This window comes from Stappia sp. ICDLI1TA098 (genome assembly GCF_054880955.1).
This window is the reverse complement of record NZ_JBTZBT010000002.1, coordinates 335,978-449,785: the sequence shown is the minus strand read 5'-3', so window position 1 is coordinate 449,785 and position 113,808 is coordinate 335,978. Positions and strand designations below refer to the sequence as shown.

General features: G+C 66.0%; 97 protein-coding genes and 2 tRNA genes (2 of these 99 only partly in view). 56 read left to right on the top strand and 43 right to left on the bottom strand.

From position 1 onward, the window contains the following. The 9 genes from ACSLUQ_RS12395 to rpmH all read right to left on the bottom strand — a co-directional run. Positions 1 to 177, bottom strand: partial view of a DUF817 domain-containing protein gene (locus ACSLUQ_RS12395; RefSeq protein WP_461808988.1) — the 5' portion only. The gene continues 723 nt to the left of window position 1, outside the view; only the first 177 of its 900 coding nucleotides appear in the window; its start codon is at positions 175 to 177; its stop codon lies off the left edge, out of view. A gap of 1 nt (position 178) precedes the next feature. Beyond that, positions 179 to 976 carry a pyrimidine 5'-nucleotidase gene (locus ACSLUQ_RS12390; protein WP_461808703.1) on the bottom strand — a complete coding sequence of 266 codons (798 nt, stop codon included), beginning with the start codon at positions 974 to 976 and terminating at the stop codon, positions 179 to 181. Beyond that, a complete protein-coding gene (gene argB / locus ACSLUQ_RS12385) occupies positions 973 to 1,860 on the bottom strand; it encodes an acetylglutamate kinase (RefSeq protein WP_417772232.1) in 888 nt (295 codons plus the stop codon). The genes ACSLUQ_RS12390 and argB overlap by 4 nt, the downstream gene beginning before the upstream one ends. A 153-nt stretch (positions 1,861 to 2,013) precedes the next feature. Then, entirely contained in the window at positions 2,014 to 4,236 is a 2,223-nt protein-coding gene (locus ACSLUQ_RS12380) for a putative bifunctional diguanylate cyclase/phosphodiesterase (RefSeq protein ID WP_417772551.1), read from the bottom strand. A 202-nt stretch (positions 4,237 to 4,438) separates the two neighbouring features. Then, entirely contained in the window at positions 4,439 to 5,095 is a 657-nt protein-coding gene (yihA, locus tag ACSLUQ_RS12375; protein ID WP_417772233.1) for a ribosome biogenesis GTP-binding protein YihA/YsxC, read from the bottom strand. A gap of 69 nt (positions 5,096 to 5,164) precedes the next feature. Further along, positions 5,165 to 5,803, bottom strand: coding sequence for a CatB-related O-acetyltransferase (locus ACSLUQ_RS12370; protein ID WP_461808702.1), 639 nt, complete (start codon positions 5,801 to 5,803; stop codon positions 5,165 to 5,167). A 391-nt stretch (positions 5,804 to 6,194) separates the two neighbouring features. After that, on the bottom strand, positions 6,195 to 8,012 hold the full coding sequence (gene yidC, locus ACSLUQ_RS12365) for a membrane protein insertase YidC (protein WP_461808701.1): 1,818 nt from the start codon (positions 8,010 to 8,012) through the stop codon (positions 6,195 to 6,197). Between the two features lie 9 nt (positions 8,013 to 8,021). Beyond that, the gene (gene rnpA / locus ACSLUQ_RS12360) at positions 8,022 to 8,465 is read right to left on the bottom strand and encodes a ribonuclease P protein component (protein WP_417772236.1); all 444 of its coding nucleotides are present in this window, start codon (positions 8,463 to 8,465) and stop codon (positions 8,022 to 8,024) included. Positions 8,466 to 8,503: 38 nt separating this feature from the next. Then, positions 8,504 to 8,638, bottom strand: coding sequence for a 50S ribosomal protein L34 (rpmH, locus tag ACSLUQ_RS12355; protein WP_067220180.1), 135 nt, complete (start codon positions 8,636 to 8,638; stop codon positions 8,504 to 8,506). Positions 8,639 to 9,147: 509 nt separating this feature from the next. Between rpmH and ACSLUQ_RS12350 the strand changes: the two genes are divergently transcribed. The 5 genes from ACSLUQ_RS12350 (at position 9,148) to ACSLUQ_RS12330 (ending at position 14,232) form a co-directional block, all read left to right on the top strand. After that, a complete protein-coding gene (locus tag ACSLUQ_RS12350) occupies positions 9,148 to 10,005 on the top strand; it encodes a DUF547 domain-containing protein (protein ID WP_461808700.1) in 858 nt (285 codons plus the stop codon). Further along, positions 9,995 to 10,795 (top strand): TVP38/TMEM64 family protein, encoded by an 801-nt coding sequence (locus ACSLUQ_RS12345; RefSeq protein WP_461808699.1) that lies wholly within the window; start codon positions 9,995 to 9,997, stop codon positions 10,793 to 10,795. Before ACSLUQ_RS12350 ends, ACSLUQ_RS12345 begins: the two co-directional genes overlap by 11 nt. Positions 10,796 to 10,835: 40 nt before the next feature. Continuing rightward, the gene (locus ACSLUQ_RS12340; RefSeq protein ID WP_461808698.1) at positions 10,836 to 12,266 is read left to right on the top strand and encodes a dihydrolipoyl dehydrogenase family protein; all 1,431 of its coding nucleotides are present in this window, start codon (positions 10,836 to 10,838) and stop codon (positions 12,264 to 12,266) included. A 66-nt stretch (positions 12,267 to 12,332) separates the two neighbouring features. Further along, on the top strand, positions 12,333 to 13,973 hold the full coding sequence (locus tag ACSLUQ_RS12335; RefSeq protein ID WP_461808697.1) for an ATP-binding protein: 1,641 nt from the start codon (positions 12,333 to 12,335) through the stop codon (positions 13,971 to 13,973). 182 nt (positions 13,974 to 14,155) lie between these two features. Beyond that, a tRNA-Arg gene (locus ACSLUQ_RS12330) sits at positions 14,156 to 14,232 on the top strand. 189 nt (positions 14,233 to 14,421) lie between these two features. On the opposite strand, the gene ACSLUQ_RS12325 is transcribed toward ACSLUQ_RS12330, so the two are convergent. The 3 genes from ACSLUQ_RS12325 to ACSLUQ_RS12315 form a co-directional block, all read right to left on the bottom strand. Beyond that, entirely contained in the window at positions 14,422 to 14,955 is a 534-nt protein-coding gene (locus ACSLUQ_RS12325) for a GNAT family N-acetyltransferase (RefSeq protein ID WP_461808696.1), read from the bottom strand. A 92-nt stretch (positions 14,956 to 15,047) separates the two neighbouring features. After that, entirely contained in the window at positions 15,048 to 18,164 is a 3,117-nt protein-coding gene (locus ACSLUQ_RS12320) for a multidrug efflux RND transporter permease subunit (RefSeq protein ID WP_461808695.1), read from the bottom strand. Positions 18,165 to 18,173: 9 nt separating this feature from the next. Next, a complete protein-coding gene (locus ACSLUQ_RS12315) occupies positions 18,174 to 19,355 on the bottom strand; it encodes an efflux RND transporter periplasmic adaptor subunit (RefSeq protein ID WP_461808694.1) in 1,182 nt (393 codons plus the stop codon). A gap of 162 nt (positions 19,356 to 19,517) precedes the next feature. Between ACSLUQ_RS12315 and ACSLUQ_RS12310 the strand changes: the two genes are divergently transcribed. From ACSLUQ_RS12310 to ACSLUQ_RS12275, 8 genes are all read left to right on the top strand, one after another. Beyond that, positions 19,518 to 20,201: a response regulator gene (locus ACSLUQ_RS12310; RefSeq protein ID WP_417772244.1), complete on the top strand. Its 684-nt coding sequence runs from the start codon at positions 19,518 to 19,520 to the stop codon at positions 20,199 to 20,201. A 4-nt stretch (positions 20,202 to 20,205) separates the two neighbouring features. After that, entirely contained in the window at positions 20,206 to 21,288 is a 1,083-nt protein-coding gene (locus ACSLUQ_RS12305; protein ID WP_461808693.1) for an ATP-binding protein, read from the top strand. A gap of 196 nt (positions 21,289 to 21,484) precedes the next feature. Next, a complete protein-coding gene (locus ACSLUQ_RS12300; protein ID WP_417772246.1) occupies positions 21,485 to 21,991 on the top strand; it encodes a sigma-70 family RNA polymerase sigma factor in 507 nt (168 codons plus the stop codon). A 152-nt stretch (positions 21,992 to 22,143) separates the two neighbouring features. Next, a complete protein-coding gene (locus ACSLUQ_RS12295; protein WP_461808692.1) occupies positions 22,144 to 23,142 on the top strand; it encodes a FecR family protein in 999 nt (332 codons plus the stop codon). A gap of 138 nt (positions 23,143 to 23,280) precedes the next feature. Next, complete coding sequence (locus tag ACSLUQ_RS12290; protein ID WP_461808691.1) at positions 23,281 to 25,890, top strand: TonB-dependent receptor; 2,610 nt, start codon at positions 23,281 to 23,283, stop codon at positions 25,888 to 25,890. A gap of 116 nt (positions 25,891 to 26,006) precedes the next feature. After that, entirely contained in the window at positions 26,007 to 26,702 is a 696-nt protein-coding gene (locus tag ACSLUQ_RS12285) for a hemolysin (protein ID WP_417772249.1), read from the top strand. Between the two features lie 14 nt (positions 26,703 to 26,716). After that, positions 26,717 to 28,609 carry a type I secretion system permease/ATPase gene (locus ACSLUQ_RS12280; protein WP_461808987.1) on the top strand — a complete coding sequence of 631 codons (1,893 nt, stop codon included), beginning with the start codon at positions 26,717 to 26,719 and terminating at the stop codon, positions 28,607 to 28,609. Further along, a complete protein-coding gene (locus ACSLUQ_RS12275) occupies positions 28,596 to 29,909 on the top strand; it encodes an HlyD family type I secretion periplasmic adaptor subunit (RefSeq protein WP_461808986.1) in 1,314 nt (437 codons plus the stop codon). Before ACSLUQ_RS12280 ends, ACSLUQ_RS12275 begins: the two co-directional genes overlap by 14 nt. A 105-nt stretch (positions 29,910 to 30,014) precedes the next feature. On the opposite strand, the gene ACSLUQ_RS12270 is transcribed toward ACSLUQ_RS12275, so the two are convergent. Next, positions 30,015 to 31,397, bottom strand: coding sequence for an L-serine ammonia-lyase (locus tag ACSLUQ_RS12270; protein ID WP_461808690.1), 1,383 nt, complete (start codon positions 31,395 to 31,397; stop codon positions 30,015 to 30,017). 132 nt (positions 31,398 to 31,529) lie between these two features. After that, on the bottom strand, positions 31,530 to 32,237 hold the full coding sequence (locus tag ACSLUQ_RS12265) for a GntR family transcriptional regulator (protein ID WP_461808689.1): 708 nt from the start codon (positions 32,235 to 32,237) through the stop codon (positions 31,530 to 31,532). A 193-nt stretch (positions 32,238 to 32,430) separates the two neighbouring features. Between ACSLUQ_RS12265 and kynU the strand changes: the two genes are divergently transcribed. The 8 genes from kynU (at position 32,431) to ACSLUQ_RS12225 (ending at position 40,030) form a co-directional block, all read left to right on the top strand. Beyond that, positions 32,431 to 33,666 carry a kynureninase gene (gene kynU, locus ACSLUQ_RS12260; protein ID WP_461808688.1) on the top strand — a complete coding sequence of 412 codons (1,236 nt, stop codon included), beginning with the start codon at positions 32,431 to 32,433 and terminating at the stop codon, positions 33,664 to 33,666. Continuing rightward, entirely contained in the window at positions 33,663 to 34,520 is an 858-nt protein-coding gene (gene kynA / locus ACSLUQ_RS12255) for a tryptophan 2,3-dioxygenase (protein ID WP_417772253.1), read from the top strand. Before kynU ends, kynA begins: the two co-directional genes overlap by 4 nt. 24 nt (positions 34,521 to 34,544) lie before the next feature. Further along, complete coding sequence (kynB, locus tag ACSLUQ_RS12250) at positions 34,545 to 35,171, top strand: arylformamidase (protein WP_461808687.1); 627 nt, start codon at positions 34,545 to 34,547, stop codon at positions 35,169 to 35,171. Positions 35,172 to 35,281: 110 nt separating this feature from the next. After that, positions 35,282 to 36,055 carry an ABC transporter ATP-binding protein gene (locus ACSLUQ_RS12245; RefSeq protein ID WP_417772554.1) on the top strand — a complete coding sequence of 258 codons (774 nt, stop codon included), beginning with the start codon at positions 35,282 to 35,284 and terminating at the stop codon, positions 36,053 to 36,055. After that, on the top strand, positions 36,052 to 36,777 hold the full coding sequence (locus tag ACSLUQ_RS12240) for an ABC transporter ATP-binding protein (RefSeq protein ID WP_417772255.1): 726 nt from the start codon (positions 36,052 to 36,054) through the stop codon (positions 36,775 to 36,777). Before ACSLUQ_RS12245 ends, ACSLUQ_RS12240 begins: the two co-directional genes overlap by 4 nt. A gap of 3 nt (positions 36,778 to 36,780) precedes the next feature. After that, the gene (locus ACSLUQ_RS12235) at positions 36,781 to 37,653 is read left to right on the top strand and encodes a branched-chain amino acid ABC transporter permease (protein WP_417772256.1); all 873 of its coding nucleotides are present in this window, start codon (positions 36,781 to 36,783) and stop codon (positions 37,651 to 37,653) included. A 13-nt stretch (positions 37,654 to 37,666) separates the two neighbouring features. Continuing rightward, positions 37,667 to 38,638, top strand: coding sequence for a branched-chain amino acid ABC transporter permease (locus tag ACSLUQ_RS12230; protein ID WP_417772257.1), 972 nt, complete (start codon positions 37,667 to 37,669; stop codon positions 38,636 to 38,638). Between the two features lie 192 nt (positions 38,639 to 38,830). Next, complete coding sequence (locus ACSLUQ_RS12225; protein WP_417772258.1) at positions 38,831 to 40,030, top strand: ABC transporter substrate-binding protein; 1,200 nt, start codon at positions 38,831 to 38,833, stop codon at positions 40,028 to 40,030. A 206-nt stretch (positions 40,031 to 40,236) separates the two neighbouring features. On the opposite strand, the gene ACSLUQ_RS12220 is transcribed toward ACSLUQ_RS12225, so the two are convergent. After that, positions 40,237 to 40,704, bottom strand: coding sequence for an Rrf2 family transcriptional regulator (locus ACSLUQ_RS12220; RefSeq protein ID WP_461808985.1), 468 nt, complete (start codon positions 40,702 to 40,704; stop codon positions 40,237 to 40,239). A gap of 213 nt (positions 40,705 to 40,917) precedes the next feature. On the opposite strand from ACSLUQ_RS12220, the gene ACSLUQ_RS12215 reads away from it, so the two are divergent. Genes ACSLUQ_RS12215 through ACSLUQ_RS12195 form a run of 5 tightly spaced genes read left to right on the top strand, consistent with a single transcriptional unit; the run spans position 40,918 to position 44,804 of the window. After that, the gene (locus ACSLUQ_RS12215; protein WP_417772259.1) at positions 40,918 to 41,637 is read left to right on the top strand and encodes a TetR/AcrR family transcriptional regulator; all 720 of its coding nucleotides are present in this window, start codon (positions 40,918 to 40,920) and stop codon (positions 41,635 to 41,637) included. Next, entirely contained in the window at positions 41,630 to 42,439 is an 810-nt protein-coding gene (locus tag ACSLUQ_RS12210; protein WP_461808686.1) for an enoyl-CoA hydratase/isomerase family protein, read from the top strand. The genes ACSLUQ_RS12215 and ACSLUQ_RS12210 overlap by 8 nt, the downstream gene beginning before the upstream one ends. Before the next feature lie 42 nt (positions 42,440 to 42,481). Beyond that, positions 42,482 to 44,044 (top strand): AMP-binding protein, encoded by a 1,563-nt coding sequence (locus ACSLUQ_RS12205; protein ID WP_461808685.1) that lies wholly within the window; start codon positions 42,482 to 42,484, stop codon positions 44,042 to 44,044. Further along, positions 44,041 to 44,442 carry a MaoC/PaaZ C-terminal domain-containing protein gene (locus ACSLUQ_RS12200; protein ID WP_461808684.1) on the top strand — a complete coding sequence of 134 codons (402 nt, stop codon included), beginning with the start codon at positions 44,041 to 44,043 and terminating at the stop codon, positions 44,440 to 44,442. The genes ACSLUQ_RS12205 and ACSLUQ_RS12200 overlap by 4 nt, the downstream gene beginning before the upstream one ends. Then, a complete protein-coding gene (locus tag ACSLUQ_RS12195) occupies positions 44,439 to 44,804 on the top strand; it encodes a hotdog family protein (protein ID WP_417772263.1) in 366 nt (121 codons plus the stop codon). The genes ACSLUQ_RS12200 and ACSLUQ_RS12195 overlap by 4 nt, the downstream gene beginning before the upstream one ends. Positions 44,805 to 44,886: 82 nt before the next feature. On the opposite strand, the gene ACSLUQ_RS12190 is transcribed toward ACSLUQ_RS12195, so the two are convergent. The 7 genes from ACSLUQ_RS12190 to ACSLUQ_RS12160 form a co-directional block, all read right to left on the bottom strand. Next, positions 44,887 to 45,099 carry a cold-shock protein gene (locus tag ACSLUQ_RS12190; protein ID WP_417772264.1) on the bottom strand — a complete coding sequence of 71 codons (213 nt, stop codon included), beginning with the start codon at positions 45,097 to 45,099 and terminating at the stop codon, positions 44,887 to 44,889. A 264-nt stretch (positions 45,100 to 45,363) separates the two neighbouring features. Next, positions 45,364 to 46,158, bottom strand: a complete 795-nt coding sequence (locus tag ACSLUQ_RS12185) for an alpha/beta fold hydrolase (RefSeq protein ID WP_461808683.1) — start codon at positions 46,156 to 46,158, stop codon at positions 45,364 to 45,366. Beyond that, positions 46,155 to 47,213, bottom strand: coding sequence for a branched-chain amino acid ABC transporter permease (locus ACSLUQ_RS12180; protein ID WP_461808682.1), 1,059 nt, complete (start codon positions 47,211 to 47,213; stop codon positions 46,155 to 46,157). Before ACSLUQ_RS12180 ends, ACSLUQ_RS12185 begins: the two co-directional genes overlap by 4 nt. Before the next feature lie 9 nt (positions 47,214 to 47,222). Beyond that, entirely contained in the window at positions 47,223 to 48,251 is a 1,029-nt protein-coding gene (locus ACSLUQ_RS12175; RefSeq protein WP_417772267.1) for a branched-chain amino acid ABC transporter permease, read from the bottom strand. Further along, entirely contained in the window at positions 48,248 to 48,973 is a 726-nt protein-coding gene (locus ACSLUQ_RS12170) for an ABC transporter ATP-binding protein (protein WP_461808681.1), read from the bottom strand. The genes ACSLUQ_RS12175 and ACSLUQ_RS12170 overlap by 4 nt, the downstream gene beginning before the upstream one ends. Continuing rightward, positions 48,970 to 49,752, bottom strand: coding sequence for an ABC transporter ATP-binding protein (locus ACSLUQ_RS12165; RefSeq protein WP_461808680.1), 783 nt, complete (start codon positions 49,750 to 49,752; stop codon positions 48,970 to 48,972). Before ACSLUQ_RS12165 ends, ACSLUQ_RS12170 begins: the two co-directional genes overlap by 4 nt. Positions 49,753 to 49,858: 106 nt before the next feature. Next, the gene (locus tag ACSLUQ_RS12160; RefSeq protein WP_417772270.1) at positions 49,859 to 51,040 is read right to left on the bottom strand and encodes a substrate-binding domain-containing protein; all 1,182 of its coding nucleotides are present in this window, start codon (positions 51,038 to 51,040) and stop codon (positions 49,859 to 49,861) included. A 457-nt stretch (positions 51,041 to 51,497) separates the two neighbouring features. On the opposite strand from ACSLUQ_RS12160, the gene ACSLUQ_RS12155 reads away from it, so the two are divergent. After that, positions 51,498 to 51,839: a BA14K family protein gene (locus ACSLUQ_RS12155; RefSeq protein ID WP_461808679.1), complete on the top strand. Its 342-nt coding sequence runs from the start codon at positions 51,498 to 51,500 to the stop codon at positions 51,837 to 51,839. 127 nt (positions 51,840 to 51,966) lie between these two features. On the opposite strand, the gene ACSLUQ_RS12150 is transcribed toward ACSLUQ_RS12155, so the two are convergent. The 3 genes from ACSLUQ_RS12150 to ACSLUQ_RS12140 all read right to left on the bottom strand — a co-directional run bounded on the left by ACSLUQ_RS12150 (position 51,967) and on the right by ACSLUQ_RS12140 (position 54,874). Next, a complete protein-coding gene (locus ACSLUQ_RS12150; protein ID WP_461808678.1) occupies positions 51,967 to 53,169 on the bottom strand; it encodes a BaiN/RdsA family NAD(P)/FAD-dependent oxidoreductase in 1,203 nt (400 codons plus the stop codon). 60 nt (positions 53,170 to 53,229) lie between these two features. Beyond that, positions 53,230 to 54,003 carry an FkbM family methyltransferase gene (locus tag ACSLUQ_RS12145; RefSeq protein ID WP_417772273.1) on the bottom strand — a complete coding sequence of 258 codons (774 nt, stop codon included), beginning with the start codon at positions 54,001 to 54,003 and terminating at the stop codon, positions 53,230 to 53,232. A 91-nt stretch (positions 54,004 to 54,094) separates the two neighbouring features. Continuing rightward, positions 54,095 to 54,874, bottom strand: coding sequence for a glycosyltransferase family 2 protein (locus tag ACSLUQ_RS12140; protein ID WP_417772274.1), 780 nt, complete (start codon positions 54,872 to 54,874; stop codon positions 54,095 to 54,097). 551 nt (positions 54,875 to 55,425) lie between these two features. Here ACSLUQ_RS12140 and ACSLUQ_RS12135 point away from each other — a divergent pair. Together ACSLUQ_RS12135 and ACSLUQ_RS12130 are read left to right on the top strand one after the other, a co-directional pair. Beyond that, positions 55,426 to 56,697, top strand: coding sequence for a porin (locus ACSLUQ_RS12135; RefSeq protein ID WP_461808677.1), 1,272 nt, complete (start codon positions 55,426 to 55,428; stop codon positions 56,695 to 56,697). Between the two features lie 367 nt (positions 56,698 to 57,064). Further along, on the top strand, positions 57,065 to 58,231 hold the full coding sequence (locus ACSLUQ_RS12130; RefSeq protein WP_417772276.1) for an acetyl-CoA acetyltransferase: 1,167 nt from the start codon (positions 57,065 to 57,067) through the stop codon (positions 58,229 to 58,231). A gap of 50 nt (positions 58,232 to 58,281) precedes the next feature. On the opposite strand, the gene ACSLUQ_RS12125 is transcribed toward ACSLUQ_RS12130, so the two are convergent. After that, positions 58,282 to 58,995 carry an HAD family hydrolase gene (locus ACSLUQ_RS12125; protein ID WP_461808676.1) on the bottom strand — a complete coding sequence of 238 codons (714 nt, stop codon included), beginning with the start codon at positions 58,993 to 58,995 and terminating at the stop codon, positions 58,282 to 58,284. A 477-nt stretch (positions 58,996 to 59,472) separates the two neighbouring features. On the opposite strand from ACSLUQ_RS12125, the gene cysG reads away from it, so the two are divergent. From cysG to ACSLUQ_RS12080, 9 genes are all read left to right on the top strand, one after another. Beyond that, positions 59,473 to 60,924, top strand: a complete 1,452-nt coding sequence (gene cysG, locus ACSLUQ_RS12120; protein ID WP_461808675.1) for a siroheme synthase CysG — start codon at positions 59,473 to 59,475, stop codon at positions 60,922 to 60,924. Between the two features lie 37 nt (positions 60,925 to 60,961). Beyond that, positions 60,962 to 61,270 carry a DUF2849 domain-containing protein gene (locus tag ACSLUQ_RS12115; RefSeq protein WP_461808674.1) on the top strand — a complete coding sequence of 103 codons (309 nt, stop codon included), beginning with the start codon at positions 60,962 to 60,964 and terminating at the stop codon, positions 61,268 to 61,270. 95 nt (positions 61,271 to 61,365) lie between these two features. After that, positions 61,366 to 63,027, top strand: coding sequence for a nitrite/sulfite reductase (locus ACSLUQ_RS12110; protein WP_461808673.1), 1,662 nt, complete (start codon positions 61,366 to 61,368; stop codon positions 63,025 to 63,027). After that, positions 63,014 to 63,760, top strand: coding sequence for a phosphoadenylyl-sulfate reductase (locus ACSLUQ_RS12105; RefSeq protein WP_417772281.1), 747 nt, complete (start codon positions 63,014 to 63,016; stop codon positions 63,758 to 63,760). Before ACSLUQ_RS12110 ends, ACSLUQ_RS12105 begins: the two co-directional genes overlap by 14 nt. Before the next feature lie 2 nt (positions 63,761 to 63,762). Next, the gene (locus ACSLUQ_RS12100; protein ID WP_417772282.1) at positions 63,763 to 64,293 is read left to right on the top strand and encodes a DUF934 domain-containing protein; all 531 of its coding nucleotides are present in this window, start codon (positions 63,763 to 63,765) and stop codon (positions 64,291 to 64,293) included. A 99-nt stretch (positions 64,294 to 64,392) separates the two neighbouring features. Beyond that, complete coding sequence (locus ACSLUQ_RS12095) at positions 64,393 to 65,205, top strand: ferredoxin--NADP reductase (protein ID WP_417772283.1); 813 nt, start codon at positions 64,393 to 64,395, stop codon at positions 65,203 to 65,205. 149 nt (positions 65,206 to 65,354) lie between these two features. After that, the gene (locus tag ACSLUQ_RS12090; protein ID WP_417772284.1) at positions 65,355 to 65,963 is read left to right on the top strand and encodes an NUDIX domain-containing protein; all 609 of its coding nucleotides are present in this window, start codon (positions 65,355 to 65,357) and stop codon (positions 65,961 to 65,963) included. 32 nt (positions 65,964 to 65,995) lie between these two features. Beyond that, positions 65,996 to 67,000: an NADP-dependent oxidoreductase gene (locus ACSLUQ_RS12085; RefSeq protein ID WP_461808672.1), complete on the top strand. Its 1,005-nt coding sequence runs from the start codon at positions 65,996 to 65,998 to the stop codon at positions 66,998 to 67,000. 180 nt (positions 67,001 to 67,180) lie between these two features. Continuing rightward, the gene (locus ACSLUQ_RS12080; RefSeq protein ID WP_461808671.1) at positions 67,181 to 68,368 is read left to right on the top strand and encodes a lytic murein transglycosylase; all 1,188 of its coding nucleotides are present in this window, start codon (positions 67,181 to 67,183) and stop codon (positions 68,366 to 68,368) included. A 48-nt stretch (positions 68,369 to 68,416) separates the two neighbouring features. Here the strand turns inward: ACSLUQ_RS12080 and ACSLUQ_RS12075 are convergent, their stop codons facing one another. The 3 genes from ACSLUQ_RS12075 to ACSLUQ_RS12065 form a co-directional block, all read right to left on the bottom strand. Further along, the gene (locus ACSLUQ_RS12075; protein WP_461808670.1) at positions 68,417 to 69,667 is read right to left on the bottom strand and encodes a diguanylate cyclase domain-containing protein; all 1,251 of its coding nucleotides are present in this window, start codon (positions 69,665 to 69,667) and stop codon (positions 68,417 to 68,419) included. 188 nt (positions 69,668 to 69,855) lie between these two features. Further along, positions 69,856 to 70,491, bottom strand: coding sequence for a CoA transferase subunit B (locus ACSLUQ_RS12070; RefSeq protein WP_417772287.1), 636 nt, complete (start codon positions 70,489 to 70,491; stop codon positions 69,856 to 69,858). Between the two features lie 117 nt (positions 70,492 to 70,608). After that, entirely contained in the window at positions 70,609 to 71,304 is a 696-nt protein-coding gene (locus ACSLUQ_RS12065) for a CoA transferase subunit A (protein ID WP_417772288.1), read from the bottom strand. Positions 71,305 to 71,558: 254 nt separating this feature from the next. Here ACSLUQ_RS12065 and ACSLUQ_RS12060 point away from each other — a divergent pair, with 254 nt between their 5' ends. Further along, entirely contained in the window at positions 71,559 to 73,316 is a 1,758-nt protein-coding gene (locus tag ACSLUQ_RS12060) for an AsmA family protein (RefSeq protein WP_461808669.1), read from the top strand. Positions 73,317 to 73,330: 14 nt separating this feature from the next. Here the strand turns inward: ACSLUQ_RS12060 and ACSLUQ_RS12055 are convergent, their stop codons facing one another. From ACSLUQ_RS12055 to ACSLUQ_RS12035, 5 genes are all read right to left on the bottom strand, one after another. Next, a complete protein-coding gene (locus ACSLUQ_RS12055) occupies positions 73,331 to 74,152 on the bottom strand; it encodes an ABC transporter permease (protein WP_417772290.1) in 822 nt (273 codons plus the stop codon). Between the two features lie 58 nt (positions 74,153 to 74,210). Further along, positions 74,211 to 75,233, bottom strand: a complete 1,023-nt coding sequence (locus ACSLUQ_RS12050; protein ID WP_461808668.1) for an ABC transporter permease subunit — start codon at positions 75,231 to 75,233, stop codon at positions 74,211 to 74,213. 52 nt (positions 75,234 to 75,285) lie between these two features. Further along, complete coding sequence (locus tag ACSLUQ_RS12045; RefSeq protein ID WP_417772292.1) at positions 75,286 to 76,464, bottom strand: ABC transporter ATP-binding protein; 1,179 nt, start codon at positions 76,462 to 76,464, stop codon at positions 75,286 to 75,288. A gap of 47 nt (positions 76,465 to 76,511) precedes the next feature. After that, positions 76,512 to 77,603 carry a polyamine ABC transporter substrate-binding protein gene (locus ACSLUQ_RS12040; RefSeq protein WP_417772293.1) on the bottom strand — a complete coding sequence of 364 codons (1,092 nt, stop codon included), beginning with the start codon at positions 77,601 to 77,603 and terminating at the stop codon, positions 76,512 to 76,514. A gap of 163 nt (positions 77,604 to 77,766) precedes the next feature. After that, positions 77,767 to 79,158: a glutamine synthetase family protein gene (locus tag ACSLUQ_RS12035; protein ID WP_461808667.1), complete on the bottom strand. Its 1,392-nt coding sequence runs from the start codon at positions 79,156 to 79,158 to the stop codon at positions 77,767 to 77,769. Positions 79,159 to 79,283: 125 nt separating this feature from the next. On the opposite strand from ACSLUQ_RS12035, the gene ACSLUQ_RS12030 reads away from it, so the two are divergent. The 4 genes from ACSLUQ_RS12030 to ACSLUQ_RS12015 all read left to right on the top strand — a co-directional run bounded on the left by ACSLUQ_RS12030 (position 79,284) and on the right by ACSLUQ_RS12015 (position 84,293). Continuing rightward, complete coding sequence (locus tag ACSLUQ_RS12030; protein ID WP_417772295.1) at positions 79,284 to 79,970, top strand: GntR family transcriptional regulator; 687 nt, start codon at positions 79,284 to 79,286, stop codon at positions 79,968 to 79,970. A gap of 128 nt (positions 79,971 to 80,098) precedes the next feature. Then, complete coding sequence (locus tag ACSLUQ_RS12025; RefSeq protein ID WP_417772296.1) at positions 80,099 to 81,496, top strand: glutamine synthetase family protein; 1,398 nt, start codon at positions 80,099 to 80,101, stop codon at positions 81,494 to 81,496. A gap of 61 nt (positions 81,497 to 81,557) precedes the next feature. Continuing rightward, the gene (locus tag ACSLUQ_RS12020) at positions 81,558 to 82,955 is read left to right on the top strand and encodes an aspartate aminotransferase family protein (RefSeq protein ID WP_417772297.1); all 1,398 of its coding nucleotides are present in this window, start codon (positions 81,558 to 81,560) and stop codon (positions 82,953 to 82,955) included. A gap of 45 nt (positions 82,956 to 83,000) precedes the next feature. Continuing rightward, positions 83,001 to 84,293: an NAD(P)/FAD-dependent oxidoreductase gene (locus ACSLUQ_RS12015; RefSeq protein ID WP_461808666.1), complete on the top strand. Its 1,293-nt coding sequence runs from the start codon at positions 83,001 to 83,003 to the stop codon at positions 84,291 to 84,293. A gap of 43 nt (positions 84,294 to 84,336) precedes the next feature. On the opposite strand, the gene ACSLUQ_RS12010 is transcribed toward ACSLUQ_RS12015, so the two are convergent. The 4 genes from ACSLUQ_RS12010 to ACSLUQ_RS11995 all read right to left on the bottom strand — a co-directional run bounded on the left by ACSLUQ_RS12010 (position 84,337) and on the right by ACSLUQ_RS11995 (position 92,927). Continuing rightward, the gene (locus tag ACSLUQ_RS12010; protein ID WP_461808665.1) at positions 84,337 to 86,064 is read right to left on the bottom strand and encodes an ABC transporter permease; all 1,728 of its coding nucleotides are present in this window, start codon (positions 86,062 to 86,064) and stop codon (positions 84,337 to 84,339) included. Between the two features lie 124 nt (positions 86,065 to 86,188). After that, a complete protein-coding gene (locus ACSLUQ_RS12005) occupies positions 86,189 to 87,232 on the bottom strand; it encodes a Fe(3+) ABC transporter substrate-binding protein (protein ID WP_417772557.1) in 1,044 nt (347 codons plus the stop codon). A 236-nt stretch (positions 87,233 to 87,468) separates the two neighbouring features. Then, positions 87,469 to 88,431, bottom strand: coding sequence for a threonine dehydratase (locus tag ACSLUQ_RS12000; RefSeq protein WP_417772300.1), 963 nt, complete (start codon positions 88,429 to 88,431; stop codon positions 87,469 to 87,471). A gap of 98 nt (positions 88,432 to 88,529) precedes the next feature. Continuing rightward, positions 88,530 to 92,927 carry an ATP-binding protein gene (locus tag ACSLUQ_RS11995; RefSeq protein ID WP_461808664.1) on the bottom strand — a complete coding sequence of 1,466 codons (4,398 nt, stop codon included), beginning with the start codon at positions 92,925 to 92,927 and terminating at the stop codon, positions 88,530 to 88,532. A 364-nt stretch (positions 92,928 to 93,291) separates the two neighbouring features. Here ACSLUQ_RS11995 and ACSLUQ_RS11990 point away from each other — a divergent pair, with 364 nt between their 5' ends. The 3 genes from ACSLUQ_RS11990 (at position 93,292) to ACSLUQ_RS11980 (ending at position 94,846) form a co-directional block, all read left to right on the top strand. Continuing rightward, positions 93,292 to 93,681: a phasin family protein gene (locus ACSLUQ_RS11990; protein ID WP_417772302.1), complete on the top strand. Its 390-nt coding sequence runs from the start codon at positions 93,292 to 93,294 to the stop codon at positions 93,679 to 93,681. Positions 93,682 to 94,002: 321 nt separating this feature from the next. Further along, positions 94,003 to 94,518: a phasin gene (locus tag ACSLUQ_RS11985; RefSeq protein WP_461808663.1), complete on the top strand. Its 516-nt coding sequence runs from the start codon at positions 94,003 to 94,005 to the stop codon at positions 94,516 to 94,518. Between the two features lie 251 nt (positions 94,519 to 94,769). After that, a tRNA-His gene (locus ACSLUQ_RS11980) sits at positions 94,770 to 94,846 on the top strand. A gap of 128 nt (positions 94,847 to 94,974) precedes the next feature. Here ACSLUQ_RS11980 and ACSLUQ_RS11975 read toward each other — a convergent pair. Further along, on the bottom strand, positions 94,975 to 96,201 hold the full coding sequence (locus ACSLUQ_RS11975; RefSeq protein WP_461808662.1) for a glycosyltransferase: 1,227 nt from the start codon (positions 96,199 to 96,201) through the stop codon (positions 94,975 to 94,977). 345 nt (positions 96,202 to 96,546) lie between these two features. Here ACSLUQ_RS11975 and ACSLUQ_RS11970 point away from each other — a divergent pair, with 345 nt between their 5' ends. The 5 genes from ACSLUQ_RS11970 to ACSLUQ_RS11950 all read left to right on the top strand — a co-directional run bounded on the left by ACSLUQ_RS11970 (position 96,547) and on the right by ACSLUQ_RS11950 (position 100,935). Beyond that, on the top strand, positions 96,547 to 97,032 hold the full coding sequence (locus ACSLUQ_RS11970) for a hypothetical protein (RefSeq protein ID WP_461808661.1): 486 nt from the start codon (positions 96,547 to 96,549) through the stop codon (positions 97,030 to 97,032). A gap of 171 nt (positions 97,033 to 97,203) precedes the next feature. Continuing rightward, entirely contained in the window at positions 97,204 to 97,626 is a 423-nt protein-coding gene (locus tag ACSLUQ_RS11965) for a winged helix-turn-helix domain-containing protein (protein ID WP_461808660.1), read from the top strand. 254 nt (positions 97,627 to 97,880) lie between these two features. Continuing rightward, the gene (locus tag ACSLUQ_RS11960) at positions 97,881 to 98,441 is read left to right on the top strand and encodes a GcrA family cell cycle regulator (protein ID WP_417772307.1); all 561 of its coding nucleotides are present in this window, start codon (positions 97,881 to 97,883) and stop codon (positions 98,439 to 98,441) included. Between the two features lie 256 nt (positions 98,442 to 98,697). Further along, complete coding sequence (locus ACSLUQ_RS11955; RefSeq protein WP_417772308.1) at positions 98,698 to 99,078, top strand: hypothetical protein; 381 nt, start codon at positions 98,698 to 98,700, stop codon at positions 99,076 to 99,078. Between the two features lie 186 nt (positions 99,079 to 99,264). Further along, positions 99,265 to 100,935: a thiamine pyrophosphate-binding protein gene (locus ACSLUQ_RS11950; RefSeq protein WP_461808659.1), complete on the top strand. Its 1,671-nt coding sequence runs from the start codon at positions 99,265 to 99,267 to the stop codon at positions 100,933 to 100,935. 69 nt (positions 100,936 to 101,004) lie between these two features. Here ACSLUQ_RS11950 and ACSLUQ_RS11945 read toward each other — a convergent pair whose 3' ends face one another. The 3 genes from ACSLUQ_RS11945 to ACSLUQ_RS11935 form a co-directional block, all read right to left on the bottom strand. Continuing rightward, positions 101,005 to 103,731 (bottom strand): bifunctional acetate--CoA ligase family protein/GNAT family N-acetyltransferase, encoded by a 2,727-nt coding sequence (locus ACSLUQ_RS11945; RefSeq protein WP_461808658.1) that lies wholly within the window; start codon positions 103,729 to 103,731, stop codon positions 101,005 to 101,007. 229 nt (positions 103,732 to 103,960) lie between these two features. Beyond that, positions 103,961 to 104,788, bottom strand: coding sequence for a universal stress protein (locus tag ACSLUQ_RS11940; RefSeq protein WP_417772311.1), 828 nt, complete (start codon positions 104,786 to 104,788; stop codon positions 103,961 to 103,963). A gap of 187 nt (positions 104,789 to 104,975) precedes the next feature. Beyond that, complete coding sequence (locus ACSLUQ_RS11935; protein WP_417772312.1) at positions 104,976 to 106,130, bottom strand: acyl-CoA dehydrogenase family protein; 1,155 nt, start codon at positions 106,128 to 106,130, stop codon at positions 104,976 to 104,978. Positions 106,131 to 106,292: 162 nt separating this feature from the next. Between ACSLUQ_RS11935 and ACSLUQ_RS11930 the strand changes: the two genes are divergently transcribed. From ACSLUQ_RS11930 to ACSLUQ_RS11910, 5 genes are all read left to right on the top strand, one after another. After that, a complete protein-coding gene (locus ACSLUQ_RS11930; RefSeq protein ID WP_461808657.1) occupies positions 106,293 to 108,143 on the top strand; it encodes an ATP-binding protein in 1,851 nt (616 codons plus the stop codon). 57 nt (positions 108,144 to 108,200) lie between these two features. Continuing rightward, on the top strand, positions 108,201 to 109,589 hold the full coding sequence (locus ACSLUQ_RS11925) for a sigma-54-dependent transcriptional regulator (RefSeq protein ID WP_417772314.1): 1,389 nt from the start codon (positions 108,201 to 108,203) through the stop codon (positions 109,587 to 109,589). Positions 109,590 to 109,943: 354 nt separating this feature from the next. Further along, on the top strand, positions 109,944 to 110,954 hold the full coding sequence (locus ACSLUQ_RS11920) for a C4-dicarboxylate TRAP transporter substrate-binding protein (protein WP_417772315.1): 1,011 nt from the start codon (positions 109,944 to 109,946) through the stop codon (positions 110,952 to 110,954). Between the two features lie 188 nt (positions 110,955 to 111,142). Next, positions 111,143 to 111,799, top strand: a complete 657-nt coding sequence (locus tag ACSLUQ_RS11915) for a TRAP transporter small permease subunit (protein WP_461808656.1) — start codon at positions 111,143 to 111,145, stop codon at positions 111,797 to 111,799. Continuing rightward, on the top strand, positions 111,796 to 113,163 hold the full coding sequence (locus ACSLUQ_RS11910; protein ID WP_417772317.1) for a TRAP transporter large permease: 1,368 nt from the start codon (positions 111,796 to 111,798) through the stop codon (positions 113,161 to 113,163). Before ACSLUQ_RS11915 ends, ACSLUQ_RS11910 begins: the two co-directional genes overlap by 4 nt. A 106-nt stretch (positions 113,164 to 113,269) precedes the next feature. On the opposite strand, the gene xseA is transcribed toward ACSLUQ_RS11910, so the two are convergent. Next, positions 113,270 to 113,808, bottom strand: partial view of an exodeoxyribonuclease VII large subunit gene (xseA, locus tag ACSLUQ_RS11905; RefSeq protein ID WP_461808655.1) — the end only. It continues 922 nt past the right edge of the window; only the last 539 of its 1,461 coding nucleotides appear in the window; its start codon lies off the right edge, out of view; its stop codon occupies positions 113,270 to 113,272.

Sequence of the window (113,808 nt, the reverse complement as noted above, 5' to 3'; positions counted from 1 at the left end):
GCAGGCATAGGCCTGCTTCACGCCGAAGGCGAGAAACTCGACCGACGCGCGCGCCAGAACGCCCTTGCCCAGCATCCGGTAGATGCGCGGCAAGACCCGGTGCAGCAGGCGCTCGGTGCGCGAGGCCGCGTTCGCCGGCCGTCCGAGCCTTGTCGCAAGTCCCTGCAAAGCCGACACCTCAGTCACGACGGATCGGCGAGGGAATGTCGAGTGCCCCCAGAACCGCGTTCAGGAATCCGGCGAGGTTGTCGGTGACAAAGTCGACATGCGGTGCGTTCTGGCCTTCCAGCTCCCACTCGTCCCGGAAGACAGCGCGGGTGCCGTCGGGGACCAGAAGGGTGGTGCGCATGCCCAGCCGATGGGGCACGGAAAGATTTCGGGAAAGATCCTCGAACATCGCGGCACGCGCCGGCGACACGCCGGTCCGCTCGATGAAGAGCTTATAGGCGTCAAGGTTCGGCTTCGGCATCAACCCGGCGGCGACAATGTCGAAGATGTCGTCGAAATGTTCCGAAATGCCAAGCCGCTCGGCAGTGCGTTCCGCGTGCGGGCGGTCGCCGTTGGTGAAGATGAACTTGCGCCCCGGCAGGCGTGCGATGGCCGCGCCGAGCGCGGGGTTCGGATCGACCGGCGTGTAGTCGATGTCATGCACGTATTCGAGAAAGCCGTCCGGCTTGATCCCGTGCTCCATCATCAGCCCGCGCAAGGTCGTGCCGTAGTCGCGGTAGAACGCCTTCTGCTTGATGCGGGCATCCTCCTGCGAAAGGCCGAGTTCGCGTGCGACATAGTCGGAAATCCGCACGTCGATCTGCGAGAACAGGTCTGTGCTGGCTGGATAGAGCGTGTTGTCCAGGTCGAACACCCAGGCCTCGACGCCCTTGAAGGCGCGCAGGTCCGGCTGATGCGCGTGGGTACCCTCGTGTTCGCCGATCGCACCTGGCACGGCGCCGTCGCGGCTCTTCTCTCCCTCGCTCATGGGCGGATGAGCGTTCCCGCGCCCTGATCGGTGAACAACTCAAGCAGCACCGCGTGAGGCACCTTGCCATTGAGAATGACGACGCCCTCGACGCCGCGTTCGATCGCGTCGATGCAGGTCTCCACCTTCGGGATCATGCCGCCGGAGATCGTGCCGTCGGCGATCAGCGCGCGCGCTTGCGTGACGGTCAGGTCCTTGATCAGCTTGCCGTCGGCATCGAGAACACCCGGAACATCGGTCAGGAAAAGGAGGCGCTTGGCATCGAGCGATCCGGCGATGGCACCGGCGAAGGTGTCGGCGTTGATATTGTAGGTTTCGCCATCCTCGCCGGAGGCCACCGGCGCCACGACCGGGATGAGCTCTTCCTTCATGACGAGGCGCAGAACCGTCGGGTTCACCGATTTCGGCTCGCCAACGTAGCCGAGATCGAGAACCTTCTCGATTTCCGAACCCGGATCGCGAACCGTGCGCTGGAGCTTTTCGGCCGTGACGAGGTTGCCGTCCTTGCCGCACAGACCGATGGCCTTGCCGCCCTCGGAGTTGATGAGATGCACCACTTCCTTGTTGATGGAGCCGGCGAGCACCATCTCGACGACCTCAACGGTCTGCTTGTCGGTGACGCGCAGGCCGTCGCGGAACTCGCTGCGGATGCCGAGCCGGTCGAGCATGGAGCCGATCTGCGGGCCGCCGCCATGGACCACCACCGGCAGCACGCCGGCAAGCCGCAGCAGGGTGATGTCGCGGGCAAAGGCGTGACCCAGCTCCGAATCGCCCATCGCGTGCCCGCCGTATTTCACGACGACCACCTGGTCATCGTAACGCAGCATGTAGGGCAGCGCCTTGGAGATCACCTGGGCCGGATTGAGAGTGGTGGTATCTGTCATGTCGGCAAGGACCTTCGCGTGGAGGCTGCGGATGGGCGGTGCAGGGGGGCGCCGTCGCGACGATTGCATCGTGTGAAGCGCCACCGTCGGGCTCTATAGCCGCTTTCGGCATGAGGCTCAATTGCGGCGCGGACGGGGCAAGGGGGGATCGGGTCAGGCGGCGCCGGCGTGGCGCAGCGCGTCGCAATCCAGCCTGTCGCAGAGGCGTCGTCGCGACGCCTCGATGAGCTCGGGCATCTGGTCGGCATGAACCGGCCGCGAAAAATGGAAGCCCTGCAGGTCGTCGCAGCCGACCTCTGCCAGGAAGCGCTTCTGCTCGTCGGTCTCGATGCCTTCGGCCGTCACCCTCAGCCCCAGTTCGCTGGCAAGCTTCACCAAGGCGCGGGTGACCGTATCGTAGTCGACCATGTCGCCAAGCCCGCGCACGAACTCGCGGTCGATCTTGATTCGGTCGATGGAAAACTGCAGCAGGTGCGTGAGCGATCCGAAGCCGGTACCGAAATCGTCGAGGACGATCGCAAGGCCAAGCTGCTTCAGCTCCCTCAGCAGGCCGATCAGGTCCTTGGTCGGTGCGAGGAGGATGTCCTCGGTGATCTCCAGCTCCAGGTTGCGCCCGTCGAAGCCTGTTCGTTCGAGGATGGTGCGCACCCGGTTCACCAGGCGTGGATCGCGCAACTGGCCGGAGAACAGGTTGACGGAGAGCCGGAAGGGATCGCCGCAGGCGGCCTGCCAGGCGCCGGCGGCGCGGCAGGCCTCTTCCAGCACCCAGTATCCGACGTCCGCCGCATGCCGGCTGCTGTCGAGCGTCGAGAGGAACGCGCCGGGGGGAAGCTGGCCTCTCACCGGATGATCCCACCGCAGGAGCGCCTCGGCTCCGACGATGGTTTCGTCGCTGATGCGAACGACCGGCTGGAACACGAGCTTGAACTGATGGTGGTCGACAGCCTCGCCGATCTCACGCGTCAGCGTGTTGCGATGGTCTGCTTCGCGGCGAAGCTCCATTTCGAACACGGTGAAGCGCCGCCGGCCCTTGCTCTTCGATTCGTACAGGGCGAGATCGGCGTTGCCCATGATCTGGCTGAAGGTCGCCCCGTGGTCGGGTAGCATTGCGATGCCGATGCTGCACCCGCACTCGACCACCCCGTGGCCGGTGTCGAACGGATTGGCGATGGCCTGCGAAATCGCCGCAGCATATTCCGCAACCGCGCCGTCGCGCGCCAGTCGCGGCTCAAGGATGGCGAACTCGTCGCCGCCAAGCCGGGTGATGGTCGCATCCGGCCCGACACAGGAGCCAAGCCGTTCGGCAACCGCGATCAACAGCGCGTCTCCCGTCGAGTGCCCATGGGTGTCGTTGACCAGCTTGAAATGGTCGATATCGATCAGGAATATGGTCGCCATGGCACCGCTTTCCTGCCATTTGGCGAAGGCGGCGTTGACGAAATCCTCGAAGGTGGCCCGGTTCGCCAGTCCGGTGAGCGGGTCGTGTCGCGCCAGATGCTCGATCTGGCGGCGGGCCAGCTCCTCCGCCGTCACGTCCCGTGCCGAGCCGCGGTAGCCGATGAAGACACCACTTGTTCCAAAGACCGGGCGGCCGCTGATTGCATAGACCCGCTCGACACCATGGTCAAACCACCGGAAGCGCAGGTCGCGGAACGGACGTTGCGCGTCAAGGTCGGCCTTGTGCGCGGCCCAGAACGCGGCACTTTCACCATTGCCGGTCATGGCATCCCAGCGGGTCTTGCCGAGGATCAGCTCCGGCTTGATGCCTGCGTCGATTGCGCTGCGCGACAGGAAGGTGAAGCGGTGGCGGGTGTCCTGTTCCCAGATCCAGTCCGAGGCGATCTCGAGGTAGCTGCCGAGGCGCGCATCGCGCTGATGTCCTTCCAGCACGCGCACGCAAAGGCTCGTGAGGGAGCTGAGCGTGTCCATTTCCTCGATGGTCAGCCCATCCGGTCGGGGACGCGGATCGCAGACGCACAATGTGCCGATTGCCCCGCCATCGGCGACACGAACGGGAAATCCGGCGTAGAACCGCGTGCCGCCTTCGGCGCGGACGTAGTCCAGATCCTTGAACCGTTTGTCTTGGCTCAGGTCCGCGACGATGAGGGGGGAGGAAAGCCGGTAGGCTGTGCCGCACACGGCCATGGCCGTTTCCGTGCGCTTCAGCACGCTGCCATGGGCGGCGATGACATGCAGGGTGTCGCCCTGGATCAGGGTGATCAGTGCGCGCTCGCAGTTGGTCGTGCGCGCGGCGAGCCGGACGATCTGGTCCAGCGCCTCGTCGGAGTGCAGTTCGATGACGGAGAGGGCGGCCAGGTCGGCGTGCGGCGGCCGGGACGAACCTTCCGCGCCAGCGGATATCCGCGCGCTCGCCATTGGCAAAGGTACACGATCTCGCCCGCTCTCGCGCATTGCAATCCCACCCGGTTTAAACTCAATAATTAACGCAACGACATTTACGATAAGTTAATCTTGCACAGAGTCGCGAACGACGTCGACCGATGGAATCTTCTCAGTCGCGCCGTTCTGGACGCCATAGTCCATTCAAGAACATGAAAATTGATAAATTCTCTAGATCTCACCAAAGGGAAAGATTGTATATCTCCGCCCGGACCTCGGCGATGCCGATCGATTTTTCGGAAGACGTTTTGAGAATGGCCGGATAGGCCGCCGGACGCCTGCTGATCCGCGTCATCGTATCCTCGACCACCCGCTGCAAGGCGCCGGGTTTGATCTTGTCGCTTTTGGTCAGGACGATCTGATAGTTGACGGCCGCGCGGTCGAGAACATCCATCGCCTTGATGTCGGCATCCATGATCCCGTGGCGGCTGTCGATGAGCGCGAACACCCGCCGCAGTCGTGTGCGCCCCTGGAGATAGGAAAACACAAGCTCGGTCCAGGCGTCGACCATGGCCTTGGGAGCCTGGGCATAGCCATAGCCGGGCATGTCGACCAGGGTAACGGGGCTTTCGGGCGCGTCGAAGAAGTTCAGCATCTGCGTCCGTCCCGGCGTATTGGACGTCCGCGCCAGCCCGTTGACGCCGGTCAGCGCGTTGATCAGGCTCGACTTGCCAACGTTCGACCGCCCGGCGAAGGCGATCTCGAGCTTGTTCTCGACCGGCAATTGCTCGAGCTGCGCGACGCTGGTCTGGAAGGTCCAGGGGCGTCGGAACAGCAGGCGGCCCTGTTCGAGGGTTTCCTCGGTCGGGGCGAAGGGATCTTCAGCGTCGCTCATCGTGCTCTTGCGTTCGGGTCATGGACGCCCGGGCGCGCGGATGGGCGCGCCCGAACAGGCCGGGGGAGATCAGGTCGCCGCCTTGAGCGCGTCCGGATCCTTGCCACGGATGGCGTTGAGGTTGCGTGCGATCCGCTCCGCAGGCCAGGTCCACCAGGCCGTTTCGAGCAGGGTCGCGATCATCGCATCGTCGAAGCGGTATCGCACAACGCGGGCCGGGTTTCCAGCCACCACCGCATAGGGCGGGACATCGGAGGCGACCACGCTCTTCGCGCCGATGATCGCGCCGTCGCCGATGGTGACGCCGGGCAGCACCGTCGCATCGCGGCCGATCCACACGTCGTTGCCGACCACCGTGTCGCCGCGCATGCCTGCCTCGAGCCCGGCCATGTCGAAGTCCGTCTCCCATCCGTTGGCGAAGATGTTGAACGGATAGGTGGAAACGCCGGTCAGGTCGTGGTTTGCCCCGTTCATGATGAAGCACACGCCGGTCGCCAGCGCGCAGAACCGGCCGATCTTCAGCCGGTCGCCGATGAAGTCGAAGTGATAGAGGACATTCCTCTCCTCGAACTCGGCGGCGTGTTCGGGGTCGTGATAATAGGTGTAATCGCCGACCTCGATGGTCGGACGCGTGATCACCGTCTTGAGGAAGACGGTGTGGGGTGCGCCGCCCATCGGGTGGCGCGTCGCGGGGTCGGGTCCATGCATCTGGCGGATCCTTGCTGGATTTTCCGCGCAGGAAAGCCGGGTGCCGCCGGGCGCGAAAGCACCCTGGCGAGCGCGTTGGCGTCTCCGCGCGTTCGGTGTCGTCCTGGTCTTGAGATGAGGTTTGCCTTGCGCTGCCGGTCGCGGCGGGCAAGTCGGGATGGCTGGGCCTGGTGCGGGGCACCGCGATCACGTTGCGACCGGTGCAGGGTCGCCCGCTCTTGCCATCCTCAGGCTGGAGTGTTCATCCGCAGGGTCCTCCGGCTGGATGCCGACTGCGTGAAAGGATGGGGATGCGACGGCGTGCGCGCAACCCCGAACTGCGGCTTCGCCCATGAAAAAAGCCCCGCACCGTCAGGTGCGAGGCTTTTGTGTCACGGTCGGAAGAGAGGGCTCATTCGGCCTTGTCGTCCGCCTGCTTTCGTCGGTTGAACATGCCGCTGAGATTGTCCCACAGCTCAACCTTCACGCCCTGTCGGCGCATGATCACATACTGCTGGGCGATCGACAGCGAGTTGTTCCAGGCCCAGTAGATCACCAGTCCGGCCGGGAACGAGGCCAGCATGAAGGTGAAGAGGACCGGCATCCAGGTGAAGATCATCTGCTGCGTCGGATCCGGCGGAGCCGGGTTCATCTTCATCTGCACGAACATGGTCACACCCATGATCAGCGGCCAGATACCGAGCATCAGCATGTGCGGCGGATCCCAGGGGATCAGGCCGAACAGGTTGAAGATCGACGTCGGATCAGGCGCCGAAAGGTCCTGGATCCAGCCGAAGAACGGCGCGTGCCGCATCTCGATGGTGACGAACAGGACCTTGTAGAGCGAGAAGAAGACCGGGATCTGGATCACCACCGGCAGACAGCCCGCCAGCGGATTGATCTTCTCCTTCTTGTACAGCTCCATCAGCGCCTGCTGCTGCTTCTGGCGGTCGTCCTTATAGCGTTCGCGGAGTTCCGTCATCTGCGGCTGCACGAGCTTCATCTTGCTCATGGAGACGTAGGATTTGTTGGCCAGCGGGAAGAACAGCAGCTTCACCATCATCGTGACCAGCAGGATCGCGACACCGAAGTTGCCCACCATGTGGAACAGCCAGTCGATGACGAAGAACATCGGCTTGGTGAAGAAGTAGAACCAGCCCCAGTCGATCAGCAGGTCGAACTGCTTGATGCCGAGATCCTCGCTATAGGCGTTGAGCTGCTTGGTTTCCTTGGCGCCGGCGAACAGATGCGACGTCGTCTTGTTCGAGCCGCCGGCGGGGACGGAGATCGGATCGCCCAGGTAGCTGGCCCGGTAGCTGTCGGTGGCCGTGGAATAGGCGAACTCGGGCTGGAACTTGGCGTCGCCAGCCGGGATCAGCGTCGAGGCCCAGTACTTGTCGGTGATGCCGAGCCAGCCGCCGGTCACGGCGTCGGGACGCTGCGGGCCTTCCTTCTTCAGGTCGGAATAATCGACTTCCTTCAGGCCGGCGTCGCCGAGCACGCCGATCAGGCCTTCGTGCAGGATGTAGAAGCCCGCCGTCTTCGGCGTGCCGAACCGGTCGATCAGGCCGTAGGGGTAGAGCTGGATCGCCGCGCCGGTGCTGTTGATCACCTTCTGGTCGATCGTGAACATGTAGTTCTCGTCGATCGCGATCTGGCGCTCGAACACGAGGCCCTGGCCGTTGTCCCAGCTCAGCGTCACCGGCGTTTCCGGGGTCAGCGTCGCGCCCTCGGGCGCCTGCCACTGAGTTGTCGCGTCGGGGACGGCGGCGGTGGCGCCATCGGCGGTCGCGAAGCCGAACTCGGCGAAATAGGCGTCCGGCGCCTTGCGCGGGGAGAACAGGATGATGGTCGGGCTCGTCGGGTCCACCGTCTCGCGGTAGTCCTTCAGGCGAAGATCGTCGATCCGCCCGCCGACAAGATTGATGGACCCCTTGAGGCTGGGCGTCTCTATGGCGATGCGCGGATCCTGTGCGAGGGCGGCATCGCGGGTGAGCGAGCCTGCGGCTGCGGACGATGCCGCGCCTCCGGGAACGCTCGCCGCACCCGTGGCCGTGGTCACGCCGGGAGCGGGAGCCGTTGCGCCGTCCTGGGTCGCCTGCGTCGCCGCCTGCTGCTCGGCGCTCAGGCGCTGCCGCTCGATCTCCGGCTGGGCGATGAAATACTGCCATCCCAGCAGAACGACCAGGGACAGGACAATTGCCAGGATCGTATTACGGTTGTCGGCCATAGTCGGCGTTCATCCTCGGTGTTTGGGGCTTTTCGGCTGGGCCGCGCCTTTGCGGGAGGCAGGTTTGCCACGGTGCGGACGCGGCGAAGTGTCCGCTGAAAGCGGCGCGCGGGCAAGCCCGTGCATGACGTCGCGTACAAGGTCGCCATAGTCCTGCGACAACGCGCCGCGACGTCCGACAAGGACGTAGGACACGTCCTGTCGCGCGGCATTGGCGACCTCGCGCACCGCGGCCCTGAGCCTGCGGCGGATCCGGTTCCGCTCCACGGCGTTGCCGGTCTTTTTTGTGACCGTGTAGCCGATGCGAGAGGGGCCGGGCGTTGGAGCGGCCTGCAACACGAAGGCGCGCCGAGGCATCCGACCACCTTTGGCGATGGCCAGAAACTCGGCGCGCTTCTTCAGCGTCGGCAGTGTGGAGGACGGCGAGACTGCGGTCGGCTGTGTCTGGGACACGAGAACGATTCCTCCGCGGTCTTGCCCGTCGGCTCCTGTTACGCGCTCAGCCGCTTGCGGCCCTTGGCGCGGCGGCGAGCCAGGACCTGACGGCCGTTCTTGGTAGCCATGCGGCTGCGGAAGCCGTGACGGCGCTTGCGGACGAGGCGGCTCGGCTGATATGTGCGCTTCATTGTCTCTTTTCCACGCGCAAGGGGCGCGCGGCCCTGGTTTCCGAATTGTCTGGTGGTCGAGTCCCGCACATTTCCGGTCCGGTTCTCGAAAATGAACGCGGAGCCGCAAAGACGCGGTAGTCGTGGGCGCCGAGATAGTCAGCCGACCCGATTGCCGGGCTTATACGGGCCGGTCACGTTGAAGTCAACGACAAGCGGCGGCGGACTGCGCGATTTCGGACCTTGGGGGGCGACCGGCCCCGGCTGCGCCCAGCGGGTGCCTCCGTCCGCGCCGGGCAGTGCTTCCGGATGGCTGAAATGCTCGTTTCTTCGAGATGTTGCGCGCCTCGCCCGCGCTCTCACGCGAAGGTGACGGCACATTCAAGCGCCTTCACTTCCCGGTGAAAGCGGCCGAAAGAGCACGCCACATGCCCCACATTGACGGTACGAAGGACATCGGTTGCCAGGGTGGGAGGCGCGAATCCCGTGCTCGGGCGGCCAATGGGTGTGCGAATCTCGAGGAGAGCTGCATGGGGTCGCAAGGACGGAACGGCGCGGATGGCGCTGCGGCTTCGCCGAGCGGGCAGGGGGCGCATGTGGTCCCGCGTCTGCAGACGCGGCGCACGGTTCTTGGCGCGCTTGCCTGCGGCACACTGCTCCTTGGCGGGGCTGCCGGCCGCGCCATGGCCGCCCCGTCGCATGATCCGTTCTCCGAGTTGCTCCAGCGCTATGTCGTGCGCGGCGCGGATGGCCTCAACCGCGTGCGCTATGCCGCGTTCCGCGCCGAGGGGGGCGCCGAACTGGAGCGCTACATCGCAACGCTGGCGGCGACCCGGGCCTCGGCGCTGTCGCGTGCGGAGGCTTTCGCCTTCTGGGTCAACCTCTACAACGCCGTCACGCTTCAGGTGGTGCTCGCGCACTACCCGGTTGCTTCGATCCGCGAGATCGACCTCGGCGGCGGCTTTTTCTCGCGCGGCCCCTGGCGGCGGGCGCTGGTCAAGGTGGAGGGCCGCGACCTGTCCCTCGACGACATCGAGCATGGCATCCTGCGCAAGCGCTTCTCCGAGCCACGCGTGCACTATGCGGTGAACTGCGCCTCGCTCGGCTGCCCCGACCTTGCCCGGCGGGCCTATTCGGGCCCCCTCCTGGAGGAGATGCTGGAGACGGGGGCGCGGGCGTTCGTCAATCACCCGCGCGGCGTGCGGGTTGAGCGCGACGGCATCCATGCCTCGCGCATATACGACTGGTTCTCGGACGATTTCGGCAGCGAGTCGCATCTTCGCGCCCATTGGAGACGCTATGCGGGAAAGGCGCTGGCCGCCGACCTCGCTGCCGGTCCGCCGATTGCCGGCTATCACTACGACTGGGAGCTGAACGATGCGGCATGAGGACGACACCGCCGCCGCGGAGCAAGAGGCCGGCCCGCGCCGGTTCGCCCGCCTGCGCCGATGGCTGCCACTTTGCATCATTGCGGCTGCGATGCTCGCCGGCTATCTCGCCGGCTGGCACGAGTATCTTTCGCTGTCGAGCCTGATCCGCCAACGCGCCTTTCTTGCAGATTTCGTCGCGAACAATCTCGCGCTCGCGGCTCTGGCCTTCGTCGGGCTGTACGTCGCGGCTGTCGCGCTCTCCTTTCCCGGCGCCTCGCTTCTCACCGTGATGGGCGGTTTTCTCTTCGGCTGGGTGATGGGGGGCTCCTTGACGGCAGTGGCGGCCACCGCCGGCGCTGCCATCATCTTCTTGGCGGCGCGCACCTCGATCGGCTCGGCGCTGCGTGAGCGCGCTGGCCCGCTGGTCAACCGCATGGCGCGGGGCTTTCGCGAGGATGCCTTCAACTACCTCTTGTTCCTGCGGCTTGCGCCGGTCTTTCCCTTCTGGCTCGTCAACATCGCGCCGGCCCTCTTCGACATGCGGCTGCGGCCCTATGTGGTGGCGACCTTCGTCGGCATCCTGCCTGGAACCTATGCCTATGCCTTCATCGGCTCGGGGCTCGACAGCGTCGTCGCGGCGCAAGAAGCCGCTGATCCGGGCTGCGCGGCGGCTGGAACCTGCACTGTCGAGGTCTCCGCGCTGGTGACCCGCGAACTGGTCCTGTCCTTCGTCGCGCTTGCCGTTGCCGCGCTCATTCCCGTCCTCGTCAGGAAGCTGCGCAACCGCCGGCCGGGCCCGTCCCTCTGACCGCAAGGCCCTCGCGCAGGCAGGGCAAATGGGAGGTTTCATGTCTCTGACGCTGACACCGGATATCTGCGTCATCGGCGCCGGCTCGGGCGGCCTGTCGGTGGCGGCGGCCGCCGCCGCCTTCGGCGTCGATGTCGTTCTTGTCGAGAAGGGACGCATGGGCGGCGACTGCCTCAACCAGGGCTGCGTTCCCTCAAAGGCGCTGATCGCGGCTGCCCGGTCCGCACGCCATGCCGCCGATGCCCGCGTCTTCGGCGTCCACGCGGAGCCGGTGACGGTCGACTTCCAGGCGGTGCACGACCACGTCCACAAGGTGATCGCCGCCATCGCGCCGCATGATTCGGTCGAGCGCTTCGAGGGGCTTGGCGTCACCGTCATCAAGGCGGAGGCACGTTTTGTCGATGCGCGAACGTTGCAGGCCAGGTCCACGACCATACGGGCCCGCCGCTTCGTCGTCGCCACCGGTTCCACGCCTGCGGTGCCGCCGATTCCGGGGCTCGACACAGTGCCCTATCTCACCAACGAGACGGTGTTCGAGCGCACCGTCTGTCCGCTGCGCCTTCTGGTGATCGGCGGCGGTCCCATCGGTCTGGAGATGGCTCAGGCCCATGCCCGGCTGGGGGCCCGCGTCACCGTCGTGGAAGCGGGCAGGGCGCTTGCGAAAGAAGATCCCGCGCTTGCCTCGATCGTGCTCGAGCGGCTTCGCGGCGAAGGCATCGAGATCCTGGAGGAGGCGAAGGTGGTTGGCGTGACCGGCGCTGCCGGAGACATTCGCCTGAAGCTGGAAACGCCGGACGGGCGGCGCGAGATCTCCGGCACCGAGCTTCTCGTCGCCGTTGGGCGAAAGCCGACGGTTGCCGGGCTCTCCCTGGAGGCGGCAGGCATCCGCTTCTCGGCGCGCGGCATTGAGGTCGGCAAGAGCCTGCGGACGTCCAATCGGCGCGTCTATGCCATCGGCGACGTGGCTGGCGGGCTGCAGTTCACCCACGTTGCCGGCTATCACGCCGGCCTCGTCATCCGCGCCATCCTCTTCCGGCTGCCAGCCCGGGAGAACCGCGACATCATTCCGCGCGTTACCTTCACCGAGCCCGAGATCGGCCATGTCGGGCTGACGCCGGATGAGGCGCGCCAGCGTTTCGGTGCGGCATCGATCCGGGTTCTCGAAGCGCCCTTTTCCGGAAACGATCGCGCGCAGGCCGAACGGCGCACCGAAGGCCTTTTACGCCTGGTCGCCGGTCGGCGCGGGCGCATTCTCGGTGCCGACGTCGTCGGCCCTGGCGCGGGCGAGATCACCAACCTTTTGTCGGTCGTCGTCGCGCGTCGCCTGAGCGCGCGGGATCTGGCCGGCGTCGTCCTGCCCTATCCCTCGCTTTCGGAAGCTGTTCGCCGCGCCGCAATATCCTACTATGCTGAAAGCCCGAAGGACCCCTGGGTCCGGCGGCTGTTGCGGTTTCTCGCGCTGTTCGGATAGCGCTGCCGCGCGGGCCGGCTAGGGAACGCGAGACGAGACAGCGAGGACGGCGTGACGACGCCTCGAATGACAGAAACCGGCGCGCCCGACCGGGACGCGATGTCACCTGCCCAGGCAAGCCTGGAAGACGGCGGGCCCGCCGACCCGCGCTCGGGCGATCCCTTCCCCTTGGAGGACGAGGCGGAGGCGGCACTCGCGCGCGTCAATGCCGAGGCGGACCGCACGCCGCGCTGGAGCGGCCTGTCCGGCAAGCTGCTTGTTCTCACAGTCCTTTTCGTGATGCTGAGCGAAGTGCTGATCTTCGTTCCCTCCATGGCGAACTTCCGCAACACCTGGCTTCTCGACAAGCTCACCATCGCCGGTGTCGCGGCGAGCATCCTCGTCGAGACCGACATGGTTTCGCCCGGCGTCCAGGTTGAGCTGTTGCGCACGACCGGCGCGGTCGCCATCGCCCTGGATGACGGCGAGCGTCGCCGGCTCATCGCCATGTCATCCCGGCCCGAGGATCCCGCCGGCATCACCATGCGGGTCGATATGGGCGCCTCCGATCCGATGACCTCCATCGTCGAGAGCTTTCGAACCTTGCTCTTCGGCAGCGAGGGGCTGATGCGCATTGTCGGGCCGACGCAGATGGGGCTCGGCGGGCGGGTCGACATCGTCATGCCGCAGTATCTCCTGCATGACGCCATGCTGGCCTTCTCGGTGCGCATCCTGGCGCTGTCGCTGGTCATCTCGGCGATCACGGCGACGCTGGTCTACCTGTCGCTGCGCTGGCTGTTCGTGCGGCCGATTCGGCAGCTGACGCGGGCGATGGCGCGCTTCCAGGCCGCACCGGAGGATCCCTCCGCCATCATCGTGCCCTCCGGCCGCAACGACGAGGTGGGAGACGCCGAGCGCCGGCTCGAGGACATGCAAAGGACGATGGTCGAAACGCTCGAGCAGCGCCGCCGTCTCGCCAACCTCGGCCTGGCCGTTTCCAAGATCAACCACGACCTGCGCAACCTGCTGGCCTCGGCCCAGCTCTTCTCCGAGCGCCTCGAACTGGTCGCGGACCCGACCGTTCAGCGGCTGGCGCCCAAGATCGTCGCCCGTCTCGACCAGGCGGTCGGCTACACCCGCTCGGTCCTGGCCTACGGCAGCGCCCGGGAGGCGCCGGTGCAGCGCCGGCTCGTACATCTTGACGTGATCGTCCGTGATGTCGGGGAGGTACTGGGCCTGAGCGCCGAGGGTGAGATTGCCTTCGACAGCCGCGTCGCGGAAGGCGCGGAGATCGACGCCGATCCGGAGCAGCTTTTCCGCGTCCTCATGAACCTTTGCCGCAATTCGGTGCAGGCGATGCAGGCTGGACGCGGCGAGATGGCGGTCCATGGAGATGCGGCCGTGCGGCGGCTGACGGTTGAGGCGGAATGCCGACGCGATGGGGCGACGATCTTCATTCGCGACACCGGGCCGGGTATCCCGCCGGCGCTGCGTGGGCGGCTGTTCAAGCCGTTCCAGTCGGTCGCCAAGTCGGGAGGGACCGGACTGGGCCTTGCCATCGCCGCCGAACTCGTGGCCGCTCACGGCGGCACGATCCGTCATCTGGAAGAGGGCGGGCCGGGCGCGACCTTCGAGATCACGATCCCGGCGCGACCGCGCGCAACGACGGGCCCGGACAGCATGGATCCTGACCTCGCCGGTGGTCGCAGCACCGCCGATCTCTTCTGAAAATCAGTGGCATAGACAGGTTTTCAACAGACTTGCGACACTTCTTGCGAAGTTTGAAAAAAACTCGACGGCCTTGCTTGCAATCCTCGGGGGACCGCTGTAGAGGTATCGCCCTGTCAGGCGGCTTTGTCGCCCGGCGGTGAACCGGCCGGTTCGCTTGACGGATACGGCCGAAGATGGAAGCGCCCGTAGCTCAGCTGGATAGAGCACCAGACTACGAATCTGGGGGTCAGAGGTTCGAATCCTTTCGGGCGCGCCATTCCTCTCAATAGTTTGACATCCTCCCGATTTCTGAAATCGGCGAGGTTTGCAGGAAGCCTGCAAACTTTGCTGTGTGCGGGCGCTCGCGATCGGGCACTGCCCTTGACGCGGGAAGTCGCGTCCGCGGCGTGTATTTCGCCAGGAACGTGCCTGCCGTGCGCAGCGAGCGACCGGTGATGGTTGTGAATCAGACGCGCTTTTCGAAGCGGAACATCCCGTCGTCGCCCGGCAGGTCCGGCTCGTGTGCATGGTTCGGGTCCGGGTGTCGCGCGGTGTAGTACTCGACGATGCTGAAGCCGCAGACGTTGACGTAGAAGTGGATGTTGCGCTTCTCGAAATACGGCGTGTGGGTTGTCCAGACCTTCGTGTCGGGATAGCGCTGTTCGATCGCCTCCCATGCCTTGCGGCCAATGCCCCGGCCGATCTCGTCTGCTCGGACGAAGAACAACTCGAGCGCATTGTGCTGCGTCCCGGCGTCGATGGAAACGACGGCCCCGCCGACCCACCGTCCATCCTCGAGGATGCGGTGCACCACGGCGTTTGGCGCCTCGAAGGAGGCTGTCACGTCCGCGTCGGAGGGGATCGCTCCGTCTCCAACCGATCCGTACTTCTCGACGACGGCGATCGCGAAGGCGGCCTGGAGATCCTTTCGGAAGCGGGGCAGATCGGTCTCCTGTGCGATGTCGAGAGTAACGCGGCTCTTGTTCGGCGAGGGGGTCATCGGGCGTTTCCAGGTCGAGGGAAAGTGGGACGGCAAGGCCGGTCGGATTGTCCTTGGATGTTCGGGCACGCGCGGCGGAACGGTGGCTAGGATCAGGCGCGCGCCGGGTTCGCTCCGCCTTCGGCACGCGCCCTGCGGTCTGCAAGCCGCATGACGAGGACAAAGAACACCGGCACGAAGACGACGGCCAAAACGGTGGCCGAGATCATGCCGCCGAAGAGGCCGGTGCCGAGCGCGTTCTGGGTTTCGGAGCTCGGCCCCTTGGCCAGGACCAGAGGCACGATACCGAGCGTGAAGGCGAGCGAGGTCATGACAATGGGCCGAAGCCGCAGGCGGGCCGCCTCGATGGCTGCGTCGCGAAGCGAGCTTCCCTCGTCGCGCAGCTTGCGGGCGAACTCCACGATCAGCACCGCGTTCTTGGCCGAAAGGCCGATCAGAGTGATCAAGCCGACCTTGAAGAATACGTCGTTCTCGAAGCCCCGCAGATGTACCGCGGTGACCGCACCCAGGACCCCGAGCGGCACGACGAGCATGACCGAGAGCGGAATCGCCCAACTCTCGTAGAGGGCGGCCAGGACCAGGAAAACGACGACGAAAGATAGCGCAACCAGAAGCGGCGCCTGTGCGCCTGACTGGCGCTCCTGGAAGGACTGGCCCGTCCACTCGACGGCGAAGCCGGCGGGAAGCTGGGAGGAAATCCGTTCAATCTCGTTCATCGCATCACCGCTCGACACGCCCGGTGCGGCGTCTCCCGAGATGCTGAGCGAGGGGTATCCGTTATAGCGATTGAGCTGAAGCGGGCTGACGGACCATTCCGGCGTCACCATCTCGTACAGGGGAACCATGCCGCCCTTGTCGTTGCGCACATGGAGCTTCAGGACGTCCTCGACCTGCATGCGGTCTTTCGCCTGCGCTTGCAAGATGACCTGCTGAAGTTTGCCCGCGCGCGGAAAGTCGTTGACGTAGGTCGAGCTCATGGTCGAGGCGAGCAGGTCGCTGATTGCGGAAAAGGAGACACCCAGGGCACCTGCCTTTTGCCGGTCGACGCGAAGGTTGACGCCAGGCCCGTTGGGCAGGCCGTCGACACGAACGTTCCGCAGGAGTTTGCTCTGCCCCGCAAGCTCGATGAGCTTCCGCGACGCATCCCGCAGCGCTGCAGCATCGCGCCCGGCGCGGTCGATGAGGCGCAGCGCGACGCCTGACGTCGTACCCAATTCCTCGATGGCCGGCGGCTTCATGATGAGGATCTCGCCTTCCGTTGCCTTCTGCATCGCCCGTTCAGCCGCCGCGATTTCGGCGTCTGTGCTGCCGCCCCGTACATCCCAGTCGCGCAGCGTGGTGAAGGCCATAGCCGCGTTCGGGCCCGAGCCGGAAAAGCCGAAGCCCATGATGGACAGGTTGTTGGCGATGTCAGGGCGCGTCGCGGCGTGATGGTCGAAGAGCTCGACGAGTGCCTTTGTCCGCTCGGCGGTGGCGTCTGCCGGCAACGTGAAGGAGGTCATGAACGTCCCCTGGTCTTCATCCGGCACGAAAGCAGTCGGCAGTGCGCCGTAGCCCAGCACCAGCGCGCCGACGAGGGCGCCATAGACCAGCATGACGCGGCCGACCCGTTTCACCAGCCAGCCGACCCACGCGGTATACCGCTCCGTCAGCCTGTCGAAGCCCCGGTTGAACCAGGCAAAGAAGCCCTTCCTCTCGTGATGGGGGGCGACCGGCTTCAGGATCGTGGCGCAGAGCGCGGGCGTCAGGCTGAGTGCCAGGAAGGCCGAGAACAGGATCGAGACCGCGAGCGAGACCGTGAACTGGCGGTAGATTGCGCCGACGGAGCCTCCGGCAAGACCCATGGGCAGGAACACCGCCGTCAGCACCAGGGTGATGCCGATGACCGCACCCGTGATCTCCCGCATGGCTCGACGCGTGGCCTCGCGCGGCGACAGGCCCTCTTTCGCCATGAGCCGTTCGACGTTTTCAACGACGACGATCGCATCGTCGACGATGATGCCGATTGCCAGCACCATGCCGAACATCGTCAGCACGTTGATCGAGTAGCCGATGGCCCACATCACGGCGAAGGTGCCGAGGAGCGCGATCGGTGCAACGATCGCCGGGATCAGCGTGTAGCGGACGTTCTGGAGGAACAGGAGCATGATCAGGAACACCAGAACCATGGCCTCGGCGAGTGTCTGCACGACCTTCGAGATCGACAGCTTTACGAAGGGTGCCGTGTCGTAGGAGACAGCGTAGGCGACGCCCTCGGGCATGGCCGGGGCGAGTTCGGCGAGCCGTGCACGCACGCCTTCCGAGGTGCTGATGGCGTTGGCGCCGGGCGCGAGCTGAATGGCCGCGGCGGTGGCCGGCTTGCCGCCGTCGAAGATCGAGAAGCCCATGGTCTGAGCGCCGATCTCGACCGTGGCCACCTCGCCAAGCGTCAACTTCGAGCCGTCAGGGTTGGAGCGCAGGACGATGGCGGAGAACTCCTCGGGCGTTTTCAACTGTCCGTCGAGGCTGAGCGGAACGCTGATCATCTGGCCGGGAACGGCAGGCGCTTCGCCGAGCCGCCCGGGTGCCACCTGGACATTCTGGGACTGGATCGCCTGCGTGATCTCGGCCATCGAGACCGAATAGGAGACGAGCCGGGCAGGATCGATCCACACGCGCATGGCGGCCTCCGAGCCAAAGGACTGGACGCGGCCGACGCCAGGCACCTGCTTGAGCTCCAGTGCCAGGTTGCGCACGAGATAGTCGTCCAGCGCCAGCGGGTCGGCCTTTCCCCACTCGGAGCGCAAGGACACGATCATCAGGAACCCTGACGTGACAGCTTCCACGGAGAGGCCCGCGCGGCGGACGGGCTCGGGCAGGCGCTGCTCGATGGCTTTCAGGCGGTTCTGGACGTCGATCTGGGCGAGTTCCGGGTCGGTGCCGGGCTTGAAGGTGACTGTGATGCTGGCATTGCCGGACGAGTCGGAAGAAGACTCGAAGTAGAGGACGTTCTTCACCGCCGTCAGCTCGCGCTCGATTGGCGTCGTGACGCTGTCGTTGATTGTCCGCGGACTGGCGCCCGTATAGGTGGCGACGATGCTGATGCTCGGCGGCGCGATCACGGGAAAGCGGGAGACTGGAAGTTGCGGGATCGAGGCGATGCCGGCCAGCACGATGAAAATCGCGATGACCCAGGCAAAGACCGGGCGCTCGATGAAGAATTGAGGCATGGGGGCTCCTCAGATTTCGGCCTTGGATGAGACAGGCTGGTAGGGGACGACCTCCAGTGGAGCGCTTCCCTCTGTGCGATCCTGCCCCCGCACGACCACGGTCTCACCGGCCTTCAGGCCGGACAGGATCACATACTGCCGGTCGACCAGCGCCCCCAGCTCGACGTCGCGGCTGCTGGCGGTATTGTCGTTCCCGAGGATCGTGAGTTGCGCGCGTCCCGACGGACCACGGCGCACGGCCTCCTGCGGCACCGTCAACGCATTCGCATAGATGGCGCTGGGCACCCGGGCGCGCAGATACATGCCAGGCAGCAAATGGCGGGAAGGGTTGGGCACCTCGATGCGCATGGCGATGCTGCCCGTGCCGGGATCCACCGTACTGTCGGAAAAGAGGACCTTGCCCTGGAAGTCGTAGGGCTTTCCTGTGATCGTCAGAATGTCGACCGGAAGGCCGCCGGCATTCTCGCTCCGGCCGCTTTCGAGCATCTCCTCCAGCAGTTCCCGACGTATCGAGGGCTGGCGGACGTCGAGATAGACACGGTCGATCTGTCGGACGACGGCGAGAGCGGTCGAGGCTCCGACGGACGCGAGGCCTCCCTCGGTGGTGAGAGCTTGGTCAACGCGCCCTGCGATCGGACTGCGGACGGTCGCGTAGGCCAGTTCGAGTTTGCGGCGTGTCAGGTTGGCCCTGGCCTCGGCGACACTTGCACGTGCCCGCGCCAGCTCAGCCGTCGCATCGCCGAGCGCCGCAGCGCTCGCGGTTCGGGTGGCCGCGAGCGCCGTGATCCGTTCATGCTTGGAGGCGGCGTTAAGGAGGTCCGCCTCCGCTCGCGCCAACACTGCGGAGGTCGCTTCGACATCGGCGGCGAACGGCGCGGGATCGATCTGGAAGAGGGGCTGCTCCGCCGCCACCTCCGACCCTTCCGTGAAAATCACCTTCTGTACAATGCCGGTGACCTGAGGGCGTATCTCGGCCGTCCGCAGAGCCGACACGCGGCCCGGCAACTCGTCATAAACGACCACCCGGTGCGGCTGCACCTTCTGGACAGAGACACGGACGGGGGCGGCTTTTGCTTCCGTTTGCCCCTTGTCGCCGTCAGACTTCGGGCTTTCTGCGCCGGTGCACGAGCCAAGAGCCATCGCGGCGGCGGCGAGGAGAGCAAGCGGCAGGGGGTGGCGAAAGCGCATCATGGCGGTGATCCATCGAGACGGTCTGTCGCTCCATGCGACCTCGCCGTTATCGATCCGCCGTGTTGATGCTGTGTGGAGGAAATGTTGCGACTTGATGGAGAAGGGGCGAGAGCGCTCGACGCGGGCCGCGTCAGGTGGCATCCGTCATTCAAGGAGAACGACATGACAGCCCTCGTTCTGATAGCTGAAGACGACGATGAGATCTCCGCGATTCTGGACGCCTATCTCGTGCGAGAGGGATTCCGAACGGTTCAGGCGCGAGATGGCCGCACCGCGCTCGACCTGCACCTCGCGTTGAAGCCGGACCTTGTCCTTCTCGACGTCACGATGCCCCGCCTCGACGGGTGGGAGGTCCTGGCGGAACTGCGACGCCGGGGAAACACGCCCGCCATCATGATCACAGCCCTCGACAAGGACATCGACCGTCTTCAGGGTCTTCGCATCGGGGCGGACGACTATGTTGTGAAGCCTTTCAACCCGATCGAGGTCGTGGCCCGTGCGAAGGCCGTCCTTCGCCGCTCGGGGCTCGCGACGGGGGCGGGCGTCTTGCGGGTCGGCGATCTCGCGATCGACCTCGACGCCTATCAGGCAAGCTTCGAGGCCGGCGCCAGGGCAGCTCCGCTTGCGCTGACGCTCACCGAATTCCGCATCCTTGCCCACATGGCGCGGAACCCTGCCAAGGTCTTCACCAGAAGCGAGTTGGTGGACGCCTGCCTGCCGGGCTCCGATGCGCTCGACCGGACGGTGGACAGCCATATCAGCAAGCTGCGCAAGAAGCTTGAGCAGGCTGGAGCGGCCGGCCTGCTGCCGGGGGTGCGGGGCGTTGGCTACCGGCTTTCGGCGTGACGTGATGGGCCTGCGCACCGGATTGAGCCGGCAAATTCTCGTCGCCATGTCAGCCATCACCGTAATGGCGGGATTGCTGGTGTTCTTCGGGACCTATCTCGCCTACACGGCAATCGTCGCCTTCTACCCGATGTCGGAGCCCGAGGGCGGGCTGAGCTCCGTCGATTTTGCAATCGTGGGCGTGCTGATCCTCATCACGCTGCCGCTCGCGGCGGTGGTCTCCGTGCGCCTCGCGCGCCGGATCCTCGAGCCCCTGGACACGCTTGCCCGGAGCGCTCGACGCATCACCGCGGGTGATCTGACCGCGCGTGCCTCTTCCGGCGACCGGGCCCTTGGCGAGACCGCTGGTCTGATCGACGACTTCAACACGATGGCGCAACGCCTGCAGGACATGGCCGCCGACATGGCCCTTTGGAATGCCACCATCGCGCACGAACTGCGCACCCCGCTCACCATACTGAAGGGGCGCCTGCAAGGCATGATCGATGGCGTGTTCGAGCCCGACGAGCGCTCGCTGCAGGGACTGGTTCTGCAAGTCGACGGGTTGGCTCGACTGGTCGAGGATTTGCGCACGGTGACGCTTGCCGACAGTGGCCATCTGGATCTGCGCATTGAGCCGATCCGCCTCGCACGGGAAATCGAGCAGATGGCGGACCTGATGGCGCACGACCTGCGTGCCGGCGGCTTCCGCTTGCAGCTCGAGCTGGCCGACCTCACGGTTCTGGCGGACGCGATGCGCATCCGCCAGGCCTTGCTGGCTCTCGTCACCAACGCGCGGCGTCATGCCATCAAAGGCGTGATCACGATCACCGTGACCGCGCGCGACGAAACGGTCGTGCTCGGCGTTGCCGATGAGGGGCCCGGGCTCTCGCAAGAGACGACCACCCGGGTCTTCGATCCCTTTGTGCGCGGCGACCCGGCCCGCTCGCGGGAATTGGGCGGCAACGGCCTCGGCCTCTCCGTCGTGCGCGCCATCATGGAGGCGCACGGCGGGCGCCTGCGCTACCGGACCGCTCCTGAAGGTGGGGCTCTGTTCGAAATGATCTTCGTGAAGACCACGTGGCCCGATCCGGCGCGCGATGCCTAGCCCAAGCGCTGCAAGGCTCCGCCCGCCCTGCGCCGGGCTTCTGGCGGGCCTGCCTCTGCGTTGCGCGCCATTGCATGACGTGCCGCTTTCCAGTACCAAAACCTTTGCGAGTAGCCGAAAGCCATCTCCCCTGAAGGCCTGGAGAAAGTCCAGGCCCAGCCCGGGCGCGCCGGGCCAGCGACCGGAGACACGGCTGTTGGGTTTCGCCAAGGGAAACCTCGAGACATATCGGCTCCACCGCAGGCGGCTTGTCGACTACGCGGCATCGATCGTGGGCGACAGGTCCCGTGGCGAGGATATTGTCCAGGAGGCGTTCATCCGCATGGGCGGGGTGGCCTCGGATCGTCGGATCGACGAGCCGGTCGGGTACCTGTTGCGCATTGTGCGCAATCTCGCTCTCGACTGGCGCCGGCGCAACGCCGGCGAGGTCCGCCTGTTCGACCCGGACTTCGGGGTTGAGGACGCGGCCGAGGACCGCCCCTCGATCGAGGATGAGCTTGCCCACAAGGAACAGCTCCATCTCCTCATGCAGGCCCTCTCCGAATTGCCGGCTCGCACGCGGCTCGCCCTCGAACTGCATCGCTTCGAGGGGCTGAAGCTGCGCGAGATCGCGGTGCGTCTGGACATCTCCGTATCGCTTGCCCATTCCCTTGTGTTTCAGGGGCTGGATCATTGCCGCAGACGTCTGGCGAAACGATCCTGATCGGTAATTCTTGAAAAAACCGCCGGTTCAAACGTCCATCGTTTAGACAGCGCAACGATCACGGCTCGGGGCGAGGGTGCCGCGCTGCGGCCAAGAAGGGAGAGGCGGCGATCGAACCGCGAGACGACAAAGACGGCCGCGCGCAAGCGGCGATGACCTGGCTCATCGCCTTGCAGGACGACCCGGACAACCGGGAACTGCAGCATCGTATCGAGGTCTGGCGCGCGCTTTGCGAAGAGAACGCGCACGCCTATGCGGAAGCGCTCGGCGTCTGGGAGATGCTTGGGGAACTGCCTGCGGACGCGCGTTTCGCCGGAACGGACAGACCGACCAATAGCGGTCACGTTGCGGCACCGGTCGGGAGTGCTTCGCAGGCGCCTCCGCCTGCCGCGCGCGGCGCTCCGCCGGCAAGCCCTCGGCGATGGATGCGCCGGGGGCTTGCCGGCGGAGCGGTGTGCGCTCTTGCCGCCTGCCTCGCGGTTTTCCTGCTCCCCGCGGTTCTTGTCTGGCTGTCGGCCGACCACATCACCGGAACGGCCGAATTGCGCCAGATCCGTCTTGAGGACGGAACCTCCGTCTTTCTCGGCGCGGCCAGCGCGCTGGATGTGGCGTTCGAGCCGGAACGGCGGCGCGTGCGCCTTCTTCAGGGCGTTGCCTTTTTCGACGTGACGCGCAATCCCGAACGGCCTTTCGTCGTCGATGCCGGGGGTGTCGAGACAACCGTGTTGGGAACGGGTTTCGAGGTGGGCCTGGCCGCCGGCGGCGTTGCCGTTGCCGTCGGCAGTGGCCAGGTCGCGGTGGCTCCGAAGAGCGCGGAACCACGCTCCCGCGTCGATCTCCTGCCCGGCGACTGGACGCGCATCGATGCTGCCGGACACGTCGAGCGTGGAACAGGCTCGCCGGATCTCGTCGCCTCCTGGCGCAAGGGGCTTCTCACGGTGAACGACGAAACGGTTGCCGGCGTCGCCGACGACCTGGCCCGCTACTATCCGGGCGTCGTCATGGTCGTCGGCGAGAGGCTCGCGCGCCAGCGTGTCACCGGTGTCTTCAGGACAGAGGATCCCGTCGCCGCACTGGAGGCGGTCGCGGCTGCCCATGGCGCCACTCTGAGGCAGGCGGGCCCCTGGCTCGTGATCATGTCATCTATTTAAGATATTGATTTTAAACGCAATTAAAACATGAGTATTTTTCTCTGAAAAAAAGCCCGCCGGCTTCGTCTCTTGAGTGAGAGGAGCTTCGCGGGCCGTGCCTGCCAAGCTCGGGGTCACCAACGAGAGCGATGGACGGCAATGCAGTTTGTGGTGAGTGGGGCGGGAGCGCGGCGTCGCATGGTCGGCGCGTTGCTTCTTGGGGTTTCGACATGCGGACTGACCGGCGTATTGCCGGCACAGGCCCAGCAGGCGGGGGAGGGCCTCGCCGAGGCGCAGGTCGCGCGGTTCGATATTCCCGCCCAGCCGCTGCCCCGCGCCCTGGCCGTGTTCGGCCAGCAGGCCGGCCTGCAGGTCTCGGTGGACGCGGCCGCTGCCCGTGGCCTCGACGCGCCGGCGATCTCGGGCGCGCTGACTGCCGGCCAGGCGCTCGGCCGGCTGCTCGCGCGCAGCGGTCTTGCCTGGCGCCCGGGTGGTGCCCGTACGGTCATCGTCTATGACCCGGCCGCGCCGGGGACGGTCGATGTCGGTGGCGGCGATGCGACCCGGCTGGCCCCCATCGTCATCTCCAGCCTTTCGGGCTACGGCTACCAGGGCACGCCCGACTGGGTCTATTCGGATCCCGCCAGCGTGAGCGTGGTCTCGCGCGAAATGATCGAGCAGGCCCCGGTGCGCAATACCCGCGACCTGCTCGACACGGTCGCCGGTGTCTATGTGAACCGCTCCGAAGGTCAGAACCCGGGCATCGCGGTCAACATTCGCGGCCTGCAGGATCAGAACCGTGTCGTCACCATGATCGACGGCGCGCGGCAGAACTTCCAGCGCAGCGGCCATGGCGCGAGCCAGCGGACCTATGTCGACACCGCCTTCGTCCGCGAGGTGGACGTGGAAAAGGCGGCGACCTCCGGCGTCGGCGGCGCGGGCGCGCTTGGCGGTACGGTCAATTTCCGCACGCTGGAGGCGGACGACCTGATCGAGGCGGGCCGCACCTGGGGTGTCGAGGCGAGCGTCGGAACGGGAACCAACGCCTTCGAGTTCGACGGTTCGGTGACGGCGGCGGCGCGTGTGTCCGATCGGTTCTCGGTGATCGCCGGCGTCAGCCACAAGAAGGTCGGCTCCTATGACATCGGCAAGAACGGCACCGTCAAGCTGATGGACGACTTCACCTATGTGGACGAGACCGTCATCTTTACCGGCCAGGACGTCGTGACCACCTTCCTCAAGGGCGAGGCCGATCTCAGCGACACGCTGAAATTCACCCTGAGCTGGATGCGCAACCGGACGGAATCGAGTCAGGGCTCCTATTCCGCGGGCAACGGTTTCGACGAGGATACCGAGGAGATCACCAACAACACCATCGTCGCGAATCTCGCCTGGAACCCGGAGAGCGCCCTCGTCGATCTGAAGGCGAGCCTTTGGTACAATCATCTGGCGAATGACGAGACTCGCGGCTACGTGCTCGATCCCAGCGTTCTCTTCCCGGTCGACTACAAGATGGCGACGGTGGGGGGCTCGCTTGAAAACACGAGCCGCTTCGACATCGCTTTCGGGGCCCTTTCGGTCAACTACGGCGTGGAAATGTTCCACGACGACGGCAGCACGCAGGCCGATGCCGATTATCTCGCCTCGGCCTACCCCATTGTCGGAGATTCCGGGGCCGACCTGTCGGTCGGGTTCAGCGGCGCCAATCCGAACGGTCGCCGCACCATGGTCAGCGGCTTCGCCAATGTCACGCTGGAGCATGACGACTGGCTGACCCTGTCGGGCGGTCTGCGCTACGACCATTCGAAGCTTTGGGGCTCGACGACGATCTACGGGAACGCGGTCCGCACACAGGTGCCTTGCGACCCTGGCGATACCAGCTTCACCTGTCGCCGATACGGATACACCTGGGCCAATGTCCACCCGGGCGCCGATGTCTCGGTGGACCGCTCGGACGGGGCGTTGCTGCCCAATGCCATGGTGGCGGTCAAGCCCCTCGACTGGTTGCAGGCCTTCGCCCGCTTCTCGCAAAGCTACCGGGCGCCCTCGGTCATGGAAGCGCTGATCGCCGGCGGGCATCCGCCGCCCGCCCTGCCGGTCGACAACGCGCCCAATCCGGATCTGAAGCCGGAACGGGGCAATACCTACGAGGTCGGCGTCAACATCTCGCGCGACGGCATGTTCTCCCAGGAGGACGGGTTCCGCATGAAGGCGGTGGCCTTCTACCGCGAGATCCAGGACTACATCTCCATGGGTACGGTGCGCCGGGCCGAGTTCAACAAGGAATACAGCTCCTATGTGAACATCGACGGCACGACGCGGATGAGCGGTGTCGAGATCGAGGCCGGCTATGATGCCGGGCTCTACTATCTCGGCGGTGCCTTCACCTGGCTCAACACCGACTTTGGCAACACCTACACCTACGAGGGCGTGTCGCGGCCGGTGGAGCCTTCGGTGATCTTCGTGCCGCCGGAGTTCAAGGTGACGCTTGATGCGGGGGTGCGCCTGCTCGAGAAGCGTCTGACGCTGGGTGCGCGGATGAACCATGTCGGCGGCACGAACCCGGCCATCGGTTCGCTGGCATCGGGGTACGTGACCAGCGACTACACCCTCTTCGACCTCTACGGATCGCTCAAGTTCAACGACAACGCGAAGCTGCGCTTCGGGGTCAACAACCTCACCGACGTGGCTTATGTGCCCGCGCTTGGCGCGGATTCCCTGCCTGCGCCAGGCCGCACGATCTCGGCCTCTTTCAACGTCAAGTTCTGACGAGCTTCGCGGCGCCACCCAAGGTGCCGCGCCCCCCGGTTCGCCGAACGGCGGACATCTGAAGACGCTCCCTCGGTGCCCGCCGGTGCCACGGAGCCAGCCTCAAGGAAACGACCATGACTGTGAAGATCGACCTCAACGGCGTGACCGATCTGCTCGACTACCTGGAGAACTCCTGGGTTGCGAACTATTCCTACAACAGCCACGGCTTCTTCGCCGGACCGGGCGCCAGCAACGACTACAGCCAGTGGGGCGCGGGCAACGCCGGCACGTCCCAGTCCGCCGTCCTGCTCAATGGCGACTTCGACTATGGCGCTCCGGGCGGGTTCAACGGAGACATCGACAGCCTGGTCTTCGGCAACAATCTTGCCGGAAGCGGCTCGGGCTACACGATCGATGCGTCGGTAAGCTTCGACCTGTCGGGCGCGACCACCAGCGGCTCGTTCAACTACGCCATCTACTACATGTCGAACACCGGCAACCTGAACACCTTCTACGACTATCTGGGCGAGCAGGGCACCGAGCAGACCAGCTCGTCGGCCGACGAGGTGTTCTACGGCTTCGACGGGGTCGACACGTTTGTCTTCGACGGTGGCTGGGGTGATGACAGCATCGATGGCTTCGCGGACGGCCAGGACCTGATCGACCTGAGCGGGCTGGGCTTCAGCGACTTCGCCGACTTCACCGCCAACGGTGGTGCTGTCGACAATGTCAACGACGTCATCTCCTACAATGACGGGTCGACGACGAGCACCATCTCGCTGGTCGGCTTTACCGGAACCATTGACGCTTCCGACTTCATCTTCGTCTGAGACACGCTGTAGTGTTGCAAGCCCCACAGCGGACCCCGTCGCAGCCTCTGGCTGCGACGGTGGTTGCGTCTCTCCGACAAAGCATGGCGTCCATAGCGCTCATCAGCGGGGTTGTAAATCTCCTCGCCCTGACCGCGCCGTTGTTCATGCTGCAGGTCTATGACCGGGTGCTCGCCAGCCGCAGCATCCCGACGCTGATCGGCCTCGCCGTGCTGGCGGCGGGACTTTATGCGGTCCAGTCGGTTCTCGACATCCTGCGCGCGCGCGTGTTGCTCAGGCTCGGCGAGCGCGTCGACCGGCAATTGTCGAACCGCGTGCACGAGGCGATCATCCGCCTGCCGCTGCGCCGCCGCGTTCCCGGCGACGGGCTCCAGCCCTTGCGCGATCTCGACAATCTGCGCGGCTTCCTCTCCGGGCAGGGGCCTACGGCATTTTTCGATCTTCCCTGGATGCCTGTCTACCTTGGCATCTGCTTCCTGTTTCACGTCTGGATCGGCGTCACGGCGCTTGTCGGCGCGCTGGTGCTGGTGGCGCTGACACTCGTCACCGACATGCTGTCGCGCGGGCCGACCCGCGATGCCATGCGCCATGGCATGACCCGCAACGCGTTGATGGAGGCGTCCCGGCGCAATGCCGAATCCGTCTGGGCAATGGGCATGGCCGGCCGTCTTGCCGGGCGCTGGCAGCAGGCGAACGCAGCCTATCTTGCAGCCAACCGACGGGCCGGCGATGTCGCCGGCGGCCTGGGAGGCGCTTCCAGGTCTTTCCGCATGATGCTGCAGTCGGCAATCCTCGGCGTCGGCGCCTGGCTCGCCATCCAGCAGGAGGTTTCGCCCGGCGTGATGATCGCCAGTTCAATCATGATGGGGCGTGCGCTTTCTCCCGTGGACCTTGCCATCGGCAGCTGGAAGCCATTCCTGATGGCGACCCAGAGCTGGGCGCGCCTGAAGGAACTGCTGGTTCTGGTTCCGGCCGGGAGGGAGCTCATGCCGCTGCCCGCGCCGGAGAGCGAACTGAAGGCGGAGGCCGTGACGATCGTGCCTCCCGGCGCGCGCAAGCCCACTGTTGCCGGTGTCGGCTTTACGGTTTCCGCCGGCAGTGCGCTGGGCATTGTCGGGCCGAGCGGAAGCGGCAAGTCGAGCCTGGCGCGGGCGCTTGTCGGCGCCTGGGACGTCGCCAATGGCAAGGTAAGGCTCGACGGAGCGAGCCTCTCCCATTGGGATGGGGAAGCGCTCGGTCGTCACATCGGCTATCTGCCGCAGGGCATAGATCTTTTCGACGGCACCATTGCGGAGAACATCGCCCGCCTGGTGCCCGGTGCCGAGCCGGCGGCCGTCGTCGCGGCGGCAAGGGCTGCCGGTGCCCATGACATGATCCTCAGGCTGGAGGAGGGCTACGAGACGCAGGTCGGCGAGGCGGGGTCGGCGCTTTCGGCCGGTCAGCGCCAGCGCATCGGCCTGGCCCGCGCGCTTTTCGGCGATCCCTTCCTCGTCGTGCTCGACGAGCCGAACGCAAATCTCGACGCGGAAGGCGAGGCAGCCGTCACCGCGGCCATCGAGGGGGTGCGTGCGCGCGGCGGCATCGCGGTCGTCATCGTTCACCGCCCCGGCGCGCTCGGCGCCGTCGATCTGGTGCTGATGATGGACGCAGGGCGGGCGCGGGCCTTCGGTCCGCGCGACGAGGTGCTGGCAAAGGTCGCCCGCCCGTCGCACGCCGCGCCGGCGGTGGCGCAAAAGGGCGGATTTGGCGCGCCCGTGGCGACCGGATTCCGGCCCATGGGGCGGCCGCTGGCGCCTTTCCGCGTCGTCTCCGGTGCATCGGGTGAGGCGGACACGGGCGATGAAGCCGCCAGCCGCCGGGACAAGGAGCAGGGTGCCAGGGAGCAGGACGATGATGCAGGACAATGATGTCGCCGGCCTGTCGCGCTCGATATCGCGCCATCTGCTGGCCGGGCTTTTGGTGTGCCTGGTTCTCGTTGTCGGCGTCGGCGGCTGGGCGGCGGCGACCAGCCTTTCGGGCGCCGTGGTCGCCAGCGGCACCTTCGTCGTCGACTCCTACGTGAAAAAGGTCCAGCACCCGACCGGGGGCGTCGTTGGCGAAATGCTGGTGAGCGAGGGGCAGCGCGTTGCAGCGGGCGAGACGCTGATCCGCCTTGACGCGACGCAGACCCGCGCGCGGCTGGCCATCGTGCTCAAGCGTCTCGACGAGCTGCGCGCTCGCAAGGCGCGGCTCGAGGCGGAACGGGATGACCTCCACGAGGTGACTTTCGACAAGGCGCTCGTGCAGAGGTCCGGGACGGAAACCGGGCTTGCCGCCACGCTTGCGAGCGAGGCGCGGCTCTTTTCCTTCCGCAGGCGGTCGCGTGAAGGCAAGAAGGGGCAGCTCGGCGAGCGGATCAGCCAGTTCGAAAAGGAGATCGAGGGGCTGAGGGCTCAGGAAACCGCCTTTGACCGGGGGCTCGCCGTTCTGGAACAGGAGCTCGACGGCCTGCGCGGGCTCAAGGAGCGTGGCCTTGTCAGTGTCCAGCGTCTCAACGCGCTCGACCGGGAAGCGGCGAGGCTGGGCGGAGAGCGCGGCGAGGCCATCGCCGGTCAGGCACAGGCTGCCGGCCGCATATCGGAAGCACGGCTGCAGATTCTCCAGATCGACAGCGACCTGAAGACGGAGGTGGGCGCGGAGTTGCGCGAGATCGACGCGCAGATCGGCGAGTTCGTCGAACGCCGGGTCGCGGCGGAGGACGAGTTGCGCCGGATCGACATGATCGCGCCACAGGCCGGCATCGTGCACCAGCTCTCGGTTCATGCCGCCGGCGCCGTGATCTCGCCGGGCGACGTCGCCATGCTGATCGTGCCGGACCGCGACCGGCTTGCGGTCGACGCGCGCATCGCGCCCAGCGATATCGACCAGCTCAGCATCGGACAGAAGGCGGTGCTCAGGCTGTCGGCTTTCAATCAGCGCACCACGCCTGAGCTTTCGGGGACGGTCACCCGGATCGCCGCCGACCTGACCCATGAGGAGCGCACGGGAGTTTCCTACTATCTGGTCAGGATCTCCGTGCCGCCGGAGGAGCTGGCAAGGCTGGGGGCGCTGGAACTGGTGCCCGGCATGCCGGCGGAGGCGTTCATCCGCACCGGCGAGCGCACGGCGCTTTCCTATCTGGTGAAACCGCTCTCCGACCAGATCGCCCGAACCTTCCGCGAGGACTAGGCATGCCCGGAAGGTGTCCAAACGCCGGCGTTTCCTGCAATTTCTTGCGAAAATTTACGCTGAAGTGAGTCTGGAACTCGTGAAATTGTCGCGGCGAGGGGCGCTTCAGCACTCCACCACGTTGACCGCGAGCCCTCCCTTCGAGGTCTCCTTGTACTTGTCGGTCATGTCGAGGCCGGTCTGGCGCATGGTCTCGATACAGCTGTCGAGCGGCACGAAATGGGCGCCGTCGCCGTGCAGGGCGAGCGAGGCAGCGGTGACCGCCTTGACCGCGCCGAAGGCGTTGCGCTCGATGCACGGCACCTGAACCAGTCCGCCGATGGGATCGCAGGTCATGCCGAGGTGGTGCTCGAGAGCGATCTCGGCGGCGTTCTCCACCTGCGTGTTGGTGCCGCCGAGCGCGGCGCAAAGACCGGCGGCGGCCATCGCCGAGGCGGAGCCGACCTCGCCCTGGCAACCGACCTCCGCTCCCGAGATCGAGGCGTTGGCCTTGATGATGCCGCCAACCGCGGCCGCGACCAGCAGGAAGGTGCGAACGCCGTCGCGGCAACCGTCCGGGCAGTGGTCGAGATAGTAGCGGATGACGGCCGGCACGACGCCCGCCGCGCCGTTGGTCGGGGCGGTGACCAGCGTTCCGCCGGCGGCGTTCTCCTCGTTGACGGCCATGGCGTAGACGCCCAGCCAGTCCATCACCGTGTGCTGGAAGGCAAGATTGCGGCCGGTCTCGTCCATGAGCTTGCGGTGGATGTCGCGCGCCCGGCGGCGCACCTTGAGCCCGCCGGGCAGGATCCCCTCGCGGTTGAGCCCGCGTTGCAGGCAGGCGTTCATCACCTCCCAGATCCGGTCGAGGCCGGCGTCGAGATCCGCGCCCGGCTCGCGGGCGACCTCGTTGGCGCGTTTCATTGCCGCGATCGAAAGGTCGGAGGTGTCGCCCATGGCGAGCATTTCCTTCGCCGTCCTGAAGGGGAAGGGGACGCCCGTCTCCCGCGTGTCGGGCATCAGGTCGTCGCGGGCGCAAAGCTCGGCCGCGTCGACGACGAAGCCGCCGCCGATGGAATAGAGCGTTGCTTCCAGCAAGGCTTCGCCGCTTTCGTCGAGTGCGCGGAAGATCATGCCGTTGGCATGTCCGGGAAGCGGAGGGCCGTAGTCGAAGACGAGATCGACCGCCGGATCGAAGGCGACGGGGCCGAGCGTCTCGACGTCGACGCACTTTTCGCGCGCGAGCCGCTCCATCTCGGCCTCGACCGTGTCGGGATCGATGGTCGCCGGATCATGGCCGAGAAGACCGAGGCAGACCGCGCGGTCGCTGGCATGGCCCTTCCCGGTGAAGGCAAGGGATCCGTGCAGCGAGACGGCGAAACGCGCCGGCCGGAGTTTGCCGGCGCGAAGCGCGTCGAGAAAGCGCCCGGCCGCCACCATGGGGCCCATCGTGTGCGAGGATGACGGGCCGATGCCGATCTTGAAGATGTCGAACACGCTGATGAACACGGATGTTTTCCCTCCCCGGACAGATCCGGCCCGGATCATGGCGTGCTTTGCCGCTTGCGTCACGCGCAGCCGGCGGGAAGGACGCAATGTGAAAACTTCCTGTCGTTTTTGGCTGGTTGGCTTGCGCCCGGCCTACCCGGCCTCGGGCCACAGGAACGCGTAGACGGCGAGCGAGAAGCCGACGTGCTCGCGCAGCAGCGCCACGGCGGCGGGCGCGTCGCGGGCGAGCGTCGCCTCCATCATCGCGGTGTGATGGGGGAGACCGACGGTTCGCGCAAGGAGCTCCTGGAAGTCGGCGCGGGCCTGCTCGTCGAGGTCGCGTTGTCTGCCCGGACCGAAGATCATGTGCCGGTGATGGCGGCGAAGCTGCTCGGTGAGGTGCTGCTGGAAGCGCATCAGCGAGGACGACTGGCCAGCGGCGAGAAGCGCGGTGTGGAAGGCGTCGTGCGCGGTCTCCCATTGCGCGGTCTCCGCCTCGCCGATGCTCGGGCCGAGCGCGGGGGCAAGCGACAGGCGATGGTGGGTGGCGACGAGACGGTCTTCCCAGTCGGCGTCCCCGGAGGCGATCGAGCGGGTCAGCAAGGCCTCCTCGACCGCCTGGCGGGCAACCTGGAGGTCGCGGATCGAGGCGGCCGAGACGGGGGCGACGCGATAGCCCCTGTTGCGCTCGGAAATCACCAGCTGCTCCGCCTCCAGACGGGAGAGGGCCTCGCGCAAAGGCGTCCAGCCGAGCCCGTAGCGGGCGCTGAGGCCGGCGACCACCAGCGGCGCGCCGGGCGCAAGCTCGCAGCGCAAGATATCTGATTTCAGCCGTTCGACGGCATCGTCGGTCTTTGCCATGGCGGATCCGTGTGTCGGCTGGTCGCGATCATCGCGGGCGATAAAATATAATCATCCAGATTATATATAATAGGGTTGAGCGCGGCAATTCGACTTGCTAGCCTGCTTGAGACAGGTCCGGCGCCGGACGCCGGGCCCCTGGAGACCCAGGGCGTGCCCGCGTTGGCGCGTCCGTGAGGAAGGGCAGCCGGCCATGACAGGTCAATCCGAAGTCGATTGCGCCGCGCTTGATCGCGACGATCCGCTCGCGGCCAAGCGCGCGGCGTTCACCTTGCCTGACGGGGTGATCTATCTCGACGGCAACTCGCTTGGCGTGCTGCCGTCCGCCGTGCCGGCCCGCATGCGCCACGCAGTGGAGACGGAATGGGGCGAAAGCCTGATCCGCGCCTGGAACGAGCACAACTGGATCGACCTGCCGCAGCGCGTCGGCGACCGCATCGCGCGCCTCGTCGGTGCCGCTCCCGGTACGGTGACCGCCTGCGACAACACCTCGATCAATGTCTTCAAGGTGCTGGCGGCGGCGCTCTCGCTGCGTCCCGAACGCAAGGTGATCCTGTCGGACAGCGGCAATTTTCCGACCGATCTCTACATGGCGCAAGGCTTGCGCAACATGCTCGACAAGGGGCATGAACTGCGGATCGTCGAGCCGGAAGCCGTCGCCGACGCCATCGATGACAGCGTCGCGGTGATGATGCTGACCCAGGTCGACTACCGCACCGGTCGCCTGCACGACATGAAGGCGCTGACCGACAAGGCCCATGCCGCCGGCGCACTGGCAATCTGGGACCTGGCCCATTCCGCCGGCGCCTTGCCGGTGGAACTTGACGCGGCTGGCGCGGATTTCGCCGTCGGCTGCGGTTACAAGTATCTGAATGGCGGCCCCGGCGCGCCGGCGTTTCTCTATGTCGCCGCCCGCAACCAGCCGCATGTCGCTCCGGCGCTGTCGGGCTGGATGGGCCATGGCGCTCCGTTTGCCTTCGACCTCGACTTCCGCCCCGACGAGGGCATCGGCCGCATGCGGGTCGGCACCCCGCCGATCCTGTCTCTGAGCGCGCTCGACGCGGCCCTCGATGTCTTCGACGATGTCGACATGACGGTGCTCAGGGCCAAGTCGATCTCGCTCTCGGAGCTTTTCATCCGCGAGGTCGAGCGCCGCTGTCCGGATCTGGAGCTTGCAAGTCCGCGCGATCCGGCGGCCCGCGGCTCGCAGGTTTCCTTCCGTTTCAAGCACGGCTATGCGCTGATGCAGGCGCTGATCGCGCGCGGCGTCATCGGCGATTTCCGCGCCCCCGACGTGGCGCGTTTCGGCTTCACGCCGCTGTATCTCTCCCATGCCGACGTGCTTCGGGCCTGCGGGATCCTGCAGGAGGTCCTGGACACACGCGCCTGGGACCAGCCGCAGTTTCATGCGAAGGCCAAGGTCACATGAGCGACGCAAGGACGACGGGGATGTCTCCCTACGATCCGGCCGACGACGGTGCGGAAATGGCGTTCGACGGTCGCATGTCCTATGGCGACTATCTGGCCTTGCCGAAGATCCTGTCGGCGCAGCAGCCGCTTTCGGACGCCCATGACGAGCTGCTGTTCATCATCCAGCACCAGACGTCGGAGCTCTGGATGAAGCTCGCGATCCACGAGCTTCTCGCCGCCAAGAAGAGCATCGCCGCGGGCGAGGTGCAGCCGGCCTTCAAGATGCTGAGCCGCATGGCGCGCATCTTCGAGCAGCTTACCGGCGCCTGGCAGGTGCTGCGCACCATGACGCCCTCGGAATACACCGACTTCAGAAGCTCGCTCGGCCAGTCCTCGGGCTTTCAGTCGTATCAGTACCGGGCGATCGAATTCCTGGCCGGCAACAAGAACGCGGCGATGATGCGTCCGCACGCCCATGTCAAAGGCGTGCATTCCTGGCTCGAGGAGATCCGCCAGGATACCAGCATCTATGACGAGGCGATCCGCACGCTGGCGCGCTCCGGCTTTGCCATCGACGCCGACCACCTGAACCGCGACGTGTCTCAGCCCTATGTGAAGAACGAGAGCGTTCATGCGGCCTGGCTTGCGGTCTACCGCGATCCCAGGACACACTGGCCGCTTTACGAGCTTGCCGAGAAGCTGGTCGATTTCGAGGATTATTTCCGTCGTTGGCGCTTCAACCATGTCACCACCGTCGAGCGGGTCATCGGCTTCAAGCGCGGGACCGGCGGCACGTCGGGCGTGCCCTATCTGCGGCGGATGCTCGAGGTTGTGCTGTTCCCGGAGCTCTGGGAGATCCGCGCCGACATGTGAGGCTGGCGGGAGGAGGGGAGAGAAATGTCGCGACTGATCGACATCACGCCGCCGCTTCGCCCGGGCGCGGCGGTGTTTCCGGGCGATGCGCCCTACAAGGTGACCAGCACCTTCGCCATCTCTCCGGGCTGCCCGGTCAATGTCACCGAGGTGTCGCTGTCGACCCATTGCGGCGCCCATGCCGACGCGCCGCTTCACTACGCCGCCGACGGGGCCTCGATCGACGAGCTCTCGCTGGATGATTATATCGGCCCGGCCCGGCTGATCGATGCGCGTGGCGAGGGGCCGCTGTGTCGGCCCGAGGCACTGCTGCCGGCGCTGGAGGGCGCGCCGGCGCGCATCCTGTTGCGTCTGGCCGACGGGCTTGACCCCGATCGCTGGCCGCACGGCTTTCGCGCGCTTGCTCCCGAAACGGTTGAAATGCTGGCCGAACGCGGCGTGCGCCTTGTCGGCGTCGACGTGCCTTCGGTTGATCCCGAGACCTCGAAGGACCTGCCGTCGCATATGGCGTTCCTGCGGAACGACATGAGGATTCTGGAGAATCTGGCGCTCGAGGGCGTCGAATTCGGGGATTATGAGTTGATCGCGCCGCCATTGAAGCTAGAAGGGCTCGATGCGGCACCGGTGCGGGCGGTCCTGCGCCGAGTCTGAAAGCCGCGACGTCAAAATGTCGAGGGAAGCTGTCCGAACCGATGCCCGATCAAAGAGGCACGGACGGAAAAAGGCGGGGAGACAGGGAAATCATGAGCGCACACGCGCATATGCTCGAGGTCGACGGGCTCGTCATGGATTATGGCGGGTTCCGAGCCGTCGACCATTGCTCGCTTGTCGTCGACGAGGGAGCCATCACCGGCCTGATCGGACCGAATGGCGCGGGCAAGACGACGCTCTTCAATCTGATCGCGGGAGCCTTTCCGCCGAGCGCGGGGCGCATCCGCTATCTGGGCGAGGACGTCACCGGCCTCTCGACCGACCGGCGCTTCCACCGCGGTCTGGTCCGCACCTTCCAGATCCCCCATGAATTTCATCGCCTGAGCGCGCTGGAAAACCTGATGACGGTTCCCCCGTCACAGGCCGGCGAGAGCCTGCTCGCCAACTGGCTGGCGTGGGGGCGTGTCGCGCGCGATGAGACCGAGGTGCGCCGTCGCGCCGAGGAAACGCTGGCTTTTCTGGAACTCTCGCATCTCGCCAACGAGCGGGCCGGCAATCTGTCCGGTGGCCAGAAGAAGCTTCTCGAACTCGGTCGCACCATGATGACCGATGCGAAGCTGGTGCTCCTCGACGAGCCCGCCGCCGGCGTCAATCGCACGCTGCTGCGCAAGCTGGAGGAGAAGATCGCGATCCTCAACAAGGAGCGCGGCTACACCTTCATCCTGATCGAGCACGACATGGAAATGATCGAGAAACTCTGCGATCCGGTGATCTGCATGGCCGAGGGGCGGGTGCTGATCGAGGGCGACTTCGCGACCGTGCGATCCGACCCGCGGGTGCTTGAGGCCTATCTCGGCGAGACGGTCGCGGAGGCTGGCGAATGAACAGCTTTGTCCATATGGGCGATATCCTCGACATGCGCGGCGTCTTCGGCGGCTATGGCGATGCCAACATCCTGCAAGGCGTGACAATCCGCGCAGCGCGGGCCGAGATCGTCGTCATCGTCGGTCCGAACGGGGCCGGCAAGTCGACCGCGATGAAGGCGATCTTCGGCCTGCTCAACGTGCGCGACGGCACGATCAGCGTCGACGGCACCGACATCACCGAAATGGAGCCCAACCGCATCGTCGAGGCGGGCGTGTGCTACGTGCCCCAGGTCAACAACGTCTTCCGCGAGATGACGGTGCACGAGAACCTGGAAATGGGGGCCTTCCTGCGCTCCGGCGATCTGTCGGCGGCCTATGACCGGGTCTACGGCCTGTTCCCCGATCTCAAGGAGCGCCGGCGCGCGCTGGCCGGCAATCTCTCGGGCGGACAGCGGCAGATGGTGGCCATGGGCCGGGCGCTGATGCTTGAGCCCAAGCTGCTCCTGCTCGACGAACCGACGGCGGGCCTGTCTCCCAAGTACATGGAGCAGATCTTCCAGATCTGCCGGGACGTGCGCGAGACCGGCGTCACCATTCTCCTGGTGGAGCAACACGCAAAGCAGGCGCTGGCCTTTGCCGACCGCGGCTACGTGCTTGCCTCCGGCGCCAACCGGCACGAAGGCACGGGGGCGGAGCTTCTGGCCGACCGCGACGTCGCCGCCATGTTCCTGGGAGGTTGAGCGATGGGCGCGCTCGAGATCATCAATTTCTACCTGGTGCCCGGCATCGTTGTCGGCTCGATCTATGCGCTGGGCGCGGTCGGCATCACGCTGGTGTTCGCGATCCTGCGGTATGCGCATCTGGCGCATGGCGATCTGGCCACCCTTGGCGCCTTCCTGGCGCTGGGCATGGTGAGCGTCGCCGGCGTCTCGCCCTATGTGGCTCTGCCGGTCACCATGGCGCTGACGGCGGCTGTCGCCGTTTTCATCGACAAGACCTTCTATGCCTATCTGCGCGAGCGGCCGAAGATCGTCACCGTGATGGCCTCGCTCGGCGTCGCGCTGATGCTGCGCTCGGTGGTGCAGGTCGTGTGGGGGGTCGATTCGGAGACCTACACCCGCGGCATCACCCGGCCTGAAAACTGGTTCGGCCTGCGCATCCGTGACCGCGAGATCGTCACCGTGCTGGCCATGATCGGGCTTGTCGCGGGCCTGCAGCTCTTCCTCAAGTACAGCAAGTGGGGCAAGGCCATGCGCGCCATGTCCGACAATCCGGACCTGGCGCTCCTGTCCGGCGTCGACAACCGCAAGGTCGTGATCCTCACCTGGGTGATCGTCGGCGGCCTGTGCGCGGCCGCCGGCGTCTTCCTCGGCCTCAACTACGAACTGAAGTCGATGATGGGCTGGACCATGCTGCTGCCGATGTTCGCAGCCGCGATCCTGGGCGGTGTCGGCCGGGTCGAGGGCGCCGTTCTCGGCGGTCTCATCGTCGGTATCGCCGAGGAAATGTCGACGCTGGTTCTCCCGACCGAATACAAGGCGGCCACCGCCTTCGCGATCCTGCTCATCATGCTCGTTGTGCGCCCGACCGGGTTGCTCAAGGGCAAGGTCCTTTAAGGGGGGAACGACGATGGAATGGTTCGGACTCCTCAACTACGCCGTCTACATGGCGATCTTCATCTGCATCTACGCGCTGCTGTCGCTGGGTCTCAACATCCAGTGGGGGTTCACCGGCCTCTTCAACGCCGGCATCGCGGGCTTCTTTGCCGTCGGCGCCTATACATCGGCGATCCTGACCTCGCCCGAGGTCGCAAGCCGCATCGGCGGCTTCGGGCTGCCGGCGCCGGTGGGCTGGATCGGCGCGATGGTGGCCGCCAGCCTCATCGCCTGGCCGATCGGCAAGATCTGTCTGCGGCTGCGCTCCGACTATCTGGCGATCGCCACCATCGGGGTCGCCGAGATCATCCGCCTCGTCATCAAGTCCGAGGGCTGGCTGACCGGCGGCGCGCGCGGCATCACGGGGATCCCCAACCCCTTTGCCGATCTCTCCTACTTCTGGTCGCAGGTGGCCTATCTCGCCATGGTCGGCGGCATCCTGCTGGTCGCCTACCTGCTCGTCGAGCGGCAGATCGCCTCGCCCTGGGGGCGCATGATGCGGGCCATCCGCGACAATGAGGACGCCGCGCGCGCCATGGGCAAGGACGTGCCCTTCCGCCGGCTCGAGGCGTTCATCTTCGGCTCGGCGCTGATGGGCCTCGGCGGTGCTTTGTTCGCCCATTTCAACCGCACGATCACGCCCGAGGCGATCGATCCGATGGTTGCCACCTTCCTGGTGTGGATCATGCTGATCCTCGGCGGGTCGGGGAACAACCGCGGCGCGATCCTGGGCGTCGCGGTGATCTGGATCATCTGGTCGATGTCGGAGATCGTCACCGACCAGTTGCCGGCCGACTATGCGGTGAAGGCCAAGTATCTGCGCATGTTCCTGATCGGACTGATGTTGCAGGTCGTGCTGCGCTTCCGTCCCGAGGGGCTGCTGCCCGAGCCGAGCGGGAAGCGAGCTGAGCCGCCCGGCGCCGCGCATGAGCCAGACCGGCCTTGAAGCCTTCGCACGTTTCGGTTGAAACTGCGGCACGGCCGGTCGGACCCGGGGATTTGCGCCCACAGGGGCGAACCCGGGTCGCCGGCCTCGGAACTTCGGAAGCCGACACACTCTGTGGCGGCTCCGCGGACCGCGCGCGGCCCCTTCGCGGGGCGCGCGGGCGGGGACAATGACAATATGTGGAGGTGAGTGATGACCAAGTTTCATGCTGCTCTCGCGGCCGCGTTTCTCGGCGCGACGGCGCTTGCCGCGCCTGCCCAGGCGGATGTGAAGATCGGCCTTCTCGGCGGCGTGTCCGGCCCGATCGCGGCCATGGCTCCGTCGATGATCGATGCGGCCAATCTTGCCCTCAAGCAGGTCAATGACGCCGGCGGTGTACTTGACGGCGAAAAGCTTGTGGCCGTGGTCGGCGACAGCGCCTGCAACCCGCAGAACGCCACCGACGCCGCGACCAAGGCGGTCAACATCGAGGGTGTCGTCGGCATCGTCGGCCCGTATTGCTCGGGCGCGGTCCTGGCGGCCGCCAACTCGGTGACCATCCCGGCCGGCATCACGGCGATCTCGCCGTCGGGCACCTCGCCCGAGATCACGTCGCTGAAGGACAATGACACCGTGTTCCGCACCGTGTCCTCGGACGACTACCAGGGCCGGGCGCTGGCGCGCACGCTGCTCGAGCGCGGCACCAAGAAGGTCGCCGTCGCCTATCTGAACAACGACTACGGCAAGGGACTGGCCGACTCCTTCAAGGAGGAGTTCGAGGCCAAGGGCGGCGAGATCGCCGGCTTTGCCGCCCACGAGGGCGAGAAGGCCTCTTACCGCTCCAACCTGGCCGAGCTTGCGTCGGGCGGTGCCGACACGCTCGTCATCCTCGACTACGGTGACGGCTCCGGCCTGACCATGCTGCGCCAGGCGCTGGAGAACGGGTTCTTCGAGAACTTCGTCGGCGCCGACGGCATGAAGTCCGACGCTCCGATCAAGGAACTCGGCGCGGAGAACCTGACGACCTTCTTCGCCTCCTCGCCGGTCGGCGAGAAGTCCGATGCGCTGGAGATGTTCAGCAAGGCCTTCACCGAGGCCGGTGGCGATCCCAACGCCATCTTCGTCACCACCTCTTATGACGCAACCTTCCTGATGGCGCTTGCCATCGAGAAGGCCGGTGGTGACAAGGCGAAGGTCCACGAGGCTCTGCGTGCGGTCAGCAACGGCGAAGGCGAGCCGATCCTGCCGGGCGAATGGGCCAAGGCCAAGGAGCTGATCGATGCCGGCAAGGCCATCGACTACAAGGGCGCGGCCGGCGATCACAACTTCGATGAAAACGGCGACGTTCCGGGCAGCTATGCCCTGTTCAAGGTCACCGACAAGGGCTTCGAGCTCGTCACCGAGATGAAGTGATGCCCGCTCCCGCGCCGGACCTCCTGTGGGGGGACGGCGCGGGGGTTGCCTCCGCCTCGCGTGGAGGAATGCAGTGCCGAGAGCTGACGGCGGCCCCCGAAACGGGGGCCGCCATTTTTCGTTCTACCCGCGGTCAACGCGCGCGCGCACAAAAAAACCGGCGCGGGTAAGGCGCCGGTCGGGTCGGTGCAAGTTGGGCGTGCGGCCTATTGGGTCGCGGCCGCGCCCATTTCCATCGCCTCGTCCATCTTCAGCAGGAAGCGGATTTCGTGGCGGTCCTCGGCAAGCTCGGCGATCGTATGGGCATCAAGCACCGTCATGAACGCTTCGAGAGCTTCGTGCAGCAGCCCGTTGAAGCCGCAGGAGGTGATCAGCGGGCAGTCACGCCGGCCCGAATCGAAACACTCGGCGAGAAGAAAGCTCTCCTCGGCCGCGCGCACAACCTGTCCCACCGTGATCTCGCTGGCCGGCTTGGCGAGCATCAGACCGCCATTGCGCCCGCGGATCGTCCGGACGAAGTTGTTGCTGACAAGCACCTTCAGGATCTTGAAGAGGTGCGCTTCCGACATCTCGAAGCTCGCGGCGACATCGGCGACGCGGCTCGGGGTATCGGGATTCGCCGCGCAGTAAATGAGCGTGCGGACGGCATAGTTGGTTTGCTGAGTGAGGCGCATGCTCATAGATATGCGTCGCGGGGCGCGCTACGTCAACGGGGGTTTCGCAAAAAAACATGCATCTTATTGTCATGTTTTAATTTTCACGCGGCAGGCGGCGGCCGTTGTAGCGTCGAACCCTCGGCAATCCGGCGCAGGACGGGTTTCGGCTTGCAATTTTCCGGCATGACATGAATTATGAATCATAATTCATGTTTAGGAGGAGGAAGCGTCGTGATCGGGAGCACGGGAGGGGCGTCCGGGCGTCCGGGAAGGCGAAAGCCGGCGGACGTGGCGGCGGCTGGGCGCGCGGATGCGCCGGAGGCTGGCGGTGACACGTCTGCCCCGCGCCCGAAGACGGCGCGCGGCGAAGCAACGCGGCGCGCAATCCTGTCGGCGGCGGAGACCGTCATCGGCCGGCAGGGTTACAGCGAGGCATCGATCGGCGCGATAACGCGCGAGGCCGGCGTTGCCCAGGGGACATTCTACATCTACTTCGCCAGCAAGGACGAGGTGTTCTCGGAACTTGTCGCCGACATGGGGCGGATGTTGCGTCATGTGATCAATGAGGCGACCGCCGGCTTTGATGACCGGCTCGCGGCCGAGCGCGAGGGATTGCGCGCGTTCCTCACCTTCGTGTCGACGCACCCGGAACTCTATCGCATCGTCCAGGAAGCGCAGTTTGTCGATCCCGCCGCCTATCGCGCCTATTTCCGAACGTTCGCCGAGGGCTACCGCGCCGGCCTCGAAAAGGCCGCCGCTGCGGGGGAACTGCGCCCGGGTGACGCCACCATCCGCGCATGGACGCTGATGGGCATTGCCCGCTCGCTGGGCGAATATCAGGTGGTCTTCGAGGGAGGGGCCGCGATCGACGATCTTGTCGCCTCGGCTCATGACCTGCTGGAAAACGGCCTGCGTTGCGGGCGTGGGCCTGCGGGGGGCGACGATGGCTGAGGCGCCGACGCGGGCGCGTGGGGCGACGTCCCTGGCGCATCTCGAGCTTGCCGGCGGGAGCGCCCGGATCGTTCTCGACCGGCCGGGCCGGGGCAATGCGCTGATCCCGGAACTTCTGCACCAGCTGCGCGCGGCAATCGCGGCCGCGCGCGACGCCGGGCCGCGCGCCCTTGTGCTTGCGGCGAAAGGCCGTGCCTTTTCGGCTGGCGGAGATGTCGCCGCGTTCCAGGACCATGCCCGCACGCCGGAGGGCCTTGCCGCTTATGCGCAGGAGATCGTCGGGCTGCTCAACCAGGCGATCCTCGATCTGCTGTCGTTTCCCGCTCCGGTGATTGCCGCCGTCAATGGCGCGACAACCGGAGGAGCGGCGGGCTTCGTGCTGGCCGCGGACATGGTGATCATGAGCCGGGAGGCTTTCCTCCAGCCCTACTACGGGGTCATGGGGTTTGCCCCCGACGGAGGCTGGACCGCGCTCCTGCCGGAGCGCATCGGAACGGCGCGGGCGCTTGAGGTGCAATATCTCAACACGCGGCTGTCGGCGGAGGCGTGCGAAGCGCTTGGTCTGGCGAGCCGGGTTTGCACGGCCGAACGGCTGGACAGCGAAGTCCGCGCGCTGGTCGCCGAACTGTCGAAGATGGACGCGGGCAGCCTGCACGCCACGCGCGCGGCGGTATGGACGCCGGCCCGTCGCGCCCGTGTCGCCGAGGCCCTGGAGCGCGAGCGGCAGGGGTTTCTGTCGCTGATCGGCAGGCCGGAGACCCTGGCGCGCATGGCGGAATTCACCTCGGCGCGGCGTGCCTAGGGCGGAAATACAGGTCGAACGGCCTTTCGGGAGGAGGCTTTCATGCAATTCGTTACCGACATGGCGGCGCGCCGGGCGGAGCTGACGCCGGACAAGACCGCCTTCGTCGATCATGAGACCGGCGTTGCACTCAGCTTCGCCGAGGTGGAAACGTGGGCGAACCGGATGGCGCGCGCGCTTGCAGCGCTCGGTGCGGGGCGCGGCGAGCGGGTGGCTGTTCTGACGCAGAACCACGCCGAGTTTTTCGTGCTGCTGCTTGCCGCGCAGAAGAGCGGAACGATCCTGTTGCCGCTCAACTGGCGCCAGCCGCCGGCCGAACTCGCGCCCACGGTCGCGGAGGCGGCGCCGCGTTTCATCCTTCACGACGCGGCGACCTGCGCGACGGCGCAAGGGCTTGCCGGCCTCGTCGGGCTTGCCGCCTTCGCCTATGCGGATGCGGATGCGGCTGCGGATACACGGGAGACGGGCGACCGGTTTCGCGACGCGTGTGACGCGGCATCCGCGCAGCCGCTTGCACAGGGCGAGCGGATCGAAGCGGACGCGCCCTGGTATCTGCTTGCGACCTCGGGCACCACCGGCGCGCCGAAGCTGGTCATCCAGACCGCCGGCATGGCCTGGGCCAACGCGGTCAACTACACCCAGGCCAGCGGTATCGGGCGGCAGGATGCGAGCGTGAACTTCCTGCCGCTGTTCCACACCGCCGGTATCAACCTCTTCACGCTGCCGCTGTTTCTTGCCGGGGGAAGCTCGACCATCCTGCGCCGCTTCGACCCCGCCGCCGTGTTGCGCCTTATCGACGAGGGCAGTGTCACCGCGTTCTTCGGCGTTCCGGCGATCTACCAGGCGCTGGCGCTGGAGCCGGGGTTCGCCCGTGCCGACTTCTCCGCCGTGAAGAGCCTGGGCTGCGGCGGCGCGCCGATGCCCGCTCCGCTGCTGCGCAGTTACATCGAGCGGGGGGTGACCGTCTGCAATGGCATGGGCATGACCGAGACCGGTCCGACCGTGTTCCTCTCCGATCCCGAGCGCGCGGCCGAGAAGATCGGCTCGGTCGGCAAGGCACAGATCCTTGCCGAGGTCCGGCTGGTGGCGGCGGATGGCAGCGAGGTGACAGGCGAGGGCGAAGGCGAGCTCCAGATCCGCGGTCCCGGCGTGACGCCCGGCTACTACGGCAACGCGGAGGCGACGGCGGCGGCCTTCGCGCCGGGCGGCTGGCTGCGCTCGGGCGATGTCGCCCGGCGCGACGCCGACGGCTATTTCGCCATCGTCGACCGGATCAAGGACATGTACATCTCCGGCGGGGAAAACGTCTATCCGGCCGAGGTCGAGCGGGTCCTCGTCACCCATCCCGACATTCAGGAAGCCGTCGTTGTCGGCGTGCCCGACGCGCGATGGGGCGAGGTCGGCGCGGCCTATCTGGTGCCGCGTCCGTCGGCCCGCATCGACCGCGACGCGCTCGTCGCCTGGTGCCGCGAGCGGCTTGCCGGCTACAAGCTGCCGCGCCACATCGAGGTCGCCCCGGATCTGCCGCGCACCGCCGCCGGCAAGGTGCAGAAACACGTCCTGAAAACCCGACATCTGGCCAAATGCAAGGAGGATGGCGCATGAGCGCAGCCCTGGCAGACACCGCCCCGCAAGCGCCCCTGACACTGCGCTGGACGCCGACGCAGGAGGAATTCGACCGCTTCGCCGTGCTCTCGGGGGATGACAATCCCATCCATGTCGACCCGGAGTTCTCCGCGCGCACGCGGTTCGGGCGGACGGTCTCGCACGGCATGCTGCTGTACGCGCGCGCCTACGCGGCAATCCGTCGCCGGTGGCCGCAGGCGGGCCATGCGACGCAGACGCTGATGTTCCCGAATCCCGCCTATGCGGGCGAGGAGCTGGAGCTTGTCGTTGCGCCCGATGCGCGGTTGCCGTGGCGGCTTGCCGTGTCGATCCGCCGGGTCGCGGACGATGCGGTGGTGCTTGCGGGGGAATGCGGGCTGGCGGAGGACGGACGATGACGCTTGAACTCGGCCAGAGCGCGGAGACGATCCGCAGCTACTCGGAGCGGGACGCACGCGATTTCGCCGCGCTCGCCGGTCTTTCCGAGGTTCCGGGTGCGGTGCCGGAGCCGCTCGTCGGCGGGCTCTTTTCCTATCTTTTGGGCGTCAGGCTGCCGGGATCCGGCACCAACTACCTGAAGCAGGAAATGACGTTCCTGGAGGCGGCGGCCTTCGACGTGCCGCTGATCGCCCGGGTGACGGTGACGCGGCTGCGCCCGGAAAAGCACCTCGTCGATCTGGAGACCGTGTGCGAGACGACGACCGGGCAGCGGATCTGCCAGGGCAGGGCGCTGGTCTATGTGGAGGATGTAGCCGGTTGAACGAAACTGCCGTTGCGACAAACAAAAACGCCGCCGGCGGGGCCGGCGGCGTTTGAAACCGTGCTTGCTGTGAGCGCTGGGCTCAGCCGAGCTCGATCTGAGCGGCCTGCAGGCCACGACCGCGACGGTCTTCCTCGGTGATGAAGGTCAGCGCCGTGCCTTCAGCCGGGACCGCGATGCCGGAGCGCTCGAAAGCGGTGATGTGAACGAAAACATCCTTGCCGCCCTCGGACGGCGTAAGGAAGCCAAAACCACGCTCGTGGTTGAAGAACTTGAGGGTGCCGGTCTGGCGCATGGGGAAACTCCTGTCCCGTAGTCTGTAAAAATTAAAGAGCGCAAGTAAGCGCACTTGCTTGCGCGAGCGTGGCATTCTGAAACGGGAAAGGCAGTTCTTCTCGACAATACCGGCTCAACGAACCGGGCATGCGCCGTATACCGAAACTTTCTTAACCGGGATTCGAATTTTCAAGCCCGCCTAGCCGGAACAAGTTCCAGCACGCGCAATATAATCCGAAATGCCGCTACCTTCAAGTGAGGAAAAATCGAGTATTTCCCGACTTTATTGAAAAACCTGTTCGCCGAGCATTTCATTGAAGGCCAAACTTTCCTCCAGATGCGGTGCATGACCGGAGGCGGCAAAGGAAAGAACGCGCGCCTCCGGCAATTGTCCAGCCTGCCACAGGGCTGTTTCCGCAGAATACAGCTGGCTGCGCGCACCGTGGGCGAGCGTCACCGGAATGTCGAGGCGGGGCATCAGCGGGCGGAAGTCCTGGGCGGTGAGCGAGTGCCACATGGCGGCGAGGCGCAAGGGATCCGCCTTTCGGATCTCCGCTTCCGTCCAGGCGACGAGCGCGGGGTCGGCGTCGGCGGCAAAGCAGCGCCGCGCGGTTGCCGGGGCAAGGCGGGGCCACTGGCTCCCGATGGCGCGCAGGAACACGAGGTTGCGCGCCGCGTCGAGCCCGTTGAGGCTGCCGTGGGGCCAGTCGGGCGTGTTGATCACCTTCGGCGACATGTCCTCCACCACGAGACGGGCAATGCGCGCCGTGCCGTGACGGGCGATCAGCGACCAGGCGACGAGCGCGCCCATCGACCAGCCGGAAAGGACCACGTCCGAGAGGTCCTCCCTGTCAAGCAGGTCCGCGAGCGCGTCAGCGGCTGCCTCGATGGTCGGCGCGGGGAATGCCGCGCTCTCGCCATGGCCGGGAAGGTCCGGGGCGAGAACCAGCGTCCGGGATGCGAAGGCGGTCATCTGCGGCGCGAAGAAGCCGCCGTGGCAGGACCAGCCGTGCAGCAGGACGAGCGGTCTGGCGCCAGGACGCGACCGGCCGTCGCGGCGGACGTGAAGGCAGGTCATTTGCGGCTCCTGAGCCGTCCGACGATCCCGTCCGGAAAGAAATAGACCGAGAGGATAAACAGCACGCCGAGCCACAGCAGCCAGCGCTCCGGGGCGAGCAGAACGGGCAGCAGCGGCACGGCCTGCGTCGCCTGCTCGGCACCGGCCATCAGCGTTTGCAGATAGGTCTGGGCCAGGATGAACAGCGTCGCCCCGATGACCGCGCCATACATCGTCCCCATGCCGCCGATCACCACCATCAGCAGGATGTCGATCATGATCTCCATGGAAAGCGTGGTTGCCGGCCCGGTGTAGCGCAGCCAGATCGCGAGCAGCGCGCCGGCGAGAGCGGCGACAACGGCGGAAAGCACGGTCGACGTGGTGCGATACCAGACGACACGGTAGCCGATCGCCTCGGCGCGGAAGGCATTGTCCCGCACCGCCTTGAGCGTGCTCCCAAAGGGCGAGTTGACGATCCGCAGCAGGGCCAGGAAGAGCAGCGCGGCGACGGTGAAGATCAGATAGTAGGCCAGCAGCCGGCCGTCCATGCGCACGTCGAGGATGCGGGCGTCCGCGAACTTGAAGGCCGGCGTCAGCACCTTCGGAATCCGGTAGGTCAGTCCGTCCTCGCCGCCGGTCAGCCACGAAAGCTGCGAGGTCAGGACGGCGAAGGCGCTGGCGATGGCGAGCGTCACCATGGCGAAGAAGATCGCCTTCACCCTCAGCGAGAAGAGGCCGATTGCAAGCGCCAGGACGCCGGCGAGTGCTGCCCCCCCGAGCGTGCCGAGCGCGATTGCCGTGAAGGAGGCGCCAAGCGCGGAGAGCGCGATGGCGACCCCATAGGCGCCAATGCCGAAGAACATCGTATGGGCGAAGGAAACGATGCCGGTGTAGCCGAGCAGCAGATCGTAGCTTGCCACCAGTACGATGAAGATGCAGATGCGCGCGGCGGTGTCGAGCGACTTGGTGCCGGGAAAGAGGAACGGGGCCAGCGCCAGTGCAATCAGGATGGCCACGAGCAGGAGCGCCAGCGAGCGGCTCCGCGGGCGGTCGCCGGAGAGGATCGTGTCGAACATCGGGGGCTCCTACTTGGCCTTGACCACGGGGAACAGGCCCTGCGGACGCCACATCAGCACGGCGACCATCAGCGCGATCGTCGAGACCAGCGCGACCTTGGGCGCGAGGAAGGCCATGTAATTGGACAGGAGCCCGACCAGCAGCGCGCCGATGAAGCAGCCCTCGATGGAACCGAGGCCGCCGATAATGACGACGATGAAGATCAGCACCATGATCTCCGAGCCCATGTGGGCGGTGATGGTTTCCTGATAGAGACCCCACATGACGCCGCCGAGCCCGGCCAGCGCCGAGCCGGCCATGAACACAAGCAGGAACAACCGTCGGATGCGATAGCCGAGCGCCTCGACCATCTCGCCGTTCTCGACGCCGGCGCGCACCAGCAGGCCGACCTTCGTCGCCTGCAGCACATGCCGCAGAGCGACGAACAGGACGAGACCGACGGCGACGGCGAAGATCCGGTATTTCTCGATCACCGCGTCCGCGATCACCACCGATCCCTGGAAGATGGCCGGGCGGGCGACATGGAGCGCGTCAGGCCCCCAGATCACGTGGATCATCTGCTGGGCGACGATGAGCCCGCCCATGGTGACGAGAATCTGCTTCAGGTGATGGCCGTAGACCGGGCGCACGATCACGCGCTCGAAGGCCAGGCCGAGACCGCCGGTGACCGCCATCGCGGCAAGAATCGCCAGGAACACGGCCGCCAGGTTCAACGCGACGGCGCTGGAAGCGCTCCAGCCGGAAAGCCAGGCGAGCACGGTGAAGCCGACGAAGGCGCCGACGGTGGCGAAAGCGCCATGGCCGAAGTTGATCACGTCCATCAGGCCGAAGACCAGGGTCAGGCCCGAGGCCATGATGAAGATCATCAGGCCCATGGCAAGGCCGGCGACGGTGAGCGTCAGCCAGGTCGAGGGCGCGCCGACGCCGATGAATCCGGCGAGCGCCATCGCCGGCACCAGCAGCAGCGGCGCCGCGCGAACCAGCCGCTCGCGCGGCGAGGCGGCGACGAGACGGGGGCGGATGGCGGTCTCGCTCATTGATGTACCTCCAGGCTCAGTCCCATCAGTCGCTCCTGCAGGGTTGCGTCGGCGGCCAACTCCGCCATTGTTCCGGCGTGGACAATGCGACCGTCGTCCATCACCGCGACCGTGTCGCCCAGAGCCGCCGCCATGGCGAAGTTCTGTTCGACCAGCAGGATTGTCGTGTCGGTGCGTTTCAACTCCGCCAGTGCGTCCGTCATCGCCTGCACGATGGCCGGGGCGAGCCCCTTGCTCGGCTCGTCGATGAGGATCATCCGGCGCGGCTCGATGATGGCGCGGGCGACGGAGAGCATCTGCTTCTGGCCGCCCGAAAGCGTGCCCGCGGGCTTGTCCCAGAAGGTGCCGATGGGCGGGAACAGGTCCTTGATCCAGGCAAGGCGTCCGGCGTCCATTGGCCCGTTTACGGCGGCGAGACGCATGTTCTCGCCGACCGTAAGGTCGGAGAAGATGCCCATGTTTTCCGGCACATAGGCAATGCCGGCAAGCGCGATATCGGGCGTCGCGCGCGCCTCGATGCGCGTTCCGTCGAAGCGGATCTCGCCGTCGCTGGCCGACCACAGTCCCATGATAGTGCGCAAGGTTGTGGACTTGCCCGCGCCATTGCGCCCCAGCAGCACGGTCACGCCGCCGCGCGGCACGCACAGATCGACACCCTGCAGGATATGATAAGGGCCGATGTGGGTGTGGACGCCGGAAAGGGTGAGGAGACTGTCGGTCATGAGCGGGCCTCCGTCGCTGGCGCGGCGCGCCCGAGATAGGCCTCCTGAACGATGGCCGAACGCATCACCTCGCCCGGCTCGCCATCGGCGACGAGCGCACCGTTGTGCAGCACCACGATGCGGTCGGCGAGGCTGCGGATGACGTCCATCTTGTGCTCCACCAGCAGGATCGTGCGGTCACGATCCGCCTTGAGGCCCCGGATCAGATCGAGGATCACCGGCACCTCGTCGACGCTCATTCCCGCGGTGGGTTCGTCGAACATCAGCACCTGCGGGGCGAGCGCGATCATCATCGCCACCTCCAGCTTTCGCTGGTCGCCATGGGCAAGCTCTGAAACCGTCATGTCGCGCTTGTCGGCCAGCCGCACCTCGGCAAGCACATGCTCCGCCCGCTCGACAAGCTCGATGTGGCTGTCGGCGCGGGAGAACAGGTCGAAGCCGCGCCGCGCCCGCGACTGGGCGACGAGGCGCACGTTCTCGCGCACGCTGAGGCTGGCGAAGAGGCTCGTGAGCTGGAATGCCCGCCCGATCCCCCGGTCGCAGCGCGCCGCGACCCCGAGCCGGGTCACGTCCTCGCCGTTGAGGCGCACCGTGCCCGAGGTTGCCGGGAGCTGGCCGGAGATCAGATTGAAGCAGGTGGTCTTGCCGGCGCCGTTGGGGCCGACGATGGCGGTCAGCGTGCCGCGCTCGAAGGCGCAGGTAACGCCGTCGACGGCCACATGCCCGCCAAAGCGGATGGTCAGGTTCTCGGTGGCGAGAACGGGCGGTTCGCGCGTCAACACGGGCCTCCGGCGAAGGAATGGAGAGAGGGCGGCGGGGCAGGGGGGCGGTTTGGGCACCGGCGCGGATCTCTCTCCCCGCCGGTGCCCGGGCCCGCCGGGCGCGCTAGCGCTTGTTGCGAACGGGAATGTCCATGTCCCCGATCTTCAGCTCGCGCACAAGTTCGGGAATGCCCCACTCGATCTCCGGATCGACCCGGATCTTGAAGTGATACATGGACTGAAGGGCCTGATGGTCCTCGGCGCGGAAGGTCATCGTGCCCTTCGGCGTTTCGAAGGACATGCCCTCCATCGCGGCGATCATATCGTCCGTGTCGGTGGAACCCGCCTTGCGGATGCCCTCGACGATGGCGATGCCTGCCGACATGCCTCCGGCGGTGAAGAAGTCCGGCGGCGTGCCGTGGCGCTTCTCGTGCTCGGTGACGAGCCAGTCGTTGGCCGCGTTCTTCGGGATGTCATGGTAGTAGTAGGTGGCGCCTTCCATGCCCGGCAACGCCTTGTAGGCCTTCATCGCGGCGAGGATGTTGCCGCCGGTGGCGATCTCGATGCCGAGGCGCTCCGGGTTCATCGCCTTGATCTTGCCGATCGGATTGTTGCCTCCGGCCCAGATCACGAAGAGGAACTTGCGCCCCTTCTCGTCCTTCAGTGCATCGAAGATGCGCTGGGCGCTGGCGGTGAAGTCCTGGGTGTCGGTGGGCGCGTATTCCTCGAAGACCAGCTTCGCGCCCGTCGGGCCGAGCGCCTCGCGGAAGGCGGCGACGCCGTCCCGCCCGAACGCATAGTCCTGTGCGAGCGTCGCGATGGTGACGCCCTCGGCACCCAGCGCCACGGCGTTGGCCACCGCGTCCTGCGAGGAGTTGCGACCTGTGCGGAAGATGTAGCGGTTCCAGTTCTCCCCGGTGATCGAGTCGGCCACGGCCGGCTCCACCAGAAGGATCTTGCCGTATTCCTCCGCCACCGGCAGCATGGCGAGCGCCACGCCCGAGGAAACCGGTCCGACGGCGATGTCCACCTCGTCATCGCCGTAGGCCTCGGCAAGCGCCGCGCGGCCGATATCCGGCTTGAGCTGGGTGTCCTTCTCGATGACGGTGATCTTGCGTCCGTCGATCTCCATCGTGCCGCCGGTCGCATATTCGAGGCCCATCATCAGACCGATGTGCGACTGCTTGGCATAGGCCTCCAGTGCGCCTGTCTTGCCGTAGACATGGGCGATCTTGATATCGTCCGCCATGGCCGACGATGACAGGCCCGCCGCCATAAGCGCGGCCGCCGCGATAATGCGTTTCATCCCCTCTCCTCCCTTCGATCCGCCATGGCGGCTGTCGCGCCCATGGCATTGGCCTGACGTTCCGCAGGGCAGGGCGGCTGCAAAAGCCGCCGGTCTCCTGCGGACCTCCTCGTCCGCCGCATCGTCTCGACCCGCGCGGTGCTCGCGAACGTCTGGCGTTTGCGAGCCTGCGCGACTGTCACGACAATTATATGACGCATGATTCATGTTTCATGTCAATCGGGATGCCTGCGCAGAAGGCCCGGAGACGATGGACGGCGGCGATATGCAGCGCTGGAGCAGGGCGGCTTTCGGCCGTGATTTTCGTAAAAATTGAGCAATTACGGGAAATGAACTGGACGTGATGGCCATCACATCAACGGAAGGTTTGTTTGTGTACTTTCGTTTCATGGATGAGCGAGGTTTCATCCTGAAGATTGAAATAATAAAGCGAACGGAAAACAGAGGGAATGTCGTCATGTACAAGAAGATCGCAATCACTGGATTCGCCATTGCCCTGACGGCTGGCGCCGTCCTGGCCGCCGCCAACACCGGTGCCGAGGCAGGTGGCTGGAACCATCGCAACGGCTGGGCCGCGGCTGGCGGCTTTGCTGCCGGCGCGCTGGTCGGATCCGCCCTGTCGCAGCCGCGCTACTATGTCGAGCCGGCGCCGCGCTACGAGCCGGCCCCGGTCTATTATGACCGCCCCGAGCCCTGGACGCCGGCCTGGTATCGCTACTGCTCGGCGAAGTATCGCTCCTTCGACCCGCAGAGCGGCTATTTCCGCACCTACTCGGGCCGTGCCAGGTTCTGCCGCTGAAGCTCCGAACCGACGTCTCCTGCACAACGGGAAAGGGCCGGCGACATGCCGGCCCTTTCCCGTTGTTTTGCGTGCCGTCGCAGGTCCGGCCGTTGGTGTGCCGGCCCATCGGCGGGATGCAGCGCGCTCAGAGCCCGAGGCGCCGCGCGATGCCTTCCGCCGCCCGCAGTCCGGTGGCGAAACTTGCCTGAAGCAGATAGCCGCCCGTCGGCGCTTCCCAGTCGATCATCTCGCCGGCGACGAAGACGCCGGGCAGGGAGGCGAGCATCAATGCCTCGTCGAGCCCCTCCCAGGACACGCCACCGGCGGTCGAGATCGCCCGGCTCATCCCGGCAATGCCGGAGAGCGGGATGTCGAGCGCCTTGATCTTCGCCGCAAGTGCCGCGGGCTGCTGTGGCCGCTCGCCGAATTCGGACAGGAGGGAGATGGCGACGGGCGCAAGCCCGGCGCTCTTGCGCAGATGCGTGGAGAGCGAACGCTTGCCGCGCGGCGTCGAAAGCCGTTGCTCCAGTTCCCCCGGTTCGATGTCCGGACGCAGGTCGAGCGTCACGCTGGTGGCGTCGCCGGCCGCGAGCGCCTCCCGCAGGTCAGCCGACAGCGCATAGATCGCCCCGCCTTCGATCCCGGAGCGGGTCACCATGGCTTCACCGGCGACCGCGTGGCCGCCATGGGACGCGACGATCCGTTTCAGCGGCGTGCCGGCGAAGCGGCTGGAGAAGAACTCCGACCAGTCGACGGTGAAGCCCGAATTCGCCGGCCTCAGCGGTGTCAGCGCAACGCCGGCCTCAGCCAGGATCTCGTGCCAGGAGCCGTCGCTGCCGAGCCTCGGCCAGCTCGCGCCGCCAAGCGCCAGCAATGTGGCATCCGGCGCCGGCAGGATCAGCGCTCCGTCCGGTGTCTCGAAGCGCAATCCGTCGTCGAAACCGGTGAAGCGCCAGCGGGTGCGGATGGTCACGCCGCGCGCGCTCAGCCGGGCAAGCAGCGCGCGCACCAGCGGCGAGGCCTTCAGCGCGCTTGGAAAGATGCGCCCGCTCGAGCCCACGAAGGTCTCGATGCCGAGACCCGTGCACCAGTCGCGCAGCGCCTGGGGGCCGAAGTCGGCGATCGCGGGAGCAAGCCTTGCCTCCGCCTCGCGGTAGTGGGGCAGAAAGGCCTCCGCCGGCTCGTTGTTGGTCAGGTTGAGGCCGCCGCGTCCGGCCATGAGCAGCTTGCGCGCGACCGAGGGCATGCGCTCGTAGAGCGTGACGCGCGCGCCCTTTTCCGAAAGCCGGTCGGCGGCGATGAGCCCGGCCGGTCCCGCGCCGATGATCGCGATGGAGGGTGATGTCATGATCGTGCCTGTTGCGGCCCGGTGGGCCGTCGTGTCGGGGTGCGCGCGAAAAGGCGCTGCTCAGCGCAGATGCCGCTTTTGCCGGGAAAAGAGAAAGCCGCGCTTGGCCTCGAAGAGCCAGAGCCCGAGGCGCGAGAGCACCGCGACGTCGAGCGCCGAATGCAGCGCCTTGCGGCCGACGCGCGTCAGGTGGAAGCCCTTGAAGGGGGCGAACACCCGGCGCGTCATGCCGAAGGTCTTGTGAAAGCGCGGATGACCGCCGGCGGCGAACCGGGGGTGGAAGGAAATGAAGACGTCGATCTCCGGCCGGTCGAGCAGCGGCGCCAGCAGGGGCGCCACGTCGTATTCGGCGCCCTCGATGTCCATCTTGATGAAGAGCTTGTCGTTGGGCCCGATCATCGCGGCGATCTCTTCGATGCCGATGCATTCGACGCTCCAGGTCACGTCCGCGTCCTTGTGCACGAAGCTCGACATGGAATCGCCCTGCGCGGTCTTCGCCGACATGGTCTGCTCGCCCGCCTGCGTCCACACCGCCTTGCGCAGCACGGTCACCTTGTCGGCGATCTCCGGATTGAGCGCGATGTTGGCCTCCAGCTCGTCGGCCGCCGCCGGATCCGGCTCGAAGGCGATGACCTTCCGCGCGCGCGGAGCTTCATAAAGAACCGTCGGGCCGACCCAGGCCCCGAAATCGAGGCAGATGGTGTTCTCGTCCACGCAGGCGTCGAGGATGTCGTAGGTCGGCTTTTCCCAGTTGCCGTCGACGGCCTGCTTCCAGAAACCCGGGCGCGCGTCGGTGACGTTGAACGTGGTGCTGCGAATGGTGACTGTCTGCATCGGGTCGTCGGCCTGGCTGGTCGTTGAGGGAAGGCTTGGTCGCGTATAGCCTTCTTAGCGGATTGCGGATGCGCGTGTCATTTATCGGCGCTCAGCCGCGCTCGTTGAGCTCGCGCTCATACGCCTTGGCAAGGCGCAGGAAGCGCGTGTAGGCGAAATTGGTCGAGATCACGAGGCCCCACCAGCCGTAGAGCGCATAGCGGCGCAGCAGATAGGCCTTGGCGAAGGCGAGCGGGAACTCCGTGACGAGCCGCCATCTGGCCATCCGCCGGCCGCGCGCGGCCATGTCGTTTGCCTGCATGGTCGAGTAACGGTTCATCTTCTCGACATGGAAGGCGATCGAGCGGATGGAGCGATGCGCCATCGCCGCCTTCAGCTGTCCCATGCGCGCGCCGTCGGGCGGACGGACGGTGTCGTGCACCGGGGAGGCGGAGAAGCGCCCCTTGCTGCGGTCGTAGAGGCGGATCTGGTTGTAGCCGTAGGCCCAGGGCGCGGGGCCGTCCTCATGAGCGAACACATCCTTGATTCGCACCCGCCAGAAATCCGCCGCGGCAAGCCCGTCACCGTCGCGCAGGGCGACGATTTCCGAGGCCAGTTCGGGCGTGGCCGCCTCGTCCGCGTCGAGATTGAAGATCCAGTCGTTGGCGCAGGCGTCCTCGCCGAATCGCTTCTGTGCGCCATAGCCCGGCCACGCGTTGACGAGAACGCGCGCGCCATGGGCCTCGGCGACCGCGTGGGTGCCGTCGCTCGATCCGCTGTCGATGACGATCACCTCGTCGGCGAAGCGGGCGACGCTGTCGATCGCCCGCCCGATCCGGTCTGCCTCGTCGCGCGCTATTATAAAGACGGAGATGGCCGGTCTCTCGCTCATGTATCCTCGCTCGCATCGGTGTCGCGCGGATGTCGCGCGGGCGGTCCCGGGCGCGACTGCTGTGTGTGCCGCGCGCCGTTCGGGCTGTTTACGGCATCGGGAGGCAAAGTGGCACCCGGTTTTGCGCGCGCGGCCGGCTGGGAAGGCGGGCAGCGATTCTGTCTGCGCGCCGCCCGCGCGCCGGATGGCGGGGAATCACGGTGCCCGCCATCCGGCGCGCGGGCACGCGAAACGGGTTCCGTCCGGCGGTCCCTGAAGGGAAGGCGGGGGATCGGGCCGCCACAAACGCCGGCCGTCTCACGCCAGAAACGGCAAAAACCGCCGAAAACAGCCCGTTTCCTAACAGAAGGTAAAGAGAGTGCTAACGGAGCCTTAACGAGGTGTCACCACAAAGACACACTGTGTCCGCGCAGTGCCGCTTCGGGTCATTTGCCGGTTGCGACCTCCCGACCCGGTGGCTTAGAACCAGACATGAGCTCGCGGGGAAGCTTGCTCACTTAATCACTCCCTTGGCCGCTAGGTCACACAGGGAAAAACGACGAGGTCAGGAAATGAACATCAAGAGCATCCTGCTCGGCGCTTCCGCTGCCGCCCTTGCGGCTACGGGCGCTCAGGCCGCCGATCTCCCGGTGGCTCCGGAGCCGATCGATTACGTCCGCGTTTGCGACGCTTTCGGCACGGGCTTCTTCTACATCCCGGGCACCGAGACCTGCCTGAAGATCGGTGGCGGCGTCCGCGTCGAGTTCCGCTTCAACGACATGCTCGACAAGGGCACTTCCGCTTGGGATAGCCGTGGTAAGAACGCCACGACCATGCGTGCTCGTGGCTACATGAACTTCGACAGCCGCACCAACACCGAGTACGGCCTGCTCCGCACCTACGTTGCCGCGTACATCACGACGGACAACAATGGCGCCGAGGGTCTGACCCTTGACGAGGCCTTCATCCAGCTCGGCGGCTTCGTCGTCGGTCGTACGGCTTCCTACTTCCAGTTCTACACCGGTGACAACTGGGGTGCGGTCCTGGATCAGGGCTTCGCCGACTACGGCGAGACGAACCTGTTCGCTTACACCGCTCAGTTCGGCAACGGCTTCTCGGCCTCGCTGTCGGTTGAGAACGGCGACGAGAAGCGTGGCCAGATCTTCTACAACGGCCTGCAGCTTGCTACCCCGGCTTCGGCAACGGCTCTCCAGGCCAATGTCTCCGGTTACGGCGGCCACAAGGTTCCGGACTTCGTCGCCAACCTGCGCGTTGACCAGGGTTGGGGTTCGGCCCAGATCATGGGTGCCCTGCATCACGTCTATGGCGCTTCTGTCGCTCCGACCGCGCTTGCTGGTGGTGTTGCAGTTGGTGCCGGTCTCGGCGGCAAGGGCAAGATGGGCTGGGCGATCGGCGCTGGCGCCACGTTCAACCTTCCGATGATCGCTGCTGGCGACAGCTTCTCGCTGCAGGCGTCCTACGCTTCGGGCGCGATCGGCTACGTCAGCTCTGCGTGGGATGGCGTCTTCACCGACGGTTCCTACAACGGCACGACCGGCGGCCTGAAGCTGTCGACCGCTTGGGGCATCGGCGGTGGCTTCACCCACTTCTGGACCCCGGCTGTTTCCACGTCGCTCACCGCGTCGTACAACAAGATCGACCAGGCTCTGAGCGTCAACGACTTCGCCGACACCACCGTCCAGGGTAACCTGGTGTGGCGTCCGGTGTCCGGTCTCTCCACCGGCATCGAGCTCGAGTACCGCAACCGCAACTTCAAGTCGGGTGCGACTCTCGCGAACCAGGACGACCTGGTCGGCGTGTTCCGCGTGCAGCGCACGTTCTAATCTGATCCTTTACCGGATTTGATGGGAGAGACCCGGCGGGAAACCGCCGGGTCTTTTCTTTTGTGCCGGCCCTTGCACACGCATCGTGCACCGGGGCGAGTTGTCTTTCATGACTTGCAAGATATTTCACATCTAATTGATTTTAATGAACTATTTCATATGAATTGACGTTCTCGTAAACAACGCGCTTGCGCCGGTCTCCCGAAAGTGAAATCGTCGCCTCGTCCATGCTGGATGTCCGTGCGGCTCGCGGGGGCTTGCGCGCACCGGCGGACAGCGGATCAGCGGATGGCCAGCCATGGTGAAGCCAGTCGCTGGATACTGGCCGGCTGTGTGGGGGCGCGCCGGCGAGACAGGGAGAAACATCATGACAGCAGCGATTGTAGGCTGGGCGCATACGCCGTTCGGCAAGCATCCGGAAGAAACCGTCGAGAGCCTGATCGTCTCGGTTGCGCGCGACGCGATCGCGGATGCGGGCTTCGAGCCGGCGGATATCGACGAGATCGTGCTCGGCCACTACAACGCCGGCTTCACGGCGCAGGATTTCACCGCCTCGCTGGTGCTGCAGGCCGATCCGGCGCTGCGCTTCAAGCCGGCGACCCGTGTCGAAAACGCCTGCGCGACCGGCTCGGCCGCCGTGCATCAGGGCGTGCGGGCAATCGCCAGCGGCGAGGCGCGGGTGGTGCTGGTCGTCGGCGTCGAGCAGATGACCAGGACGCCGGGGCCCGAGATTGGGCGCAACCTGCTCAAGGCTTCCTATCTTGTCGAGGAGGGCGACACGCCGGCGGGCTTCGCGGGCGTATTCGGCAAGATCGCGCAGGCCTACTTCCAGAAGTATGGCGACCGGTCGGACGCACTGGCCGCGATTGCTGCCAAGAACCACAAGAACGGTGTCGCCAATCCATACGCGCAGATGCGCAAGGATCTCGGCTTCGACTTCTGTCGCACCGAGAGCGAAAAGAACCCCTATGTCGCCGGGCCATTGAAGCGTACGGATTGTTCGCTGGTGTCGGATGGCGCGGCGGCGCTCGTCCTTGCCGACATTCCGACCGCGCTTGGACGCGACAAGGCCGTCGCCTTCCGTGGGCATGCCCACGTGCAGGACTTCCTGCCGCTGTCGAAGCGCGACATCCTCGCCTTCGAGGGCTGCACGCACGCCTGGAAGCAGGCGCTTTCGTCCGCCGGCATCTCGCTGGAGGATCTGTCCTTCGTCGAGACCCACGACTGTTTCACCATCGCCGAGCTGATCGAGTATGAGGCCATGGGCCTGACCGCGCCGGGCGAGGGGCATCGGGCGATTCTCGAGGGATGGACCGAAATGGGCGGCAAGCTGCCGGTCAATCCGTCCGGCGGGCTGAAGTCGAAGGGGCATCCCATCGGCGCCACCGGCGTATCGATGCACGTCCTTTCCGCCATGCAGCTGACGGAGCGCGCCGGCGACATTCAGGTCAAGGGCGCGGAACTCGGCGGTATCTTCAACATGGGTGGCGCGGCGGTCGCCAACTATGTTTCGGTGCTTCAGGCGCTGAAATAGGCACAAGCGGCGGCGCGGCGGCGGTTGTCGTCGCGCCCGGGCTTCGCCTCTCAGAAAATCGCCGATTCCAGATGCCGGGCAAGATCGAGAAGATCGAAGGCAACCACGTCCCATGCCTCGCTTGGGGCGAGATCCGCTTTTGCCTGACCGCCCGTCTCCTTCGGGCGCGCGAAGAACCCGGTCTTGAAGCCGGCTGAGCGTGCGATTTCCAGATCGCCATTGTGGCAAGAGGCGACCATAACCTCGCCGGGCGCGAGCCCGAGCGCGGCCGCCGAGGCGGTGTAGAGGCGCGGGTCCGGCAGGCGTGCTCCGGCGATATCCGCACCAAGGACGAGGTCGAACGGAAGGCCGGCGTTCTTGGCGAGCCAGGTCGTCGAGGCAATCGAGGCATCGCAGCAAGCCGCGACAACATATTCGCGCCGCAACGACCGCAGGCCCGGGATGCTGTCGGGCCAGGCAGGCAGCCGCTCAAGCGCGCGCTGAAGGACCGCCTTCTCCTTGTCCGGAATCGGGACGTCACCGGCGTGGCCGCGCAGCGTCCGCTCCAGCGTCTCTTCCACAATCTCCCTGAACGGGCGGAAAGCGTCGGGGACGTCGGGCCGAGACGCGCAGGCCTCCCTCAATTCGGCCATCCAGAGATCGGCGAGGCGCCCGCAGGTGACCTGCATGCCATGCCGCGCAAAGGCGCGATGAAATCCCTCGCCGAGGCCTTTTCGCCAATCGACGATTGTCCCGAAAACGTCAAAGAAAACAGCTTTTACCACGGTAAATACTCAGGCTGGAAACGACAAATGAGCGGGAATCGAGTTAATTCAGACTATGGAATCAACCAAGGGTGTTAGAGCGGTTGCAAGCCTACCAAGGCCTGAAAGGGATTTCATTCACTTTCATCTTGCTTGGCTGAAATGCCGAGGCGCCAGAAACGTATGAAATAAAATCAACATTCGGATGTCGCACTTCAGTCGTGACACTCGAGCGGGAAGGATGAAGGCGGATGAATTTTACACGGCTGCCTTGCAATCGCCTGACCTGAGCGGCGATTGTGATTGCCACAGACGGGGATATCCGCAGACCGGGCGGGGGAAAGCCTGCCGGTCCATCGGTGCGTGCACGCGGCAGGTGTCGGCTGTTTGCGGAACGAATTTTCTCTCCTTTCCTGTCGCTTTGAAAAGCCATGCCCGGCGTTGGACGTGGCAAAGCCTTATCTCTGGTCTTGCTCACGCAAGGTCGGAGATCTGGGCATGTCTGGCGCTGATGATACGAACAACCGCAAGCTTTCCGTTTTCCCGACCTTCCACAAGGTGGAGGGGCGTCGGGTCGTGGTCGTCGGCGAAGGCGACGAGGCGGCCGCGAAGGTCCGGCTTCTGTCGGAGACGCGCGCTCGCCTTGTGGTGATTGCCCGCGCGCCGGAGGAGCCGCTTGTCGCCGCGGCGGAAAAAGCCGCCGCGAAGATCGTCGCGCGCGCGTTTTCCCCTGACCTGATCGAGGGGGCCGCGCTCGTCTTCGCCGCCAGCGGGGACGAGGATGCGGATACGGCCGTCGTTGCCGCCGCGCGCCGCCTGGGCATTCCGGCCAATGCGGTCGACCGTCCCGACCTGTGCGACTTCTATGTTGGTGCGCTGGTCAATCGCGCGCCAGTTGCCATCGCCATCACCTCAACCGGCGTCGGTCCGGTACTCGCGCGCCACATCCGCGCCCGCATCGAGGCGCTTCTGCCGCGGGAAACCGGTGATCTGGCCCGTCTGGCCGAGAGCTTTCGCGATACGGTCGCCCGCGTGCTGACGGACGGCGCGGCGCGGCGCCGGTTCTGGGCGCGCTTTTTCTCCGGCGCGGTCGCCGCCAACCTGCAGGCCGGCCGCCCGGGTGTGGCGCGCGCGCAAGCTCAGCGCCTGCTGAACGGGGAAGCCGATGAAGCCGGTTTCGTCTGGCTGGTCGGCGCGGGCCCGGGCGCGGAAGATCTGCTGACCCTGCGGGCGCAACGCCTGCTGCAGGAAGCGGATGTGATCGTTCACGATGCCCTCGTGCCCGACGCCGTCGTCGCCATGGGCCGGCGCGACGCGGAGCGCATCTCCGTGGGCAAGCGCAAGGGCGCTCATTCGGTCGCCCAGGACGAGATCAATGCCATCCTCGTGCGGGAGGCCTCGGCCGGCCGCCGTGTCGTGCGGCTCAAGGCCGGCGATCCGATGGTGTTCGGCCGTGCTGGCGAGGAACTCGCCGCCCTTCGCGCGGCCGGAATTTCTCATGATGTCGTGCCCGGCGTTACCGCGGCGCTCGCTGCGGCGGCCAGCATCCGCCTGCCGCTCACACTGCGCGGCGTCGCCTCCAGCCTTGTCTTCGCGACCGGCCATGACCGCGACGGCGACACCCTGCCGGCGTGGGGCGAACTGGCGCTCACGGGGGCGACCGTCGCCGTCTACATGGGGCGCTCCGTGGCCGCGCGGGTCGCAGGGCGTCTTGTCGAGGCGGGACTGTCGCGGGAAACACCCGTCGCCATCGTCGAGAACGCCGCCCGGCATGGAGAGACCGTCCATGCCGGCACCTTGCGCGAGCTTGCCGGGCTCGAGACCCGCGACGACATCGCCGGGCCGGTTCTGATCGTCATCGGCGAGGTGGTTTCCCACGCGGATCTCTCGAGCGCGCAGCCGATCGATGTCGCGCCTGGCGCGCGCGTGCGCCAGGTCGCTGCCGCCTGAGACGCCGGGCAAGCCATTCCAGGAAGGATAGCCAAGCATGAAAGCACTGACCGCCAATCGCCTGATCGACGGGGAAGTCGTCTGGCTCGGGCGCTCCGGGAGCTGGGTCGAGACGCTGGACCTTTGCCGCCTGCTCGAGACCACGGACGCGGAGGCGGACGCCGAGGCATTCGCCGCGCGCGCGGTCGCGGAGCGCGAGGTGGTGGAGCCCTATCTCATCGATCTGGCGCGCAAGGAAGACGGCAGCCTGTCGCCCGTGCGCTTGCGTGAACGCATCCGCGCCACCGGCCCGACATCGCGCCGCGACCTCGGCAAGCAGGCGCGCCGCACCAGCTCGGTCGCCTGAACCTGGCACCCGACCCCAGACCCCAGACCCCAGACCCCAGACCCCAGACCCACGACGCCGACCCCTGCCGCGACAGGCGAGACGGAGACGATACGATGTACCGCTATGATGAATTCGACGCCCAGTTCGTGTCGGCGCGTGTCGAGCAGTTCACCGACCAGGTGCGCCGCCGGCTTGACGGAGACCTGAGCGAGGAGCAGTTCAAGCCGCTGCGGCTGATGAACGGTGTCTACCTCCAGCTTCATGCCTACATGCTGCGCGTCGCGGTTCCCTATGGAACGCTGAACGGACGCCAGATGCGCCGGCTCGCCCATGTGGCGCGGACCTATGACCGGGGCTACGGCCACTTCACCACCCGCCAGAACGTCCAGTTCAACTGGCCGCGGCTGAAGGATATTCCGGCGATCCTGGCCGAGCTCGCGGAGGTCGAGATGCACGCCATCCAGACCTCGGGCAATTGCATCCGCAATGTCACCGCCGACCATTTCGCCGGCGCCGCCGCCGACGAGATCGTCGATCCGCGCCCCTATGCCGAGATCCTGCGCCAGTGGTCCTCGCTCCACCCGGAGTTCACCTTCCTGCCGCGCAAGTTCAAGATCGCGGTCACCGGCGCGCCGCATGACCGCGCCGCGGTGCAGGTGCATGACATCGGCCTTCAGGCGGTGCGCGCGCAAGACGGCTCGGTGGGCTTCGCCGTTTTCGTCGGCGGCGGCCTCGGACGCACGCCGATGATCGGCCGCAAGGTGTGCGACTTCCTTCCCGAAGCGGATCTTCTGGCCTATTGCGAGGCGATCCTGCGCGTCTACAACCGCTATGGCCGGCGCGACAACAAGTACAAGGCCCGCATCAAGATCCTCGTCCACGAAACCGGGCTGGAGACGCTGAAAGCGGACATCGAGCGCGAGTTCGCGGAGACGCGCAACGGCATCCTGACGCTGCCTCAGGAGGAGATCGACCGCATCGTTGCCTATTTCGCGCCCCCCACCTTCGCGAGCGAGGCGGCAGCGGCAGCGGCTGATTTCGAAAGGGCAGTGGCCGCGGATCCGCAGCTTGCCGCCTTCGCCGAGCGCAACGTCCATGCGCACCGTGCGCCAGGCTATGCCAGCGTGACCGTCTCGCTGAAGCCCATCGGCAAGGCGCCGGGCGATGCGACGGCGGAGCAGATGGAGGTCGTCGCCCGCCTGGCCGAGACCTATGGCCACGACGAGATCCGTGTCAGCCACGAGCAGAACCTCGTGCTGCCGCATGTGCGCAAGCGGGATATTCCGGCGATCTTCGCGGAGCTTCGCGCGCATGACCTGGGCGAGGCCAATGCCGGGCTCGTCACCGACATCATCGCCTGCCCGGGAATGGACTTCTGCGCGCTGGCCACGGCGCGGTCCATCCCGGTCGCCGAGCGGATTTCCGAGCGCTTCGCCGCCGCGGGTCGGCAACGCGAGATCGGCGATCTGAAGATCAAGATCTCGGGCTGCATCAACGCCTGCGGCCATCATCACGTCGGCCACATCGGCATTCTCGGCGTCGAGAAGAAGGGTGAGGAATTCTACCAGATCACGCTCGGCGGCTCGGCCGACGAGAAGACCTCCATCGGCGAGATCGTCGGTCGCGGCTTCTCCTATGACGAGGTTGTCGATGCGGTGGAAAAGATCGTCGACACCTACATCGACCTGCGCAGCGACCACGACGAGGATTTGCTCGCCGCCTACCGGCGCGTCGGCGATGCCCCGTTCAAGGAGGCGCTTTATGGCACGGCCTGAACCCATGCGCGCGCCGGACGATCCGGCGCTCGAGGCGGCGCGCCTGGCACGGATCCACCGTGGCGGCTCGGCGCTCGACATCATCGCCGCGGCGCGGGCGCGCTTTGGCGACGATCTGGCGCTGGTGTCTTCCTTCGGGGCGGAATCGGCGGTGCTGCTGCATCTCGTCTCGCGCGTCGATCCCTCGATCCCGGTGCTGTTCATCGACACGCGCAAGCTCTTCCCGGACACGTTGCGCTACCGCGATGCGCTGGTCGCGCGCTTCGGCCTGAGCGACGTGCGCACGCTGGGCCCCGCGCAGGACGACATCGCCACGCTCGATCCTGGCGGCGCACTGTGGATGCGCGATACGGATGCCTGCTGCAACATCCGCAAGGTGCTGCCACTGGCGCGAGGGCTTTCGGGCTTTTCGGCCTGGATCTCCGGGCGCAAGCGGTTTCAGGCAAGCACGCGCTCCGATATTCCGGTGTTCGAGAGCGATGGTGCGCGGATCAAGGTGAACCCGCTGGCCGACTGGGATCCTTCGGACCTGCGGGCCTATATCGCGGCCGAGGACCTGCCGCCGCATCCCCTCGTCGCGAAGGGCTATCCCTCGATCGGCTGCATGCCCTGCACGAGCCCGGTCGCCGAAGGCGAGGACCCGCGCGCCGGCCGGTGGCGCGGCCGCGAGAAGACCGAATGCGGCATTCACATCGCACTTCCCCTGGAAAACGAGCAGGGAGCGGGGATCTGACCATGACTGCGACGCTTTATCGCAACGGCGCCTTCGAGGCCGATGACTGGACGTTCGTCGACGAGGAGACCGCGCTTTCGGAGGTGGCGACACGGGCCGTCGTCCTGACGCTCGAGCGGCTCCTTGAGGACGCCGGCGACCTTGACGAGGGCGTGCGGCTCGCCGTGCTCGTCAGGGCGGGCGAGGACATCAACCGGCTTGCCCCGCATCTGGCGCGGCTTGAGATGGTTGCCATTGATTTCAAGGCGTTCTCCGACGGACGAGGGTATTCCAGTGCCCGCATCCTGCGCCAACGGATGGGATTTTCCGGCGAGGTCCGGGCCGTCGGAGATGTGCTTCTCGACCAGATCCCCCTGATGCGCCGTGTCGGCTTCGATGCTTTCGCCATCACTCATGAGCCGACAAGACGCGCCCTCCAATCTGGTCACAGCACCGAGGTGCCGCTATATCTGCAACCGGTCGGAGGGTCCGACGAAGTGCCCGCGGGCGCGCGCGCCTGGGCGCGCCGCCCGGCGAATGAGCAGCAATACTGAAGCCGGATCGGCGCGAGAGATGTAGATTTCCGCCGCCGGCACCGCCCGAGCGCGCGCGTCGCAAGGAGGCGCGCGCGACCTGGAATCGAGGATGGAAGCATGAATGTGGTCAATCTTGCAGGCGACCTGACGGACGCCGTTCCCGCCGGAGCCTCTGCCGAGACCGTGACCGAGGTTCAGCACTACACGGACGAACTGTTCCGGTTCCGTATCACGCGACCGGCAAGCTTTCGGTTTCGCTCCGGCGAGTTCGTGATGATCGGTCTGATGGTTGGCGAGAAACCGATTTTCCGTGCGTATTCCATCGCCTCGCCGTCCTGGGACGAGGAACTGGAGTTCTTCTCCATCAAGGTGCAGGACGGGCCGCTCACCCAGCATCTGCAGAAGATCAAGCCGGGCGACAAGGTGCTGATGAAGAAGAAGCCGACGGGCACGCTGGTCAATGATGCGCTGCTGCCGGGCAAGCGCGTCTACATGTTCTCCACCGGCACCGGCTTCGCGCCCTTCGCGAGCCTGATCCGCGACCCGGAGACCTACGAGAAATTCGAGGAAGTGATTGTCACCCATAGCTGCCGCAATGTGGCGGATCTCGCCTATTCGCGCGAGATGGTCGCGGCGATCAAGGACGATCCGCTGATCGGCGAGTTCGCCGGCGAGCGGCTGAAGCTCTTCACGTCCACCACCCGCGAGCAGCACGAGAACATGGGGCGCATCACGACGCTGATCGAAACGGGCGAGTTGTTCGAGAAGCTCGGCGTGCCGCCGCTCGATCCGGCGATCGACCGGGGCATGATCTGCGGGTCCATGGCGATGCTCAAGGACACAAAGGCCCTGCTCGAGGAGCGCGGCCTGACCGAGGGTGCCAACAACCGGCCCGCCGAGTTCGTCATCGAGCGGGCCTTCGTCGGCTGAGCTGCCTGCCTCGGGACACCGACTGACCAGACGAACGCGGGGAGGCGGCCAAGCCTTTCCGCGTTTTGCGTTTCGCCTTTTCCCTGTCACGGTCGTTGACCATTGAGGACGCGGGCGAGACGCGCATTCTGCAAGGAGCACCTGACTTCATGACTATTTCGAACCGGTCAGACCGTGTGCGCGTTGTCGCGCGCCGGGTCCTTTACCAGGGTTTCGGCGAGTATGTTGAACTGGACGTGGAGCAGAAACGGGCCGATGGCGGCACCCTGCGCCTATCGCGCGAGTTCCAGAACCGCACGGATGTCGTCGCGGTGCTGCCCTATGACCCGGACCGGCGCGTCGCACTTCTCGCCCGCCAGCTTCGCGTGCCGCTCTATGCCCGTGGTGATCAGGACGGCTTTCTGCTGGAAGCGCCGGCCGGCCACATCGACGCAGGGGAGGAGGCGGCAGGAGCCGCGCGCCGCGAGGCGCTCGAGGAGGTCGGCGTGCGGCTCTCGGAGCTTGAGCATGTTGCCGACGTCTTCACCTCTCCCGGCGCCATCACCGAGCGCCTGTCGCTCTATCTCGCGCCCTACGGCCAGTCGGATGTGACGCATGCCGACGGCGGCGGCATCGCCGACGAGGGCGAGGAGATCGAAATCGTCGAGGTGCCGCTTGCCAAGCTCGAGGCCGAGCTGGCCACGCCGGCGGGCAGCGATGCCAAGACCGTTCTGCTGCTTCAGGCATTGCGGTTGCGTCGGCCGGAGCTTTTTTGCTGATCTTGCTTCCTGCCAATCCGAAAGGCCATGCCATGTCCGTCAATCGCGTTGTCCGTCTCGCCAAGCGCCCCGCGCCGGGGCTGATCTCTCCGGATATCTTCGAAATCCGCGACGAGCCGATGCCGGAGCCCGCTGAGGGCGAGTTTCGGGTGGCCATCGAATATGTGTCTCTCGATCCGGCCATGCGCGGCTGGGTCAACGAGGGCAAGTCCTATGTGCCGCCCGTTGGCCTTGGCGATGTCATGCGCGCCTTCGCCGTCGGCCGGGTCGAGGCCTCCCGCCATCCGGACTTCAAGGAAGGCGATGCGGTCGCCGGCCTCCTCGGTGCGCAGAGCCATGCCATCTGCGACGGCCGCAACGTGCAGCGCGCCGATACCTCGATCGCACCGCTCCAGAGCTGGATCGGCGGTCTAGGCATGCCGGGGTGGACCGCCTATTTCGGTCTTCTGCGTGTCGGCGCACTGAAGGAAGGCGACACGGTGGTTGTCTCGGCCGCATCGGGCGCCGTCGGGCAGATCGTCGGGCAGATTGCCCGCATCAAGGGTGCCCGGGCGGTCGGTATCGCCGGAGGCGAGAGGAAATGCCGTGCGCTGATCGAGGAAGATGGCTTCGACGCGGCTGTCGACTACAAGGCCGGCGATCTTGCCGCCGATCTGGACAAGGCCTGCCCGGACGGCATCGACGTCTATTTCGAGAGCGTCGGCGGCGAGATCCTCGATGCGGTGCTGCCGCGCATGAACACCTTTGGCCGGATCGCGGTGTGCGGCCTGATCTCGGCCTACAATGCGACGTCGGTGCCCGACGGCCCGAAAAACCTGCGCTATCTGCTGACGTCGCGACTGAAGATGCAGGGCTTCATCGTCTTCGACTTCGCCGATGAATTGCCTGTGGCGCTCGCAGATCTCTCGCAATGGGTGTCGCAGGGGCGGCTGAAGTTCCGCGAGGACGTGCGCGAGGGAGGGCTCGACGTTTTCCCGCAGACGCTGAACCTGCTCTTCAGCGGCGACAACTTCGGCAAACTCAGCCTGAAGGTCTGATCCTGCGAAGTCCTGTCGCGATCATGCCGGGCGCGCCATCATCGCGCCAAAGTGGCACGGCCATCATGGCATCGCCTGGGTGCGGTGCAGCTCATGTGACTGGTGCGATGGCGCGCCGGCCAGCGGCGGGGGGTGATGATGGTGCGTGCGAAATCTTCTGTTCTGAAATCCGGGCTGTCGATGGCCGGACGCAGGGCGATTGGCCTCATGCTCGCCGCCGGCATGACGCTTGGCGCGGCCCTGCCGGCAAACGCCTCCTTCGAGAGTTGCCTGGCGCGACTGCGCCAGGACGCGGTCAGGGCCGGCGTCAGCGAGGCGACCGTGATGGCTGCGCTCGGTTCGGTCGACTACGACGAAAAGGCGGTGCGCTTTTCAGGTAGCCAACCGGAATACAAGACGCCGATCTGGGACTATCTTGCCTTTCTCGTCGACGCCGAGCGCATCTCCGACGGCAAGAAGATGATGCAAAAGCACGCCAAGACCCTGGCGCTCGTCGAGAAGACCTATGGCGTGGACCGCTATATCGTTGCCGCCGTCTGGGGCGTGGAAAGCGACTACGGTCAGTTCCACGGCGATTTTCACGTTCCCCATGCGCTCGCCAACGTTGCCTGCTTCGGGCGACGGGCCAAGTATTTCCGTTCGGAACTGATCGAGTCGCTCAAGATCGTCGACCGTGGAGATGTGCGGCTGAAGGACCTGAAGGGCTCCTGGGCCGGCGCCTTCGGCCAGACGCAGTTCATGCCCTCGACCTACCGTCGTCTTGCCGTCGACTTCGATGGGGACAAGCGCCGGGATCTGGTCAACTCCGTGCCCGACGCGCTCGCCTCGACGGCCAACTACCTGAAGAAGGGCGGTTGGACCACGGGGATGCCCTGGGGCTACGAGGTTTCTGTTCCGGCAGGCTATCACGGTCCTTCCGGGCGCAAGCGTCGGGCGACCGTCTCCGACTGGGGAAAGCGCGGCATCCGGCATCTCGACGGCGGCGAACTGACCGGCGCGGCAAGCGCCGCGCTGTTGCTTCCGGCTGGAACCAAGGGACCGGCGTTTCTCGTCTTCAAGAATTTCGACGTGATCTATTCCTATAATGTCGCCGAAAGCTACGCGCTGGCGATCTCGCACCTGGCCGACCGGCTGCGCGGCGGCGGAGCCTTCAACAAGGCCTGGCCGACGAATGACCCCGGCCTTTCGAGGGCGCAACGGCTCGAGTTGCAGAAGCTGCTGTTGCGAGCGGGCTACGACATTGGCGAGGCGGACGGGCGGGTCGGCGAGGCGACGCGAGACGGCATTCGCAAGGCGGAGGCGCGCCACGGGTTGCCGCAGACGGGCCGGCCGGGACGCAAGGTCTACGAGGCGCTCGGCGGGCGCTGAGGCGGAGAGAGACCCGTCCCACGCTCGTCTGCAATGCCGCATCGTCCCTCAGGAAAGAACGATGCGGTCGCGTCCGCTGTCCTTGGCCTCGTAGAGGCGGTTGTCGGCGGTGGTCAACGCCGTGCTGAGGCTGGCCTCCTGCCCGCCGGAAAGGCCTGCGCTGAGTGTAACGCGCCCGATATCGCGAAGCGCGCCGGATGATGTCACCTGCGCGAGTTCTTCACTCAGCCTGTCGAGGGTTCGCTGTCGCTGCGGCTGCGTCATGCCGGGGAGGATGACGCAGAACTCATCGCCGCCGAGGCGGGCGGGGAAGGCGGGCTGCGGGCAGACCTCGAGCATGATCTGTCCGAAGGCCGCGAGCAGTGCGTCGCCACGGTCGTGGCCGTGACGGTCGTTGACGAGCTTGAAGGTATCCATGTCGAGAATGGCGACGGCAACCTCCTCGTTGGCCCGCCGGCAGCGCTCGAACAGCGCATTGCCCTCGGAGAACAGGTGTCGCCTGTTCGACAGCCCGGTCAGTGCGTCGCGATGGGCCAGCTCATCCAGGTTCTTCAGCCGGTCGAGCATGTCAAGGTTCTGCGAGATGCGCAGCATGAACTCTTCCGGCGTGCAGGACTTGGGCAGGAAGTCGTTTGCCCCCGACTTGAGAAAGCGGGCGATCACCTCCGCGCTCGCTTGGCCGGAAAGACCGACAACGGCGAGTTCCTGCATGCCGTAGCGCCGGCGCAGCGCCCTGAGCAACTCGAAGCCGTCCACGTTCGGCATCAGATAGTCGAGCACCACGAGGCGCAGGTTCTCCAGCTTGTCCAGCTGCGCCAGCGCACTGGCCGTGTCGGACGCGCAATGAACGCGGAGCCGGTAGTGCTTGAGGCGGCGCACGACCACCTCCGCATCGACCCGGCTGTCGTCGACCACGAGCGCGTCGATGGTGTGATTGGCACAGATCCTCTGCACCAGCGAGGTGAGGTAGGTGAGGCTGGCGGGGCTGTCCTTGAGAATGTAGTCGACGACGCCCTTGCCCAGGAGCATCTGGCGCAGCTTTTCGTCGAACCGGCCGGTAAAGACGATGGTCGGCAGCTTGGCCGCCAGCGCAAGGTCGACGACCTCGCCATCGGGCGCATCCGGCAGCGTCAGGTCGACAAGGGCGACCACCGGTTCGACGTCGGGGCGGGCCAGCAGCTCGCGGGCTTCGGCGAGCGAGGCCGCCGACAGCACCTGAAGCCCGTGAATCTCGTTGAGCTGGCGCCGGATCACGCGCTCGAAGAACGCGGCGTCTTCGACAAGTAGGACCTGGGTCATGGCAGCCTCCCGATGGCGGTAAAAGTCATGTGGGGAAATGGGATGGGGGGAGTAACTGGCGGGAAATACGGATGTGGAGAAAACTTTGAAGCGCGTCTCGCGGAACATGTTCGTGACGCGACGTCGGAGGCGCGCCCCTCGTCTCGGGATGGACGAGGGGCGCGACAATTGGTCTCGGCAATGACGCGTCAGGCCGCGATCTTGAGCTTTGCCTTCGTCGCGGCCTTGACGTCCTCGACCGTCACCTCGGGGGCGAGTTCAACGAGCTCGAGACCGTCCTTGGTCACGTCGAAGACGCCGAGATTGGTGATGATCCTATGCACGCAGCTGACGCCGGTCAGAGGCAGCGTGCACTCCGGCAGCAGCTTCGAGTCGCCCGACTTCGACGTGTGGTCCATGATCACCACCACACGCTTGACGCCGGCGACGAGATCCATCGCGCCGCCCATGCCCTTGACCATCTTGCCCGGGATCATCCAGTTGGCGAGATCGCCCTTCTCCGACACTTCCATGGCGCCAAGAATGGCCATGTCGATGTGTCCGCCGCGAATCATCGCGAAGCTGTCGGCCGACGAGAAGAAGCTCGTCTGGGGCAGTTCGGTGATGGTCTGCTTGCCGGCATTGATCAGGTCCGGGTCGACCTCGTCGTCGGTCGGGAAGGGGCCCATGCCCAGCATGCCGTTCTCGGACTGCAGCGTAACGCTGACACCATCCGGGATGTAGTTCGACACCAGAGTCGGAATACCGATGCCCAGGTTGACATAGAAGCCGTCCTGCAGCTCCTTCGCCGCCCGACGGGCCATGTCATCGCGTGTCCAGGCCATTGTGTTGTCTCCTTGCTTCCCCGAGCGCTCCGGCGCATCCGTCAAGGGCGCCGTCCGGGGATATCCGGCCACTCGCGAGAGGGCCGTGGAATGCTCTCATGACTGTGGCGGCCGCAGTCAGGCGGCGCGCGTCGTCCGCTTCTCGATACGCTTCTCGTGCTTGCCGACGATGATACGGTCGACGTAGATGCCGGGCGTATGGATGCTGTTGGAATCCAGCTCGCCGACCTCGACCAGTTCCTCGACCTCGACGACGGTCATCTTGCCGGCGGTGGCCATCATCGGATTGAAGTTGCGCGCGGTCTTCCGGTAGACGAGGTTGCCTTCCTTGTCGGCCTTCCAGGCCTTGACCAGCGAGATGTCGGCGACGAGGCCGGTCTCGAGAATGTAGGTCTCGCCGTTGAAATCCTTGTGCTCCTTGCCTTCGGCGATCATCGTGCCGACGCCGGTCTTGGTGTAGAAGCCGGGAATGCCGGCGCCGCCGGCGCGAACGCGTTCGGCGAGCGTGCCCTGCGGATTGAACTCCAGCTCGAGCTCGCCGTTGAGATACTGGCGCTCGAAAGTGGCGTTCTCGCCGACGTAGGACGAGATCATCTTCTTGATCTGGCGCGTCTGGAGCAGGAGACCGAGGCCGAAATCGTCGACGCCGGCGTTGTTCGAAATGGCGGTAAGCTCCTTCGCGCCGCTGTCGCGCAGGGCTGCGATGAGGTTCTCCGGGATGCCGCAAAGGCCGAACCCACCGGCCATCACCGTCATGCCGTCGAAGGTCAATCCCGAAAGCGCGGCGGCCGCGTCGGGGTAGATCTTATTCATGCGTGTCTCCTCGCAAGAGCGACTCCCAATGCCCGCGTGTCCGGCTGGGATGCCGGCCGGGGCGGTCGTCCGGGTTCCCCGTGATACCGCTGATACCCGCTTTCCTCAAGCGCTCGCGGCGAATGCATCGCCTGGCGGAGCGTTTCGCCTTGAACGGGGCGGCGAGAGCGCCTATTCCGCACACAGGGGAAGCGAAACGTGGTGGACAGACCTCCCGTCGTCGCCTGACCAACGTTCGCCCCGGGTGGGATTCAATGAGGAAACGCCTGCTGACGGCCGCGCTTGCGCTCGTCATCGCCCTTGCCACCGCAATCGCGTTGCTTGCCGCGCTTGTCACCGGCGAGAGCGCCCGCGTGCGTGTCGAGGCCGAGCTGTCCCGCTGGCTGGGCGCCCGCGTTGAGATCGGCTCCGAGCCCGGATTTTTCCTGCGCCCCGCGCCCGGCATCAGACTTGTCGAGGTGAACCTGGAAAACAGCCGGGAAGGCTGGGCGGTGCGCGATGCACGGTTGATGGTCGATCTCGACATCGTGGCCTTGCTTCTTGGAGAGGTTCGCATTTCCTCCGCGACGCTCGAGGACGCGCGTATCAGCGTTGCGAGCCTGCCGTCCGACGTCGACGAGGCGGTTAGTTCGGCGGAAAGCACTGTCGCAAGCGTCGCGCGTCTTCTCGCCCATCCGTTGCGCATCGACCGCGCGACCCTCGTTCTGGCCCGGCGCGGCGTCGGCGAGGAGGTGATCGCCCGGGATTTGTCGCTGCGCCTGTCTGCCTCTGGAACCTCGGCAAACCTGCGCGGTGCGCTGCGTGTCGCGGACCAGGCCGTCGAGATCAATGTCGCGTTGCGCGACAGATCGCTGCTGGCGGGCGAGGGGAAAAGTCCGTTCTCGCTCTCGCTAGCCTCGCAACTCGCCACCCTTCGCCTCGATGGAGAAATCGGGCGTGTGAACAAGACATGGTTCGGCGGTACCATCGAGTTCCAGACCAGCGACCTGCGTGGCCTCGGGGCGCGCTTCGACTGGGCGATGCCCGGCGAAGCTGCTTTCGGTGCGCTGCTGATGCGCGGCACCGGCGAGATCTCGTCTGCCGCGCTGTCGCTGCCGCAAGCCCGCATCGAGTTTGATGGCAACGTCGGCGACGGAAGCCTGGCGCTGGACCTTGGACGGTCGCGTCCCCGGCTGGAGGGAACGCTCGCGTTCGAGACCTTCGATGCCTCGGCCTATCTGGCGGAAGTCGACGACGTGTCGGCGCTTCTGCGCGATGAAGCCCGCATGGGCGATCCGCTCGCCGGGCTTCTGCAGGCCATGGACATCGATCTTCGGCTGTCGACCGGGCGGCTTGCCGCCGGCACCCTTGTCGCGGGGCCGTCGGCCGCGTCCATTCTGTTGCGGGAGGGCGATCTGTCGCTCGACCTGGGCGAGACGCAACCCGACGGCGGCCAGTTCGATCTGGCGGCTCGCCTCAAGCCCGGCGGTGAAGCTGGCGACTACATGGCTTCGGTATCCCTGGTCGCCGACCCGCGCCCCGTTGCCGCCTTGCCCTGGCCCGATCCCCTGCCGCGCCCGACCGCAGGCGTCCTTGGCGGGCGCGGGGCATGGAAGTCGACCGGACGGACCCTGTCGGAGCTCCTGTCGCGGGGCAGCGGGGAGGCGCGCCTCTCGGCGCGCGATCTCGCCTTTGGAAGCGGAGGGGCGGAAGCCGTTTTCGCCGGCCTGCTCGGACGTACGGACGCCGCGGACGCGCAAGCTCCGAGCCGCTTCGCCAGCGTCGAGGCGAGCCTTTCGTTCGCGCCGGAGCGCATCGAGGTGACGGCCCTGGAAGCCGAGACGGCGGCCCACCGGCTGGAGGCCACCGGGCGCATTGCACCGGAGAATGGAGCGCTTTCCTTGCGGGGAGGCTTGCGGGCGCGCAAGGCCGCAGGCGATGCGCCAAGCCTGCCGGTGCTGCTGCGCGGCACGCTCGCGCATCCGCTCGTCGTTCCCGATCTCACCAACATGAGCGAGCGCCCGGGGCGCTGAGGCTATCGCTGCCGTCAGACCTGCGCTTCGGCCCGACGCATGTCCTGCTGGCGCAGCGTTTCCTGGCGGCGGGTGTAGAGCGATGCCGCGATCACGATCAGCGTCACAACGCCGACGAGGATGGTGCATACCGCATTGATCTCCGGCGTCACACCGAGGCGGACTTGCGAATAGATCTTCATCGGCAGGGTCGTGGCTTCCGGTCCGGTCGTGAAACTGGCGATAACCAGATCGTCGAGTGACAGGGTGAAGGCAAGCATCCAACCGGCGATGACGCCCGGCAGGATGATCGGCAGCGTGATGGAAAAGAAAGTCGGCAGAGGCGGTGAGCCGAGGTCGAGCGCGGCCTCCTCCAAGGATCGGTCAAAGCCGGAAAGCCGCGATTGCACCACCACGGCGACGTAGCACATGGCGAAGGTCGTATGGGCGATCATGATCGTCCAGAAGCCGCGCGACTGGTCGACGGCGACGAACAGCAGCAGCAACGACAGGCCGAGGATCACCTCGGGCATGACGAGCGGCGCATAGACCATCCCGGAAAACAGCGAACGCCCGACAAAGCGCCCCGAGCGTGACAGCACCAGAGCGGCGACCGTGCCAAGCACGGTGGCGAGCGTTGCCGACACGAAGGCGATGCGAAGGGTCACCCAGGCCGCGTCGAGAAGCTGCTGGTTGTTGAGGAGTTCGCCGTACCAGCGGGTGGAAAACCCGCCCCACACCGTGACGAGGCGGGAATCGTTGAACGAATAGATGACCAGCAGCACGATCGGCAGGTAGAGGAAGGAGAACCCCAGCACCAGCGACGTGACGTTGAACCAGCTCGGTCCCTGACGCATCACGCAAGTCCTCCCGTATGGATGTCATGGGCGGCGGGAAAAGTCGGGTCGCGCGCGCTCACAGCCCCTTCTCCGCGGCTTTTTGCTGCTGGTTCTGGAAGAGCACGATCGGTACCACCAGGATGAGCAGGAGCACGACGGCGACGGCGGACGAGACCGGCCAGTCGCGGTTGGTGAAGAACTCCACCCACAGCGTCTTGCCGATCATCAGCGTTTCCGAGCCGCCAAGCAGGTCGGGGATGACGAACTCTCCGACCGCGGGGATGAAGACCAGGAAACAGCCGGCGATGACGCCGGGCAGCGACAGCGGCACCGTGATCGCCCAGAAGGCGCGCCAGGGTGGGCACCCCAGGTCGCTGGCCGCTTCCAGCAGCGCCCCGTCGAGCTTCTCCAGATTGGCGTAGAGCGGAAGAACCAGGAACGGCAGGTAGGAATAGACGATGCCGATATAGACCGCGATATTGGTGTTGAGCATCGTCAGCGGCGTGTCGATGACGCCGAGCCACAGCAGCAGCTGGTTGAGCAGGCCCTCGTTCTTGAGGATGCCGATCCAGGCGTAGACGCGGATCAGGAAGCTTGTCCAGAAGGGCAGGATGACGAGCATCAAGAGGGTTGCCCGCCAGGCCTTGGGCGCGCGCGCCATGCCGTAGGCGAGCGGATAGCCGACGGCAAGCGTGATGAGGGTCGAGATCGCCGCGATCGAGACGCTCGACAGATAGGACTTCCAGTAGAGGTCGTCTTCCGTGAGCCAGATGTAGTTGTCGAAGGAAAAGCCCCGGAACATCTCGACCAGACCGGAAAGGCCCTCGGCCGGGTCGAAGGTCGGAATATAGGGAGGGATCGCCACGGCGATCTCGGAAAAGGAGATCTTGAGGACGATGAAGAACGGCGCGAGGAAGAAGAGCAGAAGCCACGCGTAGGGAATGGCGATGAGCACGATGTCGCCGAGACTGCGCCGCTTGCGTGCAGCCTTTGCGGCCACCGCCTCCGGCACGACGTTGCCCGCGTCTTGTGCCCGCACGGCTCCCGCGCCGGAAGTCTCGCCCGCCGTCGGATCGGTCGCGTCGTGCCTGTCGCTCATGCTCGGCTCCCCTTCCGTCCCAGTGCCGGCCGCGGCAGGCGCCCGCCCGGGCTCAACGTGTCAGCACCATCCCGCCGTCCGCGTCCCAGCTCAGCCACACCTTGTCGTCCCATCCCACAGGGTGCTCGACCACGCGGCTGCGGTTCGCCACCGTCGCGCGCACGGTTTCCTCGTCGGAAATATGCGTGTGGAAGATCGACACATCGCCGAGGTAGGCGATATCCCAGACTTCGCCGAACAGCGCGTTGACCTTGCTTTCGGGTTCATCGAAGGAAATGCGGACCTTCTCCGGACGGATGGCGAACCAGACCGTGTCTCCGGCCGTGGCCTCCACTGTCTGGGCGACGAGGATCTCGCACCCGAACAGGATCGATTTCAGCCGCGTCGCATCGCCCTCGCGGCCGATCACCTTGCATTCGATCATGTTGATGTCGCCGATGAAGTCGGCGACGAAACGCGAGTTCGGAACCTCGTAGATCTCCGAGGGCGTGGCGATCTGGACAATCTTGCCCCGGTCCATCACGGCGATGCGGTCGGCCACCGTCATGGCTTCCTCCTGGTCGTGGGTCACGATCAGGAAGGTCATGCCGAGCTCGTACTGCAGGTCCATCAGCTCGAACTGGGTGTCCTCGCGCAGCTTCCGGTCGAGCGCGCCGAGCGGCTCGTCGAGGAGCAGCACCTTCGGCTTCTTGGCGAGCGAGCGGGCGAGCGCCACGCGCTGCCGCTGGCCGCCTGAAAGCTGGTGCGGCTTGCGCTTGGCAAAGGCCTCCAGCTTGACGAGCTTGAGCATCTCGGCGACGCGGCTGGCGATGTCCGCCTTGGGCAGGCCTTCCTGCTTGAGGCCAAAGGCGACATTCGCCTCCACGCTCATGTGCGGGAACAGTGCGTAGGACTGGAACATCATGTTCACCGGCCGCCGATAGGGCGGTACGCCGGAAAGATCCTGTCCGTCGAGCAGGATCTGGCCCGCGTTCGGGGTCTCGAAGCCGGCAAGCATGCGCATCATCGTGGTCTTGCCGCAGCCGGAGCCGCCGAGCAAGGCGAAGAACTCGCGCTCATAGATCTTGAGGGAGAGGTCATCGACGGCGGTGAAATCGCCGAAGGTCTTGGTCACGTTTCGGAATTCGATAAACGGCCGCGCGCCGGGATCATCCCATGGCGCAAAGCTGCGGCGAACTGGTCCGACCGGTTTCTTCGCCAAGCTTACCCCCTCCTGTACCCGCTGAAGCATCCGGGGAACCGGTGGTGAGCCGGCTCCCCCTGTCAACGAAGAGCGGCTCAGCTGCCGGTCTTGACCTTGGTCCATTCGCGGGTGCGCGACCGCATCGCCTTGGGCGACTTGGTGGTGACGCTGAAGAGCTTGTCGATCGTCGCCTCGCTCGGGTAGATCGCCGGATCGTCAAGCACTTCCTTGCTGATGAACTCCTGGCTCGCCTTGTTGCCATTGGCGTAGAAGACGTAGTCGGTCGCCTTGGCGATGACTTCCGGCTTCATGATGTAGTTGAGGAACGCGTGGGCCTCCTCGACATGCGGCGCATCCGCGGGGATGGCCATGTTGTCGAACCACATCATCGCGCCTTCCTTGGGGATCGAATAGGCAACAGTGACGCCGTTGTTGGCCTCCGACGCGCGGTCGCGGGCCTGCAGGATGTCGCCCGACCAGCCGATGGCCATGCAGATGTCGCCGTTGGCGAGCGCGTTGATGTACTCGGAGGAGTGGAACTTCTGGATGTAGGGACGGATCGTCATCAGGAGCTCGCCCGCCTTGGCGAAGTCCTCGGGATTGTCGCTGTCCGGATCCAGCCCGAGATAGTTGAGCGCAGCGGGGAAAATCTCGTCTGCGGTGTCGAGGAAGTGGATGCCGCAGTCGGCGAACTTCGAGATGATCTCGGGCTTGAAGACCATGTCCCAGCTATCGAGCGGCGCGTCGGGCATGCGCTCCTTGATCTTCTCGACATTGTAGCCGATGCCGGTCGTGCCCCACATGTAGTTGATCGCGTGTTCGTTGCCCGGGTCGAATTTCTCGATGCGCGAGGAGATCTCCGGCCACATGTTCTTCAGGTTCGGCAGCTTGGACTTGTCGAGCTTCTGGAACACGCCGGCCTGGATCTGGCGACCGAGGAAGGTGCCCGTGGGAACGACGACGTCGTAACCGGTGCCGCCGGCCAGCAGCTTGGTCTCCAGCATCTCGTTGCTGTCGAACACGTCGTAGACGACCTTGATCCCGGTCTCCTTGGTGAAGTCGGCGAGGATCGAATCGTCGATGTAGTCGGACCAGTTGTAGATGCGCACCGTTCGCTCTTGCGCACTGGCGGCGGTGGCGCCAGCGAGCGCGGCAAGGGCGATGCCCGTCATGAGGAACTTGTTCATGTGTCCTGCCTCCGTTTCGGCGGTGGGCCACTCCGTCCGCAGTGTCGCCACGCGGCCGGAGCGTCTGGATCCTTGTTATGGTGCAAGCAGCCTAGAAGCGATGATCCTGGTGCTCAAGAGCGCTGTTGCGACTCGGTCGATGTTCTCCCGTCCCTGTTTTGCCTCAGAGGTAGGTTTGCCGTTCCAGTGATGAAATCTCGCGCCCGAATGCAAAGAGTTCGTGACGCTTGATGTCGACCAGCACCTTGTGCATGTCCTCGCCGACCGCCTCCTTCATCCGCTGGGAGGCGGCGAAGGCGTCGATCGCCTCGTCCATCCAGGGCGTCAGGTGCGGCGCGGTCTTCTCGTAGGCGTTGCCTTCGACCGGCGGCGGCGGGGCCTCCTTGCCGAGGATGCCCTGCAGCATGCCGGAGAGCACGCCGGTCAGCACCAGATAGGGGTTGGCGTCGGCTCCGGCGATGCGGTGCTCGATGCGCTCCGAGCCGGGCGTGCCGGCGGGAACGCGCAGCGCCACGGAGCGGTTGTCGTGCCCCCAGCAGATCGATGTCGGCGCATAGGAGCCCGGCTGCATCCGCCGGAAGCCGTTGAACGTCGACACGAAAAGCAGATGCGCCGCCTGCATGCTGTCGAGCAGGCCCTTGATCGCGTGTCCGAGCCGGATCTCTCCCAGGGCCGCGTCGGAGAAGATGTTGCCGTTTCCATCCTCCAGCGAGACATGGACGTGCATGCCGCTGCCCGGCCATTCCACGAACGGCTTGGCCATGAAGGAGGCCTTGAGATTGTGCTTGCGGGCGACGCCGGCGACGAGGCGGCGCAGCAGCACCGCGTCGTCCGCTGCCCGCAGCGGGTCGCGCCGGTAGTGCAGGTTCAGCTCGAACTGGCCGGGCGCGGCCTCCGACACGGCTGCGTCGGCCGGAATGTCCTGGGCATCGGCGGAGCGGCGCAACTCGTCCACCAGCGGCATCAGCGCCTCGAGGTCCGATAGCGCATACATGTTCTGCCGCGCCGGTCCGAGGTGGGTTGAGAAAACCGGCGTCGGGGCGCCCGACCAGTCGGCGTCGTCCTGGTCCTCGAAGAGGTAGAACTCCAGTTCGAAGGCGGCGGTCGCCGTCAGCCCGTGGGCGGCCAGCCGCTCGGTCATGCGGCGGAGCACGTGGCGCGGATCGCAGAGGAAGGGCATGCCGGCGCGGTCATGCATGGACAGGAGCACCTGCGCCGTCGGCCTGGCGGCCCATGGCACGGAGCGCAGGGTCCCGGGCACCGGCCAGCAGACGCCGTCCTTGTCGCCGGTCTCGATGTGCATGCCCGTTTCCTCGACCTCGCGTCCCCAGACATCGAGACCGAAAAGCGAGAAGGGCAGGGCGACGCCGCCCTCGAAGACCTTGCGCAGGGCGCTTCCGGGAAGCCACTTCCCCCTGAGCACGCCGTTGCTGTCGGGCAGGATGACCTCGACCGTGTCCAGGTCGGGGTATTCCGCCTCGAAGCGGGCGAGTTCCTCGTCCAGAAGCTCGCTGCCTCGCGGGCGGGTCCAGGCCGAGCGCTGGGTCTCTCGCATTCATACCTCCGTGACGACGCCGAAGGGCCGCTCTTGTCGAGGGTCCGGGGCGCCGGGATTGTCGTTGATCTAAAAATGTGATCACTTGTAGCGAGAACTGTCAAGCGAAGCCGGAGACCAAAAGAATGGGCGCCAGGCCCCGAATGCGCGTTGAGGAAGGTTTGCGCCGCACCCGCGGACCGATGCGCAGCGAGGTCGAGCGAAGCCTGCGCGAGGCCTTGCTCACCGGGCGTTTCGTACCGGGGCGCACGGTCACCCTGCGCGGTCTTGCCCAGGAGCTCGGTGTCAGTCCGATGCCTGTGCGCGAGGCGCTGCGCACCATCGCCGCGGGCAACGCGCTGGAGATCCGGGCGAACGGCCGCATCCAGGTGCCGACCATGACGCTGGCGCGGCTCGCGGAGATCCTCAAGGCGCGTCTCCTGCTGGAACCCGAGCTTGCACGCCTTGCGAGTCCGGGTCTCGGGCCTGTCGATGCCGAGGCTCTGCTCCTTATTGACAGGCGTATCGACCAGAGCCTCGAGACGGGCGACGCCGAGACCTACATGCGGTTGAACCATGAGTTCCATTTCCGCATTTACGAGGCGGCCGGGTCGGAGGTTCTTCTGCCGCTGGTCGAGAGCCTGTGGATGCAGTTCGGCCCCTTCATGCGCACGGTCTATGGTCGGGTGGGCACCGCGGTTCTCGTCGATCACCACAAGCAGGCCGTCGAGGCCATCTCCGCCGGCGACGGGGAGGCGCTGGCACAGGCGGTCGAAGGGGACATCCGTTGTGGCATGGAGTTGCTGGAGCGCGCCGTCGGAGCCGCTGATTGACAACGTCTGTAATGTGATCACAAATTGGCGCCGAGACTGCGGGGCGATCCGCATGGGCCGGGGGCGAATTGCCCGCAAGCCGGTCCGGGACTGCACGGGCCCGCGCCGCGCCGGAAAGGCAGGATGACGTGAGCAAGAAAAAGAAATCCGCACCCAAGCTCGACAGCCGTCGCGGTGTTGCGACCCTCGACGAGGCCCGCATCTGGCTTTCGGAGCGCGGGATCGAGGACATCGAGTGCATCGTGCCCGATCTCGCCGGCGTGGCGCGCGGCAAGATGATGCCGACGGAGAAGTTCTTTTCGGGGCCGGTGATGACGATGCCCTCGTCGATCTTCGCCCAGACGATCTCGGGCGACTATCCGCCAGACGACGAGCGCTTCCAGCACAGCCCGACTGATGGCGACCTGTTCTTCCGCGCCGACTATTCGACGCTGACGACGGTGCCCTGGGAGACGGATCCCACCGCCCAGCTCATCCACGACGCCTACACGCGGGAGGGCATCCCGGTGGAGACGGCGCCGCGCAACGTGCTCAAGCGCGTTCTGGCGCTCTATGAGGATGAGGGCTGGGAGCCCCTGGTCGCGCCGGAGATGGAGTTCTACCTGGTGCGTCCGAACACCGATCCGGACTATCCGCTGGAGCCGCCTACCGGCCGCTCGGGCCGTCCGGAGGTGGGGCGTCAGTCCTATTCGATCTCCGCGCTCAACGAGTTCGACGATCTGATCGACGATTTCTATGACCTCTCCGGCGCGCAGGGGCTGGAGATCGACACGCTGATCCACGAGGAAGGCGCGGCGCAGATGGAGATCAACCTGCGCCACGGTCACCCGCTGGAACTGGCCGACCAGGTGTTCCTGTTCAAGCGCACCATCCGTGAGGCGGCGCTGCGCCACGACATGTATGCCACCTTCATGGCCAAGCCCATGTCGAACCAGCCGGGCTCATCCATGCACATCCACCAGTCGCTGGTGGACAAGGAGACGGGCAACAACATCTTCTCGCGCGAGGACGGCGAGGCGAGCCAGGAGTTCCTGGCCTTCATCGCCGGCCATCAGGCATTCCTGCCGGCCGTGACCTGCATCCTTGCGCCCTACGTCAATTCCTACCGGCGCTTCACCCGGGGCACGACCGCGCCGGTGAACGTCCATTGGGGATACGACAACCGGACGGTCGGTTTGAGGGTGCCCAATTCCAAGCCGGCGGCGCGCCGGCTGGAGAACCGGGTGCCATCCTCCGACGCCAATCCTTATCTCGCCATCGCCGCCTCGCTGGCTTGCGGCTATCTCGGCATCAAGCAGAAGCTGACGCCGGACGAGCCCATCATGGGCGACTTCAGCGAACGCATGCACGCTCTGCCGCGCGGGCTTCTCGAGGCGGTCGACCTCTTTGGCGAATGCGACGATCTGATCGATGTCTTCGGAGAGAAATTCGTCGCCACCTATCGTGCCGTGAAGCAGGAAGAGTTCGAAACCTTCATGCGCGTGATCAGCCCCTGGGAGCGGGAATACCTGCTGCTCAACGTCTGACACACGCCTTCCCTCACGCTCCATGCCAATCAATGATGAAGAAACGACCGGGAGACGCACCATGACCGCTTCTTCGAACCGATATCCGACGAGCGACCTGCGCGCGCGCGACGCGGCTCATCACATCCACCCTTTCACCGACACCGGTGCGCTGAACCGCGAGGGCGCGCGCATCATCACCTCGGCCGAGGGCGTCTGGCTCACCGATAGCGACGGCAAGCGCTATCTCGACGGGATGGCGGGGCTCTGGTGCTGCCAGGTCGGCCATGGCCGTGAAGAGATCGTCGATGCGGTCACCCGCCAGATGCGCGAACTCGAATATTACAACACCTTCTTCAAGACGAGCCATCCGCCCGCGATCGCGCTGGCGGAGAAGCTCGCGGAACTCGCTCCGGCCGGCTTCAACCGCGTCTTCTTCACCTCCTCGGGGTCCGAGGCCAACGACACCGTCTTCCGCATGGTCCGCACCTATTGGGACCTGGAAGGCAAGCCCGGCAAAAAGGCGATCATCGGCCGCTGGAACGGCTACCACGGCTCGACGCTCGCCGGCACGAGCCTCGGCGGCATGAAGGGCATGCACGAGCAGGGCGACCTGCCGGTGCCCGGCGTCCATCACGTCGCCCAGCCGTACTGGTTCGGGGAGGGCGGAGACATGTCGCCCGACGAGTTCGGCCTCTGGGCGGCCCGCGAGCTTGAGCGCAAGATCGACGAGCTTGGCGAGGACACGGTCGCGGCCTTCATCGCCGAGCCGATCCAGGGGGCGGGCGGCGTCATCATTCCGCCCGACAGCTACTGGCCGGAGGTCGCGCGTATCTGCAAGGAACGCGACATTCTTCTCGTTGCCGACGAGGTGATCTGCGGTTTCGGCCGGCTCGGCACCTGGTTCGGCTCGCAGTATTACGGCATCGAGCCGGACCTGATGCCGATCGCCAAGGGCATTTCCTCGGGCTATCTGCCGATCGGCGGCGTTCTCGTTTCGGACAGGATCGCCGACGCTTTCATCGAAAAGGGCGGCGAATTCTATCACGGCTATACCTATTCCGGGCACCCGGCCTGCTGCGCGGCCGCGCTCGCCAATCTCGAGATCCTCCAGCGCGAGAAGCTGGTGGAGCGCGTAGCCGACGACATCGGCCCCTATCTGCAGAAGAAGTGGTTGGAGCTCGGCGAGCATCCGCTGGTTGGCGAAGCGCGCATGGTGGGGCTGGTCGGTGCGCTCGAGCTGGTGCCGGCGCGCGGCGACCGGTCGCGGGCTTTCGAGCCTGTCGGCGAGGTCGGGGCGCTCGCCCGCGACACGTCCTTCGACAATGGTCTGGTCATGCGCGCGGTGCGCGACAGCCTGATCATCTCGCCACCGCTGGTGCTCTCCCACGAGGAAGCGGACGACCTGGTCGCACGGGCCGAACGCACCCTCGACGAGACCTGGTCGGCGCTGAAAAAGGACGGGCGCGTCGCCGCCTGAGACTGTTTCTCCGCGCCTTCAGCCCCGTTTCGATCCGAGGCCCCGATGCCTGCACGAGCCGCCCACGCGCCCAGCTACTATGCCGCCACGATCCCTCAGCGCCCGCCCCGCGCGGCGCTCGAGGGAACGCTCAAGGCGGACGTGGCGATTGTCGGGGCAGGGTTCACGGGGCTCAATGCCGCCCTGACGCTGGCGGAAGCCGGGCGACGGGTCGTGGTTCTCGAAGCGGAGCGGGTCGGCTGGGGCGCGACGGGGCGCAACGGCGGCCAACTCCACAGCGGCCAGCGGCGCGACCAGCACTATCTCGAGGCGCAGTATGGCCCCGAGATGGCACGTCGCCTTTGGGATCTGGCCGAGGAAGCCAAGGCGCTGCTTCACGCGCGCGCCGAGCGCCATGGCATCGATTGCGACTGGATGCCGGGCCTGATCGAGGCGGCGCACAAGAAGCGTTTTGTCACCGAGGAATGGGACTACGCGGAAAAGCTGTCCCGAGACTACGGCTACGAAAAGCTGCGCCCGCTTGGCCGTGAGGCGCTTGCCGAGGCGATTGGCACGGATGTCTATCATGGCGGCGTGCGCGACATGGGCGGTGGTCACCTGCATCCGCTCAAGCTCGCCGAGGGTCTGGCTGAGGCCGTGGAAAGCGCCGGTGGTGCGATCCATGAGACAAGCCGGGTCGTCAGGCTCGAACACGGTCCCTCCGGCGCGGTTCTGACGACGGATTCGGGCGGGCGTGTCGAGGCGGAGGCCGTGCTTCTCGCCGGCAATGGCTATCTTGCCGGCCTCGATGCGGCAAGCGAGGCCCGCGTCATGCCGATCAACAATTACATCCTGACCAGCGAGCCGCTGACAAAGACGCAGGCGGATGCGCTCATCCCCGGTCGCGAGGCGGTCTCGGACAGCCGCTTCGTCGTCTACTACTGGCGCCTGACGAACGACAGGCGCCTCCTGTTCGGCGGCGGCGAGACCTACCGCCGGGGCGGTCCGCGGGATCTGGAATCCTTCGTGCGCGCGCATCTGGCCAAGGTCTACCCGGAGCTTGCCATGGTGCCGGCCTCCCACGTCTGGGGCGGCACGCTGGCGGTTACCCAGACACGGCTTCCCGCGATCCGGCGCACCCATCCGCGCGTCTATGTCGCCGCCGGCTTCTCGGGCCACGGCGTTGCGATTTCGGGGTTCTCGGGCCATGTGGTGGCACAGGCGATCCTCGGCGACACGGATCGTTTCGACGTCGTCTCAAGGCTGAAGACGCCGCCTTTCCCGGGCGGGCGAATGTTCCGGTGGCCGATCCTCGCGCTTGCCATGAGCTGGTTTTCGCTGCGTGACCGCCTCTGGTAGGCGGCCGGAAATCGCGCGGGGACCGGCGGAGAAAAGGCGGCTGTTACCTGCCCTGGCCGGTTTTGCGGGTGCTGCTGCGGTCGCGGAAGGTGCGTGCCGAGGTGCGCGCCAGCATGATCGCCGGAACCAGGCCGACCAGAACGATGAGCAACGCCGGCAGCGCCCCCTCGCCGAAGGCTTCGCGTGAGGCAGCGTTGTAGACGGTTGTCGCGAGCGTTTCGAAATTGAACGGCCTAAGCAGGATGGTCGCCGGCAATTCCTTCATGCAGTCGACGAAGGCAAGCAGCAGCGCGGTCATCAGCACCGGGCGGATCAGCGGCAGATGGATCTCGAACAGCAGCTTGCCGGAGGAGCGGCCGAGCGTGCGCGCGGCCATGTCGAGGTGCGGCGTCACCTTGCCGAGCCCGCCCTCCACCTGTCCGTAGGCGACAGCCAGGAAGCGGACCATGTAGGCGTAGACGAGCGCCGTTCCCGACCCCACGAGCAGCAGGCCGGTGGAAAAGCCGAAGGTCGAGCGGGCGACGCCGTCGATGAAATTGTCGAATTGGGCCAGCGGAATGAGAATGCCGACGGCCAGCACCGTTCCCGGGATCGCATACCCGATGGAGGCGATGCGACCGCACAGGCGGGTCAGCGCGTTGGTTCGCACGCGCTGGGCGAAGGTGAGGACGATACCGATCACGACGGTCAGCAGGGCCGCCGAAATCGAAAGGGTCAGTGTGTTGCCGACCGCGGCGAGGAGTTGCGGGGACGCGAGATCCTCGAGCCGGCGGCTGGCATAATCGGCAAGCAGGGCGGCGGGAAAGACAAAGCCGATGAGAATTGGCACGGCGCAGGCAAGCGTCGCGGCAAATCCGCGAACGCCGCCGAGCGCGTAGCTCGGCAGGGCCAGATAGCGCGAGGAGGTGATGTGGAAGCGCTGCCGCCGCCGCGCATGCCGCTCGATCCACAGCAGCGCGAAGACGAGCGCCAGCATGGCGCAGGCAAGCTGCGCGGCGCCGGCAAGGCTCGAGCGGTTGATCCAGGTGTCATAGACCGAGAAGGTCATGGTGTGGACGCCGAAGAAGGTGACCGCGCCGATGTCGTTGAGGCATTCCATCAGCGCAAGCGACACGCCGACGACGATGGCCGGGCGCGCCAGCGGCAGCGCGACACGCAGGAACAGGCGCACCGGCCCGGCACCGAGCGTGCGCGACACGTCGAGCGCGCAGGCCGACTGCAGGAGAAATGAGGCCCGCGTCGTCAGGTAGACATACGGGTAGAGGACGAAGCCCATGACGAAGATCGCCCCGGGCAGGGAGCGAACTTCGGGAAACCAGTAGTCGCGCGCCGTATGGAAGCCGAAGACAGCGCGGATCGCCGACTGCACCGGTCCGGTGTAGTCGAGGATTTCGACGTAGGTGTAGGCGATGATGTAGGTCGGGACGGCCAGCGGGATCAGAAGCGCCCAGTCGAAGAACGCGCGCCCCGGAAAGCGGCACATGGTCACGAGCCAGGCGGTGCCGACGCCGACGACCAGCGTGATCGCGCCAACGCCGGCCATCAGCAGAACGGTGGTCCACAGCGAGCGCGGCAGGACGGTATCGATCAGGTGAGACCAGACATTGCCCGTCGGCTGGGCCGCGAGCACCACAAGCGAGAGGATCGGAAGCAGCGTCAGCGCCGCGACGACGATACCGGCGGTGACCCACAGCCGGTCCGCCGCGGTGGCGGAGGTCTTGGGTGCGCGCGCTGCACGGGGTGCGGCGCCATGATCGAGAACGTCAGTCATCGGGCCTCGGCCATGCTGTGCGACGCAAGTTTGTCTTCAGGCTCGCACGTTGGCTTTAACCAACGGCAAACGGCGCCCGGTGCAATGACCGGGCGCCGCGTCGCGGGGAACTGAACTCTCGAGATCAGCTCGCGGGTCCATCGTTGAAGCCGACCTTGTCGACCAGCTCGCTGGCTTCCTTGCGGTGCTTGGCGATGTCCGACAGCGACATGTCGTCGGGGTGGATCTCGCCCCAGGACGCGACCAGCTCGGAGACCGGCACGCCCGGCTTCACCGGGTATTCGTCATTGGTCTCGGCATAGACGTGCTGCGCCTTGTCGGAGGTCAGGAACTCGATGAGCTTCACCGCCTCGGCCTTGTTCGGTGCATTCTTGGCCATCATCACGCCGGAGATGTTCACATGCGTGCCGCGACCGTCGGCGTTCGGGAACAGGATCTTGGCGGAGTTGGCCCATTCCTTCTGCTCCGGCTCCTTCTCGTTCTTCAGCATCGCACCCATGTAGTAGGTGTTGCCGAGCGAGATATCGCATTCGCCGGAGTAGATGCCCTGCACCTGGCTGCGATCATTGCCGGACGGCTTGCGGGCAAGGTTGTCGCGAACACCCTTCAGCCACTGCTCGGTCTTCTCCGGACCGTCATTGACGATCATCGAGGCGATGAGAGCGACGTTGTAGACGTGCTGGCCGTTGCGGGTGCAGATGCGCCCCTTCCACTTCGGGTCGGCAAGCTCCTCGTAGGTGATCTTGTCCTGATCGACGCGCTCCTTGGAGGCGTAGACGACGCGGGCGCGCGTCGTGAGGCCGATCCAGTGGCCTTCCGGGTCGCGATACTTGGCCGGAATGTTCTCGTTCACCACCTCGGACGAGATCGGCTGGGTGATGCCGAGCTGCTTGGCCGCATCGAGGCGCCCGATGTCGACGGTCAGGAGCACGTCGGCCGGCGAGTTCTCGCCCTCGGCCTGAATGCGCTCGGACAGGCCGTCGGTCGCGAAGATCACGTTGGCCTTGATGCCGGTTTCCTCGGTGAACGCCTTCAGGATGGGCTCGATGAGGAAAGGCTGGCGGTAGGAGTAGATGTTGACCTCGCCGTCGGCGAAGGCAGGTGTCGCGAGTGTCGCGGAAGCAAGGACCAGGCCGGCAAGAGCGCTGGCACGCGTTGCGGAAATCATTTTCGTCATGGATGTCTCCTCACGTCCAGGGGGCAAGGCCCTGACGTTGGTGGCACTCGCTCAAGCACAACTTTCATTGCGCGAGTCGATGCCGGCATCATAAAAACAAGAGTGTCACTGTCAAGAATAATCGCGTGTAAAATCAATAGTCTGGAATGATTCCAAACTATTGCCCGCGATGCGGAGGTGGTAGTTGGACCTTGCGCCGGCTTTGCGTCGAGGCTGGCGGCGGGCTGTCAGACGCCAGGTGTCTTTCCCGCAAGAATTTCCGACATCAATCCCGTGTCGATGTTCTGTCCCGACAGGACGATGCCGGCGGTGTCGCCCCGGCGCCGGTCGGCCACAAGGCCGGCAAGAGCGGCGGCACCGGCCCCTTCGGCGAGATTGTGGGTCGAGCGGTAGAGAAGGCGCACGGCCTCGGCGATCTGGTCGTCGCCGACCCGGATGATGTCTTCTGCTCCGGCGCGGATGACGGCAAGCGCCGCCTCGTCCGGACAGCGGACAGCCATGCCGTCGGCGAAGGTCACGGCGCTGTCGCTGTCGACAAGCTGGCCGCTCTCGAAGGAGCGGGCGTAGGCATCGGCGTTCTCAGACACCACGCCGACGATTTTCGTCCTGCGTCCGAGGACGTTGCGCGCCGAGATCAGCCCGCAGATGCCGGAGCCCAGGCCGATGGGCACGTAGATCACATCGAGGTCAGCTACGGCGCGCATGAATTCCATGCCGTAAGTGGCGACGCCGCGCACCAGATCGGCATGAAAGCTCGGGATCATGGTGAGACGGCGCTCGTCGGCCAGCACGGCCGCATGGGCTTTCGCTGCATCGAAATCCTCGCCATGCTCGACCAGCTCTGCGCCGAAGGCCCGCATCGCGGCGTTCTTCTCGGGCGAGTTCCCCTCGGGCACGACGATCGTGCAGGCCAACCCGTAGCGACGGGCGGCAAAGGCAAGGCTCTGGCCGTGGTTGCCGCGGGTCGCGGAAATGACGCCCGCTCCGCCCGGCAGCCGTCCGGCCAGTTCGCGCAGCATCACCAGCCCTCCGCGGACCTTGAAGGCGCCCGTTGGCGTGTGGTTCTCGTGCTTGGTCCAGACCGTCCGGCCGGTGGCCTCCGACAGCAGCGGCCACGCATATTGCGGGGTGGGGCGCATGGCGCGGTAGACGATTTCGGCGGCGTCCTCGATAGCGGCAAGGCTCAGCATCGGCATGTCCGGATTTTGGGTGGCCGCACACGGAAGCGCGCGGAAAGACGGCGGGCCCACACAATGTCCCGCCCTCTACCTGCGGTCAATGGCCTGCCTTATTCCGCCAGAACCCGTTGCGGCGGGAAGGTGATCTCGATCAGCGTGCCGTGGTTCAGTTCTGAATCGATGCGGAAGCTTGCGCGGTTCGCCTCGACCAGCGCCTTGGTCAGCGGCAGGCCGAGACCGGTGCCACCGCCGTGACGGGCGGTGTGGAGCTGGCGGAAAGGCTCCATCGCGGCCGAAAGGTCCTGATGGCTCATGCCCATGCCGGTGTCGCGCACGCGCAGGATCACCTCGCCGGAATCCTCCAGCGCCGAGGAAACGATCACCTGCCCGCCCGGCTGGTTGAACTTGATGGCGTTGGACAGGAGGTTCAGCACGATCTGGCGAACCGAACGTCCGTCGGCGACGATGTTCGGCACAGAGGTCGGCAGACTGGCGCGGATGATCACGCGCTCGCGGTTGGCCTGCGGCTGCATCAAGGCGACGCACTCGCGGATGATGTCATTGGCCGAGACGGCCTCGAACGTCAGGTCGAGCTTGCCCGCCTCGATCTTCGACAGGTCGAGCAGGTCGTTGATCAGGCTCATGATATGCGAGCCGGAATTGTGGATGTCGCGCAGGTAGCCCTTGTAGCGATCATTGCCGACGGGACCGAAGCGCTCCTCCATCATCACCTCGGAGAAGCCGATGATGGCGTTGAGCGGGGTGCGGATCTCGTGGCTGATCTTGGCCAGGAAGTCCGATTTCTTCGAGCTGGCGTTCTCGGCCTGGCGCTTGGCGTCGGTGAGCTCTTCCTCGGCCTTCTTCCACTGGGTGATGTCGCGCAGGACCGTGCAGAAGCGCGCGCCCCCCTCGCCATGGCCAACGCGGCCGATGGTCATGAACAGCGGGATCAGGCCGCCCGAACCGAGCTGCCCGATCACCTCGCGCCCGTCATTGAGCACACTCGCCACGCCGTTGCGGGCGAGCCCGTCGAGATAGTCGACGGCGTCGCGATGGCTTTCCTGGGCCAGATAGTCCGTCAGCGGCGCGCCGACCATTTCCTCGCGCGTGGCGTTGAACAGCGCCTCGGCCGAGCGGTTGACCTTCACGATCAGGCCGTTCTCGTCGAGGATCAGCACGCCGTCGGTCGCCGTCTCCAGCACCGCGTCCATTTCCGCTGCCTGCTCTTCGGCCAGCGACAGCGCGGTCTGCGCCTCGTGCAGCCGGTCGAGGGTGGCCTCCTGCACCGGGTCGTGGCGGTCGAGCAGCGACATCATCAGCGCGGTGCCGTCGCGCCACGGCACCGTGTGCAACCGCGCCTTGACGGGCTTCCCGCCGCCCTCGGCGAGACGGATGCGCATTGTCCGTTCGGTCATCGCGCCGGGAAGCGAGCTTGGCCAGTCCTCCGGCTCGGCGAAGAGCGCGTCGAGGCCACCGGCTTCCTTCAGCGCGGTCATGTTCGGGTAGCCGAGAAGGTCGAGCAGCGTTGCATTGGCGTAGTCGACGTCCTCGCCGTGCACGATTGCCACGCCGACCGGCAGCTTGTCGAGCAGCGTCGTTCGCGGCGCGCGCGGCGTCTCGGCCCGGCCCGTTGTCTCGACCGGGGGAACCGGTGCGGTGGGGACGGCGGAGATGCGCGGGCGCGCTGGAGCTTCCGGCAAGGGGGAGATGACGTTCGGGTCCGATGCGCTCGGCAGGACCTCGTCCTCGTGCCCATTGTCGTTCGTGAGGAGCGGATCCGTCTCGCTTGCATATGCGACCAGCTCGTCCGTCGGCGCCGTGTCGTCGCGCGGTTCGCTGGCGACGGGAGGCTGGTCGGCGATGGCGGATCCGGGCGCGGATATCCTGGCCGGTTCATCGGCAGTATGGGCGCCGAGCGCCTCCGCGATCTTGCGGAAGGCCTCGCGCTCCGGACGCGAAAGACGCGATCCCTCCAGGGCCGTGTCTTCGTGCCGGGAGACGCCCTCGGGCCGTTCTGCGGCGGCGTCTTCGGAGCCCTCGGACGCCGGTGCCGGAGCGAGGCCGGTTCGGTCGTCGGTTTCGTCAGCGACGACCCGCAGGATCTCCTCGCCCGACAACAGATGTTCCGGCGTTACCGTCTCCGCCAGCTGGCCGGCGGCGCTCTCGTCGACGTTAGTCACGGGGGCGGCATCATTCGCGTTTGCGGTGTCGTCTTCCCGTGCGGCTTCGTTCGCCTGCGCGAAGAGATCATTCTCCGGTCGGCTTTCCGTGTCCGGTGTTTTCTCGGCAAACACGGTCTTGAGGATGGCGGCTTCGGTGTCGCCGGCTTCTTCAAGGAGGGTGCCGGATGCCTCCGCATCAGCGGTTTTAACGTCGTCGGAAAGGGCTTCTTCGGCCACATCGCCGTCGATCTCGTCCGTCGACGATATGTCCTCTGCGCGCGGCTCTGCATCCGCCTCGATCTCGAAGGCCTGCGCCTCGGACGGGGTGAGGGCGCTTGCGATCACCACGCCGGTCGCGGCGACGGCGGCAAGCGTTCCGACAGCCTCGCCAGTGTCGGTGTCGCGCTCCGCCTCGCGGGGGGCTGCTGCGGCCTCGGACACCGGCTCCTCGGCGGTCTCACCGGTCTTGGCAGGCTCCGGCGAAATCTGTGCGGCCTCGCGCGGCAACAGCGTCGTGCCAAGCCCTTCGGGGTCGGCTTCCGCTTCCGCCGTGCGGCAGACACCGAAACCGCGGAACCCCTCGAACACGCGATTGCGGTCAAAGGCGGGAAGGGCGGCCATGTCGACGGGAACGCGCAGCGCCTGGCCACTCACCGGCCAGAGCACGGTGCGCCCGCTCCAGGTGTCGCGCCGGCGCAGGGCCGCGGCCACGCGGCCGTCGTCGTCCAGCGCGAACCGCTCCGCGACTTCTTCCCACGTCAGGCCAACGATGTCGCCGGCTTCCGGACCGAGCGCTTCCTCGAACTCCGGGGAGAGAAAGGTGAACCGCCGGTCGATGTCCATCTTCCAGGCGAAGCGGGCCGCGCGCTCGCGCCGTTCGAACAGGAAGCCGGAGCCGGCGATATCGGCACTGGCCTCGGGTTCGGGGGATGCCCCGGAGACAACAGGAGCCGCCTCGCTGGCGGACGAAGCGTCGCCGTCCGGCACCTCGCCGTCCGGCACCTCGCCGCCCGCATCCTCTGTTTCCCGAAGCGATGCGTCGGCCTCCACCAGAACGGCGGTCGCGGGTTCCACGGCTTCCGCTTCGGTATCGGTCCACTCTGCAGCGTGCTCGTGCGTCGGCAGGAGGGGGGCGGAAGTGTCATCCCGTTCCCCGTCGTCCTCGATCGGAGCGTCTTCGGCCTCGCCGAAGGTCTCCTCAAGACTGTGCTCGATAAACACGCTGGCCATGTCCGGCTCGGCAAAATCGCTTGCGGCGTTGTCCGGCTGCGGCCTCTCGTCAACAACGTAGTCGCCGGCATCTTCGATCCTGGCGTCTTCGATCCCGGTGTCGGCTGCCGGCTTCGCCGCGGGCGTGGCCGGGCTGCCTGGAGACAGGAAGCGCGTCGCGCTGGCAAAGGCAAACAGGCTTCCGGCCGCGCGCCAGCCGTGCCGGACCGGAGCCGGCTCTGTCGCGGGCGCTGTGGCCGGAGCTTCAGCGGGCGCCGTCACGGAAGCAGAAGGGGTGTCTTCTTCGCCCGACGCGTCTTCGCCGGATACGTCTTCGTCTGATACCTCCGCCCTGTCGTCGTCGGTATCGGCGACAAGGGTTTTCGCCTCCGGCGCGTGCGCCTCGGCAACGCTGGTCGCCGGCGCCTCGAGGATTGCCGAAGCAGCGCTGATTTCTGTCTCCGCGGGATCGGAAACGCCAGCGTCGTCCGGTGCGGTATCGATGGCGAGCAGGATCTCGCCGGTCTCCAGCATCAGCAGGCGCGCGTCATGCGCCTCGCCGTCGACCTCGAGGCGGGCGTGCGCGGGCGCGTGCTTGGCGGCGTGAAGCGCATCTTTGACCGCCTCGAAAGAGGGCGTCGTCGCGATGGCGGGGGTCAGTGCGGCGATCTCGCCGTTGCGGCGATAGACGACCACTGCGGTCCCCTGGGCTGCGAGCAGCGTGACCAGATCCGCCGGCGAGGCCGGCGCGCCGGCGCGGTCCGGCGCATCGGTTGCCACGATCAGCGCGCCGTTGCGGCCGTCGGGAAGGACGAGGCGGCGGCAGGCGCAGGTCAGCAGCATGACCCTGAGGCCGCGGTAGAAGCGCAGCCGATCGGTGGTGTCGCGGTCGGTCGGGCCCGTGGTGGCGACGCGGGCGATGTGCGGCCGGGCTGGCGCACGGGCAAGGCCGGACAGATCCGACAGCTCTCCAAGCGAGTTGACGCCGAAAAACGCCGCGCCGGCGGGATTTGCCCAGAGCACGGTCTTGCCGTCGTCGGCCCAGATCCAGGCCGGACGGTTGTCGGTCAGATAGATGGTCGCGGCCGCGAAGCCGCTCAAAGCCATGAAGGTGCTCAACTGGCTGTTCATGGGCATGCCGCCTCCGCCTTTCAGCCCGTTTTCTGCCCCTGCGCCGCCCGCGTTCCGGATGGCGGTCGGCATCCCGGTAGACGCCGGGTGCGGTAAACAGAATGTTAAATATCGCTTCAACTTCGAGTCGTCCACGCCGCGCAGGCGCTGGAGCGCTATTCTCTGCCGCCGTGGTTAACCGCGCGTGAGGCCGCGGGGCCGGAAACCGAGGCGCAAGGACTCCCATTCATGGCGATTTCATCTAGGATCGCTACCTGTTGCAAGGGGTGTCCGCGTGCGGGCACCGGGTTTTGCTCCCGCACCGGCAGTCGCGGGTGGCGGCGAGCGGATTGCGACGTCAACGAGGACCGAGCGCAGAAGGAGAAACGACATGACGAAGGGCAAGACCCCTGGTTTCGAAATTCCCGAGCAGATGCGTGAGGTCGCCGACCGCAGCGTCGAACAGGCGCGCAAGGCCTTCGATGAATACATGGCAGCCACGCGCAAGGCCGTTGGCACTGCCGAGGACCATGCCCAGACCGTGCGGGCCGGAGCCGACAATCTCGGGCGTGCCGCGCTGGAATACAGCGAGGAGAACATCACTGCCGCTTTCGAACTGGCGCAGAAGATGGTCCGCGCCGGCGACGTGCAGGAAATGATGGCGCTGCAGAACGACTATCTGCGCAAGCAGATGGAGACGCTCGGCGAGCAGGTGCGCGATCTCGGCGACAAGGCCACCAAGACGGCCCAGGCGGCAGCCCGCAACGCCGGCACCAAGTAGGACGCGATCCCGGCGCGGCGGCGATCCCGCCCGCGCCGGGTTTTGCCGGAACCGCCGTTTCGGGCGGTCTCGCGCCGTCCGGGCGCCATTGCCCGGCTTCCTCGCTCCGGCTCCCTGAAGCCTGAGTGATGGGCTTTGTTTCGTCTCGAATATGCTGCGTTGCGAGATTTATGTTGCAATGCACAATAAGTGCGGCTATATAGGGTGGGTAGTTGGCGATCGGAGCATGTTCCTGCTTGCGGATCGCGAGACCTTTTCCCAGCCGGAGCGCCGGGCGGGCCGCAAGGCCCGGACCCGATCCGGAAAAAAGGAGCTGGAAGCATGACCGAGACAGAGACCAAGACCGCGGCTGCCAAGACCGCGCGCGCCAAGACTGCCAAGGCGATCGACGATACCGTTGTCGCATTCCCGAATTTCGAGGCTTTTTCGATGCCCAAGATGGAAATCCCCGCCGCCACCCGCGAGATGGCCGAAAAGGGCATCGAGCAGGCCCGTGAAGCTTACTCCCGCATGAAGACGATCGCCGAAGACGCGACCGACCTCATGGAAGATGGCTTCGAGACGTCGCGTCGCGGTGTCCTCGACCTGAACCACAAGGCTGTCGACGCCGCGCGCACCAACAGCGACGCGACCTTCAGCTTCATGAAGGACCTCATCGAGGCGAAGACGGTTGCTCAGGCGATCGAGCTTCAGACCTCCTTCATGCGCAGCCAGTTCGAGGCTTTCTCGTCGCAGGCCAAGGACATGCAGGAACTCGCCACCAAGCTCGGCAGCGAGATGTCCAGCACGTTCAAGGTCGCCGTCGAGAAGAGCTCCAAGGACTTCAAGGTCGCCTGATTTCACAGGTGCCTTCTTGAGCTATGAAAGGGCCCGGCGTGCTCGCACGCCGGGCCCTTTTTCATGGCGTATTGGCCAGATCGGCGCTTCCGCGCGAAACCTGTGTTGATACGGCGTGCCGATTGCGCTATCCCCTGCCGCAGCGGCGCTAACGCAGCCTCTCCATGGCTGTGGACGAGGCGGGAAAACACGGGTGCGGACCTCTTGCATTCCCCGCGTTTTCAAACTAGCTTCCGCCACCGAATTGACGTGCAGACGTAGCTCAGTTGGTTAGAGCGTCGGATTGTGGCTCCGAAGGTCGTTGGTTCAACTCCAACCGTCTGTACCATTCGCCTCCCTGATATTTCCCCTGTCGAAATTCATTGAAATGCGGGCGCTCCTGCATTCGCCGCTTATGCGCGTTTGCAGTGTTGTGGCTGTGCGCGGGGCCGTGCGCGGTCTCGCTTGTCCCAGCTTTCAGCGCATGTCGTCGACCATCCGGTTGAACCGCCTGCGTTGTGCGTCGTGGGCGAATGCCCGGGCCATCCGCTCGCGGTTGCAGGCGGCGAGCTGCCCGAGGTCTGTTGCCAGAAGCCGCTCGATCTCGCCGAGTGTCGCGGCGGCGAGCTGCGCATCGGCCGTCCTGAAGGTGGAATAGTCGTCGCTGTACCAGCCGGCGTCCTCGCGCCTGTAGACGGTGTCGAACACGCCCTCGACCCTTCCGGCCGTGAACTTGTCCTTCCCGAGAAACTCGTCATAGCCGAGCGCGTCGGAAACCAGCGGCACGCAACCATGCGCGACGGCGCGCACGAGGCCATAGGAATGCAAGCCAGCGGAAGGGCTGGCGAAGATCTTGGCCTGACGGTAAAGCGCGTCCAGTTCGCCATCGTCAACGCGGCGGTCGATCCATCTGATGCCCTGCGAGGTCTCCGAATACGGTCGGTCGGCGAACTCCGGCGGCTTGGAGGAAAGAATCGTCAGGGATACGTCGGCACCCTGGGCGCGCAGGCTTTCGACCGCGCGTAGGACGAAATGACCGCCGCGCAGGTAGAACGAGCTCGGATTGTTGTGAAAGGAGTTCGTGAAAAGGATCTCGACACCGGGCGTCTCGTACTTCTGCGGAAACCAGTCGGTGTTGTCGAGTTGAAAGGCGAGGGGAACATAGTGGACCTTGCGCGCCACGGCATCGCCCATCACCTCGCGCAGGATTTCCGTGCTGTGCTCGATATGGGAAAAGATCGCGAGGCAGCGGCTGGAGCCGAGTTCGGCCAGAAGATGTGCGTGGTATCCGTGTTTCTTCAGGTCGACGCCGCGGGTCTGTCCCGTGAACAGCAACGGTGTGAACAGGGTCTGGAACGACTCGAAGTGAAAGATGTAGGGCCGCTTGCCGAAGTAGAGTGGCGCCGTGTGGACGAACAGGACGGCATCCTCGGGAAGGGCCTGGTCCATTGCCTCTATCTCGGCAAAATCCACCTGGCGCGCCAGTCGCCACGACTGGCGGCTCGGCAGCCCGCGTGATCGTGAGCGAAGATAGGATGCGACCCGCTGTGTGCCGCGACGAACGGCAGAGGGCGGGGACTGCTCCATCGCTGCCACATGGTCGAAACTGTGATCCTTGCAATTGGTCGCATAGGAAACCACGAGGGGGTGCGGTCCGCCCACCATGCGGGAGAACGCCAGATTCCAGGGAAGATGAAAGCGCATTCGTGCCTCAAAGAGCCTGCCTTTGCAGGGGAGAAAAGAGGGGCTGAGGGGCGGGAGGGCTGGCCCGGCAAAGCCTCAGGCCAGGAGTGTCGCAGGCATCGTGTCAAGCAGGTGGCATGGTCCCGCCGACGGAATGCTCCCAGTTCCATGATGCCAGAGGCCGGTTGGAGGTCGCAAGCCGTGCTTGTGCCGGAGCAGTTGCGCCAGGCGGCTTTTCCACGATAGGGCGAACAGCTTGCCGCGTATCGTTGCGCAAGTGGCTGTCCTGATGCACGCTTGGTGGCCAGGTCGGTGGCGACGGCTATGCGGTTGTCGCGGCGCGGCCGAGAGCGAGGAGGCAGGACGATGCCAGTTCCGGCGAAACCTGGAACAGCCGGCGGTGCCGGATCTTCCCCCACAGCGCGCATTGCGGCGACTGGCGAGGAAGAGAGGGCGGCTTCCGCCGGCGACGACGCAACGCAGGGAACCCGGTTTCGCACCCGTCGCCTGCTGGAAACCTATTACGACCTGACCTTGCGCATGCAGGACAGCTTTGAGGCGCGGGAAGTCGCCGATGTGCTGATGCTCGTGCTCATCGCGATCGCGGACCTGCGCGGCGCACCGATGGACGCCGAACTGCTGGCCGAGAAGCTCGACGCCTCCCGCTCCACCGTCGAGCGCCGGCTGCGCCCCTATATCGACAACGGCGTCGTCGCCAAGGAACGGCGCGGGAAATCAGTGGTCTTTCTCTTTGCCGGCGACATGCCCGATCCACAGAATCCTGAGCTGGACATGAGCGTGGGCATGGTGCGCGCGGTCATGGGGCTGGTTTTTGATATCTCCCGGGATTGACGTTAGGTGAATCCAATTCATTTAAAATTTATGGAAAACTGAAACTTCGCCGGTTCTACATTGCCTTTACGTAATCGCGAATCGTGAGGTCGGGCGGAATTGGGGCGAAAGTGATCTGGCAAGAGGCTGTTATTCGTCAAAATGACAAAGCAAGGGCAGAGGGACGCTGGCATGACGTCGCAGGATGAGGCGCTTACCACCGAGGCACATCGTATTCTTCGCCTTTACGAAATGTTCTTTAGCCTTATGTTCCGTTTTATGGAGGAATATGAAGTAAATGATCTTGGTAGTCTGATGATTATAACGACAATATCAATTGCGAATTCGAATAAGATAAAGGCGGATATCGATACGATATCTGAGGAAACGGATATTCCATACTCAACAGTTCGTAGGAAAGTGGAGAAATTGTGTGATGATGGGGTGATATTGGCAAAAAAGGATGGGGTCAAATATTATTATACGATATCTACCGAAAAGGGGTTTGCCCACCCTGAGCAAAGTTTGCATAAGGCAAATATGAGATTTCAAAATGATGTATTGGATATTGTTGTAAAATCACTTACATCAATAATACTTGAGAAAAAGAAGTAAAAATCAGATTGAAAACAGTTATAAATTGACCGATTAGCAATTTGTTAACTATGTTATTTGCATATTCGATGCACGGTCATCGGAGAGCACGGCCCCAAACAGGCAATAGCCGCAGGGTCCCCCATCGGCGATTTCGATCGCACACAATGGCAACGGAGTTGGTGGCTGTCCGGCATGAGGATGCTGGGCACCAAGAGGACCTCTGTATCTTCTTCAGGGTCTTCCGCCGACGAAAACAAGAAGTGAGGCAGGGCATGTCTTGGACCCAGGAACGCGAAGATCTGCTGAGGAAGCTCTGGCTGCAGGGCCTGAGCGCCAGTCAGATCGCCTATGTGATGGCCGGCGTGACCCGTAATGCGGTGATCGGCAAGGCGCACCGGATGGGCCTGCCGAAGCGCTCGCCGGCCACCAGCCAGCGCCCCAAGGTGCGTGTCCAGCGCGGCCAGCCGTCGCTTGCTTTCGTCAGCGGTCGGCCGGCGCAGCGCCCGGTGACCGGCGAGGACACCGCCCGCCATGCGGCCCGTGACGAATTCGACGTGGCGCTCGCACAGGCCAATTTCGAGGCGTCCTGCGCCTCTCCGGCCGGCGAAGACAGGATCACGCTGATGACGCTCACCAGCCGCACCTGCAAGTGGCCGATCGGCGATCCCTCGGATGATGATTTTCACTTCTGCTCGGCCGGGGCGGATGGAGCAAAGTCCTATTGCGAGTTCCACCACCGGCTTGCTTATCGCGGCATCCGCACCCGCCGTGCCACGCCGCGCGCCGAGAGCGCCGTGCCTGCCGCACTCCCGGTGCGGGCGCTGGCTGGCTGAGATTTCCCCTCGGGTCGGACGACGCCCGCTTCCCCCCTCCCAGGCAGGGCGTCGTTTGCCCAGGCGGGGCCGGTATTCCGGCCCCGCCTTTTTTTGTTTTGGCCTGACACGGCGCTTGCGCTCCTGCGCGCTCGGCCTTGCTTTCCCGGTTTGACCTCCCTCAATGTGAAAGGCACTGTCCCGGCAGACGATATCGCCGGGAACGACAGGTGCCGTCCGATCGGGGCGGCACGCAAGAACAAGGGAGTTTGCGCCCATGAGCGACCAGAACGGCCTGAAGATCATCCGCCTCAATCTTGCGCGGACGAAGGAGTTTCCCAACGGCTCCGCCCGGCACGGCTACGAGTTTGTCGCTCCGCTCGACGGCGAGGGACACATCGATGCCGCCGCGTGGAAGCAGTTGCGCGAGCGTTGCCGCGTGCGGCGGTTTTGGGCGGATGAGGAGGAGGATATCGGCCACCTTTTGCATCGGCCGGGCGGGTCCTGGGCCTTCCACTACGATCTTGGCGGCGACGAGGATGACGAGGCCGGTTATCGCTTCGGCTCTCATCCCTTCCGCGTCGGCGAATATGTGTCGATCAAGGATGAGGATGGCGAGCTGGTGACGTTCCAGGTGGTGACCGTTCAGGACGCCTGAGCGGCCGCCTTTGCACCGGATTTCAGGACAGGCCGCCGGCATGCCGGCGGCCTTTGTCGTTTCGCACCAGAGGGGTCATTCCATTCTGGAATTGGTTGCGGATGTTCCCGGCTTTGCGGCTGTGCCACCGGGTCGATATAAACCGCGAGATGGACAATTCTTCCGGGATCGGGGTGGAACGACGACATGGCCAACAACAACAGCCGGACTTCGGGCACGGGCGGCGCGCTGATCGTGCGGGCGCTGGAGCAGCTCGGCGCCGAGCGCGTCTTCTGCGTGCCGGGCGAGAGCTATCTGCCGGTGCTCGACGCGCTGCATGATGCACGGATTCCCGTCACCGTCTGCCGCCAGGAAGGCGGCGCGGCGATGATGGCCGAAGCCTGGGGCAAGATGACCGGCCGACCCGGCATCTGCATGGTGACCCGCGGGCCCGGCGCGACCAACGCGGCCGCGGGCCTTCATGTCGCCCAGCAGGACTCCACGCCGATGATCCTCTTCGTCGGGCAGATCGAGACCGGCATGCGCGGCCGCGATGCCTTCCAGGAGGTCGACTACGGACAGGTCTTCGGCTCCATCGCCAAGTGGGTGGCGGAGATCGAGGATCCCGCGCGCATCCCGGAGATGCTGTCGCGCGCCTGGCATACGGCCACATCCGGTCGCCCAGGCCCCGTGGTGCTGGCCCTGCCGGAAGACATGCTCGCCGAAACCGCCGAGGTGATGGCGCTGGCCCGCTTCCAGCCGGTCGAGAGCCATCCCTCGCTGGCGCAGATGGCTGACCTGCAGAAGCGGCTGTGGGCTGCCGAACGCCCGCTTGCGATCATCGGCGGCAGCCGCTGGAGCGAGGCGGCGCGGGCCGCGTTTACCCGCTTTGCCGAGCGCTTCCAGCTTCCCGTTGCCTGTTCCTTCCGCCGGCAGATGCTTTTCGACAACCTGCATCCCAACTATGCGGGCGACGTCGGTATCGGCATCAATCCGAAGCTCGCGGAACGGGTGCGCGAGGCCGATCTGTTGTTGCTCGTCGGCGGTCGCATGTCGGAAATGCCGAGTCAGTCCTACACGCTGCTGGATATTCCGGCGCCCGAGCAGGCGCTCGTGCATGTCCATGCGGGGATTGAGGAACTTGGCCGCGTCTACCTGCCGGAGCTTGCGATCAACGCCTCGCCCAACGGCTTTTGCGCCGCGCTCGAGGCGCTGCAGCCGCCGAACGAGATCCCCTGGGAAGGTCGTGCCGGAGACGCGCACGCCGACTATCTCGCCTGGTCCGGCGCGCGCCCTAAGGTGCCCGGCGCGCTGCAGATGGCCGAGGTCATGGACTGGCTGGAGGAGAACCTCGGCGAGGACGCGATCCTTACCAATGGCGCAGGCAACTACGCCACCTGGGTGCATCGCTTCCACCGGTTCCGCAAGCTCAACACCCAGCTTGCACCGACGAGCGGCTCGATGGGCTACGGCCTGCCGGCGGCGGTTGCGGGCAAGCTGAAGTTCCCCGAGCGCGAGGTGGTCTGCTTTGCCGGCGATGGCTGCCTGCAGATGACCATGCAGGAGTTCGGCACCGCTGCCCAGGAGGGCGCGGCCATTATTCTCGTCGTCGTCGACAATGGCATGTATGGCACCATCCGCATGCATCAGGAGCGCGAGTTCCCCGGGCGGGTTTCGGCGACGAACCTGGTCAATCCGGACTTTGCCGTCTTTGCCCGCGCCTATGGAGCACATGCGGAGACGGTGGAGACGGCGGCCGAATTCGGGCCGGCGTTCACCCGTGCCAAGGCCTCCGGCAAGCCGGCGCTCCTGCATCTGAAGCTCGACCCGGAAGCAATCACGCCGGTGCGCACGCTGAGCCAGATCCGCGCCGGCTGACGCGGCAGACGCGCAAGGGGCATGAAGGATGCGAAGGGCGGGGACGCAAGTCTCCGCCCTTTTCGTGTCTCAGCCAGCGATCTTGCCGTCGCCGACCGGCAGCGTCACTTCCGCGATTGCCTCATCGTCCGACGAGGGCCGTACGGAGAAGCCGAGCGCCTGGCACATGGCAAGCATCGTGGTGTTTTCCTTGAGCACCTCGCCCTTGATGGTGGCGATGCCGTCGGCTGCGGCATAGTCGATGATCAGCTGCATCAGCGCCCAGCCAAGGCCGACGCCCTTCAGGCCGGACTGCACGATGATCGCGTATTCGCCGGTCTGATGGTCCGGGTCGGCGTGGAGACGAACGACGCCGAGGATCTCGCCGGTGTCGGGATCGGACGCGGCAAAGGCCATGGCCCGGGCATAGTCGAGCTGCACGAGGCGGGCCATGAAGGCGTGGCTGAACTCCTTCACCGGCGCGAAGAAGCGCAGGCGCAGGTCCTCCGGCGAGACCTTTTCCTCAAAGAAGCGGCGGTAGCGCGCCTCGTCCTCCGGGCGAACGGGTCCCACCCGCACCGACCGGCCGTCCTTCAGCGTGAGCAGCCGCTCCCACTCCTGCGGATAGGGCAGGATCGCTAGCCGCGAGGTGCCCTTGCGGCCCGGGTGGATGGCCGGCTTTGCGATGGCGACCCGCGCGTCGAGCGCGATCACGCCATGCGCGTCGACCGCCATTGGGTTGATGTCCATTTCCCGGATCTCGGGAATGTCGACGGCGATCTGCGACACTTTCACGAGGGTGAGCGCGATGGCGTGGAGGTCGGCCCTTGGCCGGTTGCGGAATCCCTCGAGCAGCTTGCTCACCCGCGTCCGCGAAATCAGTTCCTGGGCGAGGTTGAGATCGAGCGGCGGCAGGGCGAGGGCCACGTCCCCCATCACCTCGACGCCCGTTCCGCCATGTCCGAAAGCAATGACAGGACCGAAGGTGGTGTCGTCGGCAAGGCCGATGAAGATCTCGCTGGCGTGAGCGTGGCGCACCATCGGTTGCAGGACGATGCCGGAGATGCGGGCTTTTGGATGGCTTTCGCCGATGCGCGTGAGAAGCGTCCGCGCCGCTTGCTCCACCTCCTGCGGGTCGGACAGGTCGAGCACCACGCCGCCGACATCGGACTTGAAGGGAAGGTCGGGCGAGATGATCTTCATCGCCAGCCGGTCGGCATCGGCGAGCATTTCGCGGGCCATGTCGGCGGCGTCCTCGGGGCTCGCGGCCATGCGGCTTTCGACCTGGGTGATGCCATAGGCCGAAAGCACCTCGCGCACCTCATGTTGCAGGAGCCAGCTTTCTCCGCGTTCCAGCGCCGCCAGGACGACCTTGCGCGCCGTCTCGACATCGGGAGAGAAATCGGCGGGCAGGCTTGGCGGCGCGGCCATCAGCATCTCGCGTGCCTCGGCGTAGCGGGCGAGATGGGTGAAGGCGCGCACCGCCTCCGAGGCGCTGGCGTGGCAGGGGATGCGCGCGGCATCGAGCGCCGCGCGTGGCAGCGGAGCGCCGGCGGTCAGGGCCACCAGCAGCGGCTTGCGGCGTGCATGGCCTGCGCGCCCTGGCGCCTGCAGGCTGGCGAGTGCGTTGGCCGTCTCGGCGATGTCGACGAAGGGCGAGGGGGCGACCACCGCAAGCACCGCGTCGACCGCGCGGTCGGCCAGCATGGCCGCGGCAGCCTTGGCGTAGCGCTCCGGCGGCGCCAGCTCGTCGAGGGTGAGGGGGTTGGTGCCGGCAAGGCCGGGCCGCTGCAGCGGCGCCAGTTCCCTGGCGGTGTCCTCTCCGAGCACGGCAAGCCGCCCGCCCTGCCGCTTCAACTGGTCGCCGGCCAGTGTCGCCAGGCTGCCGCCGGTCGCGACGATGCCGAGCCGCCGTCCGGAAATCGGCTTGATCCGGCTCACGGTCTCGGCCGCCTCGAACATCTCGTCGATGTCGTCGACGCGCAGCACGCCGGCGCGCGCGAGCGCCGCGTCGAACACTGCGTCCGGCCGGGCGATGCGCCCGGCATGGGTCACGCCGTCATGATTGCGTTCGCGGCTGAGGCCCGAGCGCAGCACCACGACGGGTTTGGAGCGTGCCGCCGCGCGGGCCGCGGACAGGAACTTGCGGGGGTTGGCGATGGTTTCCAGATGCACCAGGATCGCGCGGGTCTTGTAGTCGAGCGCGAACCAGTCGAGCAGATCGGAAGCGTCGATATCGGTGCGCTGACCGAGCGAGACGATGCCGGAAAAGCCGGTGCCATTGGCCTGCGCCCACGACAGCGTTGCGTTCACGACCGTTCCCGAGCGGGCGATGAAGGCAAGGTCGCCGGGTTTCGCCTCGCAGGTGCCGAGATGGGCGGCGAGTTTTGATCCGGGCGCGGCGATGCCCAGGCTTCCCGGTCCAAGCAGACGCAGCAGGTTTGGGCGCGCGGCGTTGAGCGCGGCCTGCACATGTTCCGGATCCCAGCGGTCGTAACCGGCCGAAAGCGCGATGGCTGCGCGTGTTCCCGCGGCGCCCGCCTGTTCGATGATACCGGCCGCGTCCTGGGGCGGGCCCGTCAGGAGAAGCAGATCGGGGGGCGTTGGCAGATCGCCGAGAGCGGCGGCCTGGGAGATCCCTTCGGGAAGGTCGCCGCCATGGTCGGCGGGTGGACCGATCAACGATACACGGCCGCGAAAGCCGCTCTGCGACACGCGCTCGAGCAGCAGGCGGAGAGGGGCTTCGCCAAGCCGGTTGGGGCCGGCGATGGCGAGGGAAGCGGGACGGAACAAGCTTTCGAGATTGCGGATCGTCACGGCGGATCTCCCTTCCTTCCGCGTCAGGTCCTCCCGAAGACTGGGGCAGTTCGGTCGAAGTTTCCAGCCGTCATTTGCCCTGGCCGGCTTTCGCAAGAGGTGAGGCGCCGCCATCCCCCCGAATGGCGGCGCCCCCATGCCGGCTGCGGCGCTCGCCGCGAAGGCGGGGCTGCCGGCATGATCGCAACCGGGCCCGCGATCCTGTCGCCGGCCCGGTTTGGTCCTTGGATCAGTGCGCCATGAGGACCGGAACGGTCATCGAGGCGAGGATCTCCCGCGTCGCGCCGCCGAACAGGAACTCGCGCATGCGCGAATGGCCGTAGCCGCCCATGACGACGAGGTCGACATTCTGGTCGGAGACGTAGTTGAGGATCGCATCGGCGACGCCGCCGCTCGGCCGGGGCACCACGTCGATCGTCACGTCGAGGCCGTGACGGGCGAGATAGGTCGCGATGTCGCTGCCCGGCTCGCCATGGGTGCGCTTGCCGGTGTCGACCATGACCACGGTCACCTTGTCGGCCATCTGCAGCATCGGCAGGGCTGCGTGCACGGCGCGGCTTGCCGTCGGGCTTCCGTCCCAGGCGACCATGACGTTCTTGAGCGGCAGCGTGCCGCCGATATAGGGAACGACGAGAACCGGAACGCCACCCTCGAACAGGACGGATTCGATCATCAGTTCGCGCATCGGCTCCGGCTCGTCCGGGTTTTCCTGTCCGATGACGACGAGGTCGGTGAGGCGGCAATGGGCGAGCACGGTTTCCGAGGATCCACCGGTGATCATCTCCGCGGTGCGGACTTCGGCGGTGACGCCGGCCTTGCGCGCCATGTCGTTGAAGGTCTTGCCGGCTTCCTGGGCCGCCTTGAGCGCCTGGTTGCGGGCAAGCTCGATGTAGTCGGGCGGCATCGGCGCGGCGACGAAGCCAGGCACAACAGGCTCGAAGGCGATTGTCAGGCCGGTGGCGTGGGCGTCGCATCGCGTCGCCAGATCCAGCGCGGCGCGCGCCGCGTGCTGCTTGCCCGCGAGATCGACCAGCGTGAGAATGTCCTTGATAGCCATAGGGTAATCCCTCCATTGCGTACGGCGGTGGCTGGGCGATGAGCCCTGGTATCGGCCGCCGGTTGACGAAAGCTAGCTCCGATCCGGCCTGCGATCCTTGATGGGAATCAATTTCCTGCAAGACTGTAGCAGGGTGACGCGGTGCGGATGGTTGTTCCGCCGCGCCGGCAGCGGCGCGGCGGTATGGTCAGACGTTCTTCATTGTCTCCCGGGCGATGATCAGGCGCTGGATCTCCGAAGTGCCCTCATAGATTGTCGTGATCCGCGCATCGCGGGCAAGCCGTTCCAGCGGATAGTCGCGAATGTAGCCCGCGCCGCCGTGAAGCTGGAGCGCGGTATAGGTGGCGCGCTGGGCGGATTCGGTGGCGAAGAGCTTGGCCATGGACGCCTCGCGGGAGAACGGCTTGCCGGCATCCTTGAGGGCGGCGGCCTGCAGGATCAGCAGGCGCGCGGCCTCCAGTTCCGTTTCCCGGTCGGCGATCATCCACTGGATGCCCTGCATGTCGGCGATAGCCTTGCCGAACTGCTTGCGCTCCGCGACATAGGCCTTCGCTTGCGCCATCGCCGCCCGGGCGATGCCGAGGGCCAGCGAGGCAACGCCGATGCGTCCACCGGCAAGCTCGCCGACGGCGATGCGGAAGCCGTCGTGCAGCCGGCCGAGGAGCGCGGTCTTCGGCACCCGGCAATCCTGGAAGATCACTTCGTTGGTGGCGGACCCCGTCTGCCCCATCTTCTTTTCGGCTTTGCCGACGGTCAGACCCGGAGTGCCGGCCTCGACCAGGAAACAGCTGATGCCCTTGCCCTTTCCCGCATCCGGGTCGGTTACGGCCCAGACGACGAAGACGCCGGCGTATTCGGCCGAGGAGATATAGAGCTTGGTGCCGTCAAGGACGAAGTCGTCGCCGTCGGCCACGGCGCGGGTGCGCATCGAGGCGGGATCGGAGCCCGCGCCGGCTTCCGTCAGGCAGAAGGCGCCGGCCGGATACTCGCCTCCGGTCAGCTTCGGCAGGTAGCGGGCGCGCTGGGCGTCGTTGCCCACCGCCTGGATTACCTCGGCGACCATGTTGGAGACGGAGACCGTGACGCCGGTCGAGGCGCAGGCCCGTCCGATCTCCTCGACGGCAAGCGCGAAGGCCACCGTGCCGGCGCCGGTGCCACCATGGTCTGGCGAAATGTTGAGGCCCATGAAGCCGTTCTCGGCGAGAAGCCGCAGGTTGGCCAGAAACGCCTCCCGCCCCTCTCCGGCGTCGAGCTGCTCGGCGAGCGGGGCGATACGGTCCGTGGCAAGCTTCCTTGCCGTGTCCTGGATGAGATACTCTTCCTCGCTGAGGGCAAACTGCATTCCGTCCTCCCTGACGCAATCCCTGCCCGAAGCCGTCGCGCACATCATGCCGACGGGTTCGGCAACCGGCCGGACGGATGTCCCGGGCAGCCGGCGCGAGATACTGTTATGACAAGGAATTCCCAAGCTGGCGAGGCCGGCGCAGGGCAAATCGGACAAGCGATGTCCCCAGAGGATATGCCTGACGTTGCGGAAGAAGGTGGTTGGCGGCGGTGGGCGCGGGGCTGGCGTCGTCGCGCGTCCTGGCTTCCCTGGTTGCTGCCGCCGCTGCTGATCGTTGCCGCATCGTTCTTCGTAGCCGGTCTTGCCGAGGAGCGGGCGCGCGGGCTGAGCGATGCGCGCGCCCGCGAGCGGCTGACGCTCTACCGCGAGACCATCCTGCGCGAACTCGAGAAATTCAGGTATCTGCCGCATGTGCTCGCCCGCGACCCGCGCGCGGTCGCCGTGCTCGAGGCGCCGGAACGGGCAATGTCGACAAACCGCTTCCTCAAGGACATGGCGGCGACAGTGGGCGCGGACTCGCTCTACGTCATGGATCGGCAGGGGGTGACGCTCGCGGCGAGCAACTTCGACAGCGTCGGCTCCTTTGTCGGCCGCGACTACGGCTTTCGCCCCTATTTTCTGCAGGCGCTCGCCGGCATGGAGGGGCAGCTCTATGCGGTCGGCGTAACCACCGGCAAGCCCGGCTTCTTCTTCGCCCGCGCGACGCCGGACCGCACTGGCGTGGTCGTTGCCAAGGTGGACATGCGCGGGCTTGAGAGGACGTGGCGCGAGGCGGGGGAGACGGTGGTCGTGACCGACCGCTCGGATGTGGTCTTCCTCGGGACGCGCGACGATTGGCGCTATGCCTCGCTCGCGCCTCTCACGGGCGAATCCCTCGCCGCGATCCGTAGCATCCGGCAGTATGGCGACGTGCGCCTTCCCGTGCTTCAGGCAGGGCCGGTCGACGCGGAGGTGATGACCCTCTCGGACACCGCTTATCGCCATGCCCGACTGAAGGTCGGCCTGCTCGACTGGACGATCCACTATTTCACGCCTCTCGCCGAGGTGCGCGCCTCGCGGGCGGTGGTCTGGGCCGCGTCGCTGACGCTGATTTTGCTGTACGCCATCGGTGCTCTCGGCTTTCGCAGCATCCGGCTTGGTCGCGAACGGGCCGGCCTGCGGCGCGACGCGGCAGCGCTGCGCCTGCTCAACCGGCGGCTGCGCGAGGAGGTCGACGAGCGCAGCCGGGTGGAGCGGGAATTGCGCGACGCGCAGGCCGATCTTGCGCGCGCCAGCCGGCTTGCCGCCGTTGGCGAGATGTCGGCGGCGGTCGCCCACGAGCTTAACCAGCCGCTGGCGGCGCTCGGGATGTTTGTCTCCGGCGCAAGGCTCTACCAGCAGCGTGGCGAGACGGGCGAGGTGATGGAAAACCTCGACGAGATCGATGCGCTGCGCCACCGCATGGCGAGTCTGACGCAGGAACTCAAGCGCTTCGCCCGTCCGGGCGAGTCGCGCATCGAGACTGTCGACCTGAGAGAATGCCTGAAGACGAGTGCGAAGCTCCTGCGTCCGCGTGTCGAGGAGACCGGCGCCCGTCTGCGGCTGCTCCTGCCGGATGCGGCGCTGGTGGCGACGACGGCGCCTCTCAGGGTAGAGCAGGTCCTGGTCAATCTGATGCGCAACGCCATCGACGCGGGACAGGTTGCCGATACGCCCCATGTCGAGGCCTGGGCCGGCGTCCGCGATGGTGCGGCGGTGATCGAGATCACCGACAACGGCGTCGGCGTTCCGGAGGACCTGCGCAAACGCATCTTCGAGCCCTTCTTCTCCACCAAGCCGGCCGCGAGCGGGCTCGGGCTGGGCCTTGCGATTTCGGCGCGGATCGTCGAAGACCTCGGCGGAACCCTGCGCGTTGGAGCGGCCGCCGGCGGTGGGGCGAGTTTCGTGCTTCGCCTGCCGCTCGATGCGGAGCCGCGGGACGAGGAAGCGGCGCGCGGAGCGGGTGCCGGGGCAGGGGAGCCGGTGGCATGAAGCCGGTGTGCCGGCAGGGGAGGGGGCAATCATGGTGCGTGCCAGGGGAGGGGGGCGATGACGGTGCCGCGGAGCGACTTTTCCGGAACGGACGTCCGTCCGCCGGTTCTCGTCATCGATGACGACCCGGCGATGCGGGCAGGGCTGCGTCAGTGGATGCGGCTGGCGGGTTTCGAGCCGGTCGAGGCGTCGGATGCGGAGACCGCGCTTGCGCGGATCGACGCCGGCTTCCCCGGCTGCATCGTTTCCGACGTCCTGCTGCCAGGCCTGAGCGGCGTTGAGCTGCTGCGCAAGGTCAAGGAGATCGACGCGGATCTGCCGGTGATCCTGCTGACCGGCCATGGCGACGTGTCGATGGCCGTCGAGGCGATGCGGTTCGGCGCCGCCGACTTTATCGAGAAGCCCTTCGATCCCGATGTGCTCGCCGCGGTGGTGCGCCGGTCGGCGGAGCACCGCCGGCTCGTGCTGGAGAACCGAGCGTTGTCGCGCCGGCTTGAGGATATGGCGGGTCTGGAGGCCAGACTCCTGGGCGAATGTGCAGAGATGCGCAAGCTTCGCGCGGAGATCAGCCACTATGCGGCTACCGATGCCTCGGTGATGATCGTCGGGGAGACCGGAACGGGCAAGGAAGTGATCGCCCGGGCGCTCGCAGAGCTGTCGCCGCGCGCCGATGCCCCCTTTGTCGCGCTCAACTGCGCGGCCCTGCCCGAGACCATGGTCGAGGCGGAACTCTTCGGCCATGAGGCGGGGGCCTTCACCGGTGCCGAGCGGGCGCGCGCCGGCCGCATCGAGCAGGCAGACGGTGGCGTGCTCTTCCTCGACGAGATTTCGGCGATGCCGATGGCCTTGCAGCCGAAGCTTCTGCGCGTGTTGCAGGAGCGCGAGGTCGACCGGATCGGCGGACGCGGGCCGACCCGCGTCGACATCCGCGTCATCAGCGCCGTCAATGTCGATCCGCGCGATGCGGTCGCCGAAAAGGCGCTGCGGCAGGACCTTCTCTACCGGCTCAACGCCATCGAGATCCGCATTCCGCCGCTGCGCGCGCGCGGTGGCGACGCGCGGCTGCTGTTCGACAGTTTCACCAATCGCTTCGCCGCGGAATACCGGGTCGAGCGGCCGCCGCTTTCCTCCGACGATGCCGCCTTCCTGTCGGCGTACGACTGGCCGGGAAACGTGCGCGAGCTGCGCAACGCCGCCGAGCGCTATTGCCTTGCCGCCGCCATGGGCCGGCCCGTGGTGCGCGACCTCGTGCTCGGCCCGAGGCCTGTTGAGGACCGCGCGTTGCGCGGCCGCCTGCGTGACCTCATGGAGGACCACGAACGGCACATCATCGCCGACGCGCTGCAGCGCCACGACGGGCGCATTGCGGCGGTGATGGAGGAGCTCGACGTGCCCCGGCGTACTCTCAACGAGAAAATGACCCGTCTCGGTCTGACCCGCTCGTGAGGCTTCCGAAGGGCTGAAGTCGGCAACATATTGCCGATAACTTCGGGTAATCGGCGATTTTTCGCCGGCCGCCGGGCGCGCCGTCCATTGCCGAGAGATGCGCCTGCCTTTGTTTTGCCATGAAAATGCAGGTGCGCGCGGGGGCGGGCTACAACCTCTTTGCTGCTGGCACGCCGATTGCGTTAACGGTTTCATTCGCTGTCCCGGGAGGGGGCGGCGAGACTGGCAAACAGATGGCCGCCCGGTCGCGGGCCCGGTTCCTGGCGTCTCCCTATGGGAAGGGAAGGCGTCGCCCGGGGAAGCGTCCTTCAGCAAGGGGCGTTGCGACCGGTGGCCGGACAGGGAGGATTTCTCATGACCTTGCGTCGCAAGATGCTCGTGCTCGGCACTGCCATGTGCCTCGGTGTCGGCTTCGCCGGCGAGGCCTTCGCGCTTGAGTGGAACGTGTCCCTCTGGGGCAAGCGCCGCGCCTTCACCGAAAACGTCGAGAAGCTCGCCGAACTGGTGTCGCAGAAGACCAATGGCGAATTCACGCTCAACCTCGCCTATGGCGAGGCGCTGTCGAAGGCCCGCGAGAACCTCGACGGCATTTCCTTCGGCGCGTTCGAGATGGCGCAGATCTGCGCCTCCTACCACGAAGACAAGAACCCGACCCTCACCGTGATCGAGCTGCCGTTCCTCGGCGTTCCCGACCTGAAGAGCCAGATCGAGGTCGAGCAGGCCGTCTACGCTCATCCGGCGGTGGCCAAGGACCTGGCGCGCTGGAATGCCAAGCTGCTGATGCCGACGCCGATGCCGCAGTACAATTTCGTCGGCAAGGGCGATGCACCGGCAAAGGTGAGCGATTTTGAGGGCATGCGCGTGCGTGCGCTCGGCGGCATCGGCAAGGCAATGGAGACCATCGGCGCCGTGCCGACCACGGTGACGGCTTCCGAGACCTATCAGGCGATGGATTCGGGCACGGTGCGTGCTGCTTCCTTCGCTCCGCACGCCCACCTCGCGTTCAAGACGGTCGAGGCCGGCAACTGGTGGACCACCAATCTCAATCCCGGCACCGTGAGCTGCCCGGTTGTGATCAACACGGACGCTTATGCGGCCCTGCCCGACAATTTCCGCGAGGCGCTGGATTCCTCCGTCGCAGAGGCGCTCGACCACTACCTTGCCACCTACGACAAGGTCTACGAGCGCTGGTATCCGACGCTCGAGAAGATGAACATCGAGCAGATCACCTATCCGGCCGACGAGATCGCTGCCTTCAAGGACAAGGCCGGAAAGCCGATCTGGGACACTTGGGTTTCGGAGATGGATGCCAAGGGCATCCCGGGCCAGGAGCTGCTCGAACTCGTCCAGTCCAAGCTCAACTGAGCCTGACGGATCCTCGCGTCCGGCCCGCGTGACGCGCGCGGCCGGACGCCTTTCCGTTCCCCTTGGGCTTCGGGCACAGCGCTTGTGTCGCCGGACCTTGCGGGAACCCGGATCCGCCATCCCGCCGGGTGCCTCCGGCAATCCTCACCGAGCCTGGAAACGTCGCCGTCTTCCGGTTGGAGTCCGCAATGTCATCGCCTTCCGCATCGCGCGGCCGGCCCACCAACTACATCCGTTTCGACGGATGGCTCAGTGGGTTGGAAAATGCGTTCAATATGATCGCCGCCGCCAGCATTCTCGTTCTGATGCTTCTTGCCGTCGTCCAGATCGTCGGCCGAAATCTCTTCAACTGGCCGGTTCCGGGCTTCATCGACATCACCGAGCAGGCGATGGCCGTCTTCGCCTTCATGGGCATCGCCTATTGCCAGCGTGTCGGCGGGCACATCCGCATGGAGTTGTTTCTCGGCAAGCTCTCCGGTCGGTCCATGTGGATCGCGGAGATGGTCGGTGTCTTCGCCATCTGGCTGGTCGTCGCCGCGCTCATCTACGGGTCCTGGTACCATTTTTACCGCTCCTGGGAACTCGGCGACAGCTCGATCGACATCGCACTGCCGACCTGGCCCTCGAAGCTTGTCATTCCCGTCGCGCTGTCGCTCCTGCTGCTGCGCCTGACGCTGCAGCTTTGGGGCTACTGGCGGCTGGTGCGCGATCCCTCCGCCGTGCCGATCGCGGTTCCCGTGATCGCCGACGTCGAGACCGCAGCAAAGCATGAGATCGAGGAAGCCTTCGGCGACGAGGCGGATGATGCCGCCACGCCGGAAAAGGCCGAAGGAGACCGTCGATGACCCCGTTTGAAATCGGCCTGATCATGACGGGCCTGCTGCTTGTGCTTGTCGTGCTCGGCATGCGCGTTGCCTTTGCCGCCGCCTTTGTCGGCACCGTTGGCCTGATCGCCATCTTCTCCATGCGTATGGGCTTCGAGCGCGGCGTCGTCACCGCCCTCAAGATGGCCGGCACCATTCCGCACTCGAAATCCGTGACCTATTCGCTGTCGGTGCTGCCGACCTTCATCCTGATCGGCTTTCTCGCCTTCTATGCCGGCTTCACCCGCCAACTGTTCGAGGCGGCCAAGCGCTGGCTCGGATGGCTGCCTGGCGGCATGGCCGTCGGCACCGTGTTCGCCACCGCCGGCTTTGCCGCGGTTTCGGGAGCCTCGGTCGCCACCGCCGCCGTCTTCGCCCGCGTCGCGATCCCGGAAATGCTTGCGGTCGGCTACTCCAAGCGGCTGGCCTCGGCGGTCGTCGCAGCCGGCGGAACGCTGGCCTCGCTGATCCCGCCCTCGGCGATCCTGGTGATCTACGCCATCCTGGTCGAACAGTCGGTGGCCAAGCTGCTGCTGGCCGGCTTCCTGCCGGGCGTCTTTTCCGCGCTGGTCTACATCGGCATCATCATCACGCTTGCCATGTGGCGTGGCGATGCGCCGGCGGTGCGTGGTTTCAGCTGGGGTGACCGGATCAAGTCACTGCCTGGAACCCTGCCGATCATCGCCGTCGTCTTGATCATCTTCTGCTCGCTCTACTTCGGCTTTGCCACACCGACGGAAGCCGGTGCGCTCGGCGCCTTTGTCGTGCTCATCTCTGCGTTCTTCAACGGCATGCGAACAAGGCAGCTCTGGCAGGCGCTGCACGAGACGGCCAAGCTCACGGTGATGATCTTCACCCTCATCTGGGGCGTGTTGGTCTATGTGCGGTTCCTGGGCTTTGCCGGCCTGCCCGAAGCCTTCGAGGAGTTCGTTGTCTCCCTGCATGTCTCGCCCTGGCTGACACTGGTTCTGATCCTGTGCGCCTACGCGGTGCTCGGCATGTTCATGGACGCCATCGGCATGCTGATCCTGACCCTGCCGGTGGTCTACCCGGCCGTCATGGCGCTCAACGGCGGCGAGATGGTCTCGGCCGCGGACTCCACCTTCGGCCTCTCCGGCGAGATGTGTGCCATCTGGTTCGGCATCCTGGTGGTGAAGATGGCGGAACTCTGCCTGATCACGCCGCCCATCGGGCTGAACTGCTTCGTTGTCGCGGGCGTGCGCGATGACATTCCGGTGCAGGAAGTCTTCCGCGGCTGCGTGCCCTTCTTCGTCGCCGACATCCTGACCATCGCCGGCCTCGTCGCCTTCCCGGCGATCGTGACCTTCCTGCCCTCGATCATGTGACGAGGGAAGCCCGGGAAAACAGCAGCGGGGCGCCTTGGCGCCCCGTTCGCGTTTCAGCCAGCGGCTGCAACGGCCCAAGCCTTTTCCGATCACAAGCCTGTTCGGATCAGAAGAGCGAGCCCTGTTCGGATGCTCCGGGTTTTCTGGAGGTTTTCGCAGGCTCCCTGCGCGACGCCGCTGCCTTCGGACGCCTGGCGCCGGCAGCCGGCGGCAGCCCGTCCTCGCCAAGTGCCGCGACGCTGCGGCGCGTCTCGTCACCGAACTCGATGGACAGCACCGCACCGTCGGCGATGCCGGAGGCCGAGCGCAGCGGTTGCCCGTTGGCGTCGCGCACCAGCGCGTAGCCGCGCGACAGCACGTTGCGGTAGGAGAGGCTTTCCAGCAGCTTGGCAGTGGATCCGAGCCGGGCACGCTCGACCGCCAGCCGCTGGGCATGGGCGCGCACGGCCCGTGCCGACAATCCGTCGAGCCGTTCGCGGGCAATCGCCACCGCCCGTTTCAGCGTATGCGGCGACAGGCGGGCGGCGGCGGCCTGCTGGCGCGAACGCCGGTCGCGCAGGGACGCGCGCAGCGCCGGAGAGAGCCGCTCGCCATAGGTGTCGAGCCGCTGACGGGGAAGTGCCAGCAGATCGCGCGGCGACGGCA

Bases quoted from the DNA above. Each gene is read 5' to 3' on its own strand.
- ACSLUQ_RS12390 (WP_461808703.1), bottom strand. From the start codon at position 976: ATGAGCGAGGGAGAGAAGAGCCGCGACGGCGCCGTGCCAGGTGCGATC.
- argB (WP_417772232.1), bottom strand. From the start codon at position 1,860: ATGACAGATACCACCACTCTCAATCCGGCCCAGGTGATCTCCAAGGCG.
- ACSLUQ_RS12380 (WP_417772551.1), bottom strand. From the start codon at position 4,236: ATGGCGAGCGCGCGGATATCCGCTGGCGCGGAAGGTTCGTCCCGGCCG.
- yihA (WP_417772233.1), bottom strand. From the start codon at position 5,095: ATGAGCGACGCTGAAGATCCCTTCGCCCCGACCGAGGAAACCCTCGAA.
- ACSLUQ_RS12370 (WP_461808702.1), bottom strand. From the start codon at position 5,803: ATGCATGGACCCGACCCCGCGACGCGCCACCCGATGGGCGGCGCACCC.
- yidC (WP_461808701.1), bottom strand. From the start codon at position 8,012: ATGGCCGACAACCGTAATACGATCCTGGCAATTGTCCTGTCCCTGGTC.
- rpmH (WP_067220180.1), bottom strand. From the start codon at position 8,638: ATGAAGCGCACATATCAGCCGAGCCGCCTCGTCCGCAAGCGCCGTCAC.
- ACSLUQ_RS12350 (WP_461808700.1), top strand. From the start codon at position 9,148: ATGGGGTCGCAAGGACGGAACGGCGCGGATGGCGCTGCGGCTTCGCCG.
- ACSLUQ_RS12345 (WP_461808699.1), top strand. From the start codon at position 9,995: ATGCGGCATGAGGACGACACCGCCGCCGCGGAGCAAGAGGCCGGCCCG.
- ACSLUQ_RS12340 (WP_461808698.1), top strand. From the start codon at position 10,836: ATGTCTCTGACGCTGACACCGGATATCTGCGTCATCGGCGCCGGCTCG.
- ACSLUQ_RS12335 (WP_461808697.1), top strand. From the start codon at position 12,333: ATGACAGAAACCGGCGCGCCCGACCGGGACGCGATGTCACCTGCCCAG.
- ACSLUQ_RS12325 (WP_461808696.1), bottom strand. From the start codon at position 14,955: ATGACCCCCTCGCCGAACAAGAGCCGCGTTACTCTCGACATCGCACAG.
- ACSLUQ_RS12320 (WP_461808695.1), bottom strand. From the start codon at position 18,164: ATGCCTCAATTCTTCATCGAGCGCCCGGTCTTTGCCTGGGTCATCGCG.
- ACSLUQ_RS12315 (WP_461808694.1), bottom strand. From the start codon at position 19,355: ATGATGCGCTTTCGCCACCCCCTGCCGCTTGCTCTCCTCGCCGCCGCC.
- ACSLUQ_RS12310 (WP_417772244.1), top strand. From the start codon at position 19,518: ATGACAGCCCTCGTTCTGATAGCTGAAGACGACGATGAGATCTCCGCG.
- ACSLUQ_RS12305 (WP_461808693.1), top strand. From the start codon at position 20,206: ATGGGCCTGCGCACCGGATTGAGCCGGCAAATTCTCGTCGCCATGTCA.
- ACSLUQ_RS12295 (WP_461808692.1), top strand. From the start codon at position 22,144: ATGACCTGGCTCATCGCCTTGCAGGACGACCCGGACAACCGGGAACTG.
- ACSLUQ_RS12290 (WP_461808691.1), top strand. From the start codon at position 23,281: ATGCAGTTTGTGGTGAGTGGGGCGGGAGCGCGGCGTCGCATGGTCGGC.
- ACSLUQ_RS12285 (WP_417772249.1), top strand. From the start codon at position 26,007: ATGACTGTGAAGATCGACCTCAACGGCGTGACCGATCTGCTCGACTAC.
- ACSLUQ_RS12275 (WP_461808986.1), top strand. From the start codon at position 28,596: ATGCAGGACAATGATGTCGCCGGCCTGTCGCGCTCGATATCGCGCCAT.
- ACSLUQ_RS12265 (WP_461808689.1), bottom strand. From the start codon at position 32,237: ATGGCAAAGACCGACGATGCCGTCGAACGGCTGAAATCAGATATCTTG.
- kynU (WP_461808688.1), top strand. From the start codon at position 32,431: ATGACAGGTCAATCCGAAGTCGATTGCGCCGCGCTTGATCGCGACGAT.
- kynA (WP_417772253.1), top strand. From the start codon at position 33,663: ATGAGCGACGCAAGGACGACGGGGATGTCTCCCTACGATCCGGCCGAC.
- kynB (WP_461808687.1), top strand. From the start codon at position 34,545: ATGTCGCGACTGATCGACATCACGCCGCCGCTTCGCCCGGGCGCGGCG.
- ACSLUQ_RS12245 (WP_417772554.1), top strand. From the start codon at position 35,282: ATGCTCGAGGTCGACGGGCTCGTCATGGATTATGGCGGGTTCCGAGCC.
- ACSLUQ_RS12240 (WP_417772255.1), top strand. From the start codon at position 36,052: ATGAACAGCTTTGTCCATATGGGCGATATCCTCGACATGCGCGGCGTC.
- ACSLUQ_RS12235 (WP_417772256.1), top strand. From the start codon at position 36,781: ATGGGCGCGCTCGAGATCATCAATTTCTACCTGGTGCCCGGCATCGTT.
- ACSLUQ_RS12230 (WP_417772257.1), top strand. From the start codon at position 37,667: ATGGAATGGTTCGGACTCCTCAACTACGCCGTCTACATGGCGATCTTC.
- ACSLUQ_RS12225 (WP_417772258.1), top strand. From the start codon at position 38,831: ATGACCAAGTTTCATGCTGCTCTCGCGGCCGCGTTTCTCGGCGCGACG.
- ACSLUQ_RS12220 (WP_461808985.1), bottom strand. From the start codon at position 40,704: ATGCGCCTCACTCAGCAAACCAACTATGCCGTCCGCACGCTCATTTAC.
- ACSLUQ_RS12210 (WP_461808686.1), top strand. From the start codon at position 41,630: ATGGCTGAGGCGCCGACGCGGGCGCGTGGGGCGACGTCCCTGGCGCAT.
- ACSLUQ_RS12205 (WP_461808685.1), top strand. From the start codon at position 42,482: ATGCAATTCGTTACCGACATGGCGGCGCGCCGGGCGGAGCTGACGCCG.
- ACSLUQ_RS12200 (WP_461808684.1), top strand. From the start codon at position 44,041: ATGAGCGCAGCCCTGGCAGACACCGCCCCGCAAGCGCCCCTGACACTG.
- ACSLUQ_RS12195 (WP_417772263.1), top strand. From the start codon at position 44,439: ATGACGCTTGAACTCGGCCAGAGCGCGGAGACGATCCGCAGCTACTCG.
- ACSLUQ_RS12190 (WP_417772264.1), bottom strand. From the start codon at position 45,099: ATGCGCCAGACCGGCACCCTCAAGTTCTTCAACCACGAGCGTGGTTTT.
- ACSLUQ_RS12185 (WP_461808683.1), bottom strand. From the start codon at position 46,158: ATGACCTGCCTTCACGTCCGCCGCGACGGCCGGTCGCGTCCTGGCGCC.
- ACSLUQ_RS12180 (WP_461808682.1), bottom strand. From the start codon at position 47,213: ATGTTCGACACGATCCTCTCCGGCGACCGCCCGCGGAGCCGCTCGCTG.
- ACSLUQ_RS12175 (WP_417772267.1), bottom strand. From the start codon at position 48,251: ATGAGCGAGACCGCCATCCGCCCCCGTCTCGTCGCCGCCTCGCCGCGC.
- ACSLUQ_RS12170 (WP_461808681.1), bottom strand. From the start codon at position 48,973: ATGACCGACAGTCTCCTCACCCTTTCCGGCGTCCACACCCACATCGGC.
- ACSLUQ_RS12160 (WP_417772270.1), bottom strand. From the start codon at position 51,040: ATGAAACGCATTATCGCGGCGGCCGCGCTTATGGCGGCGGGCCTGTCA.
- ACSLUQ_RS12155 (WP_461808679.1), top strand. From the start codon at position 51,498: ATGTACAAGAAGATCGCAATCACTGGATTCGCCATTGCCCTGACGGCT.
- ACSLUQ_RS12150 (WP_461808678.1), bottom strand. From the start codon at position 53,169: ATGACATCACCCTCCATCGCGATCATCGGCGCGGGACCGGCCGGGCTC.
- ACSLUQ_RS12145 (WP_417772273.1), bottom strand. From the start codon at position 54,003: ATGCAGACAGTCACCATTCGCAGCACCACGTTCAACGTCACCGACGCG.
- ACSLUQ_RS12140 (WP_417772274.1), bottom strand. From the start codon at position 54,874: ATGAGCGAGAGACCGGCCATCTCCGTCTTTATAATAGCGCGCGACGAG.
- ACSLUQ_RS12135 (WP_461808677.1), top strand. From the start codon at position 55,426: ATGAACATCAAGAGCATCCTGCTCGGCGCTTCCGCTGCCGCCCTTGCG.
- ACSLUQ_RS12130 (WP_417772276.1), top strand. From the start codon at position 57,065: ATGACAGCAGCGATTGTAGGCTGGGCGCATACGCCGTTCGGCAAGCAT.
- cysG (WP_461808675.1), top strand. From the start codon at position 59,473: ATGTCTGGCGCTGATGATACGAACAACCGCAAGCTTTCCGTTTTCCCG.
- ACSLUQ_RS12115 (WP_461808674.1), top strand. From the start codon at position 60,962: ATGAAAGCACTGACCGCCAATCGCCTGATCGACGGGGAAGTCGTCTGG.
- ACSLUQ_RS12110 (WP_461808673.1), top strand. From the start codon at position 61,366: ATGTACCGCTATGATGAATTCGACGCCCAGTTCGTGTCGGCGCGTGTC.
- ACSLUQ_RS12105 (WP_417772281.1), top strand. From the start codon at position 63,014: ATGGCACGGCCTGAACCCATGCGCGCGCCGGACGATCCGGCGCTCGAG.
- ACSLUQ_RS12100 (WP_417772282.1), top strand. From the start codon at position 63,763: ATGACTGCGACGCTTTATCGCAACGGCGCCTTCGAGGCCGATGACTGG.
- ACSLUQ_RS12095 (WP_417772283.1), top strand. From the start codon at position 64,393: ATGAATGTGGTCAATCTTGCAGGCGACCTGACGGACGCCGTTCCCGCC.
- ACSLUQ_RS12090 (WP_417772284.1), top strand. From the start codon at position 65,355: ATGACTATTTCGAACCGGTCAGACCGTGTGCGCGTTGTCGCGCGCCGG.
- ACSLUQ_RS12085 (WP_461808672.1), top strand. From the start codon at position 65,996: ATGTCCGTCAATCGCGTTGTCCGTCTCGCCAAGCGCCCCGCGCCGGGG.
- ACSLUQ_RS12080 (WP_461808671.1), top strand. From the start codon at position 67,181: ATGGCCGGACGCAGGGCGATTGGCCTCATGCTCGCCGCCGGCATGACG.
- ACSLUQ_RS12075 (WP_461808670.1), bottom strand. From the start codon at position 69,667: ATGACCCAGGTCCTACTTGTCGAAGACGCCGCGTTCTTCGAGCGCGTG.
- ACSLUQ_RS12070 (WP_417772287.1), bottom strand. From the start codon at position 70,491: ATGGCCTGGACACGCGATGACATGGCCCGTCGGGCGGCGAAGGAGCTG.
- ACSLUQ_RS12065 (WP_417772288.1), bottom strand. From the start codon at position 71,304: ATGAATAAGATCTACCCCGACGCGGCCGCCGCGCTTTCGGGATTGACC.
- ACSLUQ_RS12060 (WP_461808669.1), top strand. From the start codon at position 71,559: ATGAGGAAACGCCTGCTGACGGCCGCGCTTGCGCTCGTCATCGCCCTT.
- ACSLUQ_RS12055 (WP_417772290.1), bottom strand. From the start codon at position 74,152: ATGCGTCAGGGACCGAGCTGGTTCAACGTCACGTCGCTGGTGCTGGGG.
- ACSLUQ_RS12050 (WP_461808668.1), bottom strand. From the start codon at position 75,233: ATGAGCGACAGGCACGACGCGACCGATCCGACGGCGGGCGAGACTTCC.
- ACSLUQ_RS12045 (WP_417772292.1), bottom strand. From the start codon at position 76,464: ATGCTTCAGCGGGTACAGGAGGGGGTAAGCTTGGCGAAGAAACCGGTC.
- ACSLUQ_RS12040 (WP_417772293.1), bottom strand. From the start codon at position 77,603: ATGAACAAGTTCCTCATGACGGGCATCGCCCTTGCCGCGCTCGCTGGC.
- ACSLUQ_RS12035 (WP_461808667.1), bottom strand. From the start codon at position 79,158: ATGCGAGAGACCCAGCGCTCGGCCTGGACCCGCCCGCGAGGCAGCGAG.
- ACSLUQ_RS12030 (WP_417772295.1), top strand. From the start codon at position 79,284: ATGGGCGCCAGGCCCCGAATGCGCGTTGAGGAAGGTTTGCGCCGCACC.
- ACSLUQ_RS12020 (WP_417772297.1), top strand. From the start codon at position 81,558: ATGACCGCTTCTTCGAACCGATATCCGACGAGCGACCTGCGCGCGCGC.
- ACSLUQ_RS12015 (WP_461808666.1), top strand. From the start codon at position 83,001: ATGCCTGCACGAGCCGCCCACGCGCCCAGCTACTATGCCGCCACGATC.
- ACSLUQ_RS12010 (WP_461808665.1), bottom strand. From the start codon at position 86,064: ATGACTGACGTTCTCGATCATGGCGCCGCACCCCGTGCAGCGCGCGCA.
- ACSLUQ_RS12005 (WP_417772557.1), bottom strand. From the start codon at position 87,232: ATGATTTCCGCAACGCGTGCCAGCGCTCTTGCCGGCCTGGTCCTTGCT.
- ACSLUQ_RS12000 (WP_417772300.1), bottom strand. From the start codon at position 88,431: ATGCTGAGCCTTGCCGCTATCGAGGACGCCGCCGAAATCGTCTACCGC.
- ACSLUQ_RS11995 (WP_461808664.1), bottom strand. From the start codon at position 92,927: ATGCCCATGAACAGCCAGTTGAGCACCTTCATGGCTTTGAGCGGCTTC.
- ACSLUQ_RS11990 (WP_417772302.1), top strand. From the start codon at position 93,292: ATGACGAAGGGCAAGACCCCTGGTTTCGAAATTCCCGAGCAGATGCGT.
- ACSLUQ_RS11985 (WP_461808663.1), top strand. From the start codon at position 94,003: ATGACCGAGACAGAGACCAAGACCGCGGCTGCCAAGACCGCGCGCGCC.
- ACSLUQ_RS11975 (WP_461808662.1), bottom strand. From the start codon at position 96,201: ATGCGCTTTCATCTTCCCTGGAATCTGGCGTTCTCCCGCATGGTGGGC.
- ACSLUQ_RS11970 (WP_461808661.1), top strand. From the start codon at position 96,547: ATGCCAGTTCCGGCGAAACCTGGAACAGCCGGCGGTGCCGGATCTTCC.
- ACSLUQ_RS11965 (WP_461808660.1), top strand. From the start codon at position 97,204: ATGACGTCGCAGGATGAGGCGCTTACCACCGAGGCACATCGTATTCTT.
- ACSLUQ_RS11960 (WP_417772307.1), top strand. From the start codon at position 97,881: ATGTCTTGGACCCAGGAACGCGAAGATCTGCTGAGGAAGCTCTGGCTG.
- ACSLUQ_RS11955 (WP_417772308.1), top strand. From the start codon at position 98,698: ATGAGCGACCAGAACGGCCTGAAGATCATCCGCCTCAATCTTGCGCGG.
- ACSLUQ_RS11950 (WP_461808659.1), top strand. From the start codon at position 99,265: ATGGCCAACAACAACAGCCGGACTTCGGGCACGGGCGGCGCGCTGATC.
- ACSLUQ_RS11940 (WP_417772311.1), bottom strand. From the start codon at position 104,788: ATGGCTATCAAGGACATTCTCACGCTGGTCGATCTCGCGGGCAAGCAG.
- ACSLUQ_RS11935 (WP_417772312.1), bottom strand. From the start codon at position 106,130: ATGCAGTTTGCCCTCAGCGAGGAAGAGTATCTCATCCAGGACACGGCA.
- ACSLUQ_RS11930 (WP_461808657.1), top strand. From the start codon at position 106,293: ATGTCCCCAGAGGATATGCCTGACGTTGCGGAAGAAGGTGGTTGGCGG.
- ACSLUQ_RS11925 (WP_417772314.1), top strand. From the start codon at position 108,201: ATGACGGTGCCGCGGAGCGACTTTTCCGGAACGGACGTCCGTCCGCCG.
- ACSLUQ_RS11920 (WP_417772315.1), top strand. From the start codon at position 109,944: ATGACCTTGCGTCGCAAGATGCTCGTGCTCGGCACTGCCATGTGCCTC.
- ACSLUQ_RS11915 (WP_461808656.1), top strand. From the start codon at position 111,143: ATGTCATCGCCTTCCGCATCGCGCGGCCGGCCCACCAACTACATCCGT.
- ACSLUQ_RS11910 (WP_417772317.1), top strand. From the start codon at position 111,796: ATGACCCCGTTTGAAATCGGCCTGATCATGACGGGCCTGCTGCTTGTG.